The sequence below is a fragment of the Pectobacterium sp. PL64 genome (assembly GCF_022477975.1).
GTDB classification, from domain to species: domain Bacteria; phylum Pseudomonadota; class Gammaproteobacteria; order Enterobacterales; family Enterobacteriaceae; genus Pectobacterium; species Pectobacterium jejuense.
The window spans coordinates 3,282,159-3,397,501 of record NZ_CP092070.1 but is presented as its reverse complement, the minus strand read 5'-3'; the positions used below and the strand labels follow the sequence as shown (position 1 = coordinate 3,397,501).

Genomic DNA, 115,343 nt, shown 5'->3' with positions numbered 1-115,343 from the left:
CCTCCCACTGCCGGACACAGTGGAGTCGAAACAAAAGTTATGGGATGATTAGGCGGTTTTTCAGGGGGCGGGATGGGAAAGCTTACGCTGTTATTATTGATATTGCTTGGCTGGCTTCAGTACTCACTGTGGCTGGGCAAGAATGGCATTCATGATTATGTGCGGGTGAAAGATGATGTTGTTGTCCAGCAGGGGAACAATGCCAAATTAAAAGACCGTAACGAACAGCTGTTTGCTGAAATTGACGACCTCAATGGCGGACAGGAAGCGATTGAAGAGCGCGCACGCAATGAGCTGGGTATGATTAAACCCGGTGAAAGCTTCTATCGTCTGGTGCCAGAGTCGAACCATCGTAACGCGAATACGACGTCATCTAATAACGCTTCATCCAACAACACACAACGTTGACGCATGCAGACACCACGCCTTTCCCCGCCTGACATTGTTGCCGTTTTGCCCGCCGCGGGTAACGGCAGCCGGATGCAAAACGATCGTCCTAAGCAGTATCTGACGATTGGCAATGATGCGACCGGACATAAAACCATTCTTGAACATACTATCGACGCGCTTTTACGCCATTCACGCGTGCAGCGTGTCGTCGTCGTTATCAGTCCTGATGACGCCTTCTTTCATACCCTGGCGATTGCCAACGATCCCCGTATTTGTGCCGTGACGGGCGGGCAGCAGCGTGCGGATTCCGTGCTGGCTGGGCTGTCTGCTGTTGCCGATAGCGCATGGGCATTAGTGCATGACGCGGCGCGTCCGTGTCTGCATCAGGACGATCTGACGCGCCTGCTGGCGATTGTCGAGCAGAGTGACGTTGGTGGAATTCTGGCCGCGCCGGTTCGTGATACCATGAAGCGTGGCACGGACGGGTTTATCGATCGCACGGTAGAACGTAACGATTTATGGCATGCGCTGACGCCGCAGCTTTTTCCTGCGGCGCTGCTGAAACAGTGCCTGCAACGGGCGCTTCAGGATGGCGTTGCCGTCACAGATGAAGCCTCCGCGTTGGAATACTGTGGCTATCGGCCGCAAATTATCAGCGGACGCTCGGATAATATCAAAGTCACTCGTCCAGAGGATTTGGCATTAGCCGAATTCTATTTAACCAGTTTGCAGTAACCTCATTTTATTCGCTAAATTTATTCGTTAAATACAGATAAGGAGAACGCGCGATGCGTATCGGTCACGGTTTTGATGTCCATAAGTTCGGTGGAGAAGGTCCGCTGGTGATCGGTGGCGTGCGAATTCCTTATACTCAAGGCCTGCTGGCCCATTCCGATGGGGATGTGGTGCTGCATGCGGTAACCGATGCGCTTTTAGGAGCCGCCGCGCTGGGCGACATTGGTAAGCTGTTCCCTGATACCGATCCGGCCTTTAAAGGCGCGGACAGCCGTGGCCTGCTGCGTGAAGCCTGGCGTCGTATCAATGAAAAAGGCTACCAGTTAGGCAATCTGGACGTCACGATTATTGCGCAGGCGCCGAAAATGGCACCCCATATCCCGCAAATGCGCGTGAATCTGGCGGAAGATTTGCAGTGTCACATGGACGACGTCAATGTGAAAGCGACCACGACAGAACAGTTAGGCTTTACGGGTCGCGGCGAAGGCATTGCCTGCGAAGCCGTTGCCCTGCTGGTGAAAAAAGAAACGGGCGAAATTGTTGCGTGGTAAGCGATTGTCTTATCAGTCATAGAAAATTAACAGTATAAAAACAATGTCGTGGCCGTGCGTCATCCGGTCATGCACCTTGTAGGATAATGATGGAAAATAGCGAACAACTCGTCTGGTTGCACGGTGAACCACAGGCTACGGGTTCATTGAAATCCACTGCTGAAGATTTTCTGGTGGTGGAAGATCTGGGGTTTCAGCCAGATGGTGACGGTGAGCAGGTATTGGTGCGCGTGCGCAAGCGCGGTTGCAATACGCAATTTGTGGCCGAGATGCTGGCGAAATTTGTTCGTCTACCGCTGCGTGCCGTCAGCTATGCGGGCCTGAAAGATCGTCATGCTGTCACCGAACAGTGGTTCTGCCTGCACATGCCGGGAAAAGAGACGCCAGATTTCTCCTTGCTGGCGCTTGAAGGCTGTGATGTGCTTGAGGTGACTCGCCATCGTCGCAAGCTGCGGATCGGCACGCTTCGGGGTAACCATTTTACTCTGGTGCTGCGTCAGGTCAGCGACCGAAACGAGGTTGACGATCGCTTGGCGCTGATTGCGGCAAAAGGCGTGCCTAATTATTTCGGCAGCCAGCGTTTCGGGCGCAACGGAAATAATCTTGAGCAGGCTCGTCTTTGGGCAAATAACGAGATTCGGGTAAAAGAACGTAGTAAGCGGAGTTTTTATCTTTCCGCCAGCCGCAGTGCGATGTTTAATCAGGTTGCCAGTGCACGACTCGCGGGGCAGCAGGCGAAAACTGTCTTGTGTGGTGACGCATTGCAGCTAACCGGGCGTGGCAGCTGGTTTGTGGCTAAGTCTGACGAACTAGATGTTTTACAGACGCGCCTTGATGCGGGCGAACTCCAGATTACTGCGCCGCTGCCTGGTGATGGTGAACTGGGTACGCAGGACGACGCACGGGTATTTGAAGAACAGGCTTTGGTCGGACAAGACACGCTGTGGTCTTTGATTAAGCGTGAGCGGGTCGAACCTGCCCGGCGTGCGGTGTTGCTGTATCCGCAGCAGATGCACTGGGAATGGCAGGACGATGCGACTGTGGAAGTGAAGTTCTGGCTACCTGCGGGCAGTTTTGCGACCAGCGTGGTGCGTGAATTGCTGCATTCACAACAGGATACCGATCTCGGTGCCTGATGTACTGCGCTACGTTTTTGCAGAAAATGGTTGAAGAGAATAATGCCGGCAGCCGTGCAATAGCGGCGGCTGGTTTACCCCTGTGCGGGAAAATTGCTGTATTGGTGACGAGGTTAACCAGAGCTGAGGTCGGCGGGGAATGGTAAACAAGCGTATAGAAACGTTGTTGGCGCAGCTGCGCCAACAGGGCATTCAGGACGAGCGTCTGCTGAAGGCGATAGAAGCCGTACCCAGAGAACGTTTTGTTGATGAGGCTTTCGAGCATAAAGCGTATGAAAATACCGCTCTGCCTATTGGTTCCGGCCAGACGATTTCGCAGCCCTATATCGTTGCGAAGATGACGGAACTGCTCAGCCTGACGCCCGAATCCCGCGTGCTGGAGATTGGTACTGGGTCGGGTTATCAAACGGCAATTCTCGCGCATTTGGTGCGGCACGTTTGCTCGGTTGAGCGCATCAAAGGGCTGCAATGGCAGGCTAAACGTCGCTTAAAACAGCTTGATCTGCATAATGTTTCTACCCGTCATGGCGATGGGTGGCAGGGCTGGGCATCGCGCGGGCCGTTTGATGCCATCATCGTGACTGCTGCACCGCCGGAAATTCCTCGAGCGCTGATGGAACAGCTTGATGAAGGCGGTGTGATGGTGTTGCCCGTCGGTGAACAGTCACAATACTTACAAGTTGTTCAACGCCATGCTGGCGAATTTATTATTCAAACGGTTGAAGCTGTTCGGTTTGTTCCGCTGGTCAAAGGGGAATTAGCCTGATACCGTGGCGTTGGTATGCATTTGTTGTTAAGTCTTTAAAATTTCAACACAACTGTTTTATAGTGCGAACTTGTTGATATTGTTAGCATCTAATCATCGTGGTGCCTTTCTCGTTTTGCTTATGCGCCAGCGATGGTGAAGTAGCGATCTTTCTCGTTCCAACTAACGAATAAATCACCGGATACCGGTTACGCTACAATCACTTACGCTACGGGCAGTTGAGCCACGGCTAGTTAAGCGAGAGCAGATGCGAGGCAGACATGCCCGAATTGAGTTCTGAGCATTACTGTTTTTTGAATGTTATATAGCCTAAATAATTCGAGTTGCAGGCAGGCGGCAAGCGCACGAATCCTCAGGAGCTTACATCAGTAAGTGACTGGGGTGAGTAAGAGAAGCCAACGTACATGCAGCTTGAAGTATGACGGATATAGTTACTTTTTTGAACGCTATAGTTATAGGGGAGTAAGGCGCATGGGAAGCCGAATGATGAATTTGCGTCACATTGCTGCTTGTACGGTGATTGTCTTAGGATTGGCGGGATGTACCAACAATAATTCCAAATCCGCACCGATTAGCAGCGTTGACGGAAATACGGGCAACCGAGGGGGAATGTTATCTGCGCCACCATCACGCATTTCAACGGCGGGTGAAAGCGTTGCAACAACGTCCGACGGACGCATTGTTTACAACCGCAGCTACGGCAATATTCCGAAAGGCAGCTACAGCGGCGGCAATTCCTACACTGTTAAACGGGGCGATACCCTGTTTTATATCGCGTGGATTACCGGTAATGACTACCGGGATCTGGCGCAGCGCAACAATATTCCTGAGCCGTACAGCCTGAATGTGGGGCAATCACTGAGCTTAGGCAGCGGCTCTGGTAACAACGTTTCGGGCGGCGGCCTGATGAGCGGTGGTGGAATGCTGGCAACAACTGATGCCACCCGAAGTGGTGTACCAACGCCGCCATCAAGTGCGCAAATACAAACTACATCGGTTGATTCTCAGTCAACTAATGCGTATTCTGGTAATCAGGGTAAACAGAATGTAGGTAAGATGTTACCTACAACAGGGGCACCAACAACCGCTCCTGTTTCCGCACCAGCGGCTGTTGCCAGCAGCAATACGGCTGCTGTCGGCAGTTGGCGTTGGCCTACCGATGGGAAAGTCATAGATAGTTTTTCCTCTTCCGAGGGGGGAAATAAAGGGATTGATATCGCCGGCTCACGTGGGCAACCGATCACCGCAACCGCCAGTGGGCGCGTGGTGTACGCGGGTAATGCGCTACGTGGTTACGGAAATCTGATAATCATCAAACATAATGATGACTACCTCAGTGCCTATGCCCATAACGATACGATGCTAGTCCGTGAGCAACAAGACGTCACGGCAGGACAAAAAATCGCTACGATGGGCAGTACGGGCACCAGCTCAGTTCGCTTGCACTTTGAAATTCGTTACAAGGGGAAATCCGTAAACCCGCTGCGTTTTCTGCCGCAGCGATAAATCGGGCAGAGTATTTCGGTATTCTGCCAAGGGATCACGGGTAGGAGCCACTTATGAGCCAAAGTACGCTGAAAGTTAACGAGTTACATGAAGATACCGATTTCGAAGAAAATGGACTTGACGTTTTTGACGATAAAGCGCTGGCAGAGGAAGATACCAATGATAATGACTCGGCGGAAGACGAGCTGTTATCGCAAGGGGTCCCACAGCGTGTCCTTGACGCAACACAGCTCTATTTAGGAGAGATCGGCTATTCGCCGCTTTTAACCGCAGAAGAAGAAGTTTATTTTGCCCGACGCGCGTTGCGTGGCGATGTCCCATCGCGCCGCCGGATGATCGAGAGTAACCTGCGGCTGGTGGTGAAAATTGCCCGCCGTTACAACAATCGTGGTCTGGCGCTGCTGGACCTGATTGAAGAGGGGAACCTTGGCCTGATCCGTGCGGTTGAAAAATTCGATCCAGAAAGAGGATTCCGTTTTTCAACCTATGCAACCTGGTGGATTCGACAAACGATAGAACGGGCGATCATGAATCAAACCCGAACCATCCGTTTGCCGATTCACATTGTCAAAGAACTCAACGTTTATCTGCGCACCGCGCGCGAACTGTCTCATAAACTGGATCACGAGCCGAGTGCGGAAGAAATTGCCGAACAGCTTGATAAGCCCGTTGATGACGTCAACCGCATGCTGCGTCTGAATGAACGTATTACTTCCGTCGATACCCCGCTGGGTGGTGATTCGGAAAAAGCGCTGCTGGATATTCTGGCAGACGAAAAAGATAACGGACCTGAAGACACCACTCAGGATAACGATATGAAGCAGAATATCGTTAAATGGTTGTTTGAGCTTAATGCCAAACAGCGTGAGGTGTTGGCGCGTCGTTTCGGCCTGCTAGGGTACGAAGCGGCTACGCTGGAAGATGTGGGTCGTGAAATCGGTTTAACGCGTGAGCGTGTTCGCCAGATTCAGGTTGAAGGCTTACGTCGCCTGCGGGAAATTTTGCAGGTTCAGGGGTTGAGCATTGAAGAACTGTTTCGTGAATAATTCGTGACGCGTTACTGATGTCTTGAAATAAAAAATGGTGGGGAAACCCACCATTTTTTTTATGCCTGTATTCGCCCTTTCGCGTGAAAGGGCGGTCCGACGGCGATTAGCGGACGATATTCGCCAGCAGGAAATCGATGATTTCGCTGGTTTTAATCATTTGCTTTTCACCGACCCGACGGTTCTTATATTCAATCTCTTCGCTATCCAGATTGCGATCGCCAATGACGATGGTATGCGGCACGCCAATCAACTCCATATCGGCGAACATCACGCCCGGACGCTCTTTACGGTCATCAAGCAGAACTTCAATGCCTTTAGCGCGCAGCTGCTGGTAGATATCCTCAGCCACTTCCTTCACGCGGAAAGACTTGTGCATGTTCATTGGCAGAATAGCAACGTGGAAAGGTGCAATCGCATCTGGCCAGATGATGCCGCGTTCGTCATGGTTCTGTTCAATCGCCGCTGCGACAACGCGCGTCACACCAATACCGTAGCAACCCATCGTCAGCGTCTGGTTGCGGCCGTCTTCACCTTGAACCGTCGCTTTCAGCGCTTCAGAATACTTGCTGCCCAGTTGGAAAATATGGCCCACCTCGATACCGCGTTTAATTTGCAGTGTGCCTTTGCCGTCTGGACTGATGTCGCCTTCAACTACGTTACGGATATCTGCAACCTGCGGCAACGTAACGTCACGTTCCCAGTTGATACCAAAATAGTGTTTGCCATCAATGTTCGCGCCAGCGCTGAAATCGCTCATCGCCGCAACGGTACGATCGACAACAACTGGAATCGACAGCTTGACCGGGCCAAGTGAACCTGGGCCTGCGCCGATGGTGGCACGAATTTCTTCTTCCGTTGCGAATGTCAGCGGGCTGGCAACCTGAGCAATTTTCTCTGCTTTGATTTCGTTCAGTTCGTGATCGCCACGAACCAGCAGCGCAACCAGTTTATGGCCGCTTTCTTCCGTTGCTTTAACCAGCAGTGTTTTCACGGTTTTTTCTACCGGCAGCTTAAACTGCTCAACCAGCTCGGCGATGGTCTTGGCATTTGGCGTATCAACCAGACGCAACTCTTCTGTCGCTTCAGCGCGGCCTAACTTCGGCGCAACCGCTTCTGCCAGTTCAATGTTTGCTGCGTAGTCGGATTCCGTTGAGAAAACGATATCGTCTTCGCCGCTGGTCGCCAGTACCTGAAACTCATGGGAGGCATTGCCACCGATAGAGCCGGTATCCGCCTGAACGGCTCTGAAATCCAGATCCATACGGCTGAAAATCTGGCTGTAAGCGGCGTACATTGCGTCGTAGGTGACCTGCAATGATTCCTGTGAAGTATGGAAAGAGTAGGCGTCTTTCATCAGGAATTCACGTGAACGCATCACGCCAAAACGCGGGCGCACTTCATCGCGGAATTTGGTTTGAATCTGGAAGAAATTCAGCGGCAGCTGCTTGTAGGAGCTGATTTCATTACGAATCAGGTCAGTAATAACTTCTTCATGTGTTGGGCCGAGTACAAATGGGCGCTCACCACGATCGACAAAGCGCAGCAGTTCCGGGCCATATTGATCCCAACGTCCACTTTCCACCCATAAATCGGCAGGCTGAACAACTGGCATGGAAACTTCAATCGCGCCAGCGTTGTTCATCTCTTCGCGCACGATATTTTCAACTTTTCTCAAAACACGTAAACCGGTCGGCAACCAGGTGTAAAGGCCTGAGGCCAGTTTACGAATCATTCCTGCCCGGAGCATCAACTGATGGCTGATGACTTCTGCATCGGCTGGCGTCTCCTTGAGTGTGGAGAGCATGTATTGGCTAGTACGCATGGGGTTTTAGTTCCGTTAGAACGACAAATAGCATAGGGCTGCCGCGCAGCCGAAGGCACATAAAAAGTGGCTTAGTTTACCAGCGTGGGCGACGTGTCAAAAGAGAGCAGGGACAATTTTAGAATATATTGCTGCGGTTCGTGTATTAACACGTGTGCGACGGGTCGAGACTTAACACTTCGGTTTGTTCTTCGCATACGCGCCAGCGCACATTGAATTCCAATAGTAAAACGGCGTATTCCCGAGTAGTACTTTCCCCTTTACGGTAGGCGGGGCGCGGATCCTGTGCCAATACCTGCGAGATAAAGCGTTTTAACTGGGGATATTTCTTTTGGTGTTCTGCGATCTGGCTTTCTGCAAGGGGGGAAAAAGTGACTGGCATCGCGGCATCGGGTGCCATTTGGGCAAAGCCCGCTCGCGCCTGAGGATGGCTTTCTGCAAAGGGTAGATAAGGTTTGATATCGATGACCGGTGTGCCATCGACCAGATCAAGACTGCCTAATTCTAGCGTAATGGCATCGCCTTTTGTTCGGATCCCTTTTAATTCAACCAGCGACATGCCAACAGGATTGGGGCGGAAGGTGGAACGTGTAGCGAAAACGCCCGTACGTGTGTTTCCTCCCAGACGCGGTGGTCGAACTGTCGGACGCCAGCCGCCTTCCATCGTTTGATGAAAGATGAACAATATCCAAATATGGCTGAAATCTTCCAGCCCCCGCACACAGTCTGCCTGATTGTACGGCGGTAATAGCTGAAGCTCTCCGCCTCCATCTTCAATCAGACCTGGCTGCCGCGGAATGGCAAACTTTTCTTTATACGGTGAGCGGATAATCCCGATCTGATTGAAAACAAATTGACTCATTGTGCAGAAACTTTCAGCGCAGTGCCTTGGCAAACGACCTGGCTGTAGCAACCCGCTACGCCGCTGACGGTTTGGCATTCATGCAGTAAAACCGCATTCGCTTTCATTGCCGTTGCGCGGTTTTGCATTCTTTTACGCGCATTTGCCGCGTTAGGGGGAGAATCCTGAGCGCTAACCTGACATGAGGAGCCTGAAACTTCGCCCATATCACGGAAAGGTTTACCGACTAATTCTTCTGCACTTTTATATAACACCGCTGGCGTTGGGCGAGCCACAGGCTTCGGTTTAGGCGCAGGTTCTACAGTTTTGGTTTCAATAGCGGGTTGAGGTGTCGGTGCCGGTGGCTTCTGAAATAAAGAACAGCCTGTTAGCGACATGGCCAACAATATAAAGGGAACAGCACGCATTAAGGATTCCTCTGCTTTTTCTCAAAGAGCGGGTATTGAAGCAAGCAATTGCATAAATAACAAGACGGGCCGTAGCCCGTCTTACAGATATCTTTTAATTAAACGCGTTAGGGTGGGATTACCAGCCTTTCACTGCGCCGCCATTAAAGATTTTATTTGCTGCGTCATTCACTTCATCAGACTGATAAGCCTGAACGAATTTCTTCACGTTTTCAGCGTCTTTGTTGTCTTCGCGTGAAACCAGCAGGTTTACATACGGAGAGTCTTTCTCTTCAACAAACAGGCCGTCTTTAGTTGGCGTCAGGTTAATCTGGCTAGCGTAAGTGGTGTTGATTACAGCCAGCGCGATTTGTGCGTCATCTAAAGAACGTGGCAACTGTGGTGCTTCCAGCTCAACCAGTTTGATGTTTTTCGGGTTTTCGGTCACATCCAGTACGGTTGGCAGCAGACCAACGTTGTCTTTCAGTTTAATCAAGCCGACTTTTTGCAGCAGCAGCAGAGAACGACCCAGGTTGGTCGGATCGTTTGGCAGCGCAACTTGAGCACCATCTTGCAGCTCATTCAGCGATTTGATTTTTTTGGAGTAACCCGCGATTGGGTAAACAAAACTGTTGCCGACAGAAACCAGCTTATAACCACGATCTTTGATCTGCTGATCCAGATAAGGTTTGTGCTGGAAGGCATTCAGGTCGATGTCGCCTTTGCTCAGGGCTTCATTTGGCAAAACGTAGTCGTTGAATGTGACCAATTCAACGTCCAGGCCGTATTTGTCTTTCGCCACTTTCTGCGCGATTTCCGCTACTTGCTGCTCTGCACCAACAATAACGCCGACTTTAATATGATTAGGATTCTTTTCTTCCTGACCACATCCCGCTAGCGCCAGAGCACCAATAAGTGCGCCAATGGTCGCAATAGATTTCAGTTTAATCGCCATATCCTTACCCCTAATTAATTATTCTCTTGGCAGATGCCTGTATGGCAAATGCGTATTGTGATGACTACTTGTGTGTGACAGCTTTTACTGCCCTGTCGCCGCAGAATTGAATCAGGTAAACCAAAACAACCAGTAATATTAATACCGTATTCATGACCGTCGCGTTATAACCAATATAACCATACTGATAACCAATTTGACCTAAGCCGCCTGCGCCCACGGCTCCACCCATAGCAGAATAGCCTACGAGTGTGATTAGCGTGATAGTTGCGGCATTAATGAGTCCCGGTAATGCTTCCGGCAGTAATATTTTTCTGATGATTTGCATTGGCGTTGCACCCATCGCACGGGCAGCTTCGATCAGGCCGGTAGGAATTTCAAGCAGCGCATTTTCCACCATGCGAGCAATAAACGGTGCGGCACCGACGGTGAGAGGAACGATAGCCGCTTGCAGACCAATCGAGGTTCCGACAATGATGCGGGTAAAAGGAATCATCCACACCAGCAAAATAATGAACGGAATCGAGCGGAAGATGTTTACCAGTGCAGAAACGGTCCGGTAGAGTTTTGGGTTGGCGATGATTTGCCCCGGACGCGTGGTATACAACAATACGCCCACGGGTAAGCCAAGCACAAAGCCAAAGAAACCAGAAACGAACGTCATCGCGATGGTTTCCCATACTCCCTTAGCCATTAACCACATCATTGCTTCAGACATAACCCAGAACCTCAATTGTAACGTGACTTTCCTGCAGGAATTGGATTGCGGCTTGGATATCCGCATCGTTGCCGTGCATTTCTGCCAGCATGATGCCGAACTTGACGCCACCGGCATAATCCATCTGGGCGCTGATAATGTTGTTGTTGACGTTAAAGCGTCGAGCAACCTCGGACAGCAGCGGAGCATCCACCGATTTACCCGTAAACTCCATTCGTAATAATGGCGTGGTATCCGGGCGAGAGTCAGGAGACAGACGGGCGAGATAATCGTCTGGGATGTCCAGGTGTAACGTTGACTGAATGAATTTCTGCGCCAGCGGCGTTTTCGGGTGTGAGAAGACTTCGCTTACGGTGTCCTGCTCGATGAGACGTCCGCCGCTGATCACCGCAACCTGATCGCAAATGCGTTTCACCACGTCCATCTCATGGGTAATAAGAAGGATGGTTAGACCAAGGCGGCGATTGATGTCTTTCAGTAACTCAAGAATCGAACGGGTTGTTGCAGGATCCAACGCGCTGGTTGCTTCGTCACACAGCAGAACTTTAGGATTGCTAGCCAGCGCACGGGCAATAGCGACACGCTGCTTTTGTCCGCCAGACAAATTGGCTGGATACACGTCATGCTTATCAGCCAGTCCAACCAACTCCAACAACTCATTGACTCGTTTAGTGATGTCAGCTTTCGGCGTGTTATCCAATTCCAGCGGTAGTGAAATGTTGCCAAAAACGGTGCGCGAAGCGAGCAGGTTGAAGTGTTGGAAAATCATGCCGATTTGACGGCGTGCACGCGTCAGCTGGCTATCTGACAGCTGGGTCAGCTCTTGCCCATCGACCAGCACTTTCCCTTCTGTCGGACGTTCCAATAAATTGACGCAGCGGATTAGTGTACTTTTACCTGCGCCCGATGCGCCGATAACGCCATAAATTTGCCCGGTGGGAACATGAAGGCTGACATCAGCAAGCGCGGTAATGTTTCGCCCGTTTTGCTGAAAAACCTTAGTAATATTAGAAAGTTCAATCATATGTTTTTTATCGTGAGTGCCTATGGCTGGATAAATCAGTTTCTGTATTAACAGAATATGAAACGGATGTTAGGGCGTCTAGACGTCTAAGTCAATCGGGATTGTCATGGCTCTGCATTCTCCCTATGCGTGAAAACATGCGATACTACTGTGTAATTTAGGCATTCAGGAGCAAAGTCAGTGGCACAAAGCGTTCCAGCAGTTTTTCTTGATCGTGACGGTACGATCAATGTCGATCACGGTTATGTTCATGACATTGACCATTTTCAATTTATTGATGGCGTCATTGATGCCATGCGTGAGTTGAAAAGCATGGGGTTCGCGCTGGTTGTGGTGACGAATCAGTCCGGCATCGCCCGCGGTAAGTTTACAGAAGATCAGTTTATGCAACTGACGGAGTGGATGGACTGGTCACTGGCCGATCGTGGTGTTGATCTGGATGGCATCTATTTTTGTCCGCATCACCCTGAAGCTGGGGAAGATGAGTATCGCCAGAGTTGTGATTGCCGTAAGCCTGAGCCGGGCATGCTGCTTTCCGCACAGCGTGAGCTGAACATTGATATGGCAGCTTCTTATATGGTGGGAGACAAATTAGAGGATATTCAGGCTGCGATTGGCGCTGGTATAGGAAAAAAATTGCTGGTTCGTACCGGTAAACCCGTCACTGAACAAGGTGAGGCACTGGCTGATGGTGTGCTGGAAAGCCTCGCAGACCTGCCAAAATGGATAAAAACGCACAGTTAACAAGCGGAACGCATGAAAGATGCGCAAACAGAAAAAAGTTTACGTTTAATCGAGACAAACAATTTAATCAGACAATCTGTGTGGGCACTCACAAGACCGTATCTTAACGATATAAAAAGTCTTGAAGAGTGAACAACAGTAAATTCATTACGAATAAACAGTTACTAATTCTTTGAGCATCGCTGACGAGTTCAGCAAATCAAACAAATCTTAAATTGAAGAGTTTGATCATGGCTCAGATTGAACGCTGGCGGCAGGCCTAACACATGCAAGTCGAGCGGTAGCACAGGAGAGCTTGCTCTCTGGGTGACGAGCGGCGGACGGGTGAGTAATGTCTGGGAAACTGCCTGATGGAGGGGGATAACTACTGGAAACGGTAGCTAATACCGCATAACCTCGCAAGAGCAAAGAGGGGGACCTTCGGGCCTCTCGCCATCAGATGTGCCCAGATGGGATTAGCTAGTAGGTGAGGTAATGGCTCACCTAGGCGACGATCCCTAGCTGGTCTGAGAGGATGACCAGCCACACTGGAACTGAGACACGGTCCAGACTCCTACGGGAGGCAGCAGTGGGGAATATTGCACAATGGGCGCAAGCCTGATGCAGCCATGCCGCGTGTGTGAAGAAGGCCTTCGGGTTGTAAAGCACTTTCAGCGGGGAGGAAGGCGATAAGGTTAATAACCTTATCGATTGACGTTACCCGCAGAAGAAGCACCGGCTAACTCCGTGCCAGCAGCCGCGGTAATACGGAGGGTGCAAGCGTTAATCGGAATGACTGGGCGTAAAGCGCACGCAGGCGGTCTGTTAAGTTGGATGTGAAATCCCCGGGCTTAACCTGGGAACTGCATTCAAAACTGACAGGCTAGAGTCTTGTAGAGGGGGGTAGAATTCCAGGTGTAGCGGTGAAATGCGTAGAGATCTGGAGGAATACCGGTGGCGAAGGCGGCCCCCTGGACAAAGACTGACGCTCAGGTGCGAAAGCGTGGGGAGCAAACAGGATTAGATACCCTGGTAGTCCACGCTGTAAACGATGTCGATTTGGAGGTTGTGCCCTTGAGGCGTGGCTTCCGGAGCTAACGCGTTAAATCGACCGCCTGGGGAGTACGGCCGCAAGGTTAAAACTCAAATGAATTGACGGGGGCCCGCACAAGCGGTGGAGCATGTGGTTTAATTCGATGCAACGCGAAGAACCTTACCTACTCTTGACATCCAGAGAATTTGCTAGAGATAGCTTAGTGCCTTCGGGAACTCTGAGACAGGTGCTGCATGGCTGTCGTCAGCTCGTGTTGTGAAATGTTGGGTTAAGTCCCGCAACGAGCGCAACCCTTATCCTTTGTTGCCAGCGATTCGGTCGGGAACTCAAAGGAGACTGCCGGTGATAAACCGGAGGAAGGTGGGGATGACGTCAAGTCATCATGGCCCTTACGAGTAGGGCTACACACGTGCTACAATGGCGTATACAAAGAGAAGCGACCTCGCGAGAGCAAGCGGACCTCATAAAGTACGTCGTAGTCCGGATTGGAGTCTGCAACTCGACTCCATGAAGTCGGAATCGCTAGTAATCGTAGATCAGAATGCTACGGTGAATACGTTCCCGGGCCTTGTACACACCGCCCGTCACACCATGGGAGTGGGTTGCAAAAGAAGTAGGTAGCTTAACCTTCGGGAGGGCGCTTACCACTTTGTGATTCATGACTGGGGTGAAGTCGTAACAAGGTAACCGTAGGGGAACCTGCGGTTGGATCACCTCCTTACCAAGAAGATGTGTGTTGCGTGAAGTGCTCACACAGATTGTCTGATGAAAATAACGAGCAGAAATACCTTAATAGGCTTGTAGCTCAGGTGGTTAGAGCGCACCCCTGATAAGGGTGAGGTCGGTGGTTCAAGTCCACTCAGGCCTACCAACTCTTCCGTGAGTGGTATCTAAGGTATCTGTAAGCAACGATGGGGTTATAGCTCAGCTGGGAGAGCGCCTGCCTTGCACGCAGGAGGTCTGCGGTTCGATCCCGCATAGCTCCACCATCACTACCTGCTTGATAAAAAATTTCAGAGAGTACCTGTATAGGTCATGTTTACGATATTGCTCTTTAACAATCTGGAACAAGCTGAAAATTGAAACATGACAGCTGAACATGCATTGATGCCTGCGGGTATGAATGGCGTGTCAGTATGTTAATGAGTCTCTCAAATAATCGCAGCGCGAACAGTGACTTTGAGTTATCAAAGACACCTTCGGGTTGTGAGGTTAAGCGACTAAGCGTACACGGTGGATGCCTAGGCAGTCAGAGGCGATGAAGGGCGTGCTAATCTGCGATAAGCGTCGGTAAGCTGATATGAAGCGTTATACCCGACGATACCCGAATGGGGAAACCCAGTGTGTTTCGACACACTATCATGACATGAATACATAGTGTCATGAGGCGAACCGGGGGAACTGAAACATCTCAGTACCCCGAGGAAAAGAAATCAACCGAGATTCCCTAGTAGCGGCGAGCGAACGGGGAGGAGCCCAGAACCTGAATCAGTTTGTGTGTTAGTGGAAGCGTCTGGAAAGTCGCACAGTAAAGGGTGATAGTCCCGTACACAAAAATGCACAAGCTGTGAGTTCGATGAGTAGGGCGGGACACGTGACATCCTGTCTGAATATGGGGGGACCATCCTCCAAGGCTAAATACTCCTGACTGACCGATAGTGAACCAGTACCGTGAGGGAAAGGCGAAAAGAACCCCGGCGAGGGGAGTGAAATAGAACCTGAAACCGTGTACGTACAAGCAGTGGGAGCCTACTTGTTAGGTGACTGCGTACCTTTTGTATAATGGGTCAGCGACTTATATTCTGTAGCAAGGTTAACCGTATAGGGGAGCCGCAGGGAAACCGAGTCTTAACTGGGCGTTAAGTTGCAGGGTATAGACCCGAAACCCGGTGATCTAGCCATGGGCAGGTTGAAGGTTGGGTAACACTAACTGGAGGACCGAACCGACTAATGTTGAAAAATTAGCGGATGACTTGTGGCTGGGGGTGAAAGGCCAATCAAACCGGGAGATAGCTGGTTCTCCCCGAAAGCTATTTAGGTAGCGCCTCGTGAACTCATCTTCGGGGGTAGAGCACTGTTTCGGCTAGGGGGTCATCCCGACTTACCAACCCGATGCAAACTACGAATACCGAAGAATGTTATCACGGGAGACACACGGCGGGTGCTAACGTTCGTCGTGAAGAGGGAAACAACCCAGACCGCCAGCTAAGGTCCCAAAGTCATGGTTAAGTGGGAAACGATGTGGGAAGGCATAGACAGCCAGGATGTTGGCTTAGAAGCAGCCATCATTTAAAGAAAGCGTAATAGCTCACTGGTCGAGTCGGCCTGCGCGGAAGATGTAACGGGGCTAAACCATGCACCGAAGCTGCGGCAGCGACACTTAGGTGTTGTTGGGTAGGGGAGCGTTCTGTAAGCCGTCGAAGGTGGCCTGTGAGGGCTGCTGGAGGTATCAGAAGTGCGAATGCTGACATAAGTAACGATAATGCGGGTGAAAAACCCGCACGCCGGAAGACCAAGGGTTCCTGTCCAACGTTAATCGGGGCAGGGTGAGTCGACCCCTAAGGCGAGGCTGAAAAGCGTAGTCGATGGGAAACAGGTTAATATTCCTGTACTCGGTGTTACTGCGAAGGGGGGACGGAGAAAGCTAGGTTATCCGGGCGACGGTTGTCCCGGTTTAAGCGTGAAGGTGGATGACTTTGGTAAATCCGGGTCATTGTTAACACTGAGGCGTGATGACGAGTCACTACGGTGATGAAGTAACCGATGCTACGCTTCCAGGAAAAGCCTCTAAGCTCCAGGTAACATCAAATCGTACCCCAAACCGACACAGGTGGTCAGGTAGAGAATACTCAGGCGCTTGAGAGAACTCGGGTGAAGGAACTAGGCAAAATGGTGCCGTAACTTCGGGAGAAGGCACGCTGATGGTAGGTGAAGTGACTTGCTCATGGAGCTGAAATCAGTCGAAGATACCAGCTGGCTGCAACTGTTTAATAAAAACACAGCACTGTGCAAACACGAAAGTGGACGTATACGGTGTGACGCCTGCCCGGTGCCGGAAGGTTAATTGATGGGGTCAGCCGCAAGGCGAAGCTCTTGATCGAAGCCCCGGTAAACGGCGGCCGTAACTATAACGGTCCTAAGGTAGCGAAATTCCTTGTCGGGTAAGTTCCGACCTGCACGAATGGCGTAATGATGGCCAGGCTGTCTCCACCCGAGACTCAGTGAAATTGAACTCGCTGTGAAGATGCAGTGTACCCGCGGCAAGACGGAAAGACCCCGTGAACCTTTACTATAGCTTGACACTGAACCTTGAGCCTTGATGTGTAGGATAGGTGGGAGGCTTTGAAGCGTGGACGCCAGTCTGCGTGGAGCCAACCTTGAAATACCACCCTTTAATGTTTGATGTTCTAACGTGGACCCGTGATCCGGGTTGCGGACAGTGTCTGGTGGGTAGTTTGACTGGGGCGGTCTCCTCCCAAAGCGTAACGGAGGAGCACGAAGGTTAGCTAATCCTGGTCGGACATCAGGAGGTTAGTGCAAAGGCATAAGCTAGCTTGACTGCGAGAGTGACAGCTCGAGCAGGTGCGAAAGCAGGTCTTAGTGATCCGGTGGTTCTGAATGGAAGGGCCATCGCTCAACGGATAAAAGGTACTCCGGGGATAACAGGCTGATACCGCCCAAGAGTTCATATCGACGGCGGTGTTTGGCACCTCGATGTCGGCTCATCACATCCTGGGGCTGAAGTAGGTCCCAAGGGTATGGCTGTTCGCCATTTAAAGTGGTACGCGAGCTGGGTTTAGAACGTCGTGAGACAGTTCGGTCCCTATCTGCCGTGGGCGTTGGAAGATTGAGAGGGGTTGCTCCTAGTACGAGAGGACCGGAGTGAACGCACCACTGGTGTACGGGTTGTGATGCCAATTGCATTGCCCGGTAGCTAAGTGCGGAAGAGATAACCGCTGAAAGCATCTAAGCGGGAAACTTGCCTCGAGATGAGTCTTCCCTGGGCACTAGATGCCCCTGAAGGGCCGTTGAAGACGACGACGTAGATAGGCTGGGTGTGTAAGCGTAGCGATACGTTGAGCTAACCAGTACTAATGACCCGAGAGGCTTAACCTTACAACACCGAAGGTGTTTTGTGGGCGACTCATAGAAACGTGTTTTGATTTTAGCTTGTTCAGAGATTGGTTCTGATGGTTGTGTGCACTAAAAAAGTGAAAACATAACGGTTGGAATGAAACAGAATTTGCCTGGCGGCGATAGCGCGGTGGTCCCACCTGACCCCATGCCGAACTCAGAAGTGAAACGCCGTAGCGCCGATGGTAGTGTGGGGCTTCCCCATGTGAGAGTAGGGAACTGCCAGGCATCAACTCAGAAGTGAAACGCCGTAGCGCCGATGGTAGTGTGGGGCTTCCCCATGTGAGAGTAGGGAACTGCCAGGTTTCAATTAAGATAAAAGGCCATCCTTAACAGGATGGCCTTTTGTTTATTTCTATTTCAGGATAGTAAACTCTTCCTTTTACCTGAATAGACTCTGCTTATCTTCTTATTAACCCACCTCATAATAACGTCCTGTTTGTTACCGCTTTATTTATCCGTGTTTCAGTTAATGATAATTAAAGGCACGGCTTGCGTTGTTACATTAATAAATTATTACAATCAGGAACTTTTTGCCTCAGGGTTTAAGTGCTGCTTTACTATAGCGGGCATCGTTTTATGCCCGGAAAAACAGGAGAATAAAATAGGATGACTGATCTAACGGAAAATGCGAAAGATACGCGTCAGCGTATCCGAGCTATAGTTGGCGCTTCATCGGGTAATTTGGTTGAGTGGTTTGATTTTTATGTTTATTCCTTTTGCTCAATCTATTTTGCCCATATCTTTTTCCCTTCGGGAAATACCACCACTCAATTACTACAAACCGCAGGGGTTTTTGCAGCAGGCTTTTTAATGAGACCGATAGGCGGTTGGCTTTTCGGTTACATTGCAGACAAGCATGGTCGTAAAAATTCAATGCTAATTTCAGTCTGCATGATGTGTTTTGGATCTCTGGTTATTGCATGTTTACCGGGATATGAAACCATTGGCACCTGGGCTCCCTTTTTACTGTTATTAGCCCGTTTATTTCAGGGGCTTTCTGTCGGTGGAGAATACGGCACTAGCGCAACGTATATGAGTGAAGTTGCTGTTGAGGGAAGGAAGGGATTCTATGCTTCTTTTCAGTATGTCACGCTGATTGGCGGTCAACTGCTGGCGCTGTTAGTGGTTGTAATATTACAGCAGATTCTGAGTGATGAAGATTTACGGGCGTGGGGATGGCGTATTCCTTTTGCTCTCGGCGCTATTTTGGCGATTGTTGCGCTTTATTTACGCCGCTCTTTGAATGAAACGTCTGATAAAACGACTCGCGGGCATAAAGATGCTGGCTCGCTTGCGGGTTTGTGGAAACATCGTCGCGCCTTTATTACCGTACTGGGTTTTACGGCCGGTGGTTCTTTAGCTTTTTATACGTTTACCACTTACATGCAAAAGTATCTGGTGAATACGGCAGGAATGGATGCGAAAACGGCTAGCGGATTAATGACCCTCGCACTGTTTATTTTTATGCTGCTACAGCCGTTTTTTGGTGCGATGTCGGATAAGATTGGTCGTCGTAGCTCCATGCTCTGTTTCGGTGGGCTTGCGGCATTGCTGACGGTGCCCATTCTGACGGTACTGCAGAGTGTGACTAGCCCTGTCATTGCTTTCTCACTGGTGATGCTTTCACTGATTATTGTCAGTTTCTACACGTCTATCAGCGGCATTTTAAAAGCAGAGATGTTCCCGCCTGAAGTCCGGGCGTTGGGGGTAGGCTTATCTTACGCGGTTGCTAATGCGCTGTTTGGCGGTTCTGCTGAGTATGTTGCACTTTCGCTGAAATCGTTTGGTATGGAAACGGCTTTCTTCTGGTACGTCTCAGTGATGGGGGCTGTTGCGTTTATTGTGTCATTGACGCTGCATCGCAGAGGCAAGGGAATGAAGCTTTAGTTTTCAGATCGCTACTATAACGCCTGGCTGGTAGCTGCACCGGGCAGGCTCCAAATGACAATAAAAAACCTCGGCTTCCGAGGTTTTTTTAAAGCAGAGCACGGATCTTAGAGAATACGACTGATGAGTCGATCGATACGGATACGGCGCAGACGTCGTATCAACTTGCGGACTTTCACCGGGTATTGCGCAATGCTCTCCAGTTCCGTATAGCTTTGTACGACGTGAGTGTGCGTCCTGATCGTATCCAGCTCGTCCAGACGTTGCTGCAATAGAACCTTCTGAGGATCGTGAATCAGGATGGCATTTTCCAGATCCAGACGCCATGCGCGCGGGTTAAGGTTATTTCCCGTCAACAGTTGCCACTTGTCATCTACCCACATGCCTTTCAGATGGAAGCTGTTATCACCGTCTTTCCATAGCCGCACAACAAGCTGCTGATTCTCAATATAGCGTTCCAGACGACTCAGAAAACGGCGTAGGTTGATCTCATAGAGATACGGTAACGCGCCGATGATTTTGAAAGGCTGATCTTCTGGAATATAGAAATCGTTAGCGGTCTTATCACCGATAATAATTTCTACTTTTTTACCGTCTCGCAATAGCCGGATGATATTTCTCACCAGCAACGCTGGCAGATTGAAATAGGGGGTACAAATAACCACATGCTCATCAGCGCAATACATCAGGTGATGTATGGTCTTATTCAGCGGGCTTTGTTTTCCTAACCCGACCAGTGGCGTGACGGTTAATTCGTTCGCGTCCGTGCTGTGTTCCGGAGCCTTATAATTGGCAGTACGTAACGTTTGGCGGAACTGCTTGATATCATTTTTTATTTCCAGGCTTTTCGGACGATCGGTATGATCCAATCGCTGTACTGCCGGAGCCGTCAGCATGGTCTGGATATATTGCACCATCGTATCGGCCAATACCGGATTATGAATCAGCTGATACCGGTCATAACGGTATTTCTGATGTTGGTGCAGATAAACATCATTCAGGCTGGCTCCGCTGTAGATGACAGTGTCATCGACAATGAAGCCTTTCAGGTGCAGTACGCCCAACGCTTCACGTGTGTTGACAGGAATACCATAGATAGGGAAATGCGTGTCTGGATGTTTTTTCGCCATATCGCAATACCAGTCAGCATTGGTATTTTCTGCCACTGCGCCGATCCTGCCGCGCTGAGCACGATGCCAGTCTACCAGAACGCGGACATCCAGCTCTGGGCACTGCCGTTTGGCTTCATAAATTGCGGATAGAACCCCCATGCCGCCATCATCGCGCTCAAGATATAACGCCACGATATAGATGCGTTTTTTAGCACTCAAAATGGCGTTAATCAGCGTCGTGCGGAAAAGCTCAGGCGAATGCAACGTCTGAACATCATCTGCGTTCTGAGGAATTCTGGGCAGTTGTGCAAGGTGCTGTTGGTATTTATTGCGTTTAAAATTTGACAGCATCACAGTGCGTTTCTTCTCTCATCAGTTTATACCCACCATACTTCGAGCTGCATTAGGGTATATGACCTTCTGGTCATTATCAAAAGTTAAGGAGTAGCCGAATGGGCGATAATACCATTACTTTCCGGCTGTTGTGAGTCTGTTTTGCCATTGAATCGGTATCACAATTCCCGTTGCAAGAGCCATGTCACGTCTTGCTATCCATTCTTCAGCGGCAATTCCAGTGTCACAATTCCCTCTTCTAATTGTACGTCGATGTGAAAACCGAGCTTTTTGGACAGTTGGATCATGCCTTGATTATGCGGCATGGTGATGCCGGTCAAGCGGGAGAGACCATGCGCTTTGGCGTAATCAATCAGCTTTTCCAACAGACGTCTGCCAAGGCCCAGCCCTTTTAGATCGGATCGCACCAGCACGGCAAATTCCGCATCCGTATTATCCGGATCGGAAATCGCACGCGTCACGCCAATAATCTCAGTCTCCTCACCGAGCTGGCGCACGGCAACGAATGCCATCTCACGATCGTAGTCAATTTGTGTCATATTGGCTAAGTCTTCGTGAGTAAATTCATTAATTTCGCTGAAATAACGGTAATACAGGTCTTCTTTCGTCACTCTTGCAATGAACGAACTGAGCAGCGGTTCATCTTCCGGCAAAATTGGCCGGAACAGACAGCTATCACCATTTTTGAGGGTAACCGTTTCTTCCAATTCGTGTGGATAAGGGCGGATTGCCAGCCTTGACTGTGGATCGCCACTGAACGGCGTCAGATGCAGCGTGACATCCAGCAGCGTAAAGGTGTCCCCAGATGCCAGCAGAGGATGAATGTCTAGCCGGGAAATTTCAGGGCAGTCGAGAATCAGGTTGGATACCTGAACCAGCAAGCGGCTGAGCGCGGGAATGTCCAGCGGACGCAGCGCGCTGTATTCCCGAATCTTGCCACCTTTCACCGCTTGCAGCACCAAATACCGAGCCAGCGTCATATTCAGTGGAGGCAGGGCAACGGCAGCCTGTTTTTCTCGCCACTCAACGCCGCCTTCTCCTAGCATAATCAGCGGGCCGAAAACGGGATCCTGCTCGACGGCAATCCTAAGCTCCTGTGCACCAGCGCGATTTGCCATGCTCTGCACTAACAGGCCGTAAATGCGCGCCTGTGGGTAGGTGCGTTTCACTCGGTCAAGAATGGCATCTGCCGCCTGCTGGACTTCTCTGGCGGTTCTCAGGTAGAGCATGACGCCCTGAACTTCCGATTTATGCGGAATATCGGGCGATCTCAGCTTAATCGCAACCGGGTAGCCAATTTGTTCGGCGATATGGACGGCTTCGGCGCTGTCGCCCGCGATCCAAGTGGGTAAAGTATCCAAACCGTAGGCTTGCAGGATCGGCTGAACTTCATGCGTATCAAGCTGCGTCACGCCGTCTGACAGCGCCTGATGAATCAGCGCATGTGCCTGACTGGCGTTGATGCCTAAATTCAGCGGCAGCGCGGGAGTTTCCTTTAGCTGTTTCTGATTACGCCGATATTCGACGATATGCATAAATGCCGTAACCGCGCCTTCCGGCGTGCGATAGGTCGGAATGCCTGCGTCGTTAAACAAGCGCCGTGCTTCCTGCGAGGAGAATTCACCGCACCAGTTGGTCAGCAGGGTAATTCTTTTCCCACGCGGATGCTGTTGGAAGAGCGTAATCAATTGCGCAGCGCTATCGGTGCTGGGGGCAGCAGCGCTAGGGGCGTGAATGATTAATAGTGCATCGACTTCATCGCTGTCCAGTAATACCGAAACCGCTGCCTGATAGCGGGCCGCAGTCGCGTCATCACGCAGATCGAGTGGATTGCCAATCGTGACGGTTGGCGGCAACGCTGCCTGTAGCGCTTGTTGGGTCGCCTCGCTGAGCTGTGCCAGCTTGCCTTGTCGGCTAAGGAGCTGATCCAGTGCCTGTGCGGCCGGCGATGCGCCATTGCTCACCAGCATCAAGCGTTCACCACGCAGCGGCCGCAGGTGGCTTAAGGTTTCCACCGCGGAAAAAAGCTCATGCGTATCCCGCACCCGCAGTAAGCCTGCGCGTTGAATTGCCGCGTCATAGGCGGCATCCAGACCGTGGCGCTGGTCATTCAGCAACTGCTGTGCCTGCTGGCTACGCCCGCTTTTGATCACCAGTATCGGTTTATTTCGGGATGCGCTACGGGAGGCGGAAAGAAAGCGGCGCGCATCGCTGATGTGTTCCAGATGCAGCAGAATCGCACTGGTTTTGCCATCGCGTGCCAGAAAATCTAACAGATCGTCGACATCGATATCCAGACTGTCGCCCAGAGCGATGAAATAAGAAAAGCCAATACCGCGTTGCTGCGCCCAGTCCAGTATCGTGTTGGACACGGCGGCCGACTGCGAGATAAACGCCAGTTTGCCTTTCATAATTGGGACTGGGGAGAAACTGGCATTCAGGCCTTGCCAGGGTGCGAGTAACCCGAGGCTGTTGGGGCCAAGCAGGCGCATGTGGTAGCGCACTGCGCAGGCTTTTAATTCGCTGAACTGGGTTGGCGGTGCGGAGAGGATGATGACCGTTTTGCAGCCTTTCTGTCCCAGATCTTCTAACAGCGTGAGATTACGGCTGGCGTTGGTGCAAATAACGGCAAGATCGGGCGTCATGGGCAGGCTGGCGACCGTCGGGTAGGCCAGCACGCCGCAAACGGCACGATATTTCGGTGTAACAGGCAGCACGGGACCGCTGAAATGGCCGTCCAGCAAGTTTTTCATCATCAGAAAACCGGCTCGTCCCGGCTTTTCTGACGCGCCGAGAACGGCGATAGACTTAGGGCGTAACAGTGCTTCCAATCCGCGCTGGCTCATGCGTCACTCCTTTAGATCAATCCCCTTTGATACTAAACGCTTTCTGCCGCTTGTGCTGTGACGATGGGTAAATTTTCCCGCACGCTGTGATGTGATTTCCCCGCCAGATAGTGCCGTCGGAAACGGTCAAAATGCTGTGATAGCGCATCGGCCGCGACGATATCCCCCGCTTGTGCGAGCAGGGCGATGGCAATCTCGGCGGTGCAGTGCTGCCCTGCGCTACTGGCTTCACGTAGTTGATAGCGGGAAAGCGCTTCTACATTCAGTGACAGGATCGGCAGGTTATCCAGATAAGGGCTTTTGCGGAACATTTTACGCGCTTCCGGCCACGTACCATCGAGTAAGACAAATAGCGCGGGCTTTTCCGTTGCGGGAAGCTGGTGAAATACCTGACGTCCTTCTTCTGCGGCATCGGCAAGGAAAACCAGATACGGCTGAACGTCCGGGTTTTGCAAAGTAGCAAGCAACTCGGGATCGGGCTCGGTGCGTGACCAGCGAAATGCCTGCGTCTCAGGGAGAATATCGGCAATGAGGCGTCCGGTATTGCTTGGTTTTAACGGTTCGGTATCAAACATTACCAGACAGACGCGGCTGCGGGATTGCTGTGCCTGAATGGTGTGGCACAGGCAGTTGGTTGCGGGCAATAAACACTGCTGGCAGCGTACTACGCGGCAGCCACGGGCGCGGAACGGTTTGGTTGACTGCTCAAGACGTTGCTGGCGCAGACGGAGTACGGCATTGTCCATGAGGGGACGGTTGACCATTAAAGGATGGTTGAGCATGAAATAGATGACGCCATGAGATTCTGCAACGAATCGGCTTCGTTTTAATCATTGAGAAGCTGATTCAGAAAGGCGACATTCTAATCGACAGGCGGGTTGACCAAAAGGGTAGGAGGCAATAATACCTACGCTCCTACCCTAATTCCCTACAGCGATTCGTCCAGCCAGCTCTCGAACTGTGCTTTTGGCAGCGCACCGTTGAGGATGTCGACCATCTGGCCCTGTTTAAAGATCATGAGGGTTGGAATACTGCGGATGCGGAAACGTGCACTGAGTGCTGGTTCGGCTTCGGTATTGACCTTAATAAAGCGGACTTTCCCGCTACGCTCTTGAGCGACGTTTTCAAACACCGGAGCAAAGTTGATGCAGGGACCACACCAGGGCGCCCAGAAATCGATCACGACGGGAAGATCGTCCTGTAATAGCTTATCGAGCGTCGCTTCTGTGGCATTGGTAACGTCACCGCTGAATAAGGTTTCTCCGCAACGACCACACTTTGCATGGTCATCAACACGCTCTTCTGGCAGGCGATTGGTTGTTTGGCAAGATCCACATACCGTATTCATAACAGGGCCTCAGATAAAAGGGCTAAAATAAAGATGTCGCTGATAAAATGCGCGCAATGCGGCATTGTAAAGTCAACGTCATGTTGCTTAAGCGTGAATAAATTATGGTGGGGAGACATTATGGCAACAACGTGGTTTGCCCAATAGCTACAATAGCTTCTGACTGTTAGCGCTCTTTTACCACAAGCGTGTGGCTAAGCGGGTGTACATAAGGTAATCTTCGCGCCCAGCGCGTAGGTGGAGAGAACAATGAGCGATTCATTCAATAGTAAAAGCGGCAAAGTCCGCGTGATGTACGTCCGCAGTGATGATGAGGGCGAGAAAGAGAATAAAAACAAGCGCCCAGCTGACAAAGATCGCCGTGGCGATCGGCGTGATGGCGGTGGCTCTCGCGATCAACGCGAAAAGCCGAAGCATCCGCGTGACGTTAACCCGCGCTATGCCCGGGAAAATCCGTCCCGCGATGGCGATAGCAATGCGAAATCGCCGTGGGGCAATAAAGATCGTAACGAACGCAGCGGTGATAAGCCTCGTCGGCCGCGTGGTGACGATTCCGGTGGTTATGAATCACCGTGGAAAACCGTATCTCGTGCGCCAAGCGACAGCGACACGCCAGACCATGGCGGGATCACGGGCAAGAGCCATATCGATCCTGAGCAACTGCGTCGCCAGCGTCAGGAAGAAACACGTGTCTACGGTGAAAATGCCTGTCAGGCGCTGTTTAAAAACCGCTCTGAGGTGATCGTTCGTGCCTGGTTCCTGCAAGAAGTGACGCCGCGTTTCCGCGATGCACTGCGCTGGATGGCGGCAAACCGCAAGGCTTACCACGTTGTGGAAGAGGAAGAGCTGATTAAGGCTTCCGGCACCGAGCACCATGGCGGCGTCTGCTTCCTGATTAAAAAGCGTCAGGGACTGGATGTGCGTGAGTACCTGAAAACGGCTGGCGAGCAAGACTGTGTACTGGCGCTGGAAGATGTGGGTAACCCGCACAACCTCGGCGGCATTATGCGCAGCTGCGCACATTTCGGCGTGAAAGGTATTCTGGTGCAGGATGCGGCGCTGCTGGAATCCGGCGCAGCGGTGCGTACGGCAGAAGGCGGTGCGGAACACGTTAAAGCGATTAACGCTGACGATTTCCTGTCCGTGCTGGCGGAGTTCCGTAACGCAGGCTATACCATCGTGACCACGTCCAGCCATAAAGGCACGGCATTGTCGCAAGCGACGCTTCCAGCGAAAACCGTGATCGTGCTGGGTCAGGAAGGTGATGGCCTGTCAGATAGCGCCTGGCAACAGGGGGACGTAAAAGTCTCTATCGGCGGTACCGGTAAGGTTGAAAGTCTGAATATTTCAGTCGCAACGGGCATTTTGCTGTCCGAGTGGTGGCGACAGAACCAGGCCTGATATCACGCGTCGACGCTCAGGGAGCATGGGCTCCCTGAGTAGGTGTCACCACGGATGAGAGGACGATTGATGAAGCAGAAAGTTATCGCGGTATCGTTGCTGTTGGGTACATTGCTGGTCAGCGGTTGCAGTTCGCTGCCGCACTCGTCCGTTGCCGCTACGCCAGCCGCTGTTGCGTGTCAGATTGGCGACAAGCAGGTGCAGACCACGCTTTATTTTGGTTTGAATCGTCCTGCTGGCCCGGTGATTTCAGATGCTGAGTGGAAAGCGTTTTTGGATGGCGACGTTACGCCACGCTTTAAAGAGGGGCTGACGGTATTTGATGCCAAAGGACAATGGCTAGGGAACGATGGCGTGGTTGCCCGAGAGAACAGCAAAGCGCTGATGTTGATTCACGGCCCCGACCGGGAGCGTGATATTGAAGCGCTGCGTACCATCTACAAATCACGTTTCGCGCAGGAATCCGTCATGCGGATTGATGCACCGGTCTGCGTCGCCTTCTGATTTTTCCATCAGCCCCTTTTCAGGGGCTGATGATTTTCAATATATATGATTTTCAATATATAAGTATTACAGCACCAGTTCCGCCACTGCCGCAGACAGCAAACTCACCAGCGTAGAACCATAAACCAGCTTCAGGCCGAAGCGCGATACCACGTTGCCCTGTGCTTCATTCAGCCCTTTGATGGCACCCGCGATAATGCCGATTGACGCGAAGTTAGCGAAGGAAATCAGGAATACGGACAAAATGCCCAAGCCGCGTGGCGACATCTCTGCGGCGATCTTCTTCAGTTCGATCATGGCAACGAATTCATTCGCCACCAGCTTGGTCGCCATGATGCTGCCCGCGTTCAGGATATCGGAAGACGGAATGCCGATCAGCCAGGCCAGCGGTGAAAAGACATAGCCCATAATCGCCTGGAAACTAATACCGAAGACGGTGCTGAACAGCGCATTCACAGCGGCAATCAATGCCACGAAGCCGATCAGCATCGCCATGATAATCATCGCCACTTTAAACCCAGCAAGAATGTATTCCCCCAGCATTTCAAAGAAGCTTTGGTCTTCATGAAGCTTTTCCAGCTTCAGTTCGGGTTCGTCGTCAGGCTGATAAGGGTTGATGATCGACAGAATGATAAAGGTGCTGAACATATTCAGAATCAGCGCGGCGACGACGTATTTGGCGTCCAGCATGGTCATGTAGGCGCTGATAATCGACATGGATACGGTCGACATCGCCGTCGCGGCCATTGTGTACATCCGCCGTGGTGACATGTCGGCAATGATGCCTTTATAGACGATAAAATTCTCTGACTGCCCGAGCAGTAGCGTACTCACGGCGTTAAACGACTCCAGTCTCCCCATCCCGTTGACCTTGGACAGCAGCGTACCGATGCCTTTGATAATTAGCGGTAAAATTCGCCAGTGCTGCAAAATGCCGATCAGCGCAGAAATAAAGACGATAGGGCAGAGCACGTTGAGGAAGATAAAGGAAAGTCCCTGCGCGTTCATCCCACCAAACACAAAGTCGGTGCCTTGATTGGCAAAAGATAAGAGCTTTTCAAACAAGCCGGCAAAGGCGCTAATCGCGTTAAGCCCAATGCTGGAATGTAAAAGGAAATAGGCCAGCAAAATTTCAATCACCAGCAGTTGCACAATAAAGCGCAGTCGGATGCGTTTTCTGTCGTGGCTGACGAGCAGTGCCAGCAAAAAAATGGCTGCCGTTGCCAAAATGAAATGTAAAACCTGTGACATAGAAGAACCACGTAATCCCTGAATAAAAGAGGCGCATTGTAATCGGAATGTGAAAATATGTTTATCCCGAATCTGTAAATCCTTATTCGCTACAGCGCTATAAGAAGGGGGGATGTATTCGAGTCATCAGGGGACGGTGGGAAGGGTAAAAGAGCATTCCCCTTCGGCCAGTTGCTGGCAGAAGGGGAAAGAAAGCGGACAGTGAATTAGTGCGCGCCACCGCCTCCACCGCCAGTGGTAAACGGAGGTTTAGCGAACCAGACCAGCACCAGCAGGACCAAAAATACGGCTGCTGCCGCCCAGAAGATTTCGTTGGCGGAAATAATCAGCCCCTGTGCGGTAATCTGCTCTGCGATGTAGGCTGAAGCCTGCGTTTGGCTCATCCCCATCGCTTGAAGCTGCTGGTACGTTTCCTGCGCGATCGGATTATACGGCGTGATAGATTCCGTCAGGTGCGCATGGTGAAGTGATTCGCGCTGTGTCCAGAGCGTGGTGGTAATCGACGTCCCGATCGATCCCGCCAGCGTTCGGGTAAAGTTTGACAGACTCGATGCTGCTGCCAAACGCTCCGGTGGCAGCCCGGACAGCGTGATGGTCGTCAGCGGCATGAAGAAGCAGGCGACGGCAAACCCCTGAACAAACTGCGGCCAGGCTGATGCGCCGAAATCCATGCCCGGCTCGAAGGTGTACGCTCGCCAGTAGAAACAGACGGCGTACATGATAAAGCTGAACGTCACTAGTTTGCGCATGTCCAGACGCGGCGCGAATCGACCGATAATCGGCGACAGCACCACGGGCATCAGCCCAACCGGTGCGGACGCCAGCCCCGCCCAGGTGGCGGTATAGCCATACACCTCCTGCAACAGCTGCGGCAAGAGCACGATCGCCCCGAAGTAAAACATGTAGGCGAGGCTGATACACAGACAGCCAATGGTGAAGTTGCGCGATTTAAACAGCGACAAATCCACCACTGGGTGGTCGTCCGTCAGTTCCCAGACAATCAGGAATGCTATCGCAATCACCGCCACCACGGTCAGAGTGATGATTTCCGTCGAGTTAAACCAGTCCAGCTCTTTGCCGCGGTCGAGCATCATCTGTAGGCTGCCGATGCCGACAACCAACAGCGCCAGCCCGATGGTGTCGATGGGCTTGATCTCGGTTTTGGTTTCCCGCCCGCGCAGCGTTTGCATGGCAATGAACACCACGGCGATGCCCAGCGGAACGTTGATGAAGAATATCCAGCCCCAGTGATAGTTGTCGCTAATCCAGCCGCCCAGAATCGGGCCACAGATCGGCGCGACGACCACCGTCATCGACCACAGCGCCAGAGCGATACTGCGTTTGGCGGGGGGATAATTGCTGAGTAACAGACTCTGCGACAGCGGGATCAGCGGCCCGGCGACAATCCCCTGCAACACGCGGGAGAAAATCAGCATTTCCAGGCTGGTGGAGATTCCGCACAGCCAGGAGGTCAGAGCGAAGAGCGCCGTTGACCATAAAAATAGGCGGACTTCACCAAACCGTTTGGCCAGCCAGCCGGTAATAGGAATAGAGATGGCGTTGGCGACCCCGAACGAGGTGATAACCCACGTTCCCTGTGAATTGGACGCACCCAGATTACCGGCGATAGTCGGAATAGCGACGTTGGCGATGGTGGAGTCCAGCACCTGCATAAACGTTGCCAGCGACAGAGCAACGGTCATCCAGGCCAGACTGGCGCCTTTAAGCGGTTCTCTCTGCACGTTTCTCTCCTGCCCGCTTAACCGGCGTTCGCCTGAATAATGGCGCTGATTTCCTGATTAACAGGCGTGAGATCCAACGTCAGAGCATCACTTTGGTAGGCCGGCGTGGTGCGTGAGGTTTCTGCTAGCGCACTGCCTTCGGTATTGGCGGTATCGACATTAACCAGCGCGGACAGACCGATGCGCAGCGGATGTTCGGCGACCTGCTTCGGATCGATCTCAATACGCACGGGCAGGCGCTGCACGACCTTGATCCAGTTGCCAGTGGCGTTCTGAGCGGGCAGCAGAGAGAACGCGCTGCCGGTACCCATATCGAGACCGACTACTTTTCCCTGATATACAACATCGTCACCATAGATATCCGCGATCACGGTAGCCGGTTGGCCGATACGCATGTTGGCTAACTGTGTCTCTTTGAAGTTCGCATCGACCCACAGATGATTGGCAGGAACGACGGCCATCAGCGCTGATGTCGAAGAGATTCGCGCCCCAATCTGCACGCTGCGGCGTGAGACATAGCCGTCAATCGGGCTGACGATCTTGGTGCGCTGTAGCGCCAGCCAGGCATCGCGCATTTCTACAGAGGCTTGCTGTATGGCGGGTTGCTTCTCAAGCGGCGTATCCAGAATCATGGCCTGATTCGCCTGATATTGCTGTCTGGCGACTTCCAGTGCGGCTTTGGCGGTTGCGACAGCATCGCGAGCATGCTGCACTTCTTCACGCCCGATAGCATTGGCGCTGCCGAGTGCTTCCCGGCGGCTCAAGTCACTTTGTGCCTTGTTCAGCTCGGTTTGGCGCAGTTCGATATTGGCCTGATACTGCTTACTGTTGATGATCAACTGGTGCGTCTGGCGGACGCTATTGGCCAGCCCGGTTTTCGCACGTTCAAACGCCTGCTGGGCATCAGTCGGATCTAACTCTACCAGCACCTGTCCCTGTTTAACAAAATCGGTATTGTCGACGTTAACATGGGTGACGCTGCCGCTGACCTGCGCCATGATCTGAATCTGATTGCCTGCGACGTAGGCGTCATCGGTGCTTTGGTGGTGTCTGAGCACCAGGAACCAGTAAACCAGCCAGGCACAGCCCAGCACGACGAAAATAAACGTCAGCAGCGATAACACGCGTTTGCGCTGCTGTTTTTTGTTTTTCTGTGGCGTCTGCGGCACCTGATTTTCCACACTTTCACTCATGCTGTTCTCTCTCTTTTTATTCTCTTTGTATCGGCTATCGCACCAGACAGAGCAGCCTGGCGATAGTCGCAATGAATTCATTTTGCTGTGCGGCCCGGGGGGCTTAAGATTGCCCGCCCGGAGCGTGAGATTGCCGTTTTGCTAAGCCGCATATCGCGGTTGCGGAGAGGTTATGCCTGTTTTTTGCAGCAAAACGCCTCCGCCCGATACATAAGCATCGGGTCATTCCGGGTGGAAAGGTGCTGACTATTGTTTTTTGTTGTTGTTTTTTCTGTTATTCGTTGACTGACTCGTCCATCTCATCCAGTCGGACCAGCATCTTTCTCATCAGGCTTTCGAGCTGTTTTTGTTCACCGGATTCAAGCGCAGAGCAAAGCACATGAAGGCTGTGATGCTGCGGTGGAAGTAATTGACCAAGAAATGCTTTGCCTTCTTCTGTCAGATGCAGATGCAGGCAGCGTCTGTCGCTACTGCTCTCGCGTCGTTCAATCCAGCCTCTCTTCTCCAAATCGTCGGCAATGCGCGTCGCATTGGTACGTGACGATCCCAGTGCAGCACTGAGTTCAGAGGGCTGAATGCTATAAGACTCCTGAGATTCCAGCGTCAGCAATGCCATGAAGAGGGTTTCATTGATGCCCTGTTCTTTCAGAATTCGGTTTCTGTGTTCCAGGATTTTGCCCTGTACGTGCATGAATAAACGCAGCAATAGCACTTCCTGACGCGGGAAGTCGGGCTTACGCGAAGCACGCAGGTCGAGCATTTGTTCTATAGGAGTGAATGAACTGTCCATTTTTTATATAAACCTCATTAATCACGGAGTGCATAGTAACTAATGTTACTAACTGGGTAAACGGCATTAAGGTGGGAAATTGTGCTTATTTCTGTGACAGAAAGTAAGCGGAGAATCTCTGAAAATGAAGATTATTCACCACTTACTTTATTTAAATCAAAATGTTATTTGATAATTCGCACTGCGGATTCAAAGCAGTTTAAAGGCAATGCCGTAGCAGAGCGCGCCCAGTAACGTGGATAAGACGATACTGCGGGTTTTATAAAAACAGGCGGTCAGCGTAATGAATCCTACCAGCGTTGGCAGCAGCTTTTCACGATGCGCGAGAATATCCGGCACGCTGGAAACAATCAGCAGCGCACAAATGGAAGCAATGCCGATACTATCAAGCAACAGCGCTTTTTTACCGCGTTGCAGCGAACCAGAAGCGCGTGAGGCGCTCAGCCGTAGCGGCAGATAGCGGAAGAGGTAGTTCACCAGCCCGACAATCAGCCCGATAAGAATGACTTCTGTACTCATGCGTTCACCTGTGGCGTGGCAGGATTAACCAGCGAAGCCAGACAACCGCTGAGAATGCCGAACAGTATGGCGGCCGGGATGGAGGAAAGCAGCAGACCAAGCAGCGCGCCGCCGAGCGCACAGGCGACGACCAGACTCTGTTTCCGCCTGAAGGATGCGAGTAAAAAGCTTAGGAAAAGCGCGGGCAGCATGAAAGACAGCGCTGCTTCGACGGCAGGGTAATCATTCAGCGGGCCGTTACCGAACACAGCCCCGATCACCGTGCCGAGCACCCATGAGAGCCAGGCGAGCAGCGACACGCCCATCATCCACTCTTCTGACCAGCGGCGGTTATCTTTCGCCAGTCGGGTGGCGGCTGCGGCAAAGACTTCGTCCGTCAGGCCGAACGCCCACAGCGCGGTTTTTCGGGTCGGCAGCCGCTGCGCAATACGATGCCGTAACGCGGGTCCATACAGTACATGGCGGACATCCATCGCCATGACGGTCAACGCTGCCACCCAGATGGACATGCCTGCGCTGAGCAGGGCGGTGATGACGAACTGACTGGCCCCAGCGTAAATGATGCAAGAAAGGAAAATGCCTTCCAGTGGGGTAAAACCTAGTTTGACGGCGTTCATGCCAAACGCGAATGCTACGGGCATGTAGCCGATAACAATCGGCAGACTGTCAAATACGCCTTCGCTAAAAGACGCAGATTTTGTCGGTGCAGATGAGGTTAATGTCTTCACTGGCTTGATATGTTGTGTTCTTAAAGGAAATTAACCGGTAACACTAGCAAAGCGTCACCGGAATTTCACGTTATTGCGTAACAGGCGTGATGGTTTTTGCTGCAATGGTATCGGGCGTAATTTTCTCGCGAGAAACTGTCTCAAAATAAGACAGTCTCAAGCGAGCGTGTTGCAACTACGAAGGTCTGTATTGCAAATACGAAGGTTTACAGCGCCGCCATTGCTTCCTGCGTTTCGTGATGATGGCTTCGCCACCACACCAGCAGATTCAGCAAACTGATGATGCCGCCCGCGGTACAGACGCCCAGCCAGCCCCACTGCTGGTAAGCCGAGGCTGAAAGGATCGATCCCAGTGCGCCGCCGATAAAATAGCTGGTCATATAACCTGATGTCAGGCGATTACGTGCTTCGGGCATCATACGGTAGATCACGCTCTGGTTGGTTACGTGTACGCCCTGGACCGCCAGATCCAGCACGATGATGCCAATGAGTAGCGCGGCTACGGAATGAATACCGAGCGCGATAAAGCCCCACGACAGCAAAAGCAGGATGATCCCGACGCTGGTGGTCGGCTTAGCCTTGCCCTGATCGACTAAACGCCCGGCGCGTGATGCCGCTAAGGCTCCGGCTGCACCAACCAGCCCGAATAGGCCGATAACGCCTTCGGAATAGCTGTAGGGCGGTGAGGCTAGCAGGAAGGCCATCGACGTCCACAGAATGCTGAAGTTAGCAAAGGACAGGCAGCCCAAGATGGCACGCGTGCGCAGCAGCGGGGTGGTGGAGAACAGACGGAAGATTGAGACAAGCAGTTGCGGATAGTTCAGCGTGTTTTGCTGAGGAATGCGCGGCAATGCCCGCCACAGAATCAGCGCCATGATGACCATCAGCGTGCTGGCAACCCAGTACACGGTGCGCCAGTCACCGAGTGAAGCCAGTGCACCCGCGACGGTACGCGCCAGCAGAATCCCCAGCAGTAGGCCACTCATAATCGTGCCAACGACTTTACCGCGCGTTTCCGGCGTCGCCAGCGTGGCGGCGAGAGGCACCAGCAACTGCGCGACAACGGAGAGCAGCCCGGTTAATGCCGTACCCGCAATCATGATCCAGAGCGTGGGCGCAGAGGCGGTGATCAGCATCCCGCCTGCGGCGAGTAACGTCATGCCGACAATCAACGTCCGGCGTTCAAACATATCCCCTAGCGGCACCAAAAACAGCAGACCGACGGCATAACCCAGCTGTGCAGCGGTGACAATAAACCCTGCCTGATTGACGGAAAGTGCAAAGACTCTGGCAATGGTCTCCAGCAGCGGCTGGGCATAATAGTTACTGGCGACGGCAAGACCGGTCGCGACAGACATAATCAGGGTCAAAGACAGGCTAAGTCCCGGTTGCGACTGGGGTGATACAGATTGTTGCTGAAGAGACATAGTGTGAACGTTAATATGATGTTAAAAGCAGAGGGTATAGTATCCGGCAGAGCCTAATGAGATACCAGAATATCTTTACGCTTCTTAAGTTTGTTTTGTTTTTAATGATATTGATTTAGCTTATCGCCGGCGTCATAACATTATCGACAGGGGACATTATGCTTAAGCATTATCAGACATTTAAGAAAAAAAGCGTTGCAGTGTTAATGGGATGTGCACTTCTGCCCGCAGCAGCGCTGTGGTCGATGGGCGCGCAGGCGGTAACGGCCGTCTACGTCTCTGCTGCCACTGACGGCGTAATTGATGCCTACACACTCAATACGCAAAGTGGTGAATTAACCGCTATTGGGAAAGCAGCCGCAGGCGCGAAAGTGATGCCGATGGCCGTTAGCCCGGATAAATCCTTCCTCTATGCTGCGACGCGCGGCATTCCTTACTCGGCGGTTAGCTATAAAATCGACCCTAAAAGCGGTGCGCTGAGCCCATTAGGCAAAGCGGAACTGCCGGACAGCATGGCCTACATCTCGACGGACCGTACGGGAAAGTGGCTGTTCAGCGCCTCGTACGGCGGTAATAAAGTCGCGGTTAATGGCATTGATAAAGACGGCAAGGTGAACGCGAGTGTCGTCACCGTGGTGCCAACAGGCGAGAAGGCACACAGTATTATTGCCGATCGCAAAAATAAGTTCGTTTTTGCCAGCAACCTGGGCAGCGACCAAATCGTACAGTTCCGGTTTGATGCGAAAACCGGCACGCTGACGCCAAATGAACCGGCAGAAATTAAGCTGCCTAAAGGAAACGGGCCGCGTCATCTGGTGTTATCACCCGATAATAAAACGCTTTACGTGAGCAATGAGCTGTCTGGCAAAGTCGCGCGTCTGGCGTTGAATGAAAATACAGGGCAGCTCACGCTGTTGGATTACACAGACACCGTGCCGGCTGATGCGGGGATGCGAGCGGGAACCGTTACGCCAGATAAAAATAGCACGGACAGTCGCCCACAGATATGGAGCGCCGATTTACGTCTGACGCCAAATGGAAAATTCCTGTACGTATCGGAACGCACCAAAAGCACGATTGCGCTGCTGCGGGTAGAACCGAAAACCGGACAGCTGCAATACATCACGCGCTATCCGACGGAAACACAGCCGCGCGGCATTCAGATCGATCCAAGTGGGAAATTCCTGATCGCCAGCGGCGAAAAATCGACATCGCTGTCGGTGTATCGCATCAATCAGGATAATGGGGATTTAGTGCGAGTCGGGCAATACCCGACTGGAAAAGGCGCGAACTGGGTCGAAATCGTTAACCTGCCGTAATGGTCGCCCATCAATGAAAAACGCCCCTTTCTGTGAAAGGGGCGCTCGTCTACCGGTGATTATTTCGCTGCGTCGGCGGCGGTTTTCACCCAGCCGTCAAACAGCTGCTGGTGGGCTTTGATCCAGCCATCAACATGACGTTCGATATCTTTCTGTGAACCCTGACCTTCATGCATACGCAGGTTCTGCGCATTCACATCAGCAATCGGCAGCTTCATGATAGCGAACAGTTTCGCCGCCGCCGGGTTTTTCTCGGCCCACGCTTTATTCGCGGCAATCTTCATCGTGTTGACTGGGAAGCCATAGTCAGCACCGTTTGGCAGCTTGGTGCTGACATCCTTCATTTCACCCGGTTGGGAAGAGAAAGGCACCTGCAACCAGACGACGTCACGTCCCGGCACCAGCACATCACTTACCCAGTACGGCGTCCACGTGTAGTACAGAATCGGTTTACCTTCTTTATAACGGGTGATGGTATCGGCAATCATCGCCGCATAGTTACCCTGATTATGTTCTACCGTGTTGGTTAAGCCATAGGCAGGCAGGTGGTGGTTGATGGCCGCTTCACATCCCCAGCCCGGCGTACAGCCCGTCAGATCGGCTTTACCGTCGCCGTTGGTATCAAACAGCTTGGCGATTTTCGGATCTTTTAGCTGAGCAATATTGGTGATTTTGTATTTCTCAGCTGTTTTCTTATCGATCAGATAACCCTGTGCGGCACCGGAGACATATTCACCCTGACGGTAGAATTTTGCGTCCCCGCCAGCGGCTTTGTACTGATCGGCGTGCAGCGGATCCCAGTTCACGGCGATAAACGTCGCATCGCCGGAGGCAATTGAGGTGTAGGCCACGTTGTAGTCCACTTCACGCGGAGGCTGCACGTCATAGCCCAGCTTTTCCAACGCGCGGCTGACCAACAGCGTCTGGAACGTTTCCTCGGAGATGGTGCTTTGCACCGGAATAACGGTGATACCTTTACCAGGTTGCGCGGTGTCTGCGGCGTAAACCTGCGTACTCAACAGGGCGGTAGTCAGGGCGGCGGCCCAAAGTTTGGTGTTACGCATCATGATTCCCTCTGTTTTTATCGTGCGTTATTGCTTGATGAAAGGACGGGTCAACAGGCCAATCGGGCCGCTGGTGTACCAACTTTTGTTGCCCTTGCTGCGGCGATCGCGTCCCAGAGACTGCGTCAGGCGGTCAAGAATAATCGCCAGAATAACGATCCCGACGCCGCCGACGGCAGCCAGACCCATATCCAGACGGCCGATACCGCGCAGTACCATCTGGCCCAAACCGCCTACTGCGATCATCGAGGCGATAACTACCATCGACAGTGCCAGCATCAGCGTCTGGTTAACACCGGCCATGATGGTCGGCATGGCCAGCGGGAGCTGAACCTTAAACAGCATCTGGCGCGGACTGGCCCCGAATGACTCGGCAGCTTCGATCAAATCGGCTGGAACCTGACGAATACCCAGAATCGTTAAGCGAATAATCGGCGGCAGGGCAAAGATTATCGTCACTACGACGCCCGGCACGTTACCGATACCGAATAGCATGACGATAGGCACCAGATAGACGAACGCGGGCGTCGTCTGCATGGCATCTAACAGCGGCCGGATAAACTTCGCGGCCCGTTCGCTACGCGCCAGCCAAATCCCCATGGGGAGCCCGATGAGCACGCAGAAGAACAACGCGGTCAGCACCAGCGCTAGCGTGATTATGGCCTGAGACCAGGCACCAATCGCACCGATGGCGATCAGCGACAGCAGGGTGGCGACACCCATGCCTAAGCTGGACATCTGCCAGGCAAGCAGCGAGAACACCAGAATGGCAATCGGCGCAGGCATACCCAATAGAAACTGCTGGAAGCCGCTCAGAATAAAGTCGACCGGGACGCGAACGCCCTGAAAGACCGGTCTGAAGTGCAGCACAACCCAATCGATCCCGTGGGTGACCCAACTGTCCAGCGGGATCAGCGTGTCCTTAAACGGATCGAGCAGGTTGAAATGCTCGGGCGTTGCAGGGGCGGCGCTGTTTAACCAGTCACTGCCGGATTGTGCCGCCTGATGGGCAGCATCGGCTGAACCATCGGGAGCCGGTGCGGTGCTCCAGGCATCGCTGCCGTTAGCGGGTGCATCCTGAGCAGGTGCGCCGGTAGACCAGGGATCGCTTTGTGCTGCGTGGTCAGGCGTCGCACCATGCTGTGCGGGTGCCTGATCGGCGGGCGCGCTCTGCGTGCTGGTTGCCCACGGATCGTTTTGCTGTGCGCTGTTAGCCTGTTCAGGGGCTGCGTTTTGATCGGCCGGCTGATGTTGTGCCGTGGTGTTGTTCCACGGATTTGATGTTGATTTACTCATTGGTCACTCCTTCCTTATCCAGTGCCTGTAGCAACATTCCTTTGGAAATGATGCCAATGTACTCATGGTTTTCGCCGATGACAGGAACGGCACAGGGAGCCTGTGCGACCTGAGAAATCAGCTCGTTGAGTGACATATCTGCGGGCACGGGAGCAGGTTCGGGCAGTAACGCCTGTTCCAACGGCTGCTGTTCTTTCAGCGCCTGCTTCAGTGAATCAATCGAGACGACGCCAATGAAGCGTTTTCCGCCTTCCAGCACGTAGCCGTAATCACGGTCTTCGTCCTGAAGGATTTTCAGCGCGGAACGTGGGCCCACGCCGGGCGTTTTACGGATTAAGGTGACCGGGCGACGGCGAGCGATATCTTTGGCGCTAAACACGTGGCTGATATCGACGCCGCGGAAAAAGGTGCGCACATAGTCATTGGCTGGGTTATTCAGGATTTCATCGGGCGTACCGACCTGAATGACTTCACCGCCGTGCATAATCGCAATGCGGTCGCCGATGCGCATCGCTTCATCCAGATCGTGCGAGATAAAGACGATAGTGCGTTGATGACGAGACTGGAGTTTGACTAACTCATCCTGCATTTCAGTACGAATCAGGGGATCGAGTGCGGAGAACGCCTCATCCATCAGCAGGATATCGGGGTCATTCGCTAACGCACGTGCCAGACCGACACGCTGCCGCATCCCGCCAGACAGCTCATCCGGGTAAGACGAGGCGTAGGCTTCAAGACCAACCTGCTGCAAGGCATCCAGCGCTTTTTGCTCACGTTCCGCTTTCGGCACGCCAGCCAATTCCATACCAAACGCGGTATTGTTGAGAATGTTCAGATGCGGCATCAGCGCAAAGGATTGAAACACCATACTGATCTTCTTGCGGCGTACGTCACGCAGCGCGGTATCGGATATCTTGGAGATATCCTCACCGTCGATCAGCACCTGACCCCGAGTGGGTTCGATCAGACGATTGAGAAGGCGTACCATGGTTGATTTGCCGGAACCGGATAATCCCATGATGACAAATATCTCGCCTTCTTCAATGGCCAGACTGGCATCTTTCACGCCGACAGTAAGCCCTGTTTTTTCAAATACCTGATCTTTGCTCAGGCCTTTATCAATCAGTTTAAATGCTCTGTCAGGATGCTCGCCAAATATCTTATAAAGATTCTTTACTTCAAGTTTAATTGCCATGAAATTATTGTTTTCCTATGTCGTTTATAATTCTATAACGTAGCCCTGATAATGATTAAACATAATCTACCCTACCATAATCAGATTCTGAGACAACCCTTGATTGCCTCAAGGGCGTTTCCCGGAAGGCGAATATTCACGATAACAGTAACGTTATTATTACTGTCTTATCTTCATGATTTACGTGATCTTTATGATTTTTGAATGGAAAGGTAATTCTTTTTATAACAGTGTGTTATCTGTTGATTTCTACGCGTTGGATTCGCGGGGGATATAACCTTTTCTGATGGTGGATAAACCGCGATTTATAGTGAATTTCACTAATCGAATAATATGATAAATAAATCACATTTTTCGGGTTATAGACACTCAAATAGACCGACGTAAGTACATTTTTTACTTATGATATCTGTCGGTATTTTATACAGTATAGCAAAGATATAGCGGGTAAAATGATTGCGTTAATTCCCACCAATAAATGAGAGTGTTCTGAATAATATATCTGTCATATTTAGGAGGAATAAAAGCAGGGTGGTAGCGCTGATTCGATGGGATGTTTCGTTAACCATCGCGTGTTTCTCTTTTGCCGATCTCGATCATATTATCCATGGTGATGATGTGGTTATAGTGGCTGGATATCACCCACAGCGATTATCGAAAGGGGGCCATAGTGTTAGATCACCTGAGCATTCCGGTGAGGGATATTATCCGTAGCCGACAATTCTATGAAGCGGCGCTCAAGCCGTTGGGTTATCGCCTGATTAAGGACATGTCATTCGCTGTCAGCTTTGCAGTGATGGAAGGATATGGGCAGTCCAGCGATCCCGGCGGCGAGTTCTGGATTTATCAGTCGAAGGGCGAGTCGTGTCCGGCGGTGCATTTTGCGTTCAGCGCCGCCTCGCGAGAGCATGTTGAGGCTTTCTTTGCCGCCGCTACTGCGGCAGGAGGCATAGATAACGGGCCGCCAGAGCTGCGACCGCATTATCATCAGGATTACTACGCTGCATTCGTGCACGACCCCGATGGTTACAATATTGAAGCGGTGTATCACCGCCAGCCTTGAGGATGTGGGGTCGATAGACAGGGCAAGAGGGGGAAAGTCCCCCTTTACTATTCGCTCATCAGGCTGACGTGGGCGGCGACAACGCGCCAGCCTTCGGGCATTTTTACCCAGGTTTGCATTTGGCGGCCGATCTTCGTACTGCCTGCGCGGGTAAACTCCGTGCTGGCGACGGCCATATCATGACCATAAGTGGTGATGACCGTATTACGCAGGGTTCTGTCCAGACCAGCAGAAGGACGAGCGAGGCGAAAGGCGCGAATCTCCTCGATCCCGTACAGATTTTCTCCCGCACCATAGCGCACCGTTTTTTCATCGTGCCAGAACAGTTCATCCAGCACCGCAACGTCATTACCCGTTAAGGCTTGCTCATAGCGATAGAACGCAGCGGTCACGTCGGCCAGCACATCCGGCTGGTTAATATCCTCAGGCAACATATTTTCTTTCCTCTACTGTATAAGTGATGCCCTGCTGCTCAAGCGCCCACGCCGTCCGCAGGCAAAGATCCTCGCGCCACGGTGCGGCAATAATCTGCACTCCGATTGGCAGGCCACTCGCGGTCGCTACCGGTACCGTCACGACGGGCAGCCCGACGAAAGAGATCGGCTGTGTCAGCATGCCCATACTGGCGCGGACGGGCAGGTCGGTATCATTAATGCGCATGGTTTCCTGCCCAATGAGCGTGGCGGAACAGGGCGTCGCCGGGGCGATCAGCAGGTCGGTGTGTTCAAACAGCGCCAGCGTCTGTTGACGGAAATAATTACGGAAGCGCTGAGCCTGCACATACCAGGCGGCGGGGATCATTGCGCCTGCCAGCAGTCGCTCGCGCGACAGGGGCTCGAAGTGCTCAGGCTGCGTGCGTAAGGCTGGCAGATACTGATTTCCCCCTTCGCTGGCCGACAGAATAAAGGCGGCACTACGTGCCAGTGCGGCATCGGTTAACGTCAGGCTGTTCTGCGCGCTCAGCGCCTGTGCGATCTGACGAACGGCGGCGTTGGCCTCCTCACTGGTCCACGTGGAGAAATAGCCATTGAGCACCGCGTAGCGTAACCCGTCACTGCCCGCTTCCAACAGTGCGGCGGTATGCTGCGTTTCCCGCTTGGCCTGAAAACGATCGTGTTCATCGCGACCTTGTAAGGCGTCGAACACCAAGGCCAGATCGTCTGCGCTACGTGCCAGCGGGCCGATATGGTCGAGGCTGGCGACAAACGGGTGGCTGCCATGGCGTGATAAGCGGCCAAACGTCGGCTTTAGCCCGAAAATGCCGCAGAGTGACGACGGCACGCGGATCGAACCATTGGTGTCGCTGCCGAGCGAGAAGTTAACCAAGCCTGCTGCAACGGCGGCGGCCGACCCACCAGACGATCCACCCGCAATGCGCTGTGTGTCGAGCGGGTTGTGCGTGGGGCCGTAATGGCTGTTTTCGGTGGTAAAGCCGTAGGCATAGGCATCCATATTCAACATGCCGGACAGCAGCGCGCCCTGACCAGTAAGCTGGCGGATGGCAAAGGCATCCTGTGCGGCAGGCGGTCGCTGGCTGAAAAGCTCGGCACCTGCCAGCGTCGTTTCGCCGCTGACGTCAAACAGGTTCTTGACGGCGTAAGGCACGCCGGCCAGCGCGGGCAAGGTTTCACCGCGTTGGCGGCAGGTGTCGATGCGATCGGCCTCTGCCAGCATACGTTCGCCAGTAATATGGGTATAGGCATTAATGGTGGGGTTGGTCTGCTCAATGGCACCCAGCGCCTGCTGTGCAAGCTCTCTGGCGGAGAACGTGCCGGCTTGTAAACCTTGCTGAATCTGCCGGATAGATAATGATGAGGACGCGCTTTTGGCGTGTAAGCTCATAGCGTATAAGCTCCTAGCGTATAAACACCGGCAATTTCCTGATGCTCATCAAGAGGAAAATCCATCAGCGGCTGTGCCATGGCGTGAATGCGGCTGAACTGCACTAATAGCTCCTGACGCCTTTCCTGACTGAGCTGCAGCGCCAGCAGCGTTTCCATGTGCTGAAGATAAGCGGCTAACGTGTCGTTATCGATAGATGGTGTCGTCATGCGGTGTTCTCCCTGTTGAGTCATGATTAAAAACCTGCTGCGCTGCCGTTGCTGCGCGGATCGAAGGCGCCTTCCAGCATGCCGTTGGTGTGCCGCACAATGGCCCCCGCGTGGCCGACTGTTTCACTAAAGCTGCTCAAGAGTTCGACGTCGTGACCGAGCTGACGCAGGGCATCTACGGTGGCGGGTTTAAAGCGATCTTCGATCTTCAGCGTATCGGAGACCTGTCCCCAGGTGCGGCCCAGCAGCCAGCGCGGGGCGGTTATCGCCTGTTGCAGCGGCAGCCCTTGCTGAACGTGACGGATAAAGATGGCCGCCTGCGTCTGCGGCTGTCCGTCGCCGCCCATCGAGCCGTAGATCATCGTTCGACCGTCGGACAGGCGTGCGGCGGCAGGGTTTAAGGTATGAAAAGGCTGTTTACCGGGCTCTAGCGCCAGCAGGTGTGCCGGATCGAGGCTGAACGAGGCACCGCGGTTTTGCCAGAGCACGCCGGTTCCCGGTAAGACCACGCCGCTGCCAAACTCGTGGTAAATGCTTTGAATGAAAGAGACGCACAGGCCGCTGTTGTCGCATACGCCCATCCAGACGGTGTCGCCGGGGCCTTTGCCTTCTCCCCACGGTGCGGCTTTTCGAGTGTCGACCTGCCGAGCCAGCACGCCGAGCGCATCGTTTTCCAGCAGTGTCTGAACATCCTGCGTCATCAGCTTGGGATCGGTAATGAAGCGGTCGCGCAGGCCAAACGCCAGCTTGGTCGATTCGACAATACGGTGGATCGTCTGGCTATCGTTCAGATCTTCCATGTCTAAATGATCGGTCAGACCGAGAATCGCGAGCGACACCAGCCCCTGCGTTGGCGGCGCGAGGTTATAGATGTCGCCTTTACTGTGCTTCAGTACCAGCGGCGTTGTCCGCCTGGCGCGGTAATTTGCCAGATCGTCAGCCGTTAGCGGCATACCGAGCTGCGCCATCTGTGACGACAGCCTGGCAGCGACGGAGCCGCGATAAAAACTGTCCAACCCTTCAAGGCTCAGCGTTGTCAGGGTATCGGCTAAATCCGACTGCGTGAAACGACTGCCCGCGCGCGGGATATTCCCCTGCGGCATAAACAGCTGGCTAAAGGCCGGACAATCGTTCAGTTCGTGATAGCGCTGGGTGAGTGCATCTTCCTGAGACTGCGTGACGGGAATGCCGTCAGCCGCATAGCGAATCGCATCAGATAACAGGCGAGCCAGCGGAATTGGCGTACCGCCTCTTTTTTGTAAATAGGTAAGTTCTTGTGAATAGGCCAGCGCTTCTTGCCAGCCGCCGACAGTGCCCGCGACCGTCAACGCCGCTTTTGGGCCGCGGTGTGGAATGCGGCTTTCGCCCTGATAGTACTCACGGCAGGCCAGCGACCCCGCCGCCCCACTGGCATCAATAGCAATCGGCTCACCGTGTGGCGGCACAATCAGCCAGAAACCGTCGCCGCCGATCCCGTTCATATGCGGGTACACCACGGCAATGGTTGCCGCCGCCGCGACCATGGCTTCAATGGCGTTGCCGCCTTCACGCAGAATCGCCAACGCGCTGGCACTGGCTAAATGATGAGGTGCGACCGCCATGCCCAGCGGGGCGGTGTTGGTTTGCATCATCTCAGGATTCCTTTTTAAGTTTTATGTAGGGTGATGAGTTCTATTAACCCTAGCTTTAAGCAAACGGCGTTCCAGTTTTTTATTGCGGTGGAAAGTCCGTCTGCGGTGCAGGAGGAGGTATCTATATCATCCTGACAATCCTGTGCTATGTTCTGCGACATGAAACAAACGTTACAGCAAGTGCAACGGGTGAGAGACGATGATGCAAATAGATGAACGATTACGGGATCGCTACAGCGAGCTTTCACCGCAGGAGCAGCGCGTCGCGGATTTCATCTTCGATCACTTTGACGATTTAATTAGCTACAACAGCGCCGAGCTGGCGAGGCTGAGCGGCGTCTCCAAAGCGACCGTCAGCCGGTTGTTCAAACGGCTGGGCTACCCCAGCTACCGCGACATGCGCGATGAACTCAGAACGCTGCGCCAAAGCGGGATGCCGCTGGCGGATAACCGGGATGCCGTGCAGGGGAATACGCTGCTGGCGCGGCATTACAAGCAGGAAATGGCGAACCTGACGCAGTGGATAAACCAGATTGACCCCGTGCAGTTTGGCGCGGTGATTCAGGCGCTGATGCAGGCGCAGCGCCTGTGTTTGATTGGGCTGCGCAATAGCTATCCGGTGGCGCTGCACCTGCGCCAACAGCTGCTCCAGATCCGCCAACAGGTCACGCTGCTGACACAGCCGGGGCAGACGTTATCCGAAGAGCTGGTGGATCTCACTGCGCAGGATGTCGTGATTGTGGTGGCTTTTCGCCGCCGTCCGCGCCTGATTCAGCCGCTATTGGCGCAGTTGCAAAAGCGCGGCGTTCCTGTGCTGCTGCTGTGTGAACCACAGGTGAGTACGCTAATGTCGCTGGCAACCTGGTCATTGTGCGTCCCGCTGGACAGCGTCTCGGCGTTTGACAGCTATTCGTCTGCCATGAGTCTGGTGAACGTGATCAGCAATGCGCTGCTGCATGAAATGCTGCGTGACGGACGCCAACGCATCCACCAGATCGTGGATCTTTATGGTGAATTGGATGAGCTTGAGCAACGCTAATGGTGCGTTGGGATGGTGCTGGTGCACTAAAATGGTGCTAATTGATTGGTGTTCTTATCTGTCATGTGGCTTGTTTCGGGCGTGATAAACCCGGATTATTTTTGTGACATAGCGCCACGCCCGACATAGGGCAGCTCAAACGCCGCTTGCCCTATGAACCCAGGCTTTTTTCGCGGAATTGCGCCGCTTCGCGGTACCCTCGGTGTTCATGCCCGCAACACGGACCGCCAGCGACGCGCTCCCGACGCGGCGCTGACTTTCGCGGCGTCCATGCCGCTCATCCGGCGGTCATGCTCACCTCAGCGCAATTTTTTACGCGAATAATGCATAAAAACAGAAGACTCGGGCGTGGTGCATGAGTTGCATAAATTATCTTTCTGCAATCACGCACGAAATTTTTCACCGATATCGCATATCCATAATCATATCCATAGTCCTATCCCATGTTTTAGCCAAACTTTCTGACACACCGTACCCAATAGCACAGAAGGCGTTAATTTAATCTGGCACACTCCTTGCTTAATATCTGCAACGATGGTTTCAACTTTTGTTTTTAAAGAATCTTTCGTTTCAATTATACTAACCGGGGGCAGAGACGATGTTGATCAATAAACTGGGCATCAAAAAAGGGTTACTGGCGGTGATGGGCGCGGCAATGTTACTGGTTCAAGCTGGTAGCGCGATGGCCGATCAGTTGCAGGATATCGAGAAGCGCGGTGTGCTGCGTGTCGCTGTCCCGCAGGATTTCCCGCCGTTTGGATCGGTAGGAACGGATCTGCAACCACAGGGGTATGACATCGATATCGCTCGCTATCTGGCGAAAGAGATGAAACTAAAGTTGCAGCTGGTTCCAGTAACCAGCGCCAACCGCGTGCCGTATCTGCAAACCAACAAAGTTGACCTGGTGATCTCCAGTCTGGGCAAAAATGCCGAGCGTGAAAAAGTGATCGATTTCAGCCGTGCCTATGCACCGTTTTTCCTCGGCGTATTTGGGCCGAAAGACAGCACGCTGACATCGTCAGAAGCATTGGAAGGCAAAAGCATCGGCGTTACGCGCGGTGCGGTAGAAGACATGGTGCTGACGGATATCGCGCCAAAGGCCGCACAGATTAAGCGCTACGAAGATAACAACACCACGCTGTCGGCGTACCTGTCCGGGCAGGTGGAATATGTTGCAACGGGTAACCTGGTTGTGGCGGCTATCGCCGAGCAGAACCCGACGAAAGCGCCAGTCGCGAAGTTTATGCTGAAAGACTCGCCGTGCTACATCGGGCTGAAAAAAGATGAGCCTGCGCTGAAAGCGAAAGTCGACGCGTTGATTGAGCAAGCGCTGAAAGACAATACGCTCAATACCCTGTCGGAAAAATGGCTGAAAGCGCCGCTGCCGGCCAGCATCAAGGCTTAACGGGAGCACGCCATGACCTATCAGCTTAATTTTTCTGCGCTGTTTCCGTTCTGGCCTGAGCTGCTGGAGGGGTTGTGGGTCACCATTGAGCTGACGGTCATGGCAACCCTCGGCGGCATTGCTATCGGCATCTTCGGTGCGGCCTTGCGCAGCGGCAAGCCCACTCTGCTGAGTCGGCTATGGGGTGTCTACGTCGAGCTGATCCGCAATACGCCGTTTGTGGTTCAGCTGTTCTTCATCGTCTTCGGCTTGCCGAGTCTGGGCTTGAAGCTCACCGCCGGACAGGCCGCGCTGTTGGCGATGTTGATTAATCTGGGAGCGTACAGCACCGAGATTATCCGCGCGGGGATTCAGGTGACGCCAAAAGGCCAGTGGGAAGCTGCCCGCGTGCTGGGGCTGACGCGAATGCAGACCTTTTTACGTGTGATTCTGCCGCCTGCGCTCCAGCGGATTTATCCGGCGCTGGTTAGCCAGTGCATCATTGTCATGCTGGGGTCGTCGGTGGTGTCGCAGGTGTCTTACGAGGAACTGACCTTTGCCGCCAACCTGATTCAGTCCCGTACGTTTTTGAGCTTTGAAGTGTATCTGGCAACCACGCTGTGTTATCTGGTGCTGTCTGTTCTGATGCGACAACTCTTACTGCTGGCAGGTCGGCGCTTTCTGGGGAATCCGTCATGATGACATTTACCGACTGGGATATTGTGCGCAACCTGCTGCTGGCGGCACGTTGGACGCTACTGCTGTCGCTGACGGCGTTTATCGGCGGCGCGATAGTGACTTTTCCGCTGATGTTGTTGCGGCTGACTAAACGCAAATGGCCGACACGTCTTGTCCATTTGTATTCCGAGCTGTTTCAGGGCACGCCGCTGCTGATGCAGCTATTCCTCGCCTTTTTCGGGCTGGCGCTGTTCGGCATCGATGTGAGCCCGTGGACGGCGGCAGCACTGGCGCTGACGCTCTTTACCAGCGCCTTTCTGGTGGATATCTGGTGCGGCAGTGTCGAAGCCTTGCCGAAAGGGCAGTGGGAAGCGTCGCGCTGCCTCGGGCTGGATTTCGGCCAAACGCTCTATCGGGTGATTGCGCCGCAGGCGATGCGTATCGCCATCGCGCCTACCGTGGGGTTTTCCGTGCAGGTGATTAAAGGTACCGCGCTGGCGTCGATTATCGGGTTTATCGAACTGACCAAGGCGGGAACCATGTTGAATAACGTGACCTATCAGCCGTTTAAAGTGTTCGGATTGGTGGCGCTGGGCTACTTCCTGATGTGCTATCCGCTCTCTTACTACAGCCGCTATCTGGAGAAGAAATTCAATGCCGCTCATCACCATTAATCAGGTTCAAAAATATTACGGCCAGAACCATGTCCTGAAAGGCGTGGATCTGGATATTGAAATGGGTGAGGTCATTTCGATCATCGGGCGCAGCGGCTCTGGTAAGAGCACGCTATTGCGCTGCATGAACGGTCTGGAAGGCTACCAGGACGGCAGCATCAAGCTGGGCGGGATGACGGTCACCGACAGGGATTCGCAGGCGCGGGAAATCAGCCGCTCGGTCGGGATGGTGTTCCAGAACTTCAATCTGTTTCCGCACATGACGGCGCTGGAAAACGTGATGCTGGCACCGCGCCGCGTGCTGGGTAAAAGCGCAGCGGAGTGCCGTGAGCTGGGCGAGCGGGTGTTGAAAAAGGTGGGGCTGGGTGAGCGCCTTCACTATTACCCTGCCAACCTGTCGGGCGGCCAGCAGCAGCGCGTCGCGATTGCCCGTGCGCTGGCGATGAACCCGAAAGTCCTGCTGTGCGATGAAATTACCTCGGCGCTCGATCCTGAATTAGTCGGCGAAGTACTGAAGGTGCTGGAACAGCTGGCCGCAGAAGGTATGACGCTGATTCTGGTGACGCATGAAATGAATTTTGCCCGTGAAGTGGGCGACCGCGTGGTGTTTATGCATCAGGGCACGGTCTGGGAGCAGGGCGACAGCAAAACGCTGTTCGCCAACCCGCAGACCCGCGAACTGAAACAGTTCATCGCCTCGGTCCGAGGACTGTCGGAAGCGTAAGGCTTCTCCCTCTTTTGAGCTAATCACACACGGAAACGTACATCAAATCATTCGATTAGCAAATTAGTAACGTAAAGAATCTGGAGCAGATAACCATGAACAGCGAACTGTACGCGCAAATCAATCCCCCTCATCGCCTGCTGATGGGGCCGGGGCCGATCAATGCCGATCCGCGCGTATTACGGGCAATGGCCAGCCAACTGGTGGGGCAGTATGACCCCGCGATGACGAACTACATGAATCAGGTCATGGAGCTCTATCGTCAGCTTTTCCGTACGGAAAACCGTTGGACGATGCTGGTAGACGGTACCTCGCGTGCGGGCATTGAAGCGATTTTGCTGTCGGCGATCCGCCCCGGCGATAAGGTGCTGGTACCCGTGTTTGGCCGTTTTGGTCATCTGCTGTGCGAGATTGCCCGCCGCTGTCGTGCTGATGTTCATACCATTGAAGTGCCGTGGGGCGAGGTGTTCTCGCCGGACCAGATCGAAGATGCGATCAAAGCAGTACGCCCGCGTTTACTGTTGACGGTGCAGGGCGATACGTCGACCACCATGCTGCAACCGCTAGAAGAACTGGGCGAGATCTGCCGCCGTCACGGCGTACTGTTCTATACCGATGCCACGGCGTCTTTTGGCGGCAACCCGTTGGAAACGGATAAGTGGGGACTGGATGCGGTTTCCGCCGGATTGCAGAAGTGCCTCGGCGGGCCGTCTGGCAGCTCACCGATCACGCTCAGCCCGCAGATGGAAGCAGTGATCCGTCGTCGCAAATGTATTGAACAGGGGATCCGAACGGACGCCCATCAGGACGGCGACGACGAGATGATCTATTCCAACTATTTCGATTTGGGCATGGTGATGGATTACTGGGGGCCAGAGCGCCTGAACCACCACACCGAGGCGACGAGCATGCTGTTTGCCGCACGCGAGTGTGCCCGAACGATCCTCGAAGAAGGATTGGATCGCAGCATTGCCCGTCATGCGCTGCACGGTAGTGCGCTGGTGGCGGGGATTCAGGGAATGGGGCTGGAGACCTTTGGCTCGCTGACCCACAAAATGAATAACGTACTGGGTGTGGTGATCCCTGACGGCGTTCACGGTGAGCAGGTGCGTAAGCTGCTGCTGGAAGACTTCGCCATTGAGATCGGCACGTCCTTTGGCCCGCTTCAGGGCAAGATCTGGCGCATCGGGACGATGGGCTACAACGCGCGTAAAGACTGCGTGATGCAAACGCTGACGGCGCTGGAGGCGGTGCTGAATCACCTTGGTTTCCGCACCGTGCAGGGCGAAGCCTTGCAGGCTGCCTGGAATTGCTACGCGGCAGATGAGGGACGTGCATGAGTGAAATGTTGATGTTGCCCGTTGCCGCACAGGCCGCCGCTGAGCAGATTATGTCACGCTGCGATGCGCTGGCTGAAATCAGCGAAATGCCCGGCCAGCTGACCCGTGTTTATCTGTCGCTGGAGCACCTGCGTGCCAATGCGCAGGTGGGAGAATGGATGCGCGAAGCGGGCATGAACGTCTGGCAGGATAGCGTGGGCAACATTTGTGGTCGCTATGAAGGATTAACCTCGGATGCGCCAGCGCTGTTGCTCGGTTCGCATCTGGATACGGTACGCAATGCCGGACGATATGACGGCATGCTGGGTGTATTGACGGCGATCGAAGTGGTACGTGCGTTCCATCAACAGGGGATGCGTTTGCCCGTGGCGCTGGAAATCATTGGCTTCGGCGATGAAGAAGGCACGCGTTTTGGCATTACGCTGCTGGGTAGCCGAGGGCTAACGGGTACCTGGCCGGAGAACTGGCTGGAGTGTAAGGATGCCGAGGGCACCAGTGTGGCGCAGGCGTTGACCATTGCGGGGCTGGATCCGCTTGAGGTGGCACTGGCGGCACGTCCGGTCAGCGATATCACCGCCTATCTGGAGTTGCATATCGAACAAGGGCCGTGTCTGGAGCAGCAGGATCTGGCGCTGGGCGTGGTCACCGCGATCAACGGGGCGCGGCGGCTTAATTGCACGTTTCTCGGGCTGGCGGGGCATGCGGGCACGGTGCCGATGACGCAGCGGCAGGATGCGCTGGCAGCAGCTGCCGATTGGATGGCGCAGGCAGAGCGGATAACGCGGGAAAGCGATCCTCATCTGGTCGCCACGTTTGGCACGTTGCAGTGCTTACCGGGTGCGGCGAACGTCATTCCCGGTGAGGTGAAGATGACGCTGGATATTCGCGGGCCGGAGGATGCACCGCTGGATGCGCTGCTACAAAAACTCCTGACGCTAGGGCAGGCTATCGCGCACCAGCGCGGCTGCCAGTTCAGCGCCGAAGAGTATTATCGTATTGCGGCAACCCGCTGCGATCCCGCGTTGCAGTCGGTATTAAACGACGCGGTGACGCAGGTGCAGGGGAAAACGCTGATGCTGCCAAGCGGCGCGGGGCACGATGCGATTGCTATTGCCGAATGCTGGCCGGTAGCGATGCTGTTTGTCCGCTGCCGCGGCGGCATCAGCCACCATCCTGACGAGTCCGTTACCACGGCAGATGTGGCGCTGGCGCTACAGGCGTTCTATCAGGCGGTGTTCTACCACGCCTCTGCACAGTAACGACAGCTACGGCAATGACAGCTACAGCGTAAAGCGGTCGGCGTCGCGCCAAGCGGGGAAGGATTCCCGGTAGCTTTGCAACGCTTCCAGCGACAGCTCGGCGTCCAGACGGGCGGGCTGGTTGGGGGCGGCAGAGGCCAGAATCTCTCCCTGTGCATTAATAATCAGGCTATCGCCACGGTAGCTGTGGCCGTTGCCGTCGGTACCGACGCGGTTGCAGCCTGCAACGTAGGCCTGATTCTCAATGGCGCGCGCCGCCAGCAGCGTCTGCCAGTGTGCGGCTCGTGGCGCTGGCCAGTTGGCGACATACAGCGCCAGATCGTAGTCCTGTCGGTTGCGCGACCAGACAGGGAAACGCAGGTCGTAGCAGATCATCGGGCAGATGCGCCAGCCGCGCCATTCAAGGGTGACCCGTTCCGTGCCAGCCTGATAGTGATGGTGTTCGTCCGCCATGCGGAACAGGTGGCGCTTATCGTAGTGATGCACCTCGCCGTGCGGATCGACCAGCAGGAACCGGTTCACCGCGCCTTTCGGCGTATTTACCGCGACGCTGCCGCCGATCAGCGCATTCGTCTTCTGCGCCCATTGGTGCAGCCACGTCTCTACAACCGACTGATCCAGACTGCCTTTGGCGGCTTCCATCGCAAAACCGGTAGTGAACATCTCCGGCAGCACGATCAGATCGCGTCCTGCCACATCACGCCCGCTCATCTCCGCTAATAAGGTATCGAAATGGCGCAGGTTAGCTTCCCCATCGCGCCAGATCAGCGGCTGTTGCAGCAATGAAATCTTTAAAGTCGACATAAACGCTCCGCAGCGGCATCCAACGTTGCTTCCTGTTTAGCAAAGCATAGTCGAATCAACGTATGTGGGAACGGATCGGCGCAAAAGACGGACAGCGGAATGGCGGCGACGCCAACGTGCTCGGTCAGCCAGCGGCAGAAGCTGACATCGTCCAGATCGGAAATTGCCCGATAGTCCGCCAGCAGGAAGTAAGTGCCTTCGCAGGGCAGAATGTCAAAACGGCTGCCTGACAGCGCCTTGATGAAGCGATCGCGACGCGCGCGGTAAAAATCGGGCAGTTCACGCCAGTGTTGCGGCTGTTCACGCAGCATATCGGCAATCGCGAACTGCGCGGGCGTGTTCACGGAGAACGTCAGATACTGGTGAACCTTACGTACTTCTGCGCTTAAGGCGGCTGGGGCGACGCAATAACCGACTTTCCAGCCGGTCATGTGGAACGTTTTGCCAAATGATGAAACGGCGATAGCGCGTTGGCGCAGCGACGGATGGGCCAGTACGCTGGCGTGTCCTTCGCTGTCAAAACAAATGTGTTCGTAGACTTCATCGCTCAGCACGAAGATGTTACGCGCGGCAATCGCCTGCCATAGCTGCTCAAAATCAGCCTTCTGCCAGACGGTGGCGGACGGATTGTGCGGCGTATTCAGGATGACCAAACGAGTGCGGTCGCTCAGCAGCTCAGCAAAATGCGACCAGTCCACGCGAAAGGCGGGCGGTTGTAAGGCGATGCGCTTGAGTACGCCGCCGGCCAGCGTAACGGCAGGCGCATAGCTGTCATAGCTGGGATCGAAACAAATCACTTCGTCGCCGGGACGTACCAGCGCGGCAATGGCGGCAAACAGCGCTTCGGTCGCACCCGCCGTGACGGTCACTTCGCTATCGGCATCCGGCCTCCAGCCGTACAGCTCTTCCGTTTTTTCAGCAATCGCCTGACGCAGCGGCGCGACGCCAGTCATTGGCGCATATTGGTTGGCGCCCTGACTGACGTGATACGCCAGCCGCTGTTGTAAATAGTCCGGGCCGTCAAAATCAGGGAAACCTTGTGATAGATTGATGGCCTGATGCTGTTGGGCCAGCGCACTCATCTGGGTGAAGATGGTGGTGCCCAGCGAAGGCAGTTTACTGTCGGGGATCAGAGCGGCGCTCATAGCGGGGTGGAACTCCTGCAAGCCTGTATTGCTTGGTAATATAACATGCTGTTAGTATTTGGCAATCAAGACGCTTGGACGTTTAAACGGCTAAATGCCTTTGCGTGCTAAGACATAATGAAAAGATCTAAACCTGCAACTGCATGCTTTGAAACAGAAAGACCAAAACGGGAAGCCTCATGACTGAAAATCAACAATTGACGGCGCTGCTTGCGGCCTGCCACTGGATAGGTGAAAAGGGCTGGTGTCCGGCGACGGGCGGCAATATGTCCGTGCGCCTTGATGAAGCGCAGTGCCTGATTACCGAATCGGGTAAAGATAAAGGCAGCCTTCAGGCAGAGGATTTCCTGCTGGTGGAGATTGCCACTAACCATGTGCCGAGCGGTCGCACGCCGTCGGCGGAAACGGGGCTGCATACGCTGTTGTATCGCAGTGAGCCGACTATCGGCGCGGTGCTGCACACGCATTCGGTGAACGCGACGGTGCTGTCTCGGGTAGAGAAGGGCGCTGAACTGGTGCTGCACGGCTACGAAATGCAAAAGTCTCTGGCGGGACAAACCACCCATTTGGATCGCGTGGCGATCCCTATTTTCGATAACGATCAAGATATTCCGGCGCTGGCGCAGCGGGTAACCGAGTACGCCAGCCATACGCCGCTACGCTACGGCTTTCTGGTGCGCGGCCACGGCCTTTACTGCTGGGGCGCGACGGTGAAAGAAGCGCGTCGTCATCTGGAAGGGCTAGAGTTCCTGTTCCAATGCGAATTGCAACGTCGACTGTTGGAGGCGAAAGCATGATTAAGGCAATTGTGACCGATATCGAAGGCACCACCAGCGATATCCGTTTTGTTCACAGCGTGCTGTTTCCTTATGCCCGCGAACGTCTGGCCGACACCGTTCGGCAGCACGGTAGCGATCCGGAGATCGCGCAGGCGCTGGACGCGTTGCGTCAGGAGCTAGGTCAGCCGGATGCGGATAGCGAGACGCTGATTGCCGCGCTGAACCAGTTTATGGATGAAGATCGTAAATCCACCGCGCTGAAGCAGCTGCAAGGCATTATCTGGCGTACGGGCTACCGTAACGGTGATTTTCAGGGGCATCTGTATCCTGAAGTGGCCGCGCAGCTCGCCACGTGGCAGCAGCAGGGCCTGCGCCTGTATGTGTACTCGTCAGGCTCGGTGGAAGCGCAGCAACTGCTGTTCGGCTATAGCAACGCTGGCGATCTGCGCCCGCTGTTCAGCGACTATTTTGATACCCGCGTCGGTGCGAAGCGCGAGACCGATTCTTATCGCACGATTGCGCAAGCCATCGGGCTGCCTGCTGAGCAACTGTTGTTCCTGTCGGATATCCGTCAGGAGCTGGATGCCGCGCAGGAAGCCGGTTGGCACGCCTGTCAGCTTATTCGTGATGACGCGGATAACGTAAGCCGTCACCGTCAGGTGGCACGTTTTGACCAGATCGACTTACCGGAGTACGCCCAATGAGTGGATTAACCATTTTTAGCGACAGCGATGCAAGCCAGCCGATTTGGCAAAGTCAGGATGCCGAGGCAATTCAGAAAGAGCTGAATGAGATTGGCGTGCGTTTTGAACGCTGGGAAGCCAGCCAGAAGCTGAGCGATGCGCCGTCGTCTGAGGAAGTGCTATCGGCCTATCAGCATGAAATCGACAAGCTGGTGGCAGAAAAAGGCTATCAGAGCTGGGACGTTATCAGCATGCGTTCCGATAATCCGCAGCGTGCGGAGCTACGCACCAAATTTTTATCCGAGCATGTCCACCATGAAGACGAAGTGCGTTTTTTCGTCGAAGGCGCGGGACTGTTCTGTCTGCACCTGAACGGCAAGATTTACCAGATCCTGTGTGAGAAGAACGATCTGCTGTCTGTACCCGCAGGCACGGCACACTGGTTTGACATGGGGCCGGAACCGCACTTCACCGCCATCCGCCTGTTCGATAACCCGGAAGGTTGGATCGCGCATTTTACCGGCGATAAGATCGCCGATGCGTATCCGAAGCTGGAGCGCTAGCGCGTAGGGTTTTATCCCTTTATTCCACGAAAAAATTTTAGGCCTTTCTTTGATTGAGTCTTTTTGATTCACTATCTAATTTTTGCGCTATTAGCACTATGAACATCTTGTTATCCTTTACGCGTATTTTCTTAAAAGGAATAGCGTCAAGGATGCCACATGGAACGTTTTCGTCACTCTTCACACCGCTTCAGCCCCGCGACCTTCTTGTTTACCACGACGTGAACACACTGCATCTCTGCTCAACGTAAACTTTCTGCGCTTTTCACCCGCGTAGCGTTGTTAGCCAATAGGGCGTCTTTATAACGTCTTGTTGTTATCAATGTGATGCTTTATCAACATGAACTGTGGTGTGAGCAGACTCAGACCACAGTTTTAAGCATTTTGCTTTTCATCAGGGAGCTGCGGAACGCATCGGCGCATGCGGTAGCCGTGGCAGCAGAGCAAGAATAAAAATAAGGAGAAAGCAGGTGGCAAACAGTACAGGATTACAGTTCACCGTAAAGGTCGGTGCCCTGGAAGCAGGCACTTTCGCGGTAGTGGATTTCAGGCTGGATGAAGGGCTGAGCCGGCCTTTTAGCCTGTCGCTGAGTCTGGCGAGCGCGTTGCCGGATGTTGACTTCGGCGCGGTGCTGGACCAGCCGTGCGAGCTGATGATTTGGTATGAAGGCGAACTGAAACGTCGCGTCAGCGGGATTGTCAGTGGCTTCACGCAGGGTGACACCGGATTCCGCCGCACGCGCTATCAGGTGGAAGTCCGTCCTGCCCTGTGGCGACTGGGATTACGCACCAACGCCCGCATCTTTCAGGCGCAAAAGCCGGAGGCGATTATCGGTGCACTGCTGGAAGAAGCGGGCATTACCGACTACGCCTTTGCGCTGCGTAACGAGCACGCGGTGCGCGAATATTGCGTGCAGTATCGGGAAAGCGATTTAGCCTTTATCACCCGGCTGGCCGCTGAGGAGGGAATGTATTTCTTCCATGAATACGAAGAAGGTAAACATCGAGTAGTGTTTGCCGACGATGCGGGTGCGCTGACCAAAGGCCCTGAGCTGTTCTTCAATCTGGCGACGCAGGGGCTGAGCGAGGGCGAATATGTCCGGCGCTTCCACTATGCGGAGCGGGTGAGTACGGCCGAAGTCGAGCTGAAAGACTACAGCTTCAAGACACCGGCTTACGGGCTATTGCACAAGAAAATGAGCGGTGAGCTGGAGCATCAGCGCGAAAGCTATCAGCATTACGACTATCCAGGTCGCTATAAGCAAGACCCGAGCGGCAAGGCGTTCAGTGGTTACCGGCTGGATGCACTACGTTCAGGGGCGGTGACGAGCGAAGGGGAATCCAACTGCGCGGGCTGATGCCGGGCAACACCTTCACCCTGACGGAGCACCCGAATGCGGCGCTGAACGCGGTGTGGCAGACGGTGAGCGTGACGCACGTCGGGCAGCAGCCGCAGGCGCTGGAAGAGGAAAGCGGCGGCGAACCGACGACCATGAGCAACAGTTTTGCCGTGGTGAAAGGCACGACGACATGGCGTGCCGCGATGCCATACAAACCGATGGTGGACGGCCCGCAAATTGCTACCGTCGTCGGCCCGACGGGAGAAGAGATTTACTGCGACCAGTATGGTCGGGTAAAACTGCAATTCCCGTGGGATCGCTACGGTGCGAGTAACGACCAGAGTTCCTGCTGGGTGCGCGTCAGTCAGGGCTGGGCGGGCGGCCAGTACGGCATGATTGCCATCCCGCGTATCGGCCATGAAGTGATCGTCAGCTTCCTTGAAGGCGATCCGGATCAGCCGATTGTTACCGGGCGTACTTTCCACGTCACTAACCACGTCGTCTGGCACATCAAACACGACGCACATACGGATATTGATCATGAGCGAGTGACCCGCATCAAAGCAAACGATCACCTGACGGTGGAGAACGAGAAACGTGACCACGTGAAAGGAGGCCTCTCGCTGACCGTTGATGCGTCGATGCATCAGAAACTGGGGCAAGCGTTACTGGTTGAGGCGGGTGAGGAAGTGCATGTAAAAGCGGGGGCTAAGGTGGTTCTTGAAGCGGGCGCGGAGCTGACGCTGAAAGTCGGGGGAAGCTTCGTGAAGATCGATCCCAGTGGCGTGACGCTGGTCGGCCCCAGCATCAAGATGAATTCAGGTGGCAGCCCGGGTTGTGGCTCTGGTTGGGCAGGTCAACTGCCCTCATTACCGGGAACGGTTGAGGTGATTGCGCCGCCCCAACTGCCCAAAATACCGCCTCTTGAAAAACCGGTCTGTATTCCCTGTCTGCTGCGTGCCATGGCGCAGGGCGATGCATTGATACAGGGAGAATAAGATGCTACCTGAAACTATCTGGCACCGTGGTGCCTGTATCGCCCTGCTGGAAGGGGCGAATCTCACCGCTGAACAACGTGAACGGTTGAGCAAAAATCCGTTTTTACCGCTCTATTTTCATGATGACTTGTTTGAACTGATCAATCTGGGTCCCTGGCTTTGGCATTGTTCACCAGAGGACGAAAGATTACTGGCGACGCTTGTTCAGCAGGGGCACGTGGTTGGCCTGTTGGAGAGCGAGCAATCCCTTAGCGCTTTGCAAAAGCAACTGGCTTTGGGTGTGAGGGTGATTGAACCCGAAGGGCAATTTAGCCAACTGCTGCGGTTCTACACGCCACACGCGCTGCCTCTGCTTGTTGAACAACACGACGCCCCGTGGCTCGGTGGGCTGTTTGGCGGGATCGATCGCTGGTGGTTACGAGAATGCGACGGCAGTTGGCACGACCTGAGCCTATCGATCCCTCCCACTGAACCTGTTCTGGTGAAATTGACGTCTGAGTTATATCAAGCGTTGCAAGGTTCGCCTGACGAGCATCGCGTACTGGCCCTTTGGCAAGAGGGAGATCTCTGTGGGCATTTCCCGCCCTGTGAAAGGATGAGCATGGTTCGTAAGGCGCTGAGAAAAGCCCAGCAGGCTGGTGCGACAGAGTCTCAAAGACGGTTGTGGGCATTAGCCTATCTGGAAGGTGGCCGTCAGGCGTTGGAAGAGCAAAAGGGACAAGTATGAGTGCGGCAAGTGGTTTAACAAGAGCCATCTCGGGGTTGATCACGGCGATATGGCAGATCTTGCCGCGCTGGGGGCGGTGGCTGGCAAGCATTCTGCTGGTGCTCTGGCTGTGCTGGACGTTCCTGATACAGGAGCGGCATGGCGGAGCGTCAATCGTTGTTCATTCGGTTATCGATCGTCCCATTAGCTATGTGTACGTCAACGGCAATATGGGGAGTAATACCTTTGCGTTTGATGGATTTCATGCAGGGGGAGGGGGAAGTGCTGGTCCCTATCGGATAGACGGAGATACGGTCAAAATAGATTGGCTACTGAGTGCCACTCTAAAGCAACAAGAAGAACAGGGATTTCAGCCTGAGAAACATACTATCACCTTACCTATGCCTAAACGGGAGAAAGGCCAGAATGGTTTCTGTGTGCTGATGTTACCTGATAACAAACCGATGATCAGGTGGGCCGAAAGCTGTGTCGTTGAAATGGATAGCATCGTCGATACCTATAGAACAAGGAGATAAATAAGGTGGGTTGGGATGATCTTGAATGTCGCGTTGCGCGTGAAGGGAGCCGTCATCAGGCGGGCGTGACGGCTACTCAGCCAGTAATAAGGGAATTGAACCAGCAAGAACAAAGGGAACAAGCATGAGTGTGGCAAGTGGTTTAACAAGAGTGATATCGGGGCTGATCACGGCGATATGGCAGATATTACCGCGCTGGGGGCGGTGGTTGGCAAGCATTCTGCTGGTACTTTGGCTGGGCTGGATGTTTCTGATTCAGGAACGGCATGGCGGAGCGTCAATCGTTGTCCATTCGGTGATCGACCGCCCCATTAGCTATGTGTATGTCAATGGCAATATGGGAGGGAATACCGACGCATTTGATGGGCTTAATACGGGAGGCAGTTCTGCGGGACCTTATCGGATAGAGGGAGATACAGTTAAGATAAAATGGGAACTGGCGATGACCCGCCGACAATATGACGAATTGGGCTATCGCCCTGAGATTCATACAGTTATTTTACCAATGCCTAAGAGGGAAAAAGGACAAGATAATTTCTATGTGCTGTTTCTGCCGGATAACCAGGTGATGGTGCGCTGGGTTGGGTGGGGTATTCCTGGTATGAAAGATGTGATTGATACTTATCGAACAAGGAAGTAAAGATGGTTGACTGGGATGATCTTGAATGTCGCGTTGCGCGTGAAGAAAGCCGTCATCAGGCAGGAATAGGCACTTGCTCACTGGCGTTACAGATAGGCTTCTTCTTTGATGGTATGAAGCGAAATATTAATGTGGATGAAGACAGCCAGCGTCTGACTAACGTAGGACGTTTGTTTCGTGCCCACTCTCTAAAAATAAAAGCAGACCTTACTTCTTCATACACGTATGCCAAAGTTTATATTCCTGGTTTAGCTACCCCCCTTGACGATACGCCATCCGAGAGACTGGACAGCATTCTGGACGCCAGACAGAAAGCGCTGCCTGAGGACTATGCCGATGCACTGGTTGAACAGGGTAAAGAAACGGCGGTCGATACCGTTAAGGGCGTTTTCAAAGGGGACTGGAGTCAGGTTCTCTCCAATAAGCTAGATGACCTGCGGACCATGAAGAGCGGCCTCGATGCCGTGGCGTCGACTGCCAAAAAGGCGGTGACCCGCGCGTTGCTCGAAGCCGCCGAGCCAATTCGGGATAACCCGATCGTGGCCGAGTTGATGATGACTGGGGTCGATGCGCGGGTAGATTTGGCTAAAAACAAGTTCAAAGAAAGCATTGCACTGAGTAAAAAGGAGAACCAACTGCCCATCAAACTGATCCAGATTTCGGTGTTCGGTGCCGATCTGGGGGCGGCGTTAGCCCGACGCTTTATCGACGAGTTACTGGCGTCGGTCTGTACCAAAGTAGGGAGCGAGTATCGCTACGAAGACAGCAAGGTTGAGGTGATCTTTGCTGGCCTGTTCGACTGCACACGCCGCAGCTCGCTGGACATGGGGGATACCGTGGCAACCGTCTCTGACGGGGCGGGGCTCGTTGCCCGGCACCCTGTTGTTGGTATGATCACCACGGCTTTTGGTGCGAAAGTGATTGAGTTCGACAAGCCCCTCCACCCCGCAGTAAAAAGTGCCTTGCACCTGATAGCGGCACATGAACGACGAGAATCCCGTCCTCTGTTACCTCTGGGGCCGCTCAAATCAGGCTGGCGAGAAGTGCTCTGCCCTGGCATCAGTGAAGACGTGACGGGAGGACTGCTACCCAACGAACAGCGCCCCAGCGCCGAGCTGTGTCGGGTGCCGTTGCGACAGATGTTTGAAACGGCGCGCAGGGCACAGGTGCCTTTCCCCAATTTTCTCACTCTTGATGCTAAAAACCCACGAGTAGCCCAATATTTCATCATGCAGGATAGCCGGCTGGGCTACTCGGCGAAGGCATACAGTGAGTTCTACAGCAAATGGGTGGGGCAAATGAACCCGACCCCGGAAGCGTTCGAACTGCACATGATCCACTATTGCGTCTGGCTGGGGGAAAAACTGCATGATTACAAACTACTTCGCCAAAACGCCAAAGGAAGTGAGCGGGATAAACTCAACGCGCAGTGGGGCTGGTTGATACAGGTCGGACGCGATGCGGAGAACGTGTTGAGAAGCCGGGGGCTGCGCCGGCAGATGTACCAAGGGGCCAATTTGGTGAAGTTTTTTGATGAAACTAAGCGAGTGCCGCGTGAGGCGGATATTTTCTTCAATTATTTTATGCACGACTTTGCGTCAGAGGAACTCAAGTTCGCTACGCTGAACGATCAGGCGGGTACCATGCTGAGGAACAATAACTTCTTCGTCCCACGTGGAATAGAGGTATTGGCTGCCGATGACGAGGCCGCTGCATGATGGTTGCAGCAAGTCTGACTATTCAGTTAAAAGAACTAATCAACTAAAAGGACTAAAAAATGGGTAACGCTGTTAAAATAGGCGATAGCGACACGGGGCACGGTAGCCATCCGCCTACACCTGTTGCTTCAGGCTCATCAACGGTTAAGGTTGACGGCCTGCCGTTGGCTCGACAAGGCGATCCTTTGGTTCCCCATGGTCATGCGCGGAGTATTAGCAGCGGTTCATCCAGCGTACTCGTTGAAGGTAAACCTGCGGCGCGCACGGGTGATGCAGTGAGCTGCGGTGGCGTGTTGATTGGCGGGGGAACGGTCACCATTGGGTGATGGCTTTGCCGCGTCCGTGCGGCGTATCCTGAGGTTCCTGGAAATATTTGGGGTTGTCGTTACTTCAACGCTGCCTGAAATATCCCGTCTTTCACGTCTTGTGGCGTGACCACACCAGTATCGAGTACCCAGCCGCTGATTAATTCGGCGGGAGTGACGTCAAACGCTGGGTTGTAGACTGCCGCGTTCTGCGGAGCCCACTGGCAGTGGCCGAAGCTGCCGGAAACGCCGGTGACTTCGGTGGCAGCGCGCTGTTCGATAGGGATGGCTCGACCGTCCGGGCACGCGGGATCGTGCGTGGTGTGCGGTGCTGCGACGTAAAATGGAATCCGGTGATAGTGCGCCAGTACCGCGAGGCTGTAAGTGCCGATCTTATTGGCGACGTCGCCGTTGGCAGCAATACGGTCTGCGCCGACCCAAATCGCATCCACCTGACCCTGCGCCATCAGGCTGGCGGCCATCGAATCACAGATTAGCTGATAAGGAATGCCTAACTCACCCAGCTCCCAGGTCGTGAGGCGTCCGCCTTGCAAGAGCGGGCGCGTTTCATCGACCCACACCTGTGCGACTTTTCCCTGCTGATGTGCGCGCAGCAGCACGCCGATGGCGGTGCCGATGCCTGCCGTTGCCAGCCCGCCGGTGTTACAGTGGGTCAGCAAGCGGCTATTGGGCTTCACCAGCGCAGCGCCATGATCGGCAATGCGTTCACACAGAGCGCGATCTTCTTCTACCAACCGCAGGGCTTCCTGCACCAGCGCATCGACAAACTGCGGCTGTGCCAACGCCAGCTTCATGCGATCCAAATTGTTCATCAGGTTCACAGCGGTAGGGCGCGATGCTCTAAGCGTTTCCAGCGCCTGCGCCAGTTCGGCCTGCGATAACCCTTTCTCCGCCAGTAGCGCGAGTAGCAGGCTGGCGGACAGGCCAATCAGCGGCGCGCCGCGTACCCGTAGGGTCTGAATATGCTCAACCAGTGAGGCGACATCCGGGCAAGGGCTCCAGCGTTTTTCTTGCGGTAGCGCCTGCTGGTCGAGGATCCACAGTTGGTTATCGACGATTTTCAGGCTGGTTGTGTTAAGTGTCTGCATAGGTCGTTAAATCCATGTTGCATCGATATTCTTATTCTGCCAAGATGCCTGATAGATGTATAGACGTCCGAACGTTTTTATGTCCGTATCTTTGGTTTTAGAATCGTTTTGATTGCGGAAACAGTTTTGATTGCAGAATAGCGAGGGGTTGGAATGTCACTTTACCGCACTTTTACGGCGGATGACGCTGTTGAATATGCCCGCCAATACGGTGGTGTCAGTCAGCCGCAAACGCTGGTAGCCGCAGAAGAGATCGGCGATGGCAATCTGAATCTGGTGTTTAAAATTAAAGATGAAACGGGCGTTAGTCGAGTGATCGTCAAACAAGCGCTGCCCTACGTGCGCTGCGTCGGGGAATCTTGGCCGCTGACGCTTGACCGCGCCCGCATTGAAGCCGAAACGTTGCTGACGCATGCGCAGTTTTGTCCGCAGCATACCGTGACCGTGCTACATCACGACCCCGAACTGGCGGTGATGGTGCAGGAAGATCTCTCCGATCATCGTATCTGGCGCAGCGAGCTGGTTAACGGCGCGGATTATCCGCAGGCGGCGGCACAGTTGGGAGAATATCTGGCACAGACGTTATTCCACACCTCTGATTTTCATCAACATCCGCATGAGAAGAAGGCTGCGGTAAGCCAGTTCACTAACCCCGAACTGTGTCAGATTACCGAAGATCTTTTCTTTACCGATCCCTATATCGACCATGAAAGAAACCAGTTTGACGCTGCGCTGACACCGGATGTGCAGGCGTTGCGTGACGATCGGGCACTGAAACTGGCGGTTGCCGGACTGAAGCATGGCTTACTGAGCAAAGCCGAGGCGCTGCTACACGGCGATATCCACAGTGGATCGATCTTTGTGGCAGAAGGGCGTTTAAAAGCGATTGATGCTGAATTCGGTTTCTACGGGCCGATTGGTTTTGATGTCGGCACGGCAATTGGCAATCTGCTGCTGAATTATTGTGGCCTGCCGGGGCTGTTAGCACCGCGCGAGGCGGCGGCGGGGCGTGAACGACGTCTGGAAGATATCCGCACGCTGTGGCAGACCTTTTCCGCCCGTTTTCTGGCATTGAGCGAAAGCGAAAGCCGCGATCCGGCGCTGGCGGAATCGGGTTATGCCGCGCTGTTTTTACAGCAGGTGTGGTGGGATGCCGTTGGCTACTGCGGCACCGAACTGATTCGCCGCACGATTGGGCTGGCGCACGTCGCCGATCTGGACGGCATTCAGGAGACGGAAGCGCGTTTAGCGTGCCAGCGTCATGCTCTTTCGCTGGGCAGAACGCTGGTGCTGGCGGCTCCGCATATTGCGGATGTGGATGCGCTGCTGGCGCGAGTACGGCAGAGCGGTGCCTAGTCGTCGTTAGCCACGCTATTTTATAATCGCTCCCGTCATCGAATCTGATGGGAGCGGCAAACCGATTATTTCTTCCCTTTATTCATCATCGCCTGCAAATTCGCGAAAGGATTATGGGTGGCAACCCCGACATCCTTCTGCGCATCTTCACCTGCAACGACGGTCGAACCGTACATATCCGCATCGGTATATTTCGAATGCTCATGGTCGTGGCAGTAGAGGCACAGCATTTCCCAGTTACTACCATCTTCCGGATTATTGCTGTGATCGTGATCGATGTGGTGAACGGTTAATTCACGCAGGTTGGAATAGACGAATTCGCGTGAACAGCGACCACATACCCACGGGAAAAGTTTGAGCGCTTTTTCGCGGTAGCCGCTTTCAAGTCTGGCGTAGTTCTTGGGGATGTAAGCCATGTGTCGGGTTTCATTCAGGGAAAGATGATGTGGATTTTACAACTGATGTGCCTTTAAAGGAAAGAACAGGCCGGTATAACCAGTCTGAGTTTACTGACAAAGCTTGTTGAGCGGTGATAATGGATAGATCGTAAAGACGCTGCGAGTACATCCCTGTAAGCTCGGATTGCGCCATCCCTGGCGCAAACGCTTTACTCTTCTATTCCATTACCACCGTTCCTATTTCGCAAATAAGGCTGTTTATGCTGCTTCAGTTTTTCTTTCCGGTTGCGGTACGGGCGCGGGCTTGTTGGCGGCCAGTGCATCGAATGCGAAGTCATCCACGTTGATTGAACGTAAGCGGCTGGCTTCGGCTTTGGTCAGAATATCCGCTTCTTCTGCGGTAATTTGACCTTCTACCAGCGCCTGCTCTGCCAACTGATCCAATCGCATGAACGGCAGCGGTTTGTCGCTGGCCTTCGACAGGCGTTGGTAAATCGGCTCGGCGGCCATGATATCCAACAGCGCCTCTTCCAGCAGCCCGACAGGGTTGTGCTCGCTGGCAACCAGATATTGACCGCGTCCCAGACGGCTGCGCGTTTCTGACGGCGTTTGTAGAATCTTCGCGACCTCATGATCGAGGCGGTCAGACGGCGCAGCACAGCGCAGACCCAGCGGGAAGATGATGAACGTCAGTAGTCCTGCAACGGCACGATTCGGGAAGTTGCGCAGCAGATCGTCCAGCGCCTGCTCGGCCTGATGCAGACTGTCCTGCACGCCCCAGTGGACCAGCGGTAAATCCGCTTTCTGACGCCCTTCGTCCTCATAGCGTTTCAGCGTCGCGGAAGCTAAATAGAGCTGGCTGAGAATATCCCCCAGACGCGCAGAGATACGCTCGCGACGTTTTAGGCTACCGCCCAATACCGCCATCGATACATCCGCCAGCAGTGCCAGATTCGCGCTGAGTCGGTTGAGCTGCTGATAGTAGCGACGTGTTTTGTCGTTCACTGGCGCACTGCTCAGGCGGCCGTTGGTCAACCCAAGCCAGAAGCTGCGCACTGTGTTGCTGCCGACGTGGCCGATGTGACCCACCAGCGAGCGGTCAAAGCGTGATACGTCGTTCTCTTGCGCGGCTGCCATCTCTTCCAGCACATAAGGGTGACAGCGGATAGCGCCTTGCCCGAAGATAATCATGCTGCGCGTCAGGATATTCGCCCCTTCCACGGTAATCGCAATCGGTGCGCCTTGATAGCTGCGCGCCAGGAAGTTGGACGGGCCAAGACAGATGCCTTTACCGCCGGCGATATCCATCGCATCCATCACGCTGCGCTGACCACGGTGGGTACAGTGATATTTGACGATAGCGGAGAGCACCGCCGGTTTTTCACCCTGCATGATGCCGCTGGTAATCAGCGTTGCGGCGGCATCCATCACGTAAGCGTTACCCGCGATGCGTGCCAGCGGCTCTTCGATGCCTTCCATCTTACCGATGGAGATTTTGAACTGGCGGCGAATGTGCGCGTAAGCACCGATGCCGAGGGCTATCGACTTCAGCCCGCCGGTAGAGTTAGACGGCAGCGTAATACCGCGTCCGACAGACAGGCACTCCATCAGCATACGCCAGCCCTGACCGGCCATCTTCGCGCCGCCGATGATGTAATCCAGCGGAACAAAAATGTTCTCACCCTGCGTCGGGCCATTCTGGAACGGCACGTTCAGTGGGAAATGGCGGCGGCCGATTTTAACGCCGTCGGTGTCCGTCGGAATCAATGCACAGGTAATGCCTACGTCGTCTTGATCGCCTAACAGATGGTCGGGATCGTACAGCTTAAAGGCCAGCCCCAACACGGTGGCGACGGGGGCGAGTGTGATATAGCGTTTATTCCAGGTCAGGCGCATGCCCAAAACCTGTTCGCCGTGCCAGTTGCCGTAGCAGACAATGCCAGTATCGGGAATTGAGCCTGCATCGGAACCCGCTTCCGGGCTGGTCAGCGCAAAGCAGGGGACTTCCTGACCGCGTGCCAGACGTGGCAGGTAGTGATCTTTTTGCGCTTCTGTCCCGTAATGTTGCAGCAGTTCGCCGGGACCGAGTGAATTAGGCACACCGACGGTGATCGCCACAATGCTGGAGACGCCCGCCAGTTTTTGCAGTACCTGCGCCTGTGCATAGGCCGAGAATTCCAACCCGCCGTACTGCTTCTTGATGATCATGGCGAAGAAGCGATGTTCTTTTAAATATTCCCACAGTTCTGGCGGGATATCGGCGCGTTCGTGGGTGATTTCAAAGTCGTTTGCCATCCGGCAGGCTTCAGCAACCGGCCCGTCGATAAATGCCTGCTCTTCGGCGGTCAGTTGCGGACGCGGGTAGTTATGCAGCTTTTTCCAATCCGGCGCGCCGCGAAACAGGTCGCCTTCCCACCAGGTTGTCCCAGCATCAATCGCTTCTTTTTCCGTATTCGACATCGGCGGCATGACCTTCTGGAACATGCGCAGCGCGGAAGCGGAAACCAGCTTTTGACGCAGAGAGGGAACTGTAATCGGAATCAGCAGAATCACGAGCGGAATCATCAGCCAGACGGGCCACAGCAACATGGCGGACATGGCCGCGAAGTAGGCCAGCAGGATGGCGCTGCCGAGCAGCAGACTGAGCCGATGGTAAAACATCGCTCCGATGATAATCAGTAGAAGGAGGATACTGACAGCAACCATAACGTGTCTCCAGCATTGTGATCGAATTGAGGACTTTCACCTTTCCACTAAGCGTTGCGTGGCAGTGGAAAGCGAGAACCGTGTCATCAGTGAAATAAGGCGTAGTAGGTCAATATCGTAAGAGGTCTGACCTGTTGCTTATATTCGTTGTAGTTTATCTGATTATTTTTATCAATTCGTTTACATCATAATTACAACTCACTTCACAAACCGAGCGGCAGTCGTGCGTTTTCTGACGGGCATCAGCGATCCTCTCAATCCCGTGATTACGCGCTTCTCGCTGTTGGTACGATCCGCTACACTGCTGAACAGAAAAGAATGTTGTCACCAGACAAAATGAGAGGATTCCATGTATCAGGATTTAATCCGTAGTGAACTGAAAGAAGCAGCAGAAACACTGAATAATTTCTTGAGTGATGATGCGAACATTCAATCGATTCAAAATGCTGCGGTACTGCTGGCTAACGCGTTTAAAGCGGGCGGTAAAGTGATCTCCTGCGGTAACGGTGGTTCACACTGTGATGCCATGCACTTTGCCGAAGAGTTGACGGGCCGCTACCGCGAGAACCGTCCGGGCTATCCGGCCATTGCGATTTCCGATCCGAGCCACCTGTCCTGCGTCAGCAACGATTTTGGCTATGACTTTGTCTTCTCTCGCTATGTCGAATCGCTGGGGCGTGAAGGCGATGTGCTGCTGGGGATTTCCACTTCGGGCAACTCCGGCAACATTATTAAAGCCATTGCCGCAGCAAAAGCGAAAGGCATGAAGGTCATTACGCTGACCGGGAAAGACGGCGGTAAAATGGCGGGTTCAGCCGACGTGGAAATTCGTGTTCCGCACTTTGGCTATGCCGACCGTATTCAGGAAATCCATATCAAAGCGATTCACATCCTGATTCAACTGATTGAAAAAGAGATGGCGGATCAGTAAGCCGCTTAATACGCTCTAAAAGGGCAAGAAGGGAAGGGTAGAAAGTCAGATGTGTGAACTGCTGGGGATGAGCGCGAATGTGCCGACGGATATCTGCTTTAGCTTTACCGGGCTGATACAGCGCGGTGGGAAAACCGGACCGCATCGGGATGGCTGGGGCATTACCTTTTATGAAGGGAACGGCTGTCGTACGTTCAAAGATCCGCTGCCAAGCTATAACTCGCCGATTGCGCGATTGGTACAGGATTACCCTATCAAATCGTGTGCAGTGGTTTCACACATCCGACAGGCGAATCGCGGTGCGGTGTCGCTGGAAAATACCCATCCCTTTACGCGCGAGCTGTGGGGGCGGAACTGGACGTACGCCCACAACGGCCAGCTGAAAGGCTACAACACCCTGAAGACGGGCATGTTTCGCCCTGTTGGTCAGACGGACAGCGAATTTGCTTTCTGCTGGCTACTGTCCCAACTGGCTGAACGCTACCCGCGTACGCCGGGCAACTGGCCAGCGGTATTCCGCTATATCGCCAAACAGGCGGATGTCTTGCGGGAGAAAGGTGTGTTTAACATGCTGCTGTCGGACGGGCGCTTTGTGATGGGGTATTGCTCAACCAAACTCTACTGGATCACTCGCCGCGCGCCGTTTGGCAAAGCGACGCTGTTGGATCAGGATGTGGAGATTGATTTTCAGCAGCAGACGACACCCAATGATGTCGTCACCGTGCTGGCGACGCAGCCGCTAACGGGCAACGAAACCTGGCATCAGATTATGCCAGGTGAATTCGTTCTATTTTGTTTCGGCGAGCGCATACTTTAAGGTCGGCTGGCTAGTCATCAACGGTGGGTTAACGACATATTGTCCGTTAAACACCGTGACGGCCGGCGGCTGATTGTGCTGATTAAAATAGGTATACCCCGGCTGAAGCTGTTTCCAGAAGCTGGCGTAGGTGGAATTGCGGTGGCGCTGCATGTTCTGTTCCGTCATACGGAACGGGTAGATGGCGATATCAATCTTCGCCTGCCCGTTGCGTAACGCCGCTTCGGCATAGCGATAAATCTCATCCATATAGGTGTTGGTCATGGCATAGCAGCCAACCGACACACATTCCCCGTGGATCATCAAATAGCGACCAGAATATCCCTGTGATTTATCATAGTCGTTGGGGAAGCCGATATTGATCGCGCGGTAATATTGGCTGTCTGGCTTGAGCTGACGCAGGTCAACCTGATAGAAACCTTCCGGACTTTTTAAATCGCCTTCAACGCGTTTTGGTCCTAATCCGCCTGAATATTTACAGATGGGGTATTGTTCCAATAAACGGTATTCGTTACCGACTTTCGCATAAAGTTCGAATATTCGCTCTTCTTTAAAGATCTGAATATAGATCGGAGAGCCTAATAATTGCTGTTTTAATTCTTTTGCTATCGGCGCTAGCGGCGGTGCGGTTTCGCTGGCGGCGCTGGTAACAACAAGAGAAGGCAAAAAAAACAACATCGCAAACGACAGCGCGATTTTTTGCATTATGATTCCTGATAATAAAATTGCTGTGCTATACCCGTCATACTTCAAGTTGCATGTGCGTTGGCTACGTTCACTCACCCGAATCACTTACTGGAGTAAGCTCATCGGGATTCCCTCGCTTGCCGCCTTCCTGAAACTTGAATTATTTAGGGTATATACGCGGTATCCCCGCTACGCTTTCAGTGTGCTCGGCGAGAAGGCGTTGGAACAACCGTTATCGGTATATATTTCGTCGGCGAATAGGTAACGACGAAAACGAAATCACATTATCATTGGTTTCATATTAATCAAGCGTTGAAAAGCGCTAAAAAATAACATTTACAAAAAACGACCCGAAAGGATGCGGGCCGTCCAATGTGAGATCGTTTTGAGGTCGTTAATTGCGGGGAAAGTGCGTCAGGCGCGGGTGGCTTCTATCATCATAATGTCGGTGACAAAGGAACCGTCTGCCTGTACGTCAAAATGCTGTACCACCTCGTCCGGCAGCGTTTTTTGCAGTTCACGAATCGCGATAGCGAAATGTTCTGGCGTGCGCATACGTGCGATCCAACTGCTGAACTCCAGCGTCAGCCTGTCGCTGGTGACGTTACGCACGATAAACCCAGCGTCGGTAAAGAAGCTCAGCCATTCACCCGGCGCGTAATTGCGTACGTGTGAGGTATCGCGCAGCTTCTCTACCGTTTGCAAATAGCTGTCCAGCAGCGGATGACCGGGCGAAACGACATCCATCATGATCACGCGCCCACCCGGTTTCAGGACGCGCCGCATTTCACGTAACGCCTGTCCAACATCATGCCAGTGGTGCGCAGAGTAGCGGCTGATGATGATATCTGCGCTGCTATCCTCGAACGGTAAAGACTCGGCTACGCCTTGCTGAACGCGGATGTTATTCAGTCCTTTTTCTGCGGCAGCCTGACTCACCACGTCCAGCATTTGGGAAGACAGGTCGTAGGCGACAACCTCCGCGACGGCCTGTGCAGCAACGAAGCTAGCGTGTCCGGCACCGCAGCCGAGGTCGATCACGCGCGCCTGCGGGAAAGGCGCTAATAAAGCAGCCAGTTGGGTTAAATCTTTGCCCTGCGCATGCACCGCGCTGGTCAGGTAGTTCTGCGCCTGTGAGCCGAACTGGTGTTCGACGCGATCATTATGGTTCTGTTTTTCTTCCATCATTGCTCTCGCTTTATCTGAATTGCTTTCGTTTCATCATGGGTTAAACGGCGGCGCGCCAGCCACTAAAGAAGACGTCGGTCTGAGAACTCTATCCTTGGTCTAAGAACACTATAGTGAGGGAAAAATACGGGTACAATATGAGCATTTATACGGGTATAAAATACTCCCTGTTTGATTAACACCTCTTTCACTCATGTTGTTGTCGTCTCGAGCTCGCCTTGACGAGCAGGATGAAAAGGGCACCTGACTATGTCTGCACATTCGTTTATACCTGCCAATTCTCTGAGCGGTCCAAAGGCACTGGGGGCTTTCTTACGGGTGCTGCGTGAGCGGACTACGCCGGAAATGGTCGGCCTGCCAGCCTCCGGGCGGCGGCGCACCAGTGGGCTACGTCGCGAAGAGCTGGCGCAAATCGCCCGAATCAGCACCACCTGGTATACCTGGCTTGAGCAAGGGCGCGATGTGTCCGCTTCGGCATCGGCGCTGCTCCGCGTGTCGCAGGCGTTAAAACTGGAACCCGCAGAGCATGATTATCTTTTTAGCCTTGCTGGCGTGAAGGATCCTCTGAAGCAGAGTAGGGCAACATCGCCGGATGCGCAGGTTGCCGCCAGCCTGCACCACATCACTTGTCCTGCGTACCTTCTGGATGGCAGTTGGAATATGCTGGCGTGGAATGCGCCGTCGGAACAGCTGTTTGCCGGATGGCTGGGACACGATCCCGAGCCGAACCTGCTGCGTTTCATGTTCTTGAATCCGCTGGCCCGATCGCTGGTGGTCAACTGGCCGGAACGAGCGAAGCGGGTGGTGGCGGAGTTCCGTGCAGAATCAAGCCATTACGCACCGACTGACGCCGTTCGGCAAATCGTGATGTCGCTGTGTGAAGAAAGCCGTGAATTCAATCTCTGGTGGTCACAGCAGGCGGTAACCGCGCGTGAAGGCGGCGAGCGACGTTTCCACCATCCTTCACTTGGCGATATTGCCTATCATCAACAGACTTTCCATCCTGCCGTGCAGAGCGAATTTAAGCTTGTTATGCTGATCGCCCAGTAAACGCGGCAGACATCGCGCAGCTTGTCTATACTGGCTTTGATCTGTATATTTATACAGTGTTGTCAGAGGGCCAGTATGCGCAAAATCATTCATGTTGATATGGACTGCTTCTACGCAGCAATTGAGATGCGTGATAACCCGCGCCTGCGCGATATTCCTCTGGCGATAGGGGGGAGCGCCGATCGTCGTGGCGTCATCAGCACCGCTAACTATCCTGCCCGACGCTACGGCGTCCGCAGCGCGATGGCGACGGCAACCGCTTTGCGCCTGTGTCCACACCTCACTTTGTTGCCGGGGCGCATGGAGGTGTATAAGTCCACCTCGCGCCAAATCCGCGAGATCTTCTCCCGCTACACGTCGCTGATCGAACCGCTTTCTCTGGATGAAGCCTATCTGGATGTCACCGATAGCCCGCACTGCAACGGCTCGGCGACGCGCATCGCCGAAGAAATCCGTCGAACCATCGCGGATGAACTGAATCTGACCGCCTCGGCGGGGATTGCACCGATCAAGTTTCTGTCGAAGATCGCGTCTGAGTTAAATAAGCCGAATGGACAATATGTGATTACACCCGAGCAGGTGGATGATTTCCTGTTGGCGCTGCCGCTGGAGAAAATCCCCGGCGTCGGGAAAGTGACGGCGAAACGGCTGGAAGAGCGTGGCCTGCACACCTGCGCGGATGTGCGGGTGTATGCGCTGGCGGATCTGCTTAAAGAGTTCGGCAAGTTTGGCCGCGTGCTGTGGGAGCGATGTCAGGGGATTGATGAGCGACGGATTTCACCCGATCGGCTGAGGAAGTCGGTCGGCGTGGAGAAGACGCTGGCGCAGGATATTCACGACTGGGAACAGTGTGAAAACCTGATCGAACAGCTTTATGAGGAGCTGGAAGTCCGCCTGAAACGGGTGAAGCCCGATCTGCATATTGCGCGTCAGGGCGTCAAACTCAAGTTTGATGATTTTCAGCAAACGACGCAGGAGCATGTGTGGCCGGTGCTGAATAAACAGGATCTGTTGAAGATCGCGCAACAAACCTGGCAGGAGCGGCGTAAATCCAGAGGCGTCCGGCTGGTTGGGCTACATGTGACGCTGCTCGACCCGCAAATTGAGCGACAGCTGGTGTTTGATTGGGGGTAAGACTGTTCAACTGAGGATAAAAAGGGCGACGTCTCTGCGCCGCCCTGATTTTTACGACTACATGATTACGCGCGTGGCGGAATCGCTTTCAGCAGCGCTGTCAGCAATTTCCAGTACAGATCGACGCTGCCGATATGCACTTGCTCATCCGGCGAGTGTGGCCCGGTGATGGTCGGCCCGATGGAAACCATATCCATGTCTGGGTAAGGTTTCTTGAACAGACCGCATTCCAGACCGGCGTGAATCACCATGATGTTCGGCGTCTTGTTGAACAGCTTCTGATACGTTTCGCGCACCAGCGCCATGACCGGAGAATGGGCATCCGGCTGCCAGCCTGGGTAACCGCCTTTCGGTGACGTTTTCGCGCCAGCCAGCTGGCCCAGCGACGTCAGCGTACCGACGACGGCGTCTTTACCGCTGTCGATCAGCGAACGAATCAGGCAGATAATTTCCGCGTGGTCGTCTTCCATCGTAACAACGCCGAGGTTCAGCGACGTTTCCACCACGCCTTTGACTTCGTCGCTCATGCGGATCACGCCGTTCGGCGTGGCGTTGAGCAGTGCCAGCAGGCGATCGCGGCTGTCCTGCGTCAGCGGGTGCTCGTTGCTGTCGCTGGCTTCCACCAGTACGGTTACGTTTTTCTCAACGGCAGATAGCTCATTTTTCAGCACGGCCAGATAGTCTTGGCTCAGCGCTTTCAACTGCTCGACGTTCGCGGCAGGCAGTGACAACGTGGCGAAGGCTTCACGCGGAATCGCGTTACGCAGCGTCCCGCCGTTCAGATCGAGAATGCGGATATCCAGCGCTTTCGCCTGCTCGAACAGGAAACGTGCCAGCAGCTTGTTGGCATTGCCCAGTCCCAGATGGATGTCGCCGCCGGAGTGGCCGCCTTTCAGCCCTTTAATCGTCAGCTTCAGCGTGTGATAACCGGCAGGTGGCAGTTCGCGCACCAGCGGCAGGCGGGTAATGAAATCAATACCGCCAGCGCAACCCATGTAGATCTCGCCTTCTTCTTCCGAATCGGTATTGATCAGGATTTCGCCCTGAAGCCAGTTAGGTTGCAGACCAAACGCGCCATCCATACCGGCTTCTTCCGTCATGGTCAGCAGCACTTCCAGCGGACCGTGCTCGACGTTCGGATCGGCCAGCACCGCCAGCGCAGAAGCCATACCAATGCCGTTATCCGCGCCCAGAGTGGTGCCGCGTGCTTTCAGCCACTCACCGTCAACATAAGGCTGGATCGGATCGACAGTGAAATCGTGTACGGTGTCGTTGTTTTTCTGCGGCACCATGTCCAGATGCGCCTGCAACACGACAGGTTTGCGATTTTCCATGCCTGCGGTTGCCGCTTTACGCAGCAGAATATTGCCGACCTGATCGCGCTCGGTATAGATGCCTTTCTCTTTAGCCCATTCCAGAATGTGCGCGGCCAGTGCTTCTTCATGATAAGACGGGTGCGGAATGGAACAGATCTTGGCGAAAATATCCCACAGCGGCTGGGGGGAAAGTTGAGACAATTCAGACACTATTTCAGTCTCCTTTTTAGCGGCCAGCCTTGGTGTTCTGGCGGGCAGGGCTACAGGTTAAAAGTTAATCGCGGTTAGCCACGGAACATGGCGTGTCACAACAGAATATCATTTTCCATCAAAGCAGGGGAATTACCGTCGGCCCTGTCTTGTTTTCCCTGCTGCAATATGAATCGACGGGCTTGGCAGGGCGCAGGTTGTCAGGAAAAACTCGATTCTCACGTTGAGAAAAACTGGTTTTTATGTTGTTGGCTATCTATAATCTCGCGCAACCTTTTTCCCCCCTCAGACTCAACTTAAGCCGTTTTTTATTCGGCTGGGATATATTTTATGAGCGAAAAGTACGTCGTAACCTGGGATATGTTGCAAATTCATGCCCGCAAACTGGCACAGCGTTTACTGCCTGCCGATCAATGGAAAGGCATCATTGCCGTTAGCCGCGGTGGTCTGGTGCCAAGCGCGCTGCTGGCGCGTGAGCTGGGCATTCGTCACGTTGATACCGTTTGCATCTCCAGTTATGACCATGACAACCAGCGCGAAATGAAAGTGCTGAAGCGTGCCGAGGGAGATGGCGAAGGGTTTATCGTGATTGACGATCTGGTTGACACGGGCGGTACGGCGAAAGCGATTCGTGATATGTACCCGAAAGCGCATTTTGTGACCATTTTCGCGAAACCTGCTGGTAAACCGCTGGTTGACGACTACGTGATTGATATCCCGCAGGACACCTGGATTGAACAGCCGTGGGATATGGGCGTGGTGTTTGTTCCGCCTTTGTCTGGCCGTTAATCGCCAGAGCGAATGTCGATTTCCCCCAATGCCCGGTTTAGCCGGGCATTGTTGTTTCTGAACGGTTGTAATTTCTAGCGCAGGATTTGATCCGATCGTGTGTTTCTGCCGTTGATATTTGTCTTCTCTGGCCTGAGTTCGTTACACTTTAACGGGTGACGAAGAAGTCGTCTGATGTCCGCTAACAGCGGTTTACATTAACGGAGGCTGCTGTGGCGCAAGCTAACCTGTCTGAAACGCTATTCAAACCATCCTTTAAACATCCAGAAACCTCGACGTTGGTCAGACGTACGCGGCATAGTCAGGATGTACAGGGGCTGCATTCTACGCTGGAAGGGGAGAAGACCCGCAGTTGGTATCGGATGATTAACCGGCTGATGTGGATTTGGCGTGGTGTCGACCCGTGGGAAATCGAAGACGTACTGTCGCGCATTGCTGCCAGTAAGGCTGACAGAAGCAACGAGCAACTGCTCGATACGGTGATCGGCTACCGAGGCGGTAACTGGATTTATGAATGGGCGAAGCAGGGCGCAGACTGGCAGCAGCGGGCGCTTGAGAGTGAAGAGGATGCACAAACCGGGCAACTTTGGTTGAATGCTGCCAACCTCTACAGCATTGCTGCCTATCCGCATATTAAAGGCGATGAGCTGGCGGAGCAGGCGCAAACGCTGGCAAATCGTGCCTATGAAGAGGCCGCCAAGTACCTGCCTTATGAACTCAAAGAATTAACCTTCCCGATTACGGGCGGTGGTACGCTGACCGGTTTTCTGCATATGCCAGCGCAGGCGAAAGCGCCTTTCCCAACTGTGCTTATGTGCGGCAGCCTGGAAATGTTGCAGAGCGATTATCATCGCCTGTTTCAGGATTATTTTGCGCCAGCGGGCATGGCAATGCTGACGATTGATGTTCCCTCTGTTGGATTTTCTTCCCGCTGGAAGTTGACTCAGGATTCCAGTTTTCTGCATCAGCAGGTTTTGCGCGCGTTACCGGATGTCCCGTGGGTCGATCACACCCGCGTTGTGGCGTTTGGCTTCCGCTTTGGTGCCAATATTGCCGTTCGGCTGGCGTACCTGGAATCACAACGCTTACGCGGCGTGGCCTGTCTTGGCCCGGTGGTACACCATCTGTTAAGCGATCCAAATCGTCAGCAGCAGGTACCAGATATGTTTATGGATGTGCTGGCGAGTCGTCTGGGTATGCCGTTCTCGACGGATACCTCGCTGAAAACCGAGCTGGGGCGCTATTCGCTGAAAACGCAGGGGCTGCTAGGACGTCGCTGCCCGACGCCGATGCTGGCAGGCTATTGGGATAACGATCCGCTCTGCCCGAAAGAAGAGGCCAGCCTGATTGTGAATTCATCCGCACAAGGGAAACTGCTGCCGGTTAATTTCTCGCCGGTGTACCAGAATTTCCACCGCGCACTACAGCAAATCAGTGGATGGTTGCAGGATAAAGTATAAAAGATCAGGCGTAACGCACGGTCTGTGCAGGCGAATTATCGCTACACAGGCCGCTGTTCCTGCCAGACGAGCACCGTCGATCACAGGATCTTTTTGGCGTAGCAAGGCCTGTCCATATCAACCACTTCAACTGTCACTGATAGGTTCTTCAATCCCAGCGCTTCGATCTTCTGAAGTACCAGATTGGAGAGACTGCTTTTCTGCTCCCCCGTCCGTCCGGACAGTATCTTGACTGCCACATGAATGAAGCTAGCCCGTTGGCCACCGGTCGTGTAGTTATCGTACGCGAGGGATCTAACTTTGATGTCGCTGCCGTCACTGGAAAACAAACCGGATTCGAGCGCGCCGCGATAGATCGCAGGAAGTAGGGCATTTACATCAATGTCTGAGGAATGTTCGGCGATACAATGTGGCATAAGGTGTCACTTCTCAATGAACGAAAACGAAGAGACCTGAGTATTGAGTACCCGGCGTCGCTCGGCAACTGCTTTTTAGGGAAGCCTGCGCGGACAAGAGTATGGATGTGCGTTATCATCGCAGGTGGTTGATAAATTATCATTTTTACCCGTTTGGGGATCGTTGAGGGATGCAATGATGTGGGGAATATTGTCTCGTCAGCAGCAAAGCCTGCATGACATCTGCTGTTCAGAACTACCGCTGGAAAAGAAAAAACGACAAATCGACCGCTTTCTGGCGCAGGGCGGCAGCATCAATGAAAGGCAGCGCCATACTGCTAATGTACTCGGTTTGCTAACGGTCAATACGGACGCACCGGATATTGAACTGGTCCGTTACCTGCTGGATAAAGGGGCTTTTATTGAACAGCCTGGAGGATTCAGCGCATTGCATAATGCGATCGAGTTCTTCCATCTGGAGCTTGCCGAGCTTTATCTTCAGTACGGCGCTGATGTGCACTACCTCAATTTCTTCAGCAATTCATGGCTGAATTACTTGTACTGCCCACAGGATCGACATACCTATACCGACGACCAGCGTAAGCAAATGCTCGATCTGTTGTTACGCTACGGCTTGGATCTTAATCGTGAAACCATTTTCTGGACATCACTGGAAACCAGCTTTCCGATCGAGATCGTGATGTGTGAGAAGGATGTGAGCCTGCTGGAGCACATCTTTCAGCTCGATACCCCGATTCATTTCGCCGAAACCGGCATTTTTGAACGCCTCTTTAACTATAAAAGCGAGTGGCTGCCACTGCCGCTCTTTCAGCAGATCGTGAAACGGGCTGGGGGATCGGCTTATCGTGAGCCCGGCGTGATTCTTTCCGAAGACAAGAAGATCCGTACTGATGGCTCGCTATTGGAAATGGCCATTTTTTACGCTGCGGACGAACGGCTCTGTGAGTGCTTGCTCGATACCTATCCAGATATCCGCTGCGATTTAAGCAGCTACAGCTTTGTTCTTGATGTCTTGCTTAACCGCTATTCGCCCGCGCTGGTGGAGCGGATTATTCAAAAAACGGCAGATATTGACCGACCTTATTCCCTGTTCATTTCTTCTGGCCGGAAAAAACAGAGTGGGTGGGAGGCTGATGCGTACCCTGACGTCGGTAGCTCGGCCATGATGCAGTTTGTGGACAACCGTCTGATAAAGGCGCTGAGCGAGCCTGACTATTACGCCTATTTTTATGATGCCATGAGCCTGTTGCTGCAATACGGCGCGTCGCCTCTGGTCGATAAAATGAGCGGGGGGCGCAGCTATGAAATGCGGAACTGGTCATTGCTTTACCTCGTCTGCGTTGAAATGGTGTCGGCAAATAACTTTCGCCCTGACCTGCTGGATTTACTGGTGGCACACGGCGCGAATTTCAACGTGAAGAAAAGTGCGGTCAGCGAACCGCTCTGCATTACGCTGCTTCAGCGCGGCTACAATTCGACACATGAAGATGTGCTGCTTCAGGTGATGAACTACCTCTACGAACACGGTATGGATTTGCAGGCGACCAATGCTTACCTGATCAACACGGCAGCCGCTGCGGGAATTGGCTCTCGACCACAGGTTTTACAGTGGCTTATTGCGCACGGTGTAGATATTCACACCCTGAGCGGATTCGACAATTCCCCCGTTCTGCATAAAACCATCAGCCTGTATAGCGATGAAGCACTGACGCCGGAGCGGCGTGCTGAAACCGTCGCGGTACTGCTGGATAACGGCGCGAATATTGATGAGTTCTCGATTGATGAACAATTCACGCCGCTGATGTGTGCGGCCTACTACGGCGAAGCGAAGTGTGCCGAGGTGTTGCTAGCGCGGGGAGCCAACCCGCATGCCCGTAGTGCCAATGGCATGACGCCTCTCCGTTGTGCGCTACACCGCGCCGATGCGGCGGCGGCGCGAATTGTGACCCTGCTTCATCAGTATGGCGTGACAATCACACGGGTGGACGAAGAGGGTAACGATCTGCTGGTTCGCTGTATCCGCAATAAACACGAAGCGGTGTTCAAAGCGCTACTGGAGATACTCTCTCCCAGTCTGGATGACATGCATCGGCTGCTGGACTGGCTGGCGCAGGGCAACCGCTACTGCTATTTCTCCGATCAGCTGCGCCAACAGATTGCGCGACTCAGCGCTGGCGAGTCGTTGTCTTCCCATCATTCGTTGCCGCTATAAGGACGTCGCATATGTTTGGTTCATCTTCCAAAACGGATACGTTAGAGACAATTTGCTTCTCTGATGTCCCCACCTGCAAGAAGCGGAAACTGATCGATCGCTATCTGGCGGCTAAAGGCGACATCAACGCGCTGAGCGACGGGCAAACGGTTTTGCATCAGTTGAGTCGGGATCGCGACACGGAGCTCGATCTTGTCCGCTATCTGCTGGAAAAAGGGGCGAGTATCGAAACGCCTGAGGGCGAAAGTGCGCTCTTCGCGGCTATCACGTCTTACTCTCCTGAGATTGCGGCATTACTTTTACAGCACGGTGCCCTGCTGGATTTTTATGATAATCAGGGGCGCGGTTGGCTACACTGCTTTTTTGATCTGCCTGAAAGTCAGGTTTATACCCATTCTCAGCGCAGTACGATGTTGGGGGTGTTGCTGGCAAACGGATTGGATATCAATCAGCCCGTCCTGTTCCATTCTGAGACTGAGAAACGCCATCCCGTCGATATTCTGCTGGAAAAGCAGGATCGCTTTTTGTTAATGCGGCTGTTCCATGTTGATAGTCCGGTACGCCTGACGGGAACGTCGATACTGGAAACGGTCTTTCGGCACGCCGGGTCATGGATGACGCTGGAGGTATTTCAGCCGATCGTTGCACAGGCTGCACGTGAAGGGATGTTGGAATCGGGCTTTACGCTGTCGTTTAATCAAGCCCTGAAAAATCAGGAAGAGAAAACTTCGGTGACCTGGCTGGAAATGGCGCTGCATTGTGGCCTGCCTGCGCCGTTGTGTGCGTTCTTGCTGGACACATTCCCGGATATGCGCTGCGATGTGCCTGCGCACAGCGTCCTGCTGGATGCGCTGGAAAGGTCGTTTCCTCCTGCGCTGGTACGGCGTATTGCGGGACGGACTGCCGATCTCGATCGCCGTTATCCGCTGCGTTTTGAACAGCACGAATCTGACGATGATGAGGATGAGCATTACGCAGAGTGCGAACGCGATGCTGAGCGTGAAAATGATGTAAATCAGGGTACGGTGCTGGCGCAATATCTTGTGCTGCGAGCCAAGGCTGCGGTAACGGATAGTCGCGTCCATCGCGTGTTTTCTTCCTCTCTCCAGCATCTTTTGGAACTGGGCGCTTCTCCCAATATTGGCTATACGATGTGGGAGGAGGAGGACGACACGCCGACAACGTGGCCAGCGCTTTATACGCTCTGTGACGCGATGATCTCCACCGGACAATATCATGCTGACCTGCTCGATCTGCTGATAGCGCACGGCGCTGATTTCAATCAACAGCATGTACTGCAAGAAAGCGGTGCGCTGCCTCTGGGGATGGCGCTGCTCCTGTATTCACCGTCCAGCCCGCATGAAAGCGCGCTGCTTGATATTTTCCGGCATCTGCATTCCTGTGGAATGAACCTGCATAGCACGGCACCAGACGGGATGAACATGGCTTACGCCGCTGCGGCAGGGTGTCGTCCACAGGTGCTGAACTGGCTAATTCAACAAGGCGTTAGCCTCAGTGCGGAAACCGCAAGCCGCCTTGCTCCGCCGCTGCATCGCGTTATTTATAATGTGGGCGTGGCACCGGAGAGGCGTAAAGCAACGCTTGAGGCCCTGCTGCAACAGGGGATGGAGAAAGACATCGCGTGGGGTGAACACGGGATGACGCCGCTGATGCTGGCGGCGAAACAGGGCGCCCAGCATTGTCTGGAAGTGCTACTGCACTATGGCGCAAATCCGAATGCGCGTGGCGCAGACGGAATGACGCCCGCGCTCTGTGCGATAACGAGCCGCCGCTCTATTGATTTCCCGCCGCGCCCTGAATCGGTGTCGGCCCGCATGCTGGCGATACTGCATGCCTACGGTGCGGATCTCCGCCAAAGCAATGATGATGGAATCACGCCGCTGTCACTCAGCGTGCAGGACGAGCGGAAAGAGATCTTCGAAGCGCTGCTCAGGCTGACGCCGTTTACGGAAGAACAGCTGCGAAGCGTGCTGGACTGCAAACATCCGGTTCATGCTTATTTTGCTGAACGACTGCAAACGCTGCTGGCATTGCCTGCGCCACACGCTGAAACAGGGCTTTCACGCTTTGCCGTGCAGCGTCAACCGACCGCATAGGAGCACGCCGGTGTAAAAGCAGAAAAGCCTGGCGTCGGGCAGTAACCTGACGCCAGGTGGTTGATAAATTGCCATTCTCTGCTAAAAAGAATGTTCAACCAGAGGAGATCGTAGATGATGTTACCGAGTGGACACCCCAAAAGCCGACTCATGAAAAATTTTACGTCGTTGGGGCCTTATATCCGTGAAGCGCAGTGCGAGGATACCGCGTTCTTCTTTGATTGCCTGGCGGTTTGCGTCAACATCAAGCCTGCGCCAGAAAATCGTGAGTTTTGGGGCTGGTGGTTGAATGTGGAAGATACTGGCAAAGGCTTTGCCTATGACTATCACTACGGTTTGTTCGATAAACAGGGCAACTGGCGTGAAGAAAAAATCAAGGACAAAGCCGTGATGGAACAGGTGGAAAATGCCAGAAAGGCTTTTCATGTCCGACTAGAGAAACAGCTGCACTCGCTGGAACCCGCCTGTACCCTCGTCGCACGACCGTGATGCTTTCCTGACGATCCCCGATTTATTCACAGGTTTTCGCGTTGTGCCTGTTGGCATAACGCGTCTGTCCTGCTACAACGTTTTCCTTATTCTTATTTTTTGACATCCAACGGCAGAAAAATTATGAGCGGCAGCCAGACTTTGGTTGTGAAACTGGGCACCAGCGTGCTAACCGGCGGTTCGCGCCGTCTTAACCGCGCCCACATTGTTGAATTGGTGCGCCAGTGTGCGCAGCAACATGCGGCAGGGCATCGGATTGTTATTGTCACCTCAGGGGCGATTGCCGCCGGGCGTGAACATTTGGGTTACCCCGAACTCCCGGCTACGATTGCGACCAAACAACTGCTGGCCGCTGTGGGCCAAAGCCGCCTGATTCAACTGTGGGAACAGCTGTTTTCCATCTACGGTATCCACGTCGGGCAGATGCTGCTGACGCGTGCGGATATGGAAGATCGTGAGCGTTTCCTCAACGCGCGCGACACCATGCGGGCGCTGCTGGATAACAATATTGTTCCGGTGATTAATGAAAACGACGCCGTTGCCACCGCCGAGATCAAGGTGGGTGACAACGACAACCTGTCTGCGCTGGCGGCGATTCTGGCCGATGCGGATAAGCTGCTGCTGCTGACCGATCAGGCAGGTCTGTTTACCGCCGATCCGCGCAATAATCCCGATGCGGAGTTGATCCGTGAAGTGACCGGCATCAACGATGCGCTGCGCAGCATTGCGGGTGACAGCGTGTCAGGCCTCGGAACGGGCGGCATGTCGACCAAATTACAGGCTGCCGATGTGGCCTGCCGTGCGGGTATCGACGTGGTGATTGCCGCAGGCAGCAAGCCGGGCGTTATTGGCGATGTGATTGCGGATATCTCCGTCGGAACGCGTTTTCATGCGCTTGATGCGCCGCTGGAAAGCCGCAAACACTGGATTTTTGGTGCACCGCCAGCGGGAGAAATCACCGTTGATGACGGCGCGCTCTCGGCGATCCTCGAACGCGGCAGTTCGCTGCTGCCTAAAGGCATCCGCACCGTAGAAGGGAACTTCTCTCGTGGTGAAGTGATCCGCGTGCGTAGTCTGGCGGGCCGCGATGTGGCGCATGCCGTGACGCGCTATAACAGCGATGCACTGCGTATGATTGCCGGACACCATTCTCAACAGATTGCCGAGATTCTTGGCTACGAATATGGTCCGGTGGCTATCCATCGCGACGATATGATTATCAATTAAGGAGTTCGCGATGCTTGAACAAATGGGTAAAGCGGCAAAAGCGGCCTCTTATCAGTTGGCGGTCTTGAGTACGGCTCAAAAAGATCGCGCGCTGCTGACGATTGCGGATTTGCTGGAAGCCGAGAGTGCGACGATTCTGGCGGCCAACGCGCTGGATTTAGCCGATGCGCGCCAAAATGGCATGAGTGATGCATTGCAGGATCGTCTGCTGTTGACGCAGGAACGACTGAGTGCGATTGCCAGCGATGTGCGTCAGGTCTGTCGCCTGAACGATCCGGTAGGGCAGGTGATTGACGGCAGCATGCTGGATAACGGGCTGAAGCTGGAACGTCGCCGCGTGCCGCTGGGCGTGGTCGGTGTGATTTATGAAGCACGCCCGAACGTCACCATTGATGTGGCGTCACTGTGTCTGAAAACCGGTAACGCGGTGATTCTGCGCGGTGGGAAAGAGACGTACCGCACTAATGCGGCGACGGTAAAAGTGATTCAGCAGGCATTGTCACAGTGCGGCCTGCCTGCCGCTGCGGTGCAGGCGATTGAAAGCCCGGATCGTGAGCTGGTCAATCAACTGCTGAAGCTGGATCGCTACGTAGATATGCTGATTCCGCGCGGTGGTGCAGGTCTGCACAAGCTGTGTCGCGAACAATCGACGATCCCAGTCATCACTGGGGGTATCGGCGTTTGTCACATCTATGCTGACGACAGCATCGATTTCGACAAAGCGCTGACGGTCATTGAAAGCGCCAAAGTGCAGCGCCCTAGCGCCTGCAACAGCCTGGAAACGCTGCTGGTCAACCAACGTATTGCCGACCGCTTCCTGCCAGAACTGAGCAAGAAAATGGCGGCGGCAGGCGTTACGCTCCACGCCAGTCCTTCTGCGATGCCTTATCTGACTGGTGGCCCGGCAAGCGTCGTTGCGGTGGAAGAGGCCAACTACAACGATGAGTGGCTCTCTAACGACCTGAACGTTACGCTGGTGGACGATCTGGATGCGGCGATTGCCCATATTCGCGAACATGGTACACAGCACTCTGATGCGATTCTGACGCGCTCCTTGAGCAATGCAGAACGCTTCGTACGTGAAGTGGATTCCTCTGCGGTGTATGTCAACGCCAGTACACGCTTCACCGACGGCGGCCAGTTCGGTCTTGGGGCGGAAGTGGCGGTCAGTACTCAGAAACTGCATGCGCGCGGCCCAATGGGGCTGGAAGCGCTGACCACCTATAAGTGGATTGGCTATGGCGACGATTTGATTCGCGCCTAATTACTTAATGGCTGCGTATATCAAAGAGATATACGCAGCGTTATTTTTTATTCCGCTTTTTACTTCAGATATTTTCTAAATAAAACATCTCATTCCAATTGTGATTTTTTGCTGTGTTATATGTAGTTAACTTAAAATGTAATACAGCAATAGAAACACAATAAAATAACCGCATAAGAGAAATATCCTCCAATAGTAACAGGCTATGCTTTGTGGGCGTTTCACAAATACATAACCTGTCTTGCTATCGGAGGATAAAGAGTAATAATTACTTATCCTCTATTACAATAACGCGTTATTTCACATTAACGCTGATGCTTCTCTGCGGCAGAGTGGATGGAGTCGGCGGTTTCACGAGCATTCTTTTCCGCGCGGCTGTTAAAACTATCCGCTTTAGATTTGACGTCGGCCCAGCCTTTTTCGGCGTCTTTTCTGGCTTCGGATTCTCTGGATTTCACATCAGCTTTGACTTTGTCTGCCCGTTCTCTGGCCTCTGGTTCCCTTGATTTGAGATCGGCTTTGAAATCATTCGCTTTCTCCCGCGCCTGGACTTCATGCTCATGCGCCTTGGTTCGCGCTTCTGACGCTTTTTCTCTCGCTTCAGTGCGATCGTGACTGAGGGCCGATTCTGCTGACGCCCGGGCGGAATCCAGATCATTTGCTGCCACCATGCCAATGTAACTGGTTCCCAGAATTAAGCCTAAAAACAATGGTTTCATATTCATGGTCTATTTCCTCTTACAGCGCTCTATGATTACGCTAACAATAACCTTGCCGTTGACAACGTATTATTGAAAGCTTCACGTTAAGACCGCCTCCTTGTCGTCTTGGTCATTTAAGTAGAGCAAAATAGAAAATAAAAAGAATAGGGAATAATCCTAAACTGTACACTTGGGTTTTGTTATGTATTGCATTTATATCGGAAAGGTAAAAAGATATTTTTATTGTAAATATCACCCTTTATAAAACAGGAATATTTCTCTGCAAATAAAACGGTGTTTTCACATGATTAAGGACTGTTTTTTTGGTACTTCACTCGAAGAAGAGGGTGACTACAGGAAACATTCTCCGCATGCGCATGCGCATCCGTTAAGCCGAAAAGCTATAATCTATAGCGTTATTAGTACGGAAAATTATCAGAACAGCGTGGATGCTGATAAAACCAGCAGACGATCGCCAAACGCTTGACTTGACGTACCATTATCACTAATTTGTCACCCCGTAGTTCACGTCTGGCTCTCGCCACGACGATCCCAAAGCCGATATAGCTCAGTTGGTAGAGCAGCGCATTCGTAATGCGAAGGTCGTAGGTTCGACTCCTATTATCGGCACCATAAAATCAATTAGTTACCTGAATTTTGCGTAAACACGTTCTCCACTTGTGCCATATTTGTGTCATTGCGCACTAGAATTGCATCAATTTTGTTCGCGTGCTCTGTGAGATGGTCAGCGGATATATGAGCATATCCCCGAACCATTTAGATGCTTTCCCAGTCTCCCATTTCTTGTAACACCGATATTGACACTCCGGTCTGTTCATCAACTCACTACCAATTAATTTATTGATTAGTAAAAATAAACCTCTTCCAATGAGAGGATAAACAGTTCTGTGCAAAATTTTTTATTGGGGAGGTCAGAGAATACTTTTCTCAAAAATATCGGCTAATAGCCGAGTATTGCCATGGTATCCCGCCACGTAGGTGCTAACCACCCGCTTTATACATGGCAATCAGGTTTTTTCTCAGCGCTTCCCTTTCCTGTTTGTCAGAGGGAAGTGGCGTATCCTCAACGTTGAATCCCTCAAGGCGCATACTGTCCCGATAGTTTTTGAGTTTCACCTGATTGTAGTAATCACGCTTTTCTTCCAGCGTCACCATGCGTGAGGATCGCGTTTTGTTTGGCAACGCTTTTGTGGTGATTTTACGATGTTGTTTGAATATCAACAGATCGGTATTTTTCAGTTTCTCGATCAACCTTTCCCCGTCACCAAAAACGCCCCATGACGAGATAGATAAGGATTGCCGTTTGCCATTTTTTTCGCGTGATATGCCGATATCCATCGTTGACTGGAGCGTGTTTAACACTTCCTGTACTTTTCTTTCAGAGATACCTGTAGCGGTTACGATAGATTGCGTATTAGGGGAGTCCTCTTGTACCAGAGCCGCGAGTACCGCCATTTCATACCGCATGTGCTTTCACCTTTAATCCGCATATATATGCGATAAAGAATATCACAATTACGGTCTGGCCGTATCTTTCCTAATTGCTGATGAATCACTGATCAGCTGTTTGTCGGATTTATTAACATCAAGATACGGACAGCTTCCTGCACGCTAATCAAGCGTCCTTCCTCAATGTGTAGTGAAAATTCCTCTAGGTCGGAGGGCAATGTTGGATCCTGAATGAAATTCCAAGAGTAGTCGGGATACTCTCACAGTAATGGGAGACGTTTGGGCAAAAGCGTAGTTTGCCACATGTCGTATCCGTAGGTTATCCGCTGCCGTGTTTCTCTCGATGTTTTGTTTTGATCGCTTCATGCTTTCCCCTCTCTATCACGCACAGAGAGGGCAGTATCACCTGGAATATTATTCTGCCGAATAGCTGCCATTTTTTAGCCTGAAAATGATGTCAAAAAGATCATTTCACTACATTTTGCGGTGGTTTTTGTTATGAAATAACGTAAAAACACCACGGTAAGTCATTAATCCTGGGTCCGTGTTTTTTGATAGTATAAAAATCCAATAATTTTCATTAAAAAATCAATGATTGCTAAACTATCTAATATTTATTTCTTAACAGGGAAATAGTTTATTAAGGTAATGGAGGTATTTGTTCTGTCAAAAGTAAAAAATAGAGGGTAAATATTTTCACTAAATTAAAATTAATGAGCTTTTTGTTATTGTTTATTTTTATTAGCGCATTAAGTATTTCGTTTTTAACGAAATTAAAAGGCACAAAATATATGCCTTTTCCGCTAATTGAAAATCAGATATATATCCTTTTTCTTTCCGTTCATTTTTACTTAGGGTTAATCTAATTAATTGTTTTTGTTGTCATTTGTGTTTTAGTGGTTCGATTTAGTTGCTCTGCTATATAAGCATTGACCGTGTGTTTGTGTTGTGTGTATGATCTAAACTCAAAATATAAATGTATTTAATTCCTTCTTGGTGTGATTCTTTTTACGCCGATATAAGCCGTAACATTACGGTTTTATTATGCTTTTTAATTCGGTTTTTAATTTATTTCATCTCGCTGGTCGAAAAACAAATGCGTTATTTGTTTGCCGAATCGCTGCCGTTCTTATGGATTATGGCGGGCTTTTGGTAGGAATCGACTTTACTTCTCCGGGCCCGAGTGCCCTTACGTTGGTATAGACACATGGCAAAAGGAACTGATGGTGCATCTGTCGCACCAAAGGAACGTATTAATATCAAATATGTTCCGGCCACTGGTGGTCAGCAGGCGGAAATAGAATTGCCGTTGACGCTGATGATCGTGGGAAATATGAAAGGGCGCACAGAGGAAACGCCGATCGAAGAACGTCAAACCGTATCGATCGATAAGAACAACTTTACCTCAGTGATGAAAGAAGCAAATCTGGAATTGAATTTCAGTGTGCCAAACCGCCTTGAAGAAGAAAGCCAGGACGACCTGCCAGTGAAACTGAGCATCGGCGGTCTGAATGATTTCTCCCCTGACCGCATTGCCCAGCAGGTGCCTGAATTACGTAAGTTGCTTGATTTACGTGAAGCGCTGGTCGCGCTGAAAGGTCCCCTCGGCAATATTCCCTCATTCCGTAATCGTTTGCAGGATCTGTTGTCCAGCGAAGAAGCCAGAGAGCAGCTTTTGAAAGAGCTCGATCTGGTCAAACCCGCCGAATAATTGATGTTTATTGACGAAATAGGGAAACGAATATGTCAATAGTTGAAGAACAGGTTCAGGCAGGAGCCGCCAGTGCTTCTGGATCGCTGCTTGATGACATCATGGCTCAAGCGCGTATCAGCCCGGTTGATGAAGGCTACAGCGTTGCTAAACAGGGCATTGCCGCGCTGGTCGCTAACATTCTTGATAGCGGTAACGCAGCAGAACCCGTGAACAAAGCGCTGGTCGATAGCATGATCGTCGAACTGGACAAAAAGCTCAGCAAGCAGATTGACGTTATTCTGCATGCAAAAGAATTACAGGAACTGGAATCTTCCTGGCGTTCGATGAAACTGCTTATCGATCGCACCGATTTCCGTGAAAACATCAAACTGTTGGTGTTGCATGCGACGAAAGAAGAGCTGTTGGAAGATTTCGAATTCGCCCCTGAAATCTCACAATCTGGCTTCTATAAGCACGTGTATTCCAGCGGTTACGGCCAGTTTGGTGGTCAGCCTATCGGTGGCGTAATCGGTGACTATGCGCTGACGCAAAGTTCACCAGATATCAAACTGATGCAGTATGTCAGCGCCGTTGGTGCGATGGCGCATGCGCCGTTCATCTCTTCCGTTGCGCCAACCTTCTTTGGCGTTGATCGCTTCACCGATCTGCCTTCCATCAAAGATCTGAAATCTGTTTTCGAAGGCCCGGCCTACACGAAATGGCGTTCGCTGCGTGAGTCCGAAGATGGTCGCTATCTGGGGCTGACGGCACCGCGCTTCCTGGCTCGCCTGCCTTATGACCCGGTAGAGAACCCGATTAAGGGCTTCAACTACAAGGAAGATATCAGCACCGATCACGAACACTATCTGTGGGGCAATACCGCCTATCTGATGGGAACAGCGTTGACGGACAGCTTCGCGAAATACCGCTGGTGTCCGAACATCATTGGCCCACAGAGCGGCGGTGCGATTACCGACCTGCCAGTGCATGTTTATGAAGCCATGGGCCAACTTCAGGCCAAGATCCCGACTGAAGTCCTGATCACCGATCGTCGCGAATATGAAATGGCCGAAGAAGGCTTTATCACGCTGACGATGCGTAAAGACAGCGACAACGCGGCCTTCTTCTCGGCTAACTCGGTGCAGAAACCGAAGGTGTTCCCGAACACCAAAGAAGGCAAAGAAGCGGAAACCAACTACAAACTGGGTACGCAACTGCCGTACATGTTCATCATCAACCGTCTGGCGCATTACATCAAAGTGCTGCAGCGTGAACAGATTGGCTCATGGAAAGAGCGTCAGGATCTGGAACGTGAGTTGAATACCTGGATTAAACAGTACATCGCCGATCAGGAAAACCCGCCGGCAGATGTTCGTAGCCGTCGTCCTCTGCGTGCTGCACAAATCAAAGTGCTGGATGTAGAAGGAGAACCAGGTTGGTATCAGGTCACCATGTCTGTGCGCCCGCACTTCAAGTACATGGGGGCGAACTTTGAGCTGTCGCTGGTAGGGCGTTTGGATAAGGAATAAGACTTATGCCGTCTCTTTCTGCCTGGGAAAGGGGAAACGCGGCAAGTCTGTTTGATCGTATCCGTGGGGAGGAGCGTCGCTCCTCCCCTGAAACGGAAGTTGAAGCACTGATCGAGTCCGTTAAGCGTCAATTGGACAATGTGCTCAACACCCGGCCCGGAAATTGCCGCAGCGCACCTGAGCTTGGCGTGATTGATTTTAATGACGCGACGCAGGGTGGTGCGGACATTCGAGGGAAAATCCGGGAGGCGATCCGACAGTGTATCTGTCGCTTTGAACCTCGAATTGTTCATGTGGATGTCAACACGTCGGACTATTTATCGAATCCGATGGAGATGTCGTTTCAGGTTACCGCTCGGGTCAGATTGGAAGATCTGGAGCAGGTTGCCTCTTTCAATATCCATATGGATAGCCACCGCCACTACAGAATGATCTGATTATGTCACTGGAACATTTTTTCAGGGATGAGCTGACCTACTTGCGCCTGCAAGGGCGTGAATTCGCCAAGGCGCACCCTGAGCTTACCCGATTTTTGTCAGAACAAACCACGGATCCAGACGTCGAGCGTCTGCTGGAAGGGTTCGCCTTTTTGACAGGGAGCCTGCGGGCGAAGATCGAGGATGAATTTCCGGAACTGACACACGGTCTGCTGGGCATGCTGTGGCCGAATTACCTGCGCCCCGTACCGAGCATGACGATTATGCAGTTTTCGGTACTTCCCGGCGCGATTGCCCAGCCCGCGTTTGTTGAACGTGGCTGCGAGCTTGATAGCTTGCCGATTGATGATGTGGTTTGCCATTTTCAGACCTGCCACGATGCCTGGATTTATCCAGCCGATATCCGTGAAATCAAGGTACAGAGCGGCAACGATCTTTCCACCATTACGCTGGATATTGGGCTGCATGGCCCGCTATCGCTCAGCGATCTACAACTCGACAAGCTGCGCTTTTATCTGGGCGGTGATACCTACACGGCCTACGAACTCTATTTCTGGATTGCCAGCCAGCTGTCGCACATTGAGCTGGAAGTCGATGGCCAGCGCTTCCGTCAGGAAGCCAGCGTGCTGAAGACGGTCGGCTTTGAGCGGGAAGATGCGCTATTGCCGTATCCCGGCAACGTCTATTCTGGCTACCGCATCCTGCAGGAATACTTTTGTTTTCCTGAAAGTTTTCTCTTTTTCCAACTTGCGGGCGCGGTGTGGCCGGAACTCCCGCTGACGGTAACGGAATTCCGTCTGCATTTTTGCTTTGACCGCCCGCTGCCAGCAGAACTGAAGATCCGCCCTGACTCGTTCATGCTCAACTGCGTGCCGGCAATCAATCTCTTCCAGCATGATAGCGAACCGATCAATCTCAGCGGACGCCAGACGGATTACCCGCTGAAAGCCAGCTACCGCAACGCCGATAGCTTTGAAATCTTCTCTGTGGATAAGGTTGAAGGCTGGGTTGAAGGGAATTCAGGCCGTGCGCGGGGGATTCCACGCACCTATCAGCCTTTTGAGAGCTTTCAGCACCAGATCGAACGTGCCAAAGGCCGGCTCGCGCTCTATTACCGTATTCGGGTAAGAGAAGCGGTCAACGGCAACGGGTTTGATCACATGCTTTCTTTTGTCCGTGGTGATGAGCAGGAAGTGATTGATTTGGATGAATCTATCTCGGTCACGCTGACCTGTACCAATCGATCGCGTGCGGCGAAACTGCCCGTTGGGTCGATCTGCGTACCTACCGGCAATTCGCCGTCTTTCGCGACGTTTCGCAATCTGGTACGGCCGACGCGACCGCTGCGGCCTGCCATGGATGGCAGCTTGCACTGGACGCTGATCTCCAACCTGTCTCTGAACTATGTGTCGCTGCTGCGGCGCGATGCGCTGGTGCAGATCCTGCGTACTTACGATTTCCCGGCGCTGCACGACAAGCAGGCGGAACAAGCCTCGCGTAAGCGTCTGGCAGGGATCGAATCTATCGAAACCACACCGATCGACCGTCTGGTTCAGGGGATGCCGGTTCGCGGCTTGAAATCCATCCTGTCAGTACGGCAATCCGCGTTTTCCAGTGAAGGAGAACTCTATCTGTTTAGTACGGTGCTGGCGCACTTCTTCTCGCTATACGCCAGCGTCAACGCTTTCCACCTGTTGGAAGTGGTCAACATCGATAACAAGGAGCGCTACCGATGGCCGGTACAGATAGGTCAACACTCAATGATGTGACGTTCCGTCAGGATGTCTCACGCTTTAATTTTTTCCAATTGGTGGAGTTACTTAACCAGCTGGAAGGCGTGGATCTGGAACAAGAGCTGGATTTCCGTCCTGAACAGGAACGCCTGCGCTTTCGCTCTACGGCCTCCATCGGTTTTCACCCCAGCGATATCTTGCAGGTGGGACGTGATGAAGATGGCCGTCAGGAGCTGGAAGTCGCGTTTCTTGGCCTGCACGGCAGTCAGTCGCCGATGCCTGGTTATTACCTCGAAGAGCTGGCCTGGGAATACGCGCAGGGCGAACAGAAGCTAGGCGTGTTTCTCGACTTCTTTCATCACCGCTTACTCACGCTGCTGCACCGCGCCTGGCGTAAATACCGCTATCACGTCCGCTTTCAAAATGAGGGCGAGGATGGATTCTCTCGCCTGATGTTTGCGCTGGTGGGATTAGGGAATGACGCCGTACGCGACAGCCTGCCGGTTAACCGCGCCAAGATGCTTTCTTACGCCGGGGTGCTCGCCAGCCCTAGCCGCTCACCTGAAGTGGTCGCGGGTTTGGTTATTCACTGTTTTGACCTGGATGACGTGGCTGTTCTGGCCTGGCAGCACCGTCGCGTGCCCATTCACGAAGGGCAGCAGAACCGCCTGGGTAAAGGAAACATGATGTTGGGCGGTGATTTTGTTATCGGCGACAAAGTGAATGACTGCGCCGGCAAGTTTTTGCTCAAGGTCGGCAATCTCAGCTTTAGCCGCTTTCTCAGCTTCTTGCCCAACGGCGAGCATTTTCAGCCGCTGGTGCGTTTTGTCTCTTTCATTCTCCGCGATCAGTTGGCTTGGGATCTGCGTCTGGGTTTTGCGGAAGGCGAAGCCAAGGGCTTAAGCCTGGGCAGTGAGCAAAGCAGCCGGTTGGGATGGAGCAGCTTTCTCGGGCAGCCGCCCGCGGATCCCTATGTGACGATTTGTGTGCAGGAGTAAATGTGAACGTAACCCATCCACTCACGTTGGTTGTGCTTAATAGTGAGCAACTCGATATCAATTCTCAGGTGCAGCACCAGTTCGATCATCGTGGTGGCACGCTGGGCGCGTCGGAAAAAGACCAGTGGCAACTGCGGGATCGGCTGGGCTCCGTGGTGCCGGAGCACGCCCGTATCGAAATGACCGATGGCTATTTCAGCCTGTGCGATCTAAGCGGTCAGTCTTTTATTAACGGATCGCTGTCGCCGATTGGGCGCGATCGCAAAGTCATTTTGTCGCACGGCGATGAACTGGTTATCGGGCCTTTCCGGCTGGGCGTTTATATCGGCGATCCCACTACGGAACAGGATATCGATCAGGTATTAGGGCAGGGCACGGTCGATGTACTGGGCGGCTGGTTAACGGAAGATAAAAAAAAGCGCTCAACGGATCTGGCCGATCCCTCTGTTGTGCTGAATGACCCGCTGTGGGCACTACAGAAAGAGCAGAGCCAGCCACTCTTGCCATCAGACAGTGAGACGGTCGGAGCATCGCTCACGGCCTCTCTTTCTTCTTTTTCTTCTGCTGAGGACACCATGGATCAGAAATTTGTGGAATTACCGACCATCAACACAACGTACGCGGGAGAAGGGCTGGAGGGCTACAGTGATGGCACCTCACTGGCACCGCTGATGCGCGGGCTGGGGCTGTCGCTTCAGCCGGGTGATGATGCACGACTGCGCGAAATGCTGGAAGAAATGGGGAAAAGCCTGCGCGCGATGGTTGAAGGCCTGCTGGCATTGCAGACGGAACAGGCGGCAATGGCGGACACGCATTTGCGCCCGATTGAAGATAACCCGCTGCGTCTGGGGCTGGGCTATGCGGATACGCTGTCGGTGCTGTTTGCCGAAGGGAAAAGCCCGGTGCACCTGTCTGCACCCGCTGCCGTGGAAGAGGTGTTGAACAATGTGCGGGTGCATCACATTGCGAACCAGCAAGCGATTGCCGTGGCGTTGGAAAATATTCTTCAGGCCTTCTCGCCCGCCGCGCTGCTCAATCGCTTTGAACACTATCGCCGCAGTGGCGAACCACTGGCAGTGGATGACGGCTGGGCGTGGCAGATGTATCAGCACTACTACCGTGAATTAACGTCGCCGCGCCAGCAGGGCTTCCAGAAACTGTTCCATCAGGTGTATGCGCAGGCCTATGACCGCTCCGTGCGTCAACAGCAGGAGCAAAAATAATGCTGCGGGCTCTGTGCTTATGTTCCCTGATGTTCCTGCTATCGGGGTGTACCACGCTGGGCAAGATGGCGCAGGTAGCGGCGAATCCCGATATTCAGGTAGGCAGCAACAATCATCAGCCTTCTACCGTGGGATTTAGCCTACTGGCGGAACCGGACGTTAACCCGAACGACAGCGGTGAAGCCGCGCCTATCGAATTCCAGCTGGTGCTGTTAGCGGAAGATTCGCGCCTGTTAGCCACCGATTACGACCAGATCACGACGGATATCGAAAAGGCATTAGCCAAGAATTACATCAATCATCAGGACTACACGCTGCTGCCGGGACAGTTCAAATATCTGCCCCCCGAAGCGCTGGATGAAAAGGTGCACTACCTCGGCGTGGTGGCGCGCTATGCGGATTCGGAAAGCGCGGAGTGGCGCAAAGTCATCAAGCTAAAGAATACCGGGCAGACGTATCAGATCCTCGTGCACCTGCGCAGGGATGAAGTCGAAATCAAAAAAGACCAAGAAGAAGAATAACTATGTCGAGTCGCAATCGCATTATCTGGCGGGAAGGTCTGTTCATTAAACCGCAGCATTTTCAACAACAGCAAAGACACACCGATTACGCACTGCACGCGCGTCTCAGCGCCCTCAGTGATTATTTCTATGGCTTGCAGTCGCTGGCGATTAATGAGGAATACCTCAATTTTGGCCGCATCGCGCTGGTGAACGCCAGCGGGGTGATGCCTGACGGCACCGTGTTCAATATTCCGGGCGACGACGCCCTGCCGCTGCCGTTGGAGATTACCGACGTCGCGCTGGCAAACCAGAAAGTGTATCTGGCGCTGCCGCTGGCGGTAAATGGCGTCAGTGAAGTTGGTCAACCGGGGCAGGGGATCGCCAGCCGCCTGCAATCGCATCGGCATGACGTGCGCGACCTGCACAGCGACGGCGGCGATATCGTTTCTCTGGAAGTCGGTAAGGTCAGCCTGCGCCTGATGCTCGATCGTGACGATCGCAGCGCCTATGCCTCGCTGGCGATTGCCAACATTCTGGATAAACGCCCTGACGGTGGCTTGATTCTGGATCCGAACTTTATGCCGTGCAGCATTAGCGTCACTGCGATCCCTACCTTAAAGCGCTTTTTGGGTGAATCTGCCGGTTTAGTGGCGGAGCGTGCGCGCAGTCTGGCGCAGCGTATTGCCGCCCCAGGGCAGCAGGGCGTCGCGGACGTGGCCGAATTTATGATGCTGCAATTGCTTAACCGCGCGCAGCCCAAACTGTCGCATTTGGCGCGCCTTGGCACGTTGCACCCTGAACGTCTGCACGAAACGCTGGTTGAGCTGTGCGGCGAGCTGATGACGTTTACCGATGAATCGCGCCTGCCGCCGGAATTCCCCGCCTATCGTCACGAACACCAGCAGGCCAGCTTTGAGCCGCTGATGATGTCGCTGCGTCAGGCGCTGAGCACAGTGCTGTCGCCGCGCGCTGTCTCCATCCAACTGAAGAAACAGCCGTATGGCGTGATGGTGGCGATGGTTGGCGATGCGGAATTGATGGCCAGCGCCGAGTTTGTGCTGGCGGTGCGTGCGCGTATGCCGCAGGAGCATCTGCGTAAGCAGCTGCTGCAACAAACGAAGATCGCCTCCAGCGAGAAGATCCGCGAACTGATCAGCCTGCAATTGCCGGGTATCCCGCTGCTGCCGCTGCCGGTTGCGCCGCGCCAGCTGCCTTATCACGCGGGCTACAGCTATTTCCAACTGGATAGACAAAGCCCCGCCTGGCAGATGCTGGTGTCTGGCAACACGCTGGCGTTCCACATTGCTGGCGAATTCCCAGAACTGGATATGCAGCTTTGGGCCATCCGTGGGCAGTAGTTAAGGAGAGGAAGAGATGAGCATCGAGGTTATTAAAAACGATCAACTGGGCGATCTGCTTTTTGACCACGCCCGCCAGCTGGATATGGACTCCGATTACTGGTTCCGCCTGCGTGGACAAAGCATTAATCCGATGGTGGATGCGGTCACGCCGCTGCTGGGCATGGTCGAGCGGGTGCGCCAGCTCTCGGCCTATGAGGGCGTGGAAGATCTGTATCAGCGCGTGGTATCTGAAATTCAGGCTATCGAGCAGGAATTGCATTCTCATGGCTATGAAAACGGCGTGATCTTGTCGTTCCGCTACATCCTCTGCACCTTCATTGATGAAGCCGTGATGGGGCGGGAGTGGGGCGGCCAAAGCATGTGGTCTGCCCATTCTCTGCTGACCCGTTTTCACAATGAGACCTGGGGCGGCGAAAAGGTGTTTGTCCTGCTGGAGAAGCTGCTGGACGACCCAACCCGCTATCGCGACATTCTGGAGTTTATCTACCTCTGTCTCTGTCTGGGTTTTGAAGGGCGCTATCGGGTGATGACGCAGGGGCGTGAAGAACTGAACCGCGTCGTGAACAAACTGCATGACACCCTGCGCCCTGAGCCTGCGAATTCACCGACGGTCTTCCACCTGAATCTGGGGCAGCAGGCTTCGCGCTACCAACTGCGCAGGCAGGTGTCATTACGCACGCTGTTTGTCGGCGTGTGTGTGGTCTTGGTGGCCGCCTTCGGCCTGTACCGCTATCAGCTAACTCATCAAACCCAGGACGTACTGCGTCAGCTGGGAGAATTATTACAATAACAGGAGCTACACCGTGATTCGAATTGAACTGCCGACACTGGTTGAACGACTCAACCCCGTGTGCCGTCATATGCTGGAAGAAGCGGCGGCACTCTGTATTCAACATCAGGGTGCGGAAATCCGTATTGAGCACCTGTTGCTGAAAATGCTGGAAACGCCGCTGTGCGATGTGCGCCAGATCCTCAAGCGTGCGGGCGTGGATGCGGATGAGCTGTCTTCGCTGCTGTTGCCTTCCTCCATGGATAAAGAGTTTGACGCGGGCTATCCCTCATTCTCCCCATTACTGGTGGAGTGGTTGCAGGATAGCTGGCTGCTGGCCTCGGCCGAATTCCAACATGCACGCCTGCGCAGCGGCATCTTGCTGCTGGTCCTACTGCTGACGCCCAATCGCTATGTGGCAGGCGCGGTATCCCGCCCGCTGGCGCAGATTAACCGTGAGCTTTTACGCCAGCAGTTTGATGAGTGGGTGAAGGATTCGGTGGAAACGGAGGTCGCGGTGCAGTCCGCCACGGCCGAGCAGGCCGCCGCGGCGAACACGCAGCTCTCCCGCTATACCCAAAACGTGACGGAATCCGCCCGACAGGGGCAACTGGATCCGGTGCTGTGCCGCGATCATGAAATCGATTTGATGATCGACATTCTCTCCCGCCGTCGTAAAAACAACCCGATTGTGGTCGGGGAAGCGGGCGTCGGTAAAAGTGCGCTGATCGAAGGGCTGGCGCTGCGTATCGTGGCGGGTGCCGTGCCGGAAAGATTACGGGATGTGGAACTGCTGACGCTCGACCTGGGAGCGATGCAGGCCGGTGCCTCGGTGAAAGGCGAATTTGAGAAACGCTTCAAAGGCGTGATGCAGGAAGTGAAAGATTCGCCGCGCCCTATCATTCTGTTTATCGATGAAGCGCATACGCTCATCGGGGCGGGCAATCAGGCCGGTGGACTGGACGTTTCCAACCTGCTCAAGCCTGCACTGGCGCGCGGTGAACTGCGCACCATCGCGGCCACGACCTGGAGAGAATACAAAAAATACGTTGAGAAAGACGCGGCGCTTTCACGCCGTTTCCAGCTTGTCAAAGTCGGTGAACCGAATGCAGAAGAAGCCACGGTTATCCTGCGCGGGCTACGCGGTATTTATGAAAAAGCGCACGGCGTCCTGATTGATGAGGATGCGCTTCAGGCGGCGGCACAGCTGTCGGCCCGATATATCTCCGGCCGCCAACTGCCCGATAAGGCTATCGACGTGCTGGATACTGCCAGCGCACGCGTGGCGATTAACCTGACGACGCCACCGCGTGCGGTCAGCCAGCTACAGACCCGTCTGCATCAGCAGGAGATGGAAATTACCCAGCTTGAGCGTCAGGCGCGTATTGGTCTGGGCAATACTGAAGAACGGTTAGCCGAACTGCGCGACGCCCGCGAAGCTGGTGCGGTACAGCTGGCGCAGCTGGAAGCCGACTGGCAGCAGCAGAAAACACAGGTTCAGCGCGTGATTGAACTGCGTACGGCGCTGCTGGATGAAGAGCAGTCTGTCGATTTTGATGCGGTGTCAGCCGCGGCGGAACTGGCGGCCTGCGAACAGGCGCTGGAAGCGCTGCAACAGTCCTCGGTACTGGTCTCCCCTCACGTTGATAAAACGCAGATTGCGGCCGTCATTGCCGAGTGGACGGGCGTGCCGCTGAACCGCATCTCACAGAGTGAAATGGATGTCGTCACGCGCCTGCCTGAATTCCTGGGAGATTTAATTAAAGGGCAGCAGTTGGCGATTGCTCAATTGCATAAACACCTGCTGACCGCGCGTGCGGATCTGCGTCGTCCCGGGCGTCCGTTGGGGGCTTTCCTGCTGGTAGGGCCGAGCGGCGTGGGTAAAACGGAAACCGTGCTCCAGATTGCCGACCTGATGTTTGGCGGACGCAACTATCTGACCACCATCAATATGTCCGAGTATCAGGAAAAACATACGGTTTCACGCCTGATCGGTTCGCCGCCGGGCTACGTCGGGTTTGGTGAAGGCGGCGTGTTGACCGAAGCCATCCGCCAGAAACCGTATTCCGTGGTGCTGTTGGATGAGGTGGAGAAGGCGCACCCGGATGTCCTGAACCTGTTTTATCAGGCGTTTGATAAAGGTGAACTCGCCGATGGTGAAGGTCGGGTGATCGACTGCCGCAATGTGGTGTTCTTCCTGACCTCCAACCTCGGGTTCCAGACGATCGTGAACTACGCCGAGCAGTCGGATGTGTTGCTGGATGCGCTTTACCCTGAGCTGGCAGCCTTCTTCAAACCCGCGCTACTGGCGCGTATGGAAGTCATCCCTTACCTGCCGCTGGCGCATGACACCATGGTGGAGATCGTACAGGGCAAACTGTCGCGTCTGGTGTCCCTGCTGCAACAGCGCTTTGGGGCGGAAGTCATCATTGAAGACGCGGTACCGGAAGAGATTCTGCGGTTGGCGAATCGCAGCGAAAACGGCGCGCGCATGCTCGAATCGGTGATTGATGGCGCCTTGCTGCCACCGGTCTCGCTACAGCTGCTGCAACGCATGTCTGCGGGTGAGCCTGTCAGCCGTATTCATTTCCGCGTCGAAGCCGGCCAGTTCCAGACTGAGGTTGAGGGCTGAGTATGCAACATGCCCTCGAACTGGCGCTTGCACTGACCCAACAGCATGACGAAGCCGGGCTGTGCGACTGGCTGCTGGAGACGATGCAGACCGCCTGGCAGCCTCAAGGGATGCTACTGGGTATGGTGGATGTCAGCGGCAGGCAACTGACCTGTCAGGGGCGAGTGCATGAAACGCCGGTGGCGCTGGGTCTGGGCGTGGATGACTTTAGCCACCCGCTGGCTTATGCGCTGCATAAGAATCAGGCGCGCACCTGGGATTCTCTCTATGGCGGTGCCCGCATTGAGCACCGTGAATTTCGGCAGATGCTGGTTTCTGTCGGGACGAACTGCGGGCTGCATGCGCTGCCGCTGCTGTCGGAGAGCGGCAAACCGCTGGCGGTGCTGGCGCTGCTGGATACGCCGACGCGCCTGCAAACGCTGCATCAGCGAGGCGAATGCGAGCGGCTGGCGCAGGTGTTTTGTCGTCAGCTGATGCTGCTGCGTGAGCTGGCGCATACCCGGCGGGAGCAGGTCGCGCTGAGAGATTCACTCCGCCAGATTAAGGATGAAGGGCAGAGCCGCCGCGAGCAGGAGAAACGGGTAGAAGCCACGCTGATTGGTCGGTCTGTCGTCATTAAAGAGCTGCATCAGCAGATTTATCAGGCGGCAAAACACCGTCTTTCGGTGCTGATTCAGGGCGAAACCGGTTCAGGGAAGGATGTGGTGGCGCGTCTGTTGCATCAGTGTTCCGAACGTGCCGACAAGCCCTTTATCGCTATCAACTGCGCGGCGATCCCGGAAAATCTGATTGAAAGCGAGCTGTTTGGCTACCAGAAAGGCGCGTTCTCCGGCGCACAGAGCAACAAGATTGGTCTGGTCGAGCAGGCTAACGGCGGAACCCTGTTTTTGGATGAAGTCGGCGATATGCCGCAGTCCATGCAGGCCAAGCTGTTAAGGGTGCTGGAAACGCACAGCTTCCGTCCTCTCGGTGCGGAGAAAGAAGTGCATTCCGATTTCCGCCTGATTGCCGCGACCCATCAGCCGCTGGAACAGCAGGTGTCTGACGGCGTATTTCGGCAGGATCTCTATCATCGCCTTTGCCAGTGCCTGTTGCAGGTCGCCCCGTTGCGCGAGCGGCCGGACGATATTCGTCTGCTGTGCGAGCACTTCATCGGTCAATTTGCAGACAAACAGCAAAAACACGTTGGGCCATTGAACCGCGCTTTCCTGCGCCAGTTGGTGGCGTATGACTTTCCCGGCAATGTGCGGGAACTGCGCAACCTGCTGGAAGTTGCCTGCGCGCATACGCCGGACGGTGAGGTGCTGTCTCTGGCATCGCTGCCGCCGGAACTGCGTGAGCGGCTGACGAGCAGCCCGCCTGAAGAACAGGATCGCTATCAGCACATCCACGATTTGCGTATTGCCACACAGCTGTATGAAGCGGCTGTCATTGAGGCACGCCTGCGCCAGTTTCAGGGCAACCGCCTGCTGGTGGCCGATAGCCTCAATATTCCTAAACGCACTCTCGACCACAAATGCCAGAAGCTGGAGGTAAATTGATGTTTCTGACGATGGCACCCCTACTGTTGGCAACTGCCGCGACGCCCGATCCCGCCTGGCAGTCATTGTGGGAACAGTGCCGCAATGAGACGGCTTCAGAACTCCGACTGGCCTGTTATGACGCGCTGGGTCGGGAAGCGGAACGCAGCGGCACGCTGTCCCCACAACGTGATAACGCCGCGACGGGCGCAACGTTTCAACTGGGACGTGAAGCAGACAGCGGCGATATGACGCTCACCCGCGTGCTGGCCGATGGCAATACGCTGGTGATTAGCTGCGCCAGCAATATTACGCACCTGCGCTTAACGCTCAGCGAACCCTGGAAAGGGGAGTCCGTCACGTCGCAGTTGGATGGCGTAACGGTGTCCGACAGCTGGTTTATCCGTAATCGTGGGCTGTTGCTGGAGTCGGGACGCGGCCTGCCGGCGATTGATGCGTTAAAGCGCTGGATTGGGCATCGCGAACTGGTGCTTAACGGCGCAGACGGTCACGCGCTGCGTATCGAACTCGCCGGGCTGGGCGAAGCATTAGCGCCGCTGCGTCAGCAGTGTCACTGGTAAAGGAGGCGTTCATGCATGCACATCCTTGGTGTAAACGCCTGCAAACCTCGTTGCCGGATGAGATGTTGCGCGCGGCGGTATTGCCGGACGATCCGCTCTGGGAAAAGGTCGAAACGGAGCTGGTCAAGCTCGGGTCACTGGCGCATAACCAGGTCGATCTTAACGTGGTGGCAGGTTACTGCCTGACCTTGCTGGAAAGCAAAACCAAAGACATGCGGGTACTGGTGCAGCTATTGCGCTGCTTACAGCACCCGGCCAAAGCGACTCCGTTTTCTACTGCGCTGATGCTGCTGGACAGCTGGCTGGAAAGTTACTGGGTGCCCGCGTGGCCTGCCAGTCCGGTTCAGAAACAGAAGCTGATGATCCAGATTGTTCGGCGTTTTGAGAGCGCGTTGCCCCGTATTGCAGAAAGTGCATCCAGCGCAGAGCTGGAGCAATTACAGCAGTTAACGGATCAGGTGGCGACCCGCTGGGGCGAACTCGTCAGCGACAAAGCGGCGCTGATGGATGAACTGGTGCAGGGCGTTAAGCGTGCCAGACAGCGACAGCAGGCGCAGGAACAGGCGAATCAGACGGCAAAACCGACTCCGGCAGTCAGCGGCAGTGGAGGCGCAGGTGGAAGTGAAACCAGCGCCAGTGCGGCCTCGACGCCCGTCAGTTCGGTGGAGATTAATTCATCCGACGAGCGTGGTTGGCGGCAAACGCAGCTGAACGTTGCGGCGCTGCTGGTTGAGCGTCATCCCGACTCACCGATTGGCTATCGTCTGCGTCGCCACGCCATCTGGTCCGGTATTGCCACACCGCCGATGTCATCCAAGGGGAATAAAACCCAGCTGGCACCCGTCTCGTCGGACCGCGTGGATGAATACCAAAGTGCGCTGGCGCAGGCCGACTTGGCGCTATGGGAACGCATAGAACAAAGTCTGGTGCTGGCTCCTTACTGGTTTGATGGCCACATGTTGTCCGCCTCGGTGGCCTCACGGTTGGGGCATGCTTCTGTCGCGACGGCGATTGCTGAGGAGCTTTCTGCGTTTATTCAGCGTGTGCCGGAGCTGCGTGAACTGGCGTTCAGCGATGGTGCGCCTTTTTTAACCGGGAAATGCAGCCAGTGGTTGCAGTCTAGCCAGCCCGTTCGCGGCGGCGGTGGAGCGCGGCAGGACGATCTGGCAACGGAGGCCGCGGCCTGTCGGGACGAGAAAGGCATTGGGGCGGCGATGCAGCTATTGGATGAACGCATGCGTCGCCTGAAAGAGCCTCGCGACCGCTTTTATGCCGAGTTAGTACTGGCGGATTTACTCGCCGAAGAAGGGATGAAATCACTGGCAGCACAGCACTATCAGCACATGTGGCAGGAAAGCCAACAATTGGGCCTGATGCAATGGGAACCGGGAATGGTCAGCCGCGTGGAGCGGTTGGCGGCATCCCGCAAAAAATAAGACATTCGGAGTGAATGGTCACTTATGTTTAAAACAATCATAACCTTTCTACGCAAGCAGTTGCCTAAACTGAAACCCTCCTGGCTACTTTTGGGTGTGCTGCTGTGGGTCGTCGTGTTGGTTCTGGCCTGGTGGCTGGGGCCGCGTTTGACGGTGGGCGAGTCGCGTCCATTACAGGGAATTTGGGGCCGCGTGGTGTTCACGCTCGTTTGGCTGTGGCTGGCGTTCTCCTACAGCGCCTGGATGGTTTGGCGTCGTGTGCAGCAGATGCGGGCGGAACGTCATGAACAGCAGGTGATTGAACAGGATCCCTTGCAGGTGTATGTCGACAGCCAGCAAACGTTCCTCGACCGCTGGCTGGAGGCGTTTCAGACCCAGTTGGGCAAAAGAGCGCTGTATGCGATGCCCTGGTATCTGACGATTGGTCTGGCGGGCAGCGGGAAAAGTAGCCTGATCCATCGTGCTAATCCGGCAAACAAAATGAATCCGAAGCTGGATGCGGAGCTGCGAGACGTGGCGGCAGGCCAGCAGGTGAGCAGTTGGGTCGGCGAATCCGCGGTGATTTGGGATCCCAGCGGACAGCTACTTGCCCAACCTGAACTGGAAGGCGATTCGCTCGGACAGCGTCATGCTCGACTGTGGCAGCACCTGTTGCAGTGGCTCAGTGAAAACCGCCGCCGCCAGCCGCTCAACGGTCTGGTGCTCACGCTGGATATTTCCTGGCTGGCACAGGCTGGCGTCGCCGATCGCAAAGCCTACGCGCAGGTCATGCGCGCGCGTTTGCAGGAAATTTCCGTCAACATCAATACGCGCTTACCGGTATATATCGCGTTGACCCGGCTGGATATGCTGAGCGGCTTCGATAAGGTCTATCGCCAGTTGAACCGCGAGGCGCGTCAGGCCGTATTAGGGGTGACGTTTACGCCGCAGGCGAGCAACAGCAAAGGCTGGTTAGAAGAGCTGGAGCGTTTCTGGGACGAGTGGGTCACGCACCTGAATGACAACCTGCCGGACATGCTACTGACGCAATCCGACAGAAGCGTGCGCAATTCGCTGTTCTCGTTCGTTCGCCAGTTGGCTGGGGTGAAAGATTACGTGATGGAAGTGCTGACGGAAACGTTAGCAACGGGCGAAGATCGCGCGTTCCTGATCCGCGGCGTCTACGTTAGCTCGGTCTATCAACAAGGGGTGCCGTTCGATGCCTTTGCGCAGTCGGCTTCCCGACGCTATCAACTGCCAGAGCCGATTAACCCTGCGCTGCGCGGTGAATCGAATACGTTCTTTGTGCAACGTCTTTTCCCTGACGTCATTTTCCCTGAGGCTAGTCTGGCAGGGGAAAACCGACTGCATAGCCTATATCGCCGACGTCGGTTGAGTATCGGCGTGGGCTGCATGCTGCTCGCCAGTCTGGCGCTGATTGGTAGCTGGCACCATTTCTATCGGGTCAATGAAGAAGCCGGACGTAACGTCCTGACGAAAGCGCAGGCCTTTATCGGCACCAATGAGCTGGAAGGCCAGCAGGGCTACGGCTATCAGCAGTTGCCGCGTCTGAATTTGATTCGCGATGCGACCTTATCCTTTGGTAATTACCACGAGCGTACGCCGCTGCTGGCCGATCTTGGCCTGTATCAAGGCGACAAGATTGGGCCTCATGTTGAAGGCACCTATCTGCAAATGCTGAATCAGCGCTTTCTCCCGGCGGTGATGCAAGGGCTGCTGGAAGATCTGAATCAGGCACCTGCTAATAGCGAGCAAAAGCTGACGATTCTGCGCGTGATGCGGATGCTGGATGATGCGTCAGGGCGTAATAAAACGCTGGTCGAACAGTTTATGGCGCAGCGTTGGCAGAAGGCATTTCCCGGACAGGGCAACGTGCAGGAACAGCTGATGCAGCATCTGGATTACGCCCTTGAGCACACCGATTGGCACAAGGCGCGTGAGCAGAAAGACGCGGTAGCGATCAGCACGTTTGCACCCTTTAGTCAGCCGATTACGCTGGCTCAGCAGGAACTGAGCAAGCTGCCGATGTATCAGCGCGTTTATCAGAGTCTGGTGATGAAGGCGACGCAGGTGCTGCCGCCAGATTTAGCGATTCGTGATGAAGTCGGTCCGACCTTTGATCCGGTGTTTTCTCTGCGTAATGACAAAGCGGGAAGCGTGCCTCGGCTGCTGACGTATCCCGGCTTTAGCGATTATTACCTCAAGCAGGACAAAGCGCTGTTAGAGCTGACGGCGCTGGACGCCTGGGTGCTGGGACAGCGTGAACGTGCGCAGTTCAGCGAGGCCGATCGGCGGGAAATTCTGCGTCAGGTGAATGACCGCTACATTACGGATTACATCAACCAGTGGCAGAAAGTGCTGGCGAACATTGATGTGCAGACGCTCGATACGCCGGAGCAGGCGCTCGATATTCTCACGGATATTACCGGCAACGATCAGCCCTTCCAGCGCGTGCTGACCACGGTGAGTGACAACACCCGTATCCGTAAGATGTCCGATGATGATAACGACACCGCGCAGAGTATTAACACGCGTACCGGTCGTCCGTTTATGACCATCAATGCAGCGCTGAGCGGGCGCGGAGAGCAGGGGCCGCTGGTGCAAGAGGTCAATCAGAAGCTGACGGATCTCTATCACTATCTCGATCAGATCGTTAACGCGACCGATCCAGGACAGGCGGCGTTGAAAGCGGTGCAGGCGCGGCAGGGGAATAAATTTGCCGATCCGGTGTTTGCCTTACAGCAATACGCCCGCAGCCTTCCTGCACCGCTGGATCGTTGGGTAGGGCAATTAGCCGGAGAGAGCGCCAGTCTGGTAACTGGGTTGGCGATGTCGTCGCTGAATCAGGAATGGCTGGATAAGGTCGTGACGCCATTCAATGAGAAGCTGGCGGATCGTTATCCCTTCGATCCGTCGTCGAACAAAGATGTGCCGCTATCAGAAATGGAAATGTTCTTCATGACTGGCGGGACGCTGGACAACTTCTATCAGACCAACCTCAAGGCGATGATGGAAAGCGGCATGCTGGAAGAAGGCATGGCATCGCCTCTGCAGGCAGAGCTGGTGAAACAGCTTGAACGTGCGACCCGCATCCGCCAGACCCTGTTTAATGCGCAGGGCAGCCTGGAAGTGCATTTTGTTCTGGAACCGCTGGAACTGACGGCGAACAAGCGCCGTAGCGTGCTGAATCTGGACGGACAGTTGCTGGAATACAGCCACGGTCGTCGCCAGAAAACGCCGCTGGTGTGGCCAAACAGTATGCGCGACGGTGCCGAAAGCAAGCTGACGCTGGTGCCAGACGATCGTGAGCGTTCACCGCGCAGCCTGAGCTTTAGCGGTCCGTGGGCGATGTTCCGGTTAATCAATAGCGATCAGCTGACTCAGGTGAATGAGAACACCTTTGACGTGCGCTTCTCGCTGGAGAACGGGGCGATGACCTATCGCGTTTATACCGATGCCAGCCATAACCCGTTTGCCGGTGGTCTGTTCAGCCAGTTCACGCTGCCTGACTCGCTTTATTAACTTAACTCTCGGGAGCCTGCTCAGGCTCCCTATTGCTGGATGATGTGATATGCAAGATGCACAACAGGCCCTGAAAGTAGGCCGCGATCCACGGATGCTGCCGGAGTTTGACGCACTTCGGGCGGAAATTAACAAGTTGAGTCACGCGTCTCGCCCTGATGTGGATTGGATGCTGGTGCACGATATGGCCACCACGATCTTTGAAAAGCAGGGCGTGGATCTCCAGACCGCGATCTATTTTACGCTGGCGCGTTCACGGCTGGCGGGATTGACCGGCTTCACGGAAAGCTGTGAGTTTCTGGCGAATTTGATCGTGACGCAGTGGGATAACTTCTGGCCGCCGGTCCATCAGGAGCGGGCTCGTATTGAGATGCTGGACTGGTTTATTGCTCGCATCAGCGAAGTGGTGCGGCAGTACGCCATCAGCCATGAACACAAGCGGCTGGTTTACCGCTGCGAACGCGCGCTGCAATTGATGAGTGAAAAGTTGCACAACTCGGGGCTGAGCCGCATTCCTCGCGTCGAGAATCTGCTGCACTTCGTCGAAGGCTATACCCATTTGTTTGATGAAACCGAGATTGTCATTGTGTCGGACGATCAGGAACTGAAAAAGCAGGATATGCAGATTCCACCCATGGTGTTCTTTCATTCAGACATGGAACCCGGCGCGACGGTGCAAAGCAGTGGTTCATCGGGCTCGGGTCAGGCTGCTCTGCCTGCGGGCAGCATTCTCATTGGACGGGAGAAAGGGCAAATGAAACCGACGGTATTGAAAATTGAGGCGCATAAAAAGCAGAAGCCCGCCTGGTTCTGGTTTGTCTCCGGGCTGCTGACCTGTGCGTTGCCTGTCGCGGCGATTACAGGCTGGCAGTATTGGCAGGAACAGAAAGCTGATGCGCTGGCGTTACTGCAACAGCCGGCGTACGCGTTGCCTGCCGCCCCCGATCATAATGACATTCGCCGGGTGCGTATTGCGCTGGGCGAGCAGAAATTGCAAGGCATGGAAGGTGAGCTGATTAACCGCTATCAGGCACAGCTGGAGCAGGTAAAAAATGCGTCGCCGTTCTATCTGTATCAATACGGCAACGGCTTGAAAAACGTGATGCAGCAGCTCTATCCCGACTCGCTGGCGGTGAAGGAGATGGAACGCCAGTGGCAGATTGCGCTTGAACGTCAGCAAGGCGATGAACCGAAAACGCGCGGGTACGAACAGGCTCGTGCCAGAGTCAACGACACGTTGCAGCAACTGCTGGAGTTGGAGCGGCAGCGCCGGACGGTGACGATTTCCTACCTGAAATCAAAGCTCTACGATATGCAAAAAGACCTGATATCGGACGTTCCCTTCGGGATACGGCTGCGGGAGCTTGAGGCGCGTAAAACCAAGAGCCAGTCGCTGACGCCAGCGGAGCTACGCGCTATGGAAGATGAACTGCGATCCTTCAACGTTCGCTTGTACCGTTTGCAGCAGGGTAATTCTGCCAGCTGATTATCGTGAAGGGAAAAACGCTGAGCACATTATGAAATACAAAAAATTAGTGATAGTCCTGTCGGCCTGTTGGCTGGCGTCATGTCAGGCACCGGTCACGTCGCTGTCTGAAACAGAACTGGCGGCGTCAGCGAATCGGGGAAATGGCGAAGCGCAATATCAGCTGGCAAAGACGCTAGCCTCGCGCTCGCAGTACACCGAGGCGATGCAGTGGATGCAGAAGGCATCTGGCCTGTCTGAGCTACCGGGCAATCAGGAAATGCGCGCTGCTGCCGCACTTCAGGTTGGTGACTGGTATCAGGCTGGGCTGGGTGCGCCCAAGAACAGCCCGTCTGCTCGCCAGTGGTGGACAACGTCCTCACGTTTGGGAAATGGCGAAGCGGGGCATCGACTGGGTATGGACTGTCAGGTTCAGCATCAGGGAAAGCTGGTGGCGGCCTGCCTGAATGCATTTGAATCCTCTGCGGCAAATGGCTATCCGCCCGCGCAACTGATCGTTGCCCAGTGGCACGCGACGCATGCGGGCGGCGAAAAAGAGGCTGTGTCGTGGCTGCTGAAAGCCGCTGAGCTCGGCAATCGGGATGCGCAGTATCAACTGGCGCAGCGCTACGAGCAGGGTAAAGGTGTGGTTATCCGTCGCGATCTGGCTGAGCGCTGGTATTTCCGTGCGGCGACGCTGGGTCAGGCACAGGCACAGCTGTGGATGGCGCGACACGAAGACGGCGAAAATGCGTTGAACTGGTATCAAAAATCCGCGTCATCAGGTGATGCTGAAGCACAGCTTTGGCTGGGCAAGGCATACCGCGAAGGTAAGCGCTTACCTTGGGATGAGCAAAAGGCGCGTTATTGGCTGGAGCGCGCCGCGTCTGGCGGATCGGGTGAGGCCGATTACTTGCTCAGCCAGATCCAGACAACCCATGAAAAGCGCGAACAGTATCTGGTTCAGGCTTCCTCTGCGGGCTATATCCGTGCGCAACGTGAACTGGGTGAGCGGTTATTTACAGCGGGCGAGTTCGCGCGTGCGCGTGAAGAATATGCCAAAGCAGCATCAGCCGGAGACACCGAATCCCAACTGGCCTATGGCGAGATGCTGCGTTTGGGGCAAGGTGGCAAAGAGGATTATGTTGAAGCGATGAAGCAGTACCGTCTGGCGGCGAATGACGGTAACCGCATGGCTCAATATCGTATGGGCATGATGCGTCAGGACGGGCTGGGTGCTTCCCGCAATCGTATTCATGCTTATGCCTGGTATGCGATGGCAGCGACGGAGGGGATGAGCGAAGCCATTCATGCACGTAACGATCTGGAAGCGACGATGCAGCCGGATGAAATCAAAGCCGGACAGCGGTTGGCGATGCACTGGTCATCGGGGAAAACAGAGTAATCTGTGGTGGTGGCTCGCCGTGGAATAAGCCGGATTGTTGTTGAATAAAGAGTGGTAATAAACAGGCGGGTGTTGCGTGATAGCAGCACCCGCTTTTTTGTTTTTATGACTATTTTCATTACTCTCTTCATTACGGAATGTCAAACTTTCAGCATAACTGCGCATTCTGCGCAACTTCTTGCTCACTTTCTGGTGTAAATCACTTTTTGCGCAATGTCTGCAAACGATTCGCGAGGTCTGCGCAACTTCTTGCTCAAATTTTACTTAGAGGGAGTTTGGGTTAGGTAAATTCCTTTATAAAACATAAAGATAATTTTTGGCATGTGAATTGCTATACAGACGGTGAAGTTACTCATTCCGTTCAACAACAAGGAGCAAGACTATGCCAACTCCATGCTATATCAGCATCGAAGGTAAAACTCAGGGCAACATCACCGCGGGGGCTTTCACGTCTGATTCTGTCGGCAACATCTATGTGGAAGGCCACGAAGACGAAATGCTGGTACAGGAATTCAAACATATCGTCACCGTACCAACTGACCCACAGTCTGGTCAGCCGTCCGGCCAACGTGTGCACAAACCGTTCAAATTCACCGTCGCGCTGAACAAAGCGGTTCCGCTGATGTACAACTCTTTGGCATCCGGCGAAATGCTGCCGACCGTCACGCTGAAGTGGTACCGCACGTCGGTTGAAGGTAAGCAAGAGCACTTCTTCTCTACCGTACTGACCGATGCCACCATCGTGGACATCGACTGCAAAATGCCACACTGCCAGGATCCGTCAAAACTGGATTACACCCAGCTGATCGAAGTGTCACTGGCCTACCGCAAAATCGATTGGGAGCACACGGTTGCCGGGACGTCCGGTTCCGATGACTGGCGTGCACCGGTCGAAGCGTAATTCCCACCGAACCCGGGCTTGTCCCGGGTTTTCTGCGTTTTTCTCAACGTGATGCTTTATCAACATGAACTGTGGCGTGAGCAGACTCAGACCACAGCTCAGGTTTTTATTTTAATCAGGATAGCGACGTGCCGCTCCGGGAAAACCCGAGGCGTGCGGTAGCCATGGCAACGGCGAAGGAAGAAGGAGAGGACGGGTGGCAAACAGTACAGGATTACAGTTCACCGTAAAGGTCGGTGCCCTGGAAGCAGGCACTTTCGCGGTGGTGGATTTTAGGCTGGATGAAGGGCTGAACCGGCCTTTTAGCCTGTCGCTGAGTCTGGCGAGCGCGTTGCCGGATGTCGATTTTGGCGCGGTGCTGGACCAGCCGTGCGAGCTGATGATTTGGTATGAAGGCGAACTGAAACGTCGGGTCAGCGGGATTGTCAGTGGCTTCACGCAGGGCGACACCGGATTTCGCCGCACGCGCTATCAGGTGGAAGTCCGTCCTGCCCTGTGGCGACTGGGATTACGCACCAACGCCCGCATCTTTCAGGCGCAAAAGCCGGAAGCGATTATCGGGGCGCTGCTGGAAGAAGCCGGTATCACCGACTACGCCTTTGCGCTGCGTAACGAGCACGCAGTGCGTGAATACTGCGTGCAGTATCGGGAAAGCGATTTAGCCTTTATCACCCGTCTGGCTGCCGAGGAGGGAATGTATTTCTTCCACGAATACGAAGAGGGCAAACATCGAGTAGTGTTTGCTGACGATGCGGGCGCACTGACCAAAGGCCCTGAGCTGTTCTTCAATCTGGCGACACAAGGGCTGAGCGAGGGCGAATATGTCCGGCGCTTCCACTACGCGGAGCGGGTGAGTACGGCCGAAGTCGAGCTGAAAGACTACAGCTTCAAGACACCGGCTTACGGGCTGTCGCACAAGAAAATGAGCGGCGAACTGGAGCACCAGCGCGAAAGCTACCAGCATTACGACTATCCAGGTCGCTATAAGCAAGACCCGAGCGGCAAGGCGTTCAGCGGCTACCGGCTGGATGCACTGCGCTCAGGGGCGGTGACGAGCGAAGGGGAATCCAACTGCGCGGGGCTGATGCCGGGCAATACCTTCACGCTGACGGAGCACCCGAATGCAACGCTGAATGCGGTGTGGCAGACGGTGAGCGTGACGCACGTCGGACAACAGCCGCAGGCGCTGGAAGAGGAAAGCGGCGGCGAACCGACGACCATGAGCAACAGCTTTGCGGTGGTGAAAGGCACGACGACATGGCGTGCTGCCATGCCATACAAACCGATGGTGGATGGTCCGCAAATCGCCACCGTCGTCGGCCCGACGGGGGAAGAAATCTACTGCGACCAGTATGGTCGGGTAAAACTGCAATTCCCGTGGGATCGCTACGGTGCGAGCAATGACCAGAGTTCCTGCTGGGTGCGCGTCAGTCAGGGCTGGGCGGGCGGCCAGTACGGCATGATTGCCATCCCGCGTATCGGCCATGAAGTGATCGTCAGCTTCCTTGAAGGCGATCCGGATCAGCCGATTGTGACCGGGCGTACTTTCCACGCGACCAACCCGACGCCGTACGTTTTACCGGCACATAAAACGCGCACGACGCTGCGTACCGATACACATAAAGGTAGTGGCTTTAACGAACTGCGTTTTGAGGATGAGGCGACGCGTGAACAAATTTATTACCACGCTCAGAACGCGTCACCGCCATCGAACGATAGGCAAGGATGATTTTGAAAACATCGGTCAGGACCATCATCAGGAAATTGGCCGGAGTTTTATTCAGAAGATTGGTGCTTCGTTTAAACGTTTCATCGGCGGGGGAGAGATTACCCGTATCGAAGGGAGTCGTCAGACCACGATGTCTGGCTCTGAAGAGACGCTGATCGGTGCGCACCAGCGTGTTCTGGTGAATACGGACAGCTACCTGAAAGCTGCGGATATCGTGCTGGAAGCGGGGCAGGCACTGACCATTAAAGCGCCTGGTGGCTTCATCAAGATTGATAGCGCGGGCGTCACGATTTCCGGGACAATTGTGAAGATCAACGATGGCGGTGCGGCTGGCGTAGGGACTGCGCCAGTATCAATTACGCCAGAAGACCCGACGAAGCCTACGCTGCCCGATGCGCCAGACAGACGTTAAGGAGGAACTATGCCAGGTGCTGCACGTTTAGGTGACAGCTGCGCGGGGCACGGCTGTTTCCCCGCCACCCCGATTATTGAAGGCAGCGGTGATGTCATTATCAATGGTAAACCGGCCGCCCGTAAAAGCGATGCGGTTTTACTCCACGCTTGCCCCTGCCCGAATGTGCCCCACGGCGTGCACAATCGTGCGATATCCGCGGGCTCCGGTACAGTCATCATCAATGGGAAGCTGGCGGCGCGTATCGGTGATGCGATCGGCTGCGGCGGCTCGGTTGCTGCTGGCAGCGGGAACGTCATCATTGGCGATTCGCCCTATCAATCCCCGGTGAAACCGTGCGCTGAGCAATCGGCAAAAAGCCGCGCGCCTCTGCTGGCATTGACGCCAATGCTGTTGCCGACGTTAATGGAATGGGCGTCGGTCGCCGAGCTGCCCATTCTTGATGACCTGCTCTCTGTCGCCCAGCGTAAAGATCGCTATCTGGCGCGTGCGAAGTTGGCGACTGAGGCGGCGACGCTGCCGGGATTAGCCGATGCGGCAAAGCGGCTGGCGTTTAATAACGACAGTATCTTACACGCCGAAGCGGCTCAGTATGTTTATTCGGTCGATGAATTCCGACGAGGCGTGCTGGATAAACTGCCTAAGGCACCGGTTGGGCTGGATATTCTAGATACGAGTAAGCTTCCTGGCCTGACAGATAATGATTTTATGGACAAGAAAACAGGGTTTGGTTCTGCTCTGTTCAAATCAGCAATTAATGGCGAAACGATGTTGACCTACCGGGGCACCAATAATGCGGTGACAGGCGTTAAAGACTGGTTGACTAACGCTGGGCAAGGTATGGGGTTGGAGACGGATCAATACAATCAGGCCATGTATTTGGCAAAGCGGGTAAAAAACGTTCTTTCTCCGCCACCTGTCATCGTGGGGCATTCATTAGGCGGTGGTTTGGCATCGGCTGGCGTTGGCGTCACGGGATTACCCGGCTATACCTTTAATGCTGCGGGTTTGCATAACAATACCGTGTCGCGTGCAGGTGGTGCCGATTTGGCGAAAACGGCCTCGCTGATAACGACGCAGGCGGTCGATGGTGAGGTATTAACCATGGCACAAACCTATGGCAAGGCTTTGATTCCTGGTTTGCTATCCGGTGCGGGCGCATTGATTGGCGGAGCCGCCGGTGCGGCGCTTGGGGGTATCATTGGTGTAGCAAAACTGTTGGAAGGGGGCCTGCCGAAAGCAAGCGGTGATATGATGGCACTTCCCGCAGTCGGCGGCTCGCCGATTGCTCGCCACGGTATGGATCAGGTGATTGCGGGTATTGAAAGCCAGAAAAAGGAAGATATCGGGAAGATAACCAATACATTCAGGGGAATATAATGCAATGGTTGGCACGTATAAAATGGGTAGGCGTCGTTATTCTGGGGTTATTAACCGCTTGTCAGGCAGGAGGACACAGTATGCGGGCGAGTGAACTTTTTGAGCCCCCTGTGGTAGCTGTACTGGAAAGTATTCAAAAAGGTGATGAGTCAGCAGCTCGTCATCAGCTGTCGCAGGGCGTTAACCTGAATATTCATGGCAAAGAAGGCATCACGCCGCTGCTGTGGCTGATTTATGAAACGAAGGATAAAAAGGCCGTCACGCTGGCGCTTAAACTGGGTGTCGATCCGAACTATAAAGACGGCTTTGGCGATAGCGCCGTCAATTCCGTGGCGGGTGCGAAAGACCCTGACTGGCTGCGTATTATTCTGGATGCGGGAGGCGACCCGAATGCGATTGGGCGTCGTGGCCAGCCAGCAATATTTAGCGCTATTGGTGAGGAGCGCTGGGCCGATATCAAATTACTCGTAGAGCGGGGCGCTGATTTGAACCTCGTTGATGGCTCCAAAGTAAACAGTGCCCACTATGCTGCTTATCTGAATAAATATGAAGTCGCATATTGGCTGATAGAACACGGCGCAGAGAGTAATATTTATGATGATACAGGAAGTAATCTCGCTTTTACCGTGGATGACAGCTTATCCATTATGTCTCCTAAATCGCCTCACTACCCTTGGGCACTAAAGGTAAAACAGCTGTTACTGGATCGCGGTGTTAAATTCCCACCGCTGTCACCTGCTGAAGTTCGGGATCGTTGGGAAAAAGGACTGCCAGTCTAGTTTTATTTTGATTCTCCGTTTTATTATTCATTTTGCGTGATAAAAATAAACGGCATGTCTCGACCCGATAATCTGCGTGATTATTGGGTCGTTGCTGCTGTGATGAATACACGCTCATCGTATTAAAAAATATCTCATTTATTTACAGGCAAATAACGATGATGGCAAACGGTTATACCCTGTTTGAAATCAGCCAGTTTAATGCGCCGTTGTTCGCTATTATCTCGCCGTTGAGCTATCCCAAATTACCTGAGTATTGGCAGGCTTTTCAACCTGCGGCGTCAGATATATGGCAACCGCTGCGTTTTGGCAAGGATGCCGAAAACTGGCAGATGTGGGCGCCTATTGTGGTGAAAATAGAAGAAGGCAAACCAGGAGAAACACTGCTGCACTGGCTGACGGAGACACAGCCGGATCGGCATAGTGGCGTAATTCTCA

95 protein-coding genes, 3 tRNA genes, 3 rRNA genes and 3 pseudogenes (1 of these 104 only partly in view) are annotated in these 115,343 nt (G+C 53.9%); 68 read left to right on the top strand and 36 right to left on the bottom strand.

Features of this window, described 5'->3' with window-relative positions; genetic code table 11:
* The first annotated feature begins 72 nt into the window (after nt 1-72).
* The 7 genes from ftsB (at nt 73) to rpoS (ending at nt 6,130) form a co-directional block, all read left to right on the top strand.
* The gene (gene ftsB / locus HP572_RS15290; protein WP_010299850.1) at nt 73-408 is read left to right on the top strand and encodes a cell division protein FtsB; all 336 of its coding nucleotides are present in this window, start codon (nt 73-75) and stop codon (nt 406-408) included.
* 3 nt (nt 409-411) lie between these two features.
* The gene (gene ispD / locus HP572_RS15285) at nt 412-1,125 is read left to right on the top strand and encodes a 2-C-methyl-D-erythritol 4-phosphate cytidylyltransferase (RefSeq protein WP_010681586.1); all 714 of its coding nucleotides are present in this window, start codon (nt 412-414) and stop codon (nt 1,123-1,125) included.
* A 53-nt stretch (nt 1,126-1,178) separates the two neighbouring features.
* A complete protein-coding gene (gene ispF, locus HP572_RS15280) occupies nt 1,179-1,676 on the top strand; it encodes a 2-C-methyl-D-erythritol 2,4-cyclodiphosphate synthase (protein WP_005973491.1) in 498 nt (165 codons plus the stop codon).
* An 89-nt stretch (nt 1,677-1,765) separates the two neighbouring features.
* Nucleotides 1,766-2,812, top strand: coding sequence for a tRNA pseudouridine(13) synthase TruD (gene truD, locus HP572_RS15275; RefSeq protein WP_240583655.1), 1,047 nt, complete (start codon nt 1,766-1,768; stop codon nt 2,810-2,812).
* A 139-nt stretch (nt 2,813-2,951) separates the two neighbouring features.
* On the top strand, nt 2,952-3,578 hold the full coding sequence (locus HP572_RS15270) for a protein-L-isoaspartate(D-aspartate) O-methyltransferase (RefSeq protein WP_039470279.1): 627 nt from the start codon (nt 2,952-2,954) through the stop codon (nt 3,576-3,578).
* Nucleotides 3,579-4,061: 483 nt separating this feature from the next.
* Complete coding sequence (gene nlpD / locus HP572_RS15265; protein ID WP_240583654.1) at nt 4,062-5,084, top strand: murein hydrolase activator NlpD; 1,023 nt, start codon at nt 4,062-4,064, stop codon at nt 5,082-5,084.
* A gap of 53 nt (nt 5,085-5,137) precedes the next feature.
* Entirely contained in the window at nt 5,138-6,130 is a 993-nt protein-coding gene (gene rpoS, locus HP572_RS15260) for an RNA polymerase sigma factor RpoS (RefSeq protein ID WP_010299820.1), read from the top strand.
* A gap of 106 nt (nt 6,131-6,236) precedes the next feature.
* Here the strand turns inward: rpoS and proS are convergent, their stop codons facing one another.
* The 6 genes from proS to metN form a co-directional block, all read right to left on the bottom strand.
* Nucleotides 6,237-7,955 carry a proline--tRNA ligase gene (gene proS / locus HP572_RS15255; RefSeq protein WP_240583653.1) on the bottom strand — a complete coding sequence of 573 codons (1,719 nt, stop codon included), beginning with the start codon at nt 7,953-7,955 and terminating at the stop codon, nt 6,237-6,239.
* Between the two features lie 145 nt (nt 7,956-8,100).
* Complete coding sequence (tsaA, locus tag HP572_RS15250; RefSeq protein WP_240583652.1) at nt 8,101-8,817, bottom strand: tRNA (N6-threonylcarbamoyladenosine(37)-N6)-methyltransferase TrmO; 717 nt, start codon at nt 8,815-8,817, stop codon at nt 8,101-8,103.
* Nucleotides 8,814-9,224, bottom strand: a complete 411-nt coding sequence (rcsF, locus tag HP572_RS15245) for an Rcs stress response system protein RcsF (RefSeq protein WP_039361185.1) — start codon at nt 9,222-9,224, stop codon at nt 8,814-8,816. The genes tsaA and rcsF overlap by 4 nt, the downstream gene beginning before the upstream one ends.
* Nucleotides 9,225-9,342: 118 nt before the next feature.
* Complete coding sequence (locus tag HP572_RS15240; protein ID WP_039272834.1) at nt 9,343-10,158, bottom strand: MetQ/NlpA family lipoprotein; 816 nt, start codon at nt 10,156-10,158, stop codon at nt 9,343-9,345.
* 64 nt (nt 10,159-10,222) lie between these two features.
* Nucleotides 10,223-10,876: a methionine ABC transporter permease MetI gene (locus HP572_RS15235; RefSeq protein ID WP_205551377.1), complete on the bottom strand. Its 654-nt coding sequence runs from the start codon at nt 10,874-10,876 to the stop codon at nt 10,223-10,225.
* Nucleotides 10,869-11,900, bottom strand: a complete 1,032-nt coding sequence (gene metN, locus HP572_RS15230; protein WP_240583651.1) for a methionine ABC transporter ATP-binding protein MetN — start codon at nt 11,898-11,900, stop codon at nt 10,869-10,871. The genes HP572_RS15235 and metN overlap by 8 nt, the downstream gene beginning before the upstream one ends.
* A gap of 180 nt (nt 11,901-12,080) precedes the next feature.
* Between metN and gmhB the strand changes: the two genes are divergently transcribed.
* The 7 genes from gmhB to HP572_RS15195 all read left to right on the top strand — a co-directional run bounded on the left by gmhB (nt 12,081) and on the right by HP572_RS15195 (nt 19,701).
* The gene (gmhB, locus tag HP572_RS15225; RefSeq protein ID WP_240583650.1) at nt 12,081-12,644 is read left to right on the top strand and encodes a D-glycero-beta-D-manno-heptose 1,7-bisphosphate 7-phosphatase; all 564 of its coding nucleotides are present in this window, start codon (nt 12,081-12,083) and stop codon (nt 12,642-12,644) included.
* 212 nt (nt 12,645-12,856) lie between these two features.
* Nucleotides 12,857-14,398 (top strand): 16S ribosomal RNA (locus tag HP572_RS15220).
* A gap of 73 nt (nt 14,399-14,471) precedes the next feature.
* Nucleotides 14,472-14,548, top strand: a tRNA-Ile gene (locus tag HP572_RS15215).
* Between the two features lie 42 nt (nt 14,549-14,590).
* Nucleotides 14,591-14,666, top strand: a tRNA-Ala gene (locus HP572_RS15210).
* Between the two features lie 221 nt (nt 14,667-14,887).
* Nucleotides 14,888-17,793 (top strand): 23S ribosomal RNA (locus tag HP572_RS15205).
* Nucleotides 17,794-17,923: 130 nt separating this feature from the next.
* Nucleotides 17,924-18,039, top strand: a 5S ribosomal RNA gene (gene rrf, locus HP572_RS15200).
* The 16S, 23S and 5S rRNA genes sit together here with 2 tRNA genes alongside, the layout of an rRNA operon.
* A gap of 381 nt (nt 18,040-18,420) precedes the next feature.
* Nucleotides 18,421-19,701, top strand: coding sequence for an MFS transporter (locus HP572_RS15195; protein ID WP_240583649.1), 1,281 nt, complete (start codon nt 18,421-18,423; stop codon nt 19,699-19,701).
* Between the two features lie 107 nt (nt 19,702-19,808).
* On the opposite strand, the gene pssA is transcribed toward HP572_RS15195, so the two are convergent.
* The 4 genes from pssA to trxC form a co-directional block, all read right to left on the bottom strand.
* A complete protein-coding gene (pssA, locus tag HP572_RS15190; protein WP_240583648.1) occupies nt 19,809-21,164 on the bottom strand; it encodes a CDP-diacylglycerol--serine O-phosphatidyltransferase in 1,356 nt (451 codons plus the stop codon).
* 197 nt (nt 21,165-21,361) lie between these two features.
* Nucleotides 21,362-24,013 carry a bifunctional acetate--CoA ligase family protein/GNAT family N-acetyltransferase gene (locus HP572_RS15185; RefSeq protein ID WP_205554687.1) on the bottom strand — a complete coding sequence of 884 codons (2,652 nt, stop codon included), beginning with the start codon at nt 24,011-24,013 and terminating at the stop codon, nt 21,362-21,364.
* Nucleotides 24,014-24,045: 32 nt separating this feature from the next.
* Nucleotides 24,046-24,759: a tRNA-uridine aminocarboxypropyltransferase gene (locus tag HP572_RS15180; RefSeq protein ID WP_275901622.1), complete on the bottom strand. Its 714-nt coding sequence runs from the start codon at nt 24,757-24,759 to the stop codon at nt 24,046-24,048.
* A gap of 182 nt (nt 24,760-24,941) precedes the next feature.
* A complete protein-coding gene (gene trxC / locus HP572_RS15175) occupies nt 24,942-25,361 on the bottom strand; it encodes a thioredoxin TrxC (protein ID WP_039277103.1) in 420 nt (139 codons plus the stop codon).
* Between the two features lie 249 nt (nt 25,362-25,610).
* Between trxC and HP572_RS15170 the strand changes: the two genes are divergently transcribed.
* Nucleotides 25,611-26,762 carry a tRNA/rRNA methyltransferase gene (locus tag HP572_RS15170; protein WP_240583647.1) on the top strand — a complete coding sequence of 384 codons (1,152 nt, stop codon included), beginning with the start codon at nt 25,611-25,613 and terminating at the stop codon, nt 26,760-26,762.
* A 69-nt stretch (nt 26,763-26,831) separates the two neighbouring features.
* The gene (locus HP572_RS15165; RefSeq protein ID WP_240583646.1) at nt 26,832-27,266 is read left to right on the top strand and encodes a DUF3574 domain-containing protein; all 435 of its coding nucleotides are present in this window, start codon (nt 26,832-26,834) and stop codon (nt 27,264-27,266) included.
* Between the two features lie 66 nt (nt 27,267-27,332).
* Here the strand turns inward: HP572_RS15165 and HP572_RS15160 are convergent, their stop codons facing one another.
* From HP572_RS15160 to HP572_RS15130, 7 genes are all read right to left on the bottom strand, one after another.
* Nucleotides 27,333-28,517, bottom strand: coding sequence for a NupC/NupG family nucleoside CNT transporter (locus HP572_RS15160; RefSeq protein WP_240583645.1), 1,185 nt, complete (start codon nt 28,515-28,517; stop codon nt 27,333-27,335).
* Nucleotides 28,518-28,723: 206 nt separating this feature from the next.
* Nucleotides 28,724-30,220, bottom strand: a complete 1,497-nt coding sequence (gene emrB / locus HP572_RS15155) for a multidrug efflux MFS transporter permease subunit EmrB (protein ID WP_240346596.1) — start codon at nt 30,218-30,220, stop codon at nt 28,724-28,726.
* 56 nt (nt 30,221-30,276) lie between these two features.
* Nucleotides 30,277-31,452 carry a multidrug efflux MFS transporter periplasmic adaptor subunit EmrA gene (gene emrA, locus HP572_RS15150; RefSeq protein WP_010282662.1) on the bottom strand — a complete coding sequence of 392 codons (1,176 nt, stop codon included), beginning with the start codon at nt 31,450-31,452 and terminating at the stop codon, nt 30,277-30,279.
* A gap of 274 nt (nt 31,453-31,726) precedes the next feature.
* On the bottom strand, nt 31,727-32,242 hold the full coding sequence (gene mprA / locus HP572_RS15145; protein WP_240583644.1) for a transcriptional repressor MprA: 516 nt from the start codon (nt 32,240-32,242) through the stop codon (nt 31,727-31,729).
* 189 nt (nt 32,243-32,431) lie between these two features.
* A complete protein-coding gene (gene ygaH, locus HP572_RS15140) occupies nt 32,432-32,761 on the bottom strand; it encodes an L-valine transporter subunit YgaH (RefSeq protein WP_014916438.1) in 330 nt (109 codons plus the stop codon).
* A complete protein-coding gene (locus HP572_RS15135; protein WP_010282655.1) occupies nt 32,758-33,489 on the bottom strand; it encodes an AzlC family ABC transporter permease in 732 nt (243 codons plus the stop codon). Before HP572_RS15135 ends, ygaH begins: the two co-directional genes overlap by 4 nt.
* Before the next feature lie 206 nt (nt 33,490-33,695).
* Entirely contained in the window at nt 33,696-34,916 is a 1,221-nt protein-coding gene (locus tag HP572_RS15130; protein ID WP_240583643.1) for an MFS transporter, read from the bottom strand.
* A gap of 158 nt (nt 34,917-35,074) precedes the next feature.
* Between HP572_RS15130 and HP572_RS15125 the strand changes: the two genes are divergently transcribed.
* Nucleotides 35,075-36,235, top strand: a complete 1,161-nt coding sequence (locus tag HP572_RS15125) for a lactonase family protein (RefSeq protein ID WP_240583642.1) — start codon at nt 35,075-35,077, stop codon at nt 36,233-36,235.
* Between the two features lie 59 nt (nt 36,236-36,294).
* Here the strand turns inward: HP572_RS15125 and proX are convergent, their stop codons facing one another.
* From proX to proV, 3 genes are read right to left on the bottom strand one after another with little or no spacing between them, the layout of a single operon-like run.
* Entirely contained in the window at nt 36,295-37,299 is a 1,005-nt protein-coding gene (gene proX, locus HP572_RS15120) for a glycine betaine/L-proline ABC transporter substrate-binding protein ProX (RefSeq protein WP_205554838.1), read from the bottom strand.
* Between the two features lie 27 nt (nt 37,300-37,326).
* The gene (gene proW / locus HP572_RS15115; RefSeq protein ID WP_240583641.1) at nt 37,327-38,595 is read right to left on the bottom strand and encodes a glycine betaine/L-proline ABC transporter permease ProW; all 1,269 of its coding nucleotides are present in this window, start codon (nt 38,593-38,595) and stop codon (nt 37,327-37,329) included.
* Complete coding sequence (gene proV, locus HP572_RS15110) at nt 38,588-39,790, bottom strand: glycine betaine/L-proline ABC transporter ATP-binding protein ProV (RefSeq protein ID WP_240583640.1); 1,203 nt, start codon at nt 39,788-39,790, stop codon at nt 38,588-38,590. Before proV ends, proW begins: the two co-directional genes overlap by 8 nt.
* A gap of 670 nt (nt 39,791-40,460) precedes the next feature.
* Here proV and HP572_RS15105 point away from each other — a divergent pair.
* Nucleotides 40,461-40,853, top strand: coding sequence for a VOC family protein (locus tag HP572_RS15105; protein ID WP_240583639.1), 393 nt, complete (start codon nt 40,461-40,463; stop codon nt 40,851-40,853).
* 47 nt (nt 40,854-40,900) lie between these two features.
* On the opposite strand, the gene hpxZ is transcribed toward HP572_RS15105, so the two are convergent.
* The 4 genes from hpxZ to HP572_RS15085 are packed head-to-tail and all read right to left on the bottom strand — an operon-like array spanning nt 40,901 to nt 44,535.
* Nucleotides 40,901-41,287 (bottom strand): oxalurate catabolism protein HpxZ, encoded by a 387-nt coding sequence (hpxZ, locus tag HP572_RS15100; RefSeq protein ID WP_109412993.1) that lies wholly within the window; start codon nt 41,285-41,287, stop codon nt 40,901-40,903.
* Nucleotides 41,277-42,695, bottom strand: a complete 1,419-nt coding sequence (locus HP572_RS15095; RefSeq protein ID WP_240583638.1) for an AtzE family amidohydrolase — start codon at nt 42,693-42,695, stop codon at nt 41,277-41,279. The genes hpxZ and HP572_RS15095 overlap by 11 nt, the downstream gene beginning before the upstream one ends.
* Nucleotides 42,692-42,904: an oxalurate catabolism protein HpxX gene (hpxX, locus tag HP572_RS15090; protein ID WP_095992738.1), complete on the bottom strand. Its 213-nt coding sequence runs from the start codon at nt 42,902-42,904 to the stop codon at nt 42,692-42,694. Before hpxX ends, HP572_RS15095 begins: the two co-directional genes overlap by 4 nt.
* A gap of 26 nt (nt 42,905-42,930) precedes the next feature.
* On the bottom strand, nt 42,931-44,535 hold the full coding sequence (locus tag HP572_RS15085; RefSeq protein WP_240583637.1) for a gamma-glutamyltransferase family protein: 1,605 nt from the start codon (nt 44,533-44,535) through the stop codon (nt 42,931-42,933).
* A 199-nt stretch (nt 44,536-44,734) separates the two neighbouring features.
* Here HP572_RS15085 and HP572_RS15080 point away from each other — a divergent pair, with 199 nt between their 5' ends.
* The 7 genes from HP572_RS15080 (at nt 44,735) to hpxK (ending at nt 51,633) form a co-directional block, all read left to right on the top strand.
* Nucleotides 44,735-45,574, top strand: coding sequence for a MurR/RpiR family transcriptional regulator (locus HP572_RS15080; protein WP_039486985.1), 840 nt, complete (start codon nt 44,735-44,737; stop codon nt 45,572-45,574).
* A gap of 598 nt (nt 45,575-46,172) precedes the next feature.
* Nucleotides 46,173-46,979 carry a transporter substrate-binding domain-containing protein gene (locus HP572_RS15075; RefSeq protein WP_039504765.1) on the top strand — a complete coding sequence of 269 codons (807 nt, stop codon included), beginning with the start codon at nt 46,173-46,175 and terminating at the stop codon, nt 46,977-46,979.
* A gap of 12 nt (nt 46,980-46,991) precedes the next feature.
* On the top strand, nt 46,992-47,657 hold the full coding sequence (locus HP572_RS15070) for an amino acid ABC transporter permease (protein ID WP_010282622.1): 666 nt from the start codon (nt 46,992-46,994) through the stop codon (nt 47,655-47,657).
* Entirely contained in the window at nt 47,657-48,310 is a 654-nt protein-coding gene (locus HP572_RS15065) for an amino acid ABC transporter permease (RefSeq protein ID WP_029368898.1), read from the top strand. Before HP572_RS15070 ends, HP572_RS15065 begins: the two co-directional genes overlap by 1 nt.
* Nucleotides 48,291-49,034: an amino acid ABC transporter ATP-binding protein gene (locus tag HP572_RS15060; protein ID WP_014916424.1), complete on the top strand. Its 744-nt coding sequence runs from the start codon at nt 48,291-48,293 to the stop codon at nt 49,032-49,034. Before HP572_RS15065 ends, HP572_RS15060 begins: the two co-directional genes overlap by 20 nt.
* 95 nt (nt 49,035-49,129) lie before the next feature.
* Nucleotides 49,130-50,374 carry an alanine--glyoxylate aminotransferase family protein gene (locus tag HP572_RS15055; RefSeq protein ID WP_240583636.1) on the top strand — a complete coding sequence of 415 codons (1,245 nt, stop codon included), beginning with the start codon at nt 49,130-49,132 and terminating at the stop codon, nt 50,372-50,374.
* On the top strand, nt 50,371-51,633 hold the full coding sequence (hpxK, locus tag HP572_RS15050) for an allantoate amidohydrolase (protein ID WP_240583635.1): 1,263 nt from the start codon (nt 50,371-50,373) through the stop codon (nt 51,631-51,633). The genes HP572_RS15055 and hpxK overlap by 4 nt, the downstream gene beginning before the upstream one ends.
* A 21-nt stretch (nt 51,634-51,654) precedes the next feature.
* Here hpxK and HP572_RS15045 read toward each other — a convergent pair whose 3' ends face one another.
* A complete protein-coding gene (locus tag HP572_RS15045; RefSeq protein WP_240583634.1) occupies nt 51,655-52,437 on the bottom strand; it encodes an amidohydrolase in 783 nt (260 codons plus the stop codon).
* Nucleotides 52,425-53,582, bottom strand: coding sequence for a pyridoxal phosphate-dependent aminotransferase (locus HP572_RS15040; protein ID WP_205569397.1), 1,158 nt, complete (start codon nt 53,580-53,582; stop codon nt 52,425-52,427). The genes HP572_RS15045 and HP572_RS15040 overlap by 13 nt, the downstream gene beginning before the upstream one ends.
* Before the next feature lie 179 nt (nt 53,583-53,761).
* Between HP572_RS15040 and HP572_RS15035 the strand changes: the two genes are divergently transcribed.
* From HP572_RS15035 to HP572_RS14995, 9 genes and pseudogenes are all read left to right on the top strand, one after another.
* A complete protein-coding gene (locus HP572_RS15035) occupies nt 53,762-54,379 on the top strand; it encodes a methylthioribulose 1-phosphate dehydratase (RefSeq protein ID WP_205554720.1) in 618 nt (205 codons plus the stop codon).
* Nucleotides 54,376-55,065 carry an acireductone synthase gene (gene mtnC / locus HP572_RS15030; protein WP_240583633.1) on the top strand — a complete coding sequence of 230 codons (690 nt, stop codon included), beginning with the start codon at nt 54,376-54,378 and terminating at the stop codon, nt 55,063-55,065. The genes HP572_RS15035 and mtnC overlap by 4 nt, the downstream gene beginning before the upstream one ends.
* Nucleotides 55,062-55,607 (top strand): acireductone dioxygenase, encoded by a 546-nt coding sequence (locus HP572_RS15025; protein WP_240583632.1) that lies wholly within the window; start codon nt 55,062-55,064, stop codon nt 55,605-55,607. The genes mtnC and HP572_RS15025 overlap by 4 nt, the downstream gene beginning before the upstream one ends.
* Nucleotides 55,608-56,077: 470 nt before the next feature.
* Nucleotides 56,078-57,945, top strand: a pseudogene (gene tssI, locus HP572_RS15020) (type VI secretion system tip protein TssI/VgrG).
* A 1-nt stretch (nt 57,946) separates the two neighbouring features.
* Nucleotides 57,947-58,672, top strand: coding sequence for a DUF4123 domain-containing protein (locus HP572_RS15015; RefSeq protein ID WP_240583631.1), 726 nt, complete (start codon nt 57,947-57,949; stop codon nt 58,670-58,672).
* On the top strand, nt 58,669-59,187 hold the full coding sequence (locus HP572_RS15010; protein WP_240583630.1) for a hypothetical protein: 519 nt from the start codon (nt 58,669-58,671) through the stop codon (nt 59,185-59,187). The genes HP572_RS15015 and HP572_RS15010 overlap by 4 nt, the downstream gene beginning before the upstream one ends.
* 124 nt (nt 59,188-59,311) lie before the next feature.
* Nucleotides 59,312-59,827 carry a DUF3304 domain-containing protein gene (locus tag HP572_RS15005; protein WP_240583629.1) on the top strand — a complete coding sequence of 172 codons (516 nt, stop codon included), beginning with the start codon at nt 59,312-59,314 and terminating at the stop codon, nt 59,825-59,827.
* Between the two features lie 2 nt (nt 59,828-59,829).
* Nucleotides 59,830-61,545, top strand: a complete 1,716-nt coding sequence (locus tag HP572_RS15000; RefSeq protein ID WP_240583628.1) for a DUF2235 domain-containing protein — start codon at nt 59,830-59,832, stop codon at nt 61,543-61,545.
* 59 nt (nt 61,546-61,604) lie between these two features.
* Nucleotides 61,605-61,871, top strand: a complete 267-nt coding sequence (locus HP572_RS14995; protein ID WP_240583627.1) for a type VI secretion system PAAR protein — start codon at nt 61,605-61,607, stop codon at nt 61,869-61,871.
* A 59-nt stretch (nt 61,872-61,930) separates the two neighbouring features.
* Here HP572_RS14995 and mtnA read toward each other — a convergent pair whose 3' ends face one another.
* Complete coding sequence (mtnA, locus tag HP572_RS14990) at nt 61,931-62,959, bottom strand: S-methyl-5-thioribose-1-phosphate isomerase (RefSeq protein WP_240583626.1); 1,029 nt, start codon at nt 62,957-62,959, stop codon at nt 61,931-61,933.
* Between the two features lie 153 nt (nt 62,960-63,112).
* Here mtnA and mtnK point away from each other — a divergent pair, with 153 nt between their 5' ends.
* Complete coding sequence (gene mtnK / locus HP572_RS14985; protein ID WP_240583625.1) at nt 63,113-64,315, top strand: S-methyl-5-thioribose kinase; 1,203 nt, start codon at nt 63,113-63,115, stop codon at nt 64,313-64,315.
* Between the two features lie 65 nt (nt 64,316-64,380).
* Here the strand turns inward: mtnK and yajD are convergent, their stop codons facing one another.
* Both yajD and fadE read right to left on the bottom strand, forming a co-directional pair.
* Nucleotides 64,381-64,731 (bottom strand): HNH nuclease YajD, encoded by a 351-nt coding sequence (gene yajD / locus HP572_RS14980; protein WP_010282592.1) that lies wholly within the window; start codon nt 64,729-64,731, stop codon nt 64,381-64,383.
* A 240-nt stretch (nt 64,732-64,971) separates the two neighbouring features.
* Nucleotides 64,972-67,419 (bottom strand): acyl-CoA dehydrogenase FadE, encoded by a 2,448-nt coding sequence (fadE, locus tag HP572_RS14975; RefSeq protein ID WP_240583624.1) that lies wholly within the window; start codon nt 67,417-67,419, stop codon nt 64,972-64,974.
* A 349-nt stretch (nt 67,420-67,768) separates the two neighbouring features.
* Here fadE and lpcA point away from each other — a divergent pair, with 349 nt between their 5' ends.
* Entirely contained in the window at nt 67,769-68,350 is a 582-nt protein-coding gene (gene lpcA, locus HP572_RS14970) for a D-sedoheptulose 7-phosphate isomerase (protein WP_005975726.1), read from the top strand.
* A 49-nt stretch (nt 68,351-68,399) separates the two neighbouring features.
* Entirely contained in the window at nt 68,400-69,167 is a 768-nt protein-coding gene (locus HP572_RS14965; protein ID WP_039361094.1) for a class II glutamine amidotransferase, read from the top strand.
* Here the strand turns inward: HP572_RS14965 and dpaA are convergent.
* Both dpaA and HP572_RS14955 read right to left on the bottom strand, forming a co-directional pair.
* A complete protein-coding gene (dpaA, locus tag HP572_RS14960) occupies nt 69,138-69,872 on the bottom strand; it encodes a peptidoglycan meso-diaminopimelic acid protein amidase (protein ID WP_039495133.1) in 735 nt (244 codons plus the stop codon). The two genes, HP572_RS14965 and dpaA, sit on opposite strands and share 30 nt — an antisense overlap.
* 396 nt (nt 69,873-70,268) lie before the next feature.
* Nucleotides 70,269-71,039 carry a class I SAM-dependent methyltransferase gene (locus tag HP572_RS14955; RefSeq protein WP_240585765.1) on the bottom strand — a complete coding sequence of 257 codons (771 nt, stop codon included), beginning with the start codon at nt 71,037-71,039 and terminating at the stop codon, nt 70,269-70,271.
* A 252-nt stretch (nt 71,040-71,291) separates the two neighbouring features.
* Between HP572_RS14955 and HP572_RS14950 the strand changes: the two genes are divergently transcribed.
* Both HP572_RS14950 and dinB read left to right on the top strand, forming a co-directional pair.
* Nucleotides 71,292-72,092: a helix-turn-helix transcriptional regulator gene (locus HP572_RS14950; RefSeq protein WP_240583623.1), complete on the top strand. Its 801-nt coding sequence runs from the start codon at nt 71,292-71,294 to the stop codon at nt 72,090-72,092.
* Between the two features lie 75 nt (nt 72,093-72,167).
* Nucleotides 72,168-73,226 (top strand): DNA polymerase IV, encoded by a 1,059-nt coding sequence (gene dinB / locus HP572_RS14945; RefSeq protein ID WP_240583622.1) that lies wholly within the window; start codon nt 72,168-72,170, stop codon nt 73,224-73,226.
* Between the two features lie 65 nt (nt 73,227-73,291).
* On the opposite strand, the gene pepD is transcribed toward dinB, so the two are convergent.
* Nucleotides 73,292-74,752, bottom strand: a complete 1,461-nt coding sequence (gene pepD / locus HP572_RS14940) for a beta-Ala-His dipeptidase (protein WP_240583621.1) — start codon at nt 74,750-74,752, stop codon at nt 73,292-73,294.
* A gap of 330 nt (nt 74,753-75,082) precedes the next feature.
* Between pepD and gpt the strand changes: the two genes are divergently transcribed.
* Complete coding sequence (gene gpt, locus HP572_RS14935) at nt 75,083-75,541, top strand: xanthine phosphoribosyltransferase (RefSeq protein ID WP_010282559.1); 459 nt, start codon at nt 75,083-75,085, stop codon at nt 75,539-75,541.
* 212 nt (nt 75,542-75,753) lie between these two features.
* The gene (gene frsA, locus HP572_RS14930; RefSeq protein ID WP_240583620.1) at nt 75,754-77,001 is read left to right on the top strand and encodes an esterase FrsA; all 1,248 of its coding nucleotides are present in this window, start codon (nt 75,754-75,756) and stop codon (nt 76,999-77,001) included.
* A gap of 80 nt (nt 77,002-77,081) precedes the next feature.
* Here frsA and HP572_RS14925 read toward each other — a convergent pair whose 3' ends face one another.
* On the bottom strand, nt 77,082-77,417 hold the full coding sequence (locus tag HP572_RS14925; protein ID WP_039504729.1) for a 5-carboxymethyl-2-hydroxymuconate Delta-isomerase: 336 nt from the start codon (nt 77,415-77,417) through the stop codon (nt 77,082-77,084).
* A 175-nt stretch (nt 77,418-77,592) separates the two neighbouring features.
* Here HP572_RS14925 and HP572_RS14920 point away from each other — a divergent pair, with 175 nt between their 5' ends.
* The 5 genes from HP572_RS14920 to proA all read left to right on the top strand — a co-directional run bounded on the left by HP572_RS14920 (nt 77,593) and on the right by proA (nt 84,726).
* Nucleotides 77,593-79,629, top strand: a complete 2,037-nt coding sequence (locus tag HP572_RS14920) for an ankyrin repeat domain-containing protein (RefSeq protein WP_240583619.1) — start codon at nt 77,593-77,595, stop codon at nt 79,627-79,629.
* Between the two features lie 11 nt (nt 79,630-79,640).
* Nucleotides 79,641-81,746, top strand: coding sequence for an ankyrin repeat domain-containing protein (locus HP572_RS14915; RefSeq protein WP_240583618.1), 2,106 nt, complete (start codon nt 79,641-79,643; stop codon nt 81,744-81,746).
* A gap of 114 nt (nt 81,747-81,860) precedes the next feature.
* Entirely contained in the window at nt 81,861-82,235 is a 375-nt protein-coding gene (gene crl, locus HP572_RS14910; RefSeq protein WP_205554750.1) for a sigma factor-binding protein Crl, read from the top strand.
* 123 nt (nt 82,236-82,358) lie between these two features.
* Complete coding sequence (gene proB, locus HP572_RS14905) at nt 82,359-83,462, top strand: glutamate 5-kinase (protein WP_014916394.1); 1,104 nt, start codon at nt 82,359-82,361, stop codon at nt 83,460-83,462.
* A gap of 10 nt (nt 83,463-83,472) precedes the next feature.
* Complete coding sequence (gene proA / locus HP572_RS14900) at nt 83,473-84,726, top strand: glutamate-5-semialdehyde dehydrogenase (protein ID WP_240583617.1); 1,254 nt, start codon at nt 83,473-83,475, stop codon at nt 84,724-84,726.
* Between the two features lie 305 nt (nt 84,727-85,031).
* On the opposite strand, the gene HP572_RS14895 is transcribed toward proA, so the two are convergent.
* Nucleotides 85,032-85,451 carry a hypothetical protein gene (locus HP572_RS14895; RefSeq protein ID WP_174870373.1) on the bottom strand — a complete coding sequence of 140 codons (420 nt, stop codon included), beginning with the start codon at nt 85,449-85,451 and terminating at the stop codon, nt 85,032-85,034.
* 533 nt (nt 85,452-85,984) lie between these two features.
* On the opposite strand from HP572_RS14895, the gene HP572_RS14890 reads away from it, so the two are divergent.
* Nucleotides 85,985-86,060, top strand: a tRNA-Thr gene (locus HP572_RS14890).
* Nucleotides 86,061-86,069: 9 nt separating this feature from the next.
* Here HP572_RS14890 and HP572_RS14885 read toward each other — a convergent pair.
* Both HP572_RS14885 and HP572_RS14880 read right to left on the bottom strand, forming a co-directional pair.
* Nucleotides 86,070-86,261: pseudogene (locus HP572_RS14885) on the bottom strand (integrase); the annotation flags it as partial.
* Between the two features lie 168 nt (nt 86,262-86,429).
* On the bottom strand, nt 86,430-86,915 hold the full coding sequence (locus HP572_RS14880; protein WP_240583616.1) for a YhfG family protein: 486 nt from the start codon (nt 86,913-86,915) through the stop codon (nt 86,430-86,432).
* Between the two features lie 1,189 nt (nt 86,916-88,104).
* Here HP572_RS14880 and tssB point away from each other — a divergent pair.
* The 21 genes and pseudogenes from tssB to HP572_RS14775 form a co-directional block, all read left to right on the top strand.
* Nucleotides 88,105-88,608, top strand: a complete 504-nt coding sequence (gene tssB, locus HP572_RS14875) for a type VI secretion system contractile sheath small subunit (RefSeq protein ID WP_010282535.1) — start codon at nt 88,105-88,107, stop codon at nt 88,606-88,608.
* Between the two features lie 32 nt (nt 88,609-88,640).
* On the top strand, nt 88,641-90,119 hold the full coding sequence (tssC, locus tag HP572_RS14870) for a type VI secretion system contractile sheath large subunit (protein WP_012822784.1): 1,479 nt from the start codon (nt 88,641-88,643) through the stop codon (nt 90,117-90,119).
* Nucleotides 90,120-90,124: 5 nt separating this feature from the next.
* Nucleotides 90,125-90,556 (top strand): type VI secretion system baseplate subunit TssE, encoded by a 432-nt coding sequence (gene tssE / locus HP572_RS14865; protein ID WP_010303156.1) that lies wholly within the window; start codon nt 90,125-90,127, stop codon nt 90,554-90,556.
* Nucleotides 90,557-90,558: 2 nt separating this feature from the next.
* Complete coding sequence (gene tssF / locus HP572_RS14860) at nt 90,559-92,325, top strand: type VI secretion system baseplate subunit TssF (protein ID WP_014916356.1); 1,767 nt, start codon at nt 90,559-90,561, stop codon at nt 92,323-92,325.
* Nucleotides 92,289-93,287, top strand: coding sequence for a type VI secretion system baseplate subunit TssG (gene tssG / locus HP572_RS14855; RefSeq protein WP_014916355.1), 999 nt, complete (start codon nt 92,289-92,291; stop codon nt 93,285-93,287). The genes tssF and tssG overlap by 37 nt, the downstream gene beginning before the upstream one ends.
* 2 nt (nt 93,288-93,289) lie before the next feature.
* A complete protein-coding gene (gene tagH / locus HP572_RS14850) occupies nt 93,290-94,510 on the top strand; it encodes a type VI secretion system-associated FHA domain protein TagH (RefSeq protein WP_240583615.1) in 1,221 nt (406 codons plus the stop codon).
* Nucleotides 94,510-95,031 (top strand): type VI secretion system lipoprotein TssJ, encoded by a 522-nt coding sequence (gene tssJ / locus HP572_RS14845; RefSeq protein ID WP_010282515.1) that lies wholly within the window; start codon nt 94,510-94,512, stop codon nt 95,029-95,031. The genes tagH and tssJ overlap by 1 nt, the downstream gene beginning before the upstream one ends.
* A 2-nt stretch (nt 95,032-95,033) precedes the next feature.
* Nucleotides 95,034-96,371: a type VI secretion system baseplate subunit TssK gene (gene tssK, locus HP572_RS14840; RefSeq protein ID WP_240583614.1), complete on the top strand. Its 1,338-nt coding sequence runs from the start codon at nt 95,034-95,036 to the stop codon at nt 96,369-96,371.
* Nucleotides 96,372-96,387: 16 nt separating this feature from the next.
* Nucleotides 96,388-97,164 (top strand): type IVB secretion system protein IcmH/DotU, encoded by a 777-nt coding sequence (gene icmH / locus HP572_RS14835; protein ID WP_010282512.1) that lies wholly within the window; start codon nt 96,388-96,390, stop codon nt 97,162-97,164.
* Nucleotides 97,165-97,177: 13 nt separating this feature from the next.
* Entirely contained in the window at nt 97,178-99,775 is a 2,598-nt protein-coding gene (gene tssH / locus HP572_RS14830) for a type VI secretion system ATPase TssH (RefSeq protein ID WP_240583613.1), read from the top strand.
* 2 nt (nt 99,776-99,777) lie between these two features.
* Nucleotides 99,778-101,316 (top strand): sigma-54-dependent Fis family transcriptional regulator, encoded by a 1,539-nt coding sequence (locus HP572_RS14825; RefSeq protein WP_240583612.1) that lies wholly within the window; start codon nt 99,778-99,780, stop codon nt 101,314-101,316.
* Nucleotides 101,316-101,876 carry a type VI secretion system-associated protein VasI gene (vasI, locus tag HP572_RS14820; RefSeq protein ID WP_240583611.1) on the top strand — a complete coding sequence of 187 codons (561 nt, stop codon included), beginning with the start codon at nt 101,316-101,318 and terminating at the stop codon, nt 101,874-101,876. The genes HP572_RS14825 and vasI overlap by 1 nt, the downstream gene beginning before the upstream one ends.
* Before the next feature lie 11 nt (nt 101,877-101,887).
* Nucleotides 101,888-103,312, top strand: a complete 1,425-nt coding sequence (tssA, locus tag HP572_RS14815) for a type VI secretion system protein TssA (RefSeq protein WP_240583610.1) — start codon at nt 101,888-101,890, stop codon at nt 103,310-103,312.
* A gap of 24 nt (nt 103,313-103,336) precedes the next feature.
* A complete protein-coding gene (tssM, locus tag HP572_RS14810; RefSeq protein ID WP_240583609.1) occupies nt 103,337-106,834 on the top strand; it encodes a type VI secretion system membrane subunit TssM in 3,498 nt (1,165 codons plus the stop codon).
* Between the two features lie 49 nt (nt 106,835-106,883).
* A complete protein-coding gene (locus HP572_RS14805; RefSeq protein WP_095995289.1) occupies nt 106,884-108,320 on the top strand; it encodes a VasL domain-containing protein in 1,437 nt (478 codons plus the stop codon).
* Nucleotides 108,321-108,351: 31 nt separating this feature from the next.
* A complete protein-coding gene (locus HP572_RS14800) occupies nt 108,352-109,704 on the top strand; it encodes a tetratricopeptide repeat protein (RefSeq protein WP_371745279.1) in 1,353 nt (450 codons plus the stop codon).
* A 382-nt stretch (nt 109,705-110,086) separates the two neighbouring features.
* Nucleotides 110,087-110,605, top strand: coding sequence for an Hcp family type VI secretion system effector (locus tag HP572_RS14795; protein WP_039317969.1), 519 nt, complete (start codon nt 110,087-110,089; stop codon nt 110,603-110,605).
* Nucleotides 110,606-110,801: 196 nt separating this feature from the next.
* Nucleotides 110,802-112,746 (top strand): annotated as a pseudogene (locus tag HP572_RS14790) (type VI secretion system tip protein VgrG).
* A 9-nt stretch (nt 112,747-112,755) separates the two neighbouring features.
* Nucleotides 112,756-114,126, top strand: a complete 1,371-nt coding sequence (locus HP572_RS14785) for a PAAR domain-containing protein (RefSeq protein WP_240583608.1) — start codon at nt 112,756-112,758, stop codon at nt 114,124-114,126.
* Nucleotides 114,127-114,206: 80 nt separating this feature from the next.
* A complete protein-coding gene (locus tag HP572_RS14780; RefSeq protein WP_174877251.1) occupies nt 114,207-114,905 on the top strand; it encodes an ankyrin repeat domain-containing protein in 699 nt (232 codons plus the stop codon).
* A 158-nt stretch (nt 114,906-115,063) separates the two neighbouring features.
* Nucleotides 115,064-115,343: the beginning of a DUF4123 domain-containing protein gene (locus tag HP572_RS14775; RefSeq protein ID WP_240583607.1), read on the top strand. Its footprint extends 677 nt past the window's final position; 280 of the gene's 957 nt are visible here — the first part of the coding sequence; it begins with the start codon at nt 115,064-115,066; its stop codon lies off the right edge, out of view.

Coding starts and splice junctions, on each gene's coding strand:
- ftsB (WP_010299850.1), top strand. CDS start 73: ATGGGAAAGCTTACGCTGTTATTATTGATATTGCTTGGCTGGCTTCAG.
- ispD (WP_010681586.1), top strand. CDS start 412: ATGCAGACACCACGCCTTTCCCCGCCTGACATTGTTGCCGTTTTGCCC.
- ispF (WP_005973491.1), top strand. CDS start 1,179: ATGCGTATCGGTCACGGTTTTGATGTCCATAAGTTCGGTGGAGAAGGT.
- truD (WP_240583655.1), top strand. CDS start 1,766: ATGGAAAATAGCGAACAACTCGTCTGGTTGCACGGTGAACCACAGGCT.
- HP572_RS15270 (WP_039470279.1), top strand. CDS start 2,952: ATGGTAAACAAGCGTATAGAAACGTTGTTGGCGCAGCTGCGCCAACAG.
- nlpD (WP_240583654.1), top strand. CDS start 4,062: ATGATGAATTTGCGTCACATTGCTGCTTGTACGGTGATTGTCTTAGGA.
- rpoS (WP_010299820.1), top strand. CDS start 5,138: ATGAGCCAAAGTACGCTGAAAGTTAACGAGTTACATGAAGATACCGAT.
- proS (WP_240583653.1), bottom strand. CDS start 7,955: ATGCGTACTAGCCAATACATGCTCTCCACACTCAAGGAGACGCCAGCC.
- tsaA (WP_240583652.1), bottom strand. CDS start 8,817: ATGAGTCAATTTGTTTTCAATCAGATCGGGATTATCCGCTCACCGTAT.
- rcsF (WP_039361185.1), bottom strand. CDS start 9,224: ATGCGTGCTGTTCCCTTTATATTGTTGGCCATGTCGCTAACAGGCTGT.
- HP572_RS15240 (WP_039272834.1), bottom strand. CDS start 10,158: ATGGCGATTAAACTGAAATCTATTGCGACCATTGGCGCACTTATTGGT.
- HP572_RS15235 (WP_205551377.1), bottom strand. CDS start 10,876: ATGTCTGAAGCAATGATGTGGTTAATGGCTAAGGGAGTATGGGAAACC.
- metN (WP_240583651.1), bottom strand. CDS start 11,900: ATGATTGAACTTTCTAATATTACTAAGGTTTTTCAGCAAAACGGGCGA.
- HP572_RS15195 (WP_240583649.1), top strand. CDS start 18,421: ATGACTGATCTAACGGAAAATGCGAAAGATACGCGTCAGCGTATCCGA.
- pssA (WP_240583648.1), bottom strand. CDS start 21,164: ATGCTGTCAAATTTTAAACGCAATAAATACCAACAGCACCTTGCACAA.
- HP572_RS15185 (WP_205554687.1), bottom strand. CDS start 24,013: ATGAGCCAGCGCGGATTGGAAGCACTGTTACGCCCTAAGTCTATCGCC.
- HP572_RS15180 (WP_275901622.1), bottom strand. CDS start 24,759: ATGGACAATGCCGTACTCCGTCTGCGCCAGCAACGTCTTGAGCAGTCA.
- trxC (WP_039277103.1), bottom strand. CDS start 25,361: ATGAATACGGTATGTGGATCTTGCCAAACAACCAATCGCCTGCCAGAA.
- HP572_RS15170 (WP_240583647.1), top strand. CDS start 25,611: ATGAGCGATTCATTCAATAGTAAAAGCGGCAAAGTCCGCGTGATGTAC.
- HP572_RS15165 (WP_240583646.1), top strand. CDS start 26,832: ATGAAGCAGAAAGTTATCGCGGTATCGTTGCTGTTGGGTACATTGCTG.
- HP572_RS15160 (WP_240583645.1), bottom strand. CDS start 28,517: ATGTCACAGGTTTTACATTTCATTTTGGCAACGGCAGCCATTTTTTTG.
- emrB (WP_240346596.1), bottom strand. CDS start 30,220: ATGACCGTTGCTCTGTCGCTGGCAACGTTTATGCAGGTGCTGGACTCC.
- emrA (WP_010282662.1), bottom strand. CDS start 31,452: ATGAGTGAAAGTGTGGAAAATCAGGTGCCGCAGACGCCACAGAAAAAC.
- mprA (WP_240583644.1), bottom strand. CDS start 32,242: ATGGACAGTTCATTCACTCCTATAGAACAAATGCTCGACCTGCGTGCT.
- ygaH (WP_014916438.1), bottom strand. CDS start 32,761: ATGAGTACAGAAGTCATTCTTATCGGGCTGATTGTCGGGCTGGTGAAC.
- HP572_RS15130 (WP_240583643.1), bottom strand. CDS start 34,916: ATGTCTCTTCAGCAACAATCTGTATCACCCCAGTCGCAACCGGGACTT.
- HP572_RS15125 (WP_240583642.1), top strand. CDS start 35,075: ATGCTTAAGCATTATCAGACATTTAAGAAAAAAAGCGTTGCAGTGTTA.
- proX (WP_205554838.1), bottom strand. CDS start 37,299: ATGCGTAACACCAAACTTTGGGCCGCCGCCCTGACTACCGCCCTGTTG.
- proW (WP_240583641.1), bottom strand. CDS start 38,595: ATGAGTAAATCAACATCAAATCCGTGGAACAACACCACGGCACAACAT.
- proV (WP_240583640.1), bottom strand. CDS start 39,790: ATGGCAATTAAACTTGAAGTAAAGAATCTTTATAAGATATTTGGCGAG.
- hpxZ (WP_109412993.1), bottom strand. CDS start 41,287: ATGTTGCCTGAGGATATTAACCAGCCGGATGTGCTGGCCGACGTGACC.
- HP572_RS15095 (WP_240583638.1), bottom strand. CDS start 42,695: ATGAGCTTACACGCCAAAAGCGCGTCCTCATCATTATCTATCCGGCAG.
- hpxX (WP_095992738.1), bottom strand. CDS start 42,904: ATGACGACACCATCTATCGATAACGACACGTTAGCCGCTTATCTTCAG.
- HP572_RS15085 (WP_240583637.1), bottom strand. CDS start 44,535: ATGATGCAAACCAACACCGCCCCGCTGGGCATGGCGGTCGCACCTCAT.
- HP572_RS15080 (WP_039486985.1), top strand. CDS start 44,735: ATGATGCAAATAGATGAACGATTACGGGATCGCTACAGCGAGCTTTCA.
- HP572_RS15075 (WP_039504765.1), top strand. CDS start 46,173: ATGTTGATCAATAAACTGGGCATCAAAAAAGGGTTACTGGCGGTGATG.
- HP572_RS15070 (WP_010282622.1), top strand. CDS start 46,992: ATGACCTATCAGCTTAATTTTTCTGCGCTGTTTCCGTTCTGGCCTGAG.
- HP572_RS15065 (WP_029368898.1), top strand. CDS start 47,657: ATGACATTTACCGACTGGGATATTGTGCGCAACCTGCTGCTGGCGGCA.
- HP572_RS15060 (WP_014916424.1), top strand. CDS start 48,291: ATGCCGCTCATCACCATTAATCAGGTTCAAAAATATTACGGCCAGAAC.
- HP572_RS15055 (WP_240583636.1), top strand. CDS start 49,130: ATGAACAGCGAACTGTACGCGCAAATCAATCCCCCTCATCGCCTGCTG.
- hpxK (WP_240583635.1), top strand. CDS start 50,371: ATGAGTGAAATGTTGATGTTGCCCGTTGCCGCACAGGCCGCCGCTGAG.
- HP572_RS15045 (WP_240583634.1), bottom strand. CDS start 52,437: ATGTCGACTTTAAAGATTTCATTGCTGCAACAGCCGCTGATCTGGCGC.
- HP572_RS15040 (WP_205569397.1), bottom strand. CDS start 53,582: ATGAGCGCCGCTCTGATCCCCGACAGTAAACTGCCTTCGCTGGGCACC.
- HP572_RS15035 (WP_205554720.1), top strand. CDS start 53,762: ATGACTGAAAATCAACAATTGACGGCGCTGCTTGCGGCCTGCCACTGG.
- mtnC (WP_240583633.1), top strand. CDS start 54,376: ATGATTAAGGCAATTGTGACCGATATCGAAGGCACCACCAGCGATATC.
- HP572_RS15025 (WP_240583632.1), top strand. CDS start 55,062: ATGAGTGGATTAACCATTTTTAGCGACAGCGATGCAAGCCAGCCGATT.
- HP572_RS15015 (WP_240583631.1), top strand. CDS start 57,947: ATGCTACCTGAAACTATCTGGCACCGTGGTGCCTGTATCGCCCTGCTG.
- HP572_RS15010 (WP_240583630.1), top strand. CDS start 58,669: ATGAGTGCGGCAAGTGGTTTAACAAGAGCCATCTCGGGGTTGATCACG.
- HP572_RS15005 (WP_240583629.1), top strand. CDS start 59,312: ATGAGTGTGGCAAGTGGTTTAACAAGAGTGATATCGGGGCTGATCACG.
- HP572_RS15000 (WP_240583628.1), top strand. CDS start 59,830: ATGGTTGACTGGGATGATCTTGAATGTCGCGTTGCGCGTGAAGAAAGC.
- HP572_RS14995 (WP_240583627.1), top strand. CDS start 61,605: ATGGGTAACGCTGTTAAAATAGGCGATAGCGACACGGGGCACGGTAGC.
- mtnA (WP_240583626.1), bottom strand. CDS start 62,959: ATGCAGACACTTAACACAACCAGCCTGAAAATCGTCGATAACCAACTG.
- mtnK (WP_240583625.1), top strand. CDS start 63,113: ATGTCACTTTACCGCACTTTTACGGCGGATGACGCTGTTGAATATGCC.
- yajD (WP_010282592.1), bottom strand. CDS start 64,731: ATGGCTTACATCCCCAAGAACTACGCCAGACTTGAAAGCGGCTACCGC.
- fadE (WP_240583624.1), bottom strand. CDS start 67,419: ATGGTTGCTGTCAGTATCCTCCTTCTACTGATTATCATCGGAGCGATG.
- lpcA (WP_005975726.1), top strand. CDS start 67,769: ATGTATCAGGATTTAATCCGTAGTGAACTGAAAGAAGCAGCAGAAACA.
- HP572_RS14965 (WP_039361094.1), top strand. CDS start 68,400: ATGTGTGAACTGCTGGGGATGAGCGCGAATGTGCCGACGGATATCTGC.
- dpaA (WP_039495133.1), bottom strand. CDS start 69,872: ATGCAAAAAATCGCGCTGTCGTTTGCGATGTTGTTTTTTTTGCCTTCT.
- HP572_RS14955 (WP_240585765.1), bottom strand. CDS start 71,039: ATGGAAGAAAAACAGAACCATAATGATCGCGTCGAACACCAGTTCGGC.
- HP572_RS14950 (WP_240583623.1), top strand. CDS start 71,292: ATGTCTGCACATTCGTTTATACCTGCCAATTCTCTGAGCGGTCCAAAG.
- dinB (WP_240583622.1), top strand. CDS start 72,168: ATGCGCAAAATCATTCATGTTGATATGGACTGCTTCTACGCAGCAATT.
- gpt (WP_010282559.1), top strand. CDS start 75,083: ATGAGCGAAAAGTACGTCGTAACCTGGGATATGTTGCAAATTCATGCC.
- HP572_RS14925 (WP_039504729.1), bottom strand. CDS start 77,417: ATGCCACATTGTATCGCCGAACATTCCTCAGACATTGATGTAAATGCC.
- HP572_RS14920 (WP_240583619.1), top strand. CDS start 77,593: ATGATGTGGGGAATATTGTCTCGTCAGCAGCAAAGCCTGCATGACATC.
- HP572_RS14915 (WP_240583618.1), top strand. CDS start 79,641: ATGTTTGGTTCATCTTCCAAAACGGATACGTTAGAGACAATTTGCTTC.
- crl (WP_205554750.1), top strand. CDS start 81,861: ATGATGTTACCGAGTGGACACCCCAAAAGCCGACTCATGAAAAATTTT.
- proB (WP_014916394.1), top strand. CDS start 82,359: ATGAGCGGCAGCCAGACTTTGGTTGTGAAACTGGGCACCAGCGTGCTA.
- proA (WP_240583617.1), top strand. CDS start 83,473: ATGCTTGAACAAATGGGTAAAGCGGCAAAAGCGGCCTCTTATCAGTTG.
- HP572_RS14895 (WP_174870373.1), bottom strand. CDS start 85,451: ATGAATATGAAACCATTGTTTTTAGGCTTAATTCTGGGAACCAGTTAC.
- HP572_RS14880 (WP_240583616.1), bottom strand. CDS start 86,915: ATGCGGTATGAAATGGCGGTACTCGCGGCTCTGGTACAAGAGGACTCC.
- tssB (WP_010282535.1), top strand. CDS start 88,105: ATGGCAAAAGGAACTGATGGTGCATCTGTCGCACCAAAGGAACGTATT.
- tssC (WP_012822784.1), top strand. CDS start 88,641: ATGTCAATAGTTGAAGAACAGGTTCAGGCAGGAGCCGCCAGTGCTTCT.
- tssE (WP_010303156.1), top strand. CDS start 90,125: ATGCCGTCTCTTTCTGCCTGGGAAAGGGGAAACGCGGCAAGTCTGTTT.
- tssF (WP_014916356.1), top strand. CDS start 90,559: ATGTCACTGGAACATTTTTTCAGGGATGAGCTGACCTACTTGCGCCTG.
- tssG (WP_014916355.1), top strand. CDS start 92,289: ATGGCCGGTACAGATAGGTCAACACTCAATGATGTGACGTTCCGTCAG.
- tssJ (WP_010282515.1), top strand. CDS start 94,510: ATGCTGCGGGCTCTGTGCTTATGTTCCCTGATGTTCCTGCTATCGGGG.
- tssK (WP_240583614.1), top strand. CDS start 95,034: ATGTCGAGTCGCAATCGCATTATCTGGCGGGAAGGTCTGTTCATTAAA.
- icmH (WP_010282512.1), top strand. CDS start 96,388: ATGAGCATCGAGGTTATTAAAAACGATCAACTGGGCGATCTGCTTTTT.
- HP572_RS14825 (WP_240583612.1), top strand. CDS start 99,778: ATGCAACATGCCCTCGAACTGGCGCTTGCACTGACCCAACAGCATGAC.
- vasI (WP_240583611.1), top strand. CDS start 101,316: ATGTTTCTGACGATGGCACCCCTACTGTTGGCAACTGCCGCGACGCCC.
- tssA (WP_240583610.1), top strand. CDS start 101,888: ATGCATGCACATCCTTGGTGTAAACGCCTGCAAACCTCGTTGCCGGAT.
- tssM (WP_240583609.1), top strand. CDS start 103,337: ATGTTTAAAACAATCATAACCTTTCTACGCAAGCAGTTGCCTAAACTG.
- HP572_RS14805 (WP_095995289.1), top strand. CDS start 106,884: ATGCAAGATGCACAACAGGCCCTGAAAGTAGGCCGCGATCCACGGATG.
- HP572_RS14800 (WP_371745279.1), top strand. CDS start 108,352: ATGAAATACAAAAAATTAGTGATAGTCCTGTCGGCCTGTTGGCTGGCG.
- HP572_RS14795 (WP_039317969.1), top strand. CDS start 110,087: ATGCCAACTCCATGCTATATCAGCATCGAAGGTAAAACTCAGGGCAAC.
- HP572_RS14785 (WP_240583608.1), top strand. CDS start 112,756: ATGCCAGGTGCTGCACGTTTAGGTGACAGCTGCGCGGGGCACGGCTGT.
- HP572_RS14780 (WP_174877251.1), top strand. CDS start 114,207: ATGCGGGCGAGTGAACTTTTTGAGCCCCCTGTGGTAGCTGTACTGGAA.